The sequence below is a fragment of the Paraburkholderia sp. RL17-380-BIE-A genome, from assembly GCF_046028085.1.
Taxonomy (GTDB): Bacteria; Pseudomonadota; Gammaproteobacteria; order Burkholderiales; family Burkholderiaceae; genus Paraburkholderia.
Genome location: NZ_JARESQ010000017.1, coordinates 1 through 115343, shown reverse-complemented (window position 1 = coordinate 115343; position 115343 = coordinate 1). Strand labels below are relative to the sequence as shown.

The following is a 115343-nucleotide window of genomic DNA, read 5'->3' as shown; positions in this document are numbered from 1 at the left end:
GCTGTTCCTGCTGCTGTTCCTTCAACTGCTGTTGCTTTTGCTGCTCGGCCAATTGCTGTTGCTTCAGCTTGTTGGCCTCCTGCTGCTGCTGTTGCTGCTGTTGTTTCTGTTTCGCTGCGGCAGCCTTTTGCGCCGCGAGTTGCGCTGCCTGTTCGGCCGCCAGTTGCTGCTGTCGCTTCGCCTCGGCTTCCTGCTGGGCCTGCAGCTTCTGCTGACGTTGCTGCTCGGCCAACTGAGCCTGGCGAGCCGCTTCCTGTTGCTGGCGCTTCTTTTCCTGCAGCGCGATGTCGGCCTGCTCGTCGCGTACCGGCGGGGCGGGGGCGACCGGCACGGGCGCGGGCGGTGGCGGGACGGGACGCGGGATCACCGCGTCGGGCACTTCGGTCCACAGTTCCGCTTCTGCGCCTTCGGGCGTACTGTTTTGCCACTGAATGCCGTGATACAGGAAGAATCCGAGCAGCGCGTGCATCACCAGCGCGAACGCAAAGGCTCGCCCGGTGCCGCGTTCACGCGGTGGCTGGAGCGGGTATTCGGAGTTCTTGCGGATCATTGCGATTTGACGAGCAATCCAACGCGCTTGACGCCGCGAGCCTTGAGCTCGGACATCACGTTCATCACGACTTCGTATTTCACGGTCTTGTCGGCGGCGATGACGACCGGCTGATCCGGATGCGATTGCGCGCGCTCGGCGATAAAGCCGTTCAAATCGGCCTTGGTCATGTCTTCCTGCTGCTGCGCACCCGAATCGTCCTTGTATTTGACGCTCATGTTGCCGTCCGCGCGAATGTTCACGATGACGGGCGGCGTTTGCTGCTGCGGCGCCGCGCCACCAACGGTCGGCAGATTGACGATCGATGGCGCGACGAGCGGCGCGGTCACCATGAAGATCACGAGCAGCACGAGCATTACGTCGATATACGGCACGACGTTGATGTCGGCCATCGCGCGGCGCGAGCGGCTGCCGCGCATGCTGGAGGAGCGAGAGCCTGCCATCGTGGACTCCTTACTGTGCCTGACGCTGCAGGATGTTCGAGAATTCTTCGATAAAGGTCTCGAAGCGGATCGCCAGACGGTCGATGTCGTGCGCGTAGCGATTGTAGGCAACCACGGCCGGAATCGCAGCGAACAGGCCAATTGCGGTAGCCGTCAGCGCTTCGGCGATGCCCGGCGCGACATTCGCCAGGGTGGCCTGCTGCACGTTGGCGAGGCCGCGGAACGCGTTCATGATCCCCCACACCGTGCCGAACAGACCGATATACGGGCTGACCGAGCCGACCGACGCGAGAAATGCGAGATTGGCTTCGAGCACGTCCATTTCACGCTGGAACGCGGCACGCATGGCACGCCGCGCGCCGTCGAGAATCGCGCCCGGATCGTTCAGACGCTTCTCCTTGCCCTTCAGGAATTCGCGCATGCCGGACTCGAAAATCCGCTCCAGGGCGCCGATCGTGTGGCGGTTGTTCGCGGCGCTCTGATAAAGCGCCTGCAGGTCGCCACCCGACCAGAAATCGCGTTCGAAACGTTCAGTCTGCGCGCGCGCCCGACGGATCGCAAACCACTTGCGGAAGATGAAGGTCCACGACAACAGCGACAACAGCAGCAACAGGGCCATGACGGCCTGCGCCAGCAGGCTCGCATTGAGTACGAGGGAAACGATCGACAGATCTTGTGTAGTGTTCATAAAGGTTCGTTTTAACGTCCCGGAAGGGGGCGTCCGGCTGCAAGGCCGCTCGAAGCTTGCCGTGAGCAAAACGGAAGCATCGGCGATATTGCAAGCCGAACCATGCTTTGTGTTGCTTGATCGTTACGAGTTCACTGGCCCCGTAACAACGGGGTTCAGTCATTGTCCGTTGACACGCCGCTGTCGCTCACGCCCGGACCGCGCCGCAAGGCGGCAAGAACCGGCGGAGGAATCGCGGCCGGCCGCAGCGCGATGCGGTCCACGCAGCCGACCCGGATGGAACCGGTAGCAAGCAGCGTGCCGTCGCGCCACGCTTCCTGCGCGAAATCGACCGAAGCGCGGCCGAGACGCTCGATCCGGCTGACTACGTTGACGACATCGTCGAGCCGGGCCGGCGCCCGGTAATCGACCGCGGTGCTGCGGACGATGAAAATCGCCCCCGACTCATCCGCGAGCCGATTCTGGTCGACGCCGCACGCGCGCAGCCATTCGGTGCGCGCCCGTTCGAAAAATTTCAGGTAGTTCGCGTAAAACACGATGCCGCCGGCGTCGGTATCTTCGTAATACACGCGGATGGGCCACGTATAGCCGATTTCCGTGCCGGGCTGGCTGGTCGACATATTCATGCGGCGCATTTTACCGGAACGCACACCCCAAGGTCTGTTTCAAGATGTGCGCCCCGTCTGGCGGGCGTTAGCCGCGATGAACGGACAACGCGGAGAACGATTGCGCCACCGGCATCAGCTCGATCGTGTTGATATTGACGTGCGCCGGGCGCGTGGCGATCCAGTAGATCGAGTCCGCGATGTCTTCGGGTGTGAGCGGTTGCACGTTTTCGTACATTTTGGCGGCTTTGTTGTCGTCGCCGCGAAACCGGACGTTCGAGAACTCGGTGCCGCCGCACAGGCCAGGTTCGACGTTCGTCACCCGCAGCGCAGTGCCGGCCACATCGGCGCGCAGATTCAGGCTGAACTGATGCACGAACGCTTTGGTGGCCCCGTAGACGTTGCCGCCCGCGTACGGCCAGCTGCCGGCTGCCGAGCCCAGATTGAAAATGTGGCCGCGGTTGCGCTCCACCATGCCCGGCAGTAACGCGTGCGTGACCTGCACGAGACCTGTGCAGTTGGTCTCGATCATGGTGTTCCACTCGTCGAGACTCGCTTTCTGCGCCGGTTCGATGCCGAGTGCGAGGCCGGCGTTATTGACCAGCACGTCGATTGCGGCGAAGTCCGCCGGCAGCGAGGCAGGAACGGCCTCGACGGCCGCGCGGTCGCGTACGTCGAGTTCATACGGCAGAAGCGCGTCGCCGAGTTCATCGGCTAGTGCCTGCAGACGGTCCTTGCGGCGAGCTGTGGCGACCACACGATGGCCACCCTTGACGAAGGCGCGAGCGATAGCGGCGCCGAATCCCGCGGACGCTCCGGTGACGAACACGATCATTGCTGTGGTTCCCTGGCAGGTAGGAGAGAAAGGCCCCAAGCCTACTTCCATTGCCGCGCTGCGGCAAGGGTAAACCAGCCGTACGAGAGGCTTTGGGAGGGACGCGCCGCGGCCCGCCGGCGCTGTTCCGTCAGACGTTTGCGCGCTGCACAAGGCGGCGCTGAGGGCCGTCCAGTCGGCACCTGCGGCAGCGGCCGGAAGCCGGTTGCCTATTCGATCCTCTTCCAATAAACTAACGCGCTCATCCCTGCGTGACTGGCGATAGAACCGGTTCAAGCAATCGGATTCAAGGTGGAGCAACCCACCGTGAAGCGCAGGGTGCCGTTTTGCCGTTCGCCTGGGCAGCCGTGATCCGCGCGCATTGATCTGCGCTGGCGGTGGCTGTCCTGCCTCGCGTGTGCGGCGACTCTCCATCCGCCACGTCAGGGCTGGCCCAGCCGCCAGCAGCGCTGCGTACCCTCTACGCAAGATTCGGCGCACGATCCGGTCAACCTGAACACATTCAACGGAATCCGTATGTTTGACAGAGCCCAAAGCACCATCGCCAACGTCGATCCTGAACTCTGGAAGGTCATCGAGCAGGAAAACCGCCGTCAGGAAGAGCACATCGAACTGATCGCGTCGGAAAACTACACGAGCCCGGCTGTCATGGCAGCGCAAGGCTCGCAACTCACGAACAAGTACGCCGAAGGGTATCCGGGCAAGCGCTATTACGGCGGCTGCGAGTACGTCGATATCGCCGAGCAGCTGGCGATCGACCGCGTGAAGCAACTGTTCGGCGCCGAAGCCGCCAACGTGCAGCCGAACTCCGGCTCGCAGGCGAACCAGGGCGTGTTCTTCGCCATGCTCAAGCCGGGCGACACGATCATGGGCATGAGCCTCGCGCACGGTGGCCACCTCACGCACGGTTCGCCGGTCAACATGTCGGGCAAGTGGTTCAACGTGGTGAGCTACGGCCTGAACGAAGCCGAAGACATCGACTACGATGCCGCAGAAAAGCTCGCTCAGGAACACAAGCCGAAGCTGATCGTGGCGGGCGCCTCCGCGTTTGCGCTGCGTATCGATTTCGAACGCCTGTCGAAGATCGCCAAGTCGGTCGGCGCGTACTTCATGGTCGACATGGCGCATTACGCCGGCCTGATCGCGGCGGGCGTCTATCCGAACCCGGTGCCGCACGCCGATTTCGTTACCACTACCACGCACAAGAGCCTGCGCGGCCCGCGCGGCGGCGTGATCCTGATGAAAGCCGAGTTCGAAAAGCAGATCAATTCGGCCATCTTCCCGGGCATTCAAGGTGGACCGCTGATGCACGTGATCGCCGGCAAGGCCGTCGCGTTCAAGGAAGCGCTGTCGCCCGAGTTCAAGGCGTACCAGCAGCAAGTCGTCGAAAACGCGCGCGTGCTGGCGGAAACGCTGGTCAAGCGCGGTCTGCGCATCGTGTCGGGCCGCACCGAAAGCCACGTGATGCTCGTCGACCTGCGCGCAAAGAAGATTACCGGCAAGGCTGCGGAAGCCGCGCTGGGTGCTGCTCACATCACGGTCAACAAGAACGCGATTCCGAACGATCCGGAAAAGCCGTTCGTGACGAGCGGCGTGCGACTCGGCTCGCCGGCCATGACCACGCGCGGTTTCGGCGTCAAGGAAGCCGAGCAGGTAGGTAACCTGATCGCCGACGTGCTGGACAACCCGGAAGACGCCGCCACGATCGAACGCGTGCGCGCGCAAGTCGCCGAGCTGACCCAGCGTTTCCCGGTTTACCGCTAAGCCGCCATGCACTGCCCCTTCTGCCGTCACGCCGATACGCAGGTTGTCGACTCGCGCGTATCCGAAGACGGCGCAACGATTCGCCGGCGCCGCCGCTGCCCGGCCTGCGACAAACGTTTTACGACGTATGAGCGGGTCGAGCTGGCGTTGCCGTCGGTCGTCAAGAAGGATGGCAGCCGCACGGAATTCGACCGCCGCAAGATCGTCGCGAGCATGCAACTGGCGCTGCGCAAGCGCCCGGTGGCCGCAGACGCGATCGACGCGGCGGTTGCGCGCATCGAGTATCAGTTGCTCGGCAGCGGCGAGCGCGAGGTGCGCAGTGAGCGCCTCGGCGAGCTCGTGATGAACGAGTTGCGTGCGCTCGACACCATTGCCTACGTTCGTTTTGCGTCTGTCTACCGGCGCTTCGAAGACGTCTCCGAATTCGAAGACGTGATCGAAGAATTTCGCCGCGCCTCTTCTCCTCCCAAGCCTCCCCGCAAACGCTGAACGCAGTCGCATCTCGCGTTGCGTCTGAGTAGCCGTTTTTCCCTGCGTCGTTTCGCGCATCCGCATCTCCCGTTGCCGTTATGGTTCGTCGCGTGCATTTTTGCGCGGGATAGCGTCTGAGTGCCACCTGGCCATTCGGCCGATTGTTGAGCGATTTGCAAATCGCTAGATTGGCTGCATTCTTCGAATCGATCAGGGATGCAGATGAAATGGAATGCAGTCTGTCCGCCGCGACGCCGCGGCTTCACGCTTGTCGAAACGCTGGCCGTGGTCGCGCTGCTTGCCGTGATCGCCGTACTGGGTACGCCCTCGTTCGTCGCGTGGTACGTGCGCGATCAGGTCGACGCCCGTGCGAAGGCGCTTGCCTCGACGCTTGCCTATGCGCGTAGCGAAGCGTTGCGCCAGGGCGCGCGAGTCACCGTCTGCCGGACCGATGCGGCCCGGCATTGTCTTGCGGCGGGGCAGCCGTGCGGCAATGGTGTGGCTGACTGGTCCTGCGGCTGGGCGGTCCTCGCTGAACGAGGCGGATCGTCATCGCTATTGCGCGCGCAGCCTCTCTTTGCAGCCGTGAGTATCACCGGCACGCAGACGAATCTCACGTTCACGCCGCCAGCGGGGCAATTGATCGGCACCTTCCGCAGTTTTGATATCGCGCCGCGTGCGCCGTCCAAGGCCACGCAAGGGGCCACGTGGCGGCGTTGCATTCGTATTGCAGCGGGTGGTCGCGCGCGGATCGCCGAAGGCGCTTGCGGAGCGGCGTCATGAACCGATACCCGCAGAACCGTTATTCGCGCTGTTGCGGGTCGGCGTGTGGTGGCAGTTCATTGATCGAGGTCATGCTGGCTGTCGCGTTAATGGCGGCCACAGCGCTGGGCTTGATCGCCGGGCAATTGTGGACCGTGCGTGAAGCCCGCGCGATGTCGATGCGCGAACACGCCGCCTGGATAGCCGACTCCGTTGTGGAGGCGACGTACGCGTCTTCCGCGGGCGACGCCGCAATCAGGCAATGGAGCGCGCGGGCAGCGGTAGTTTTGCCGCATGGCGAAGCCTCGGTGCGTGACAACGGCGGTGTGTCCTTTGCGCGTGTTACGTGGGCAGCGCTGCGCGACATGCCGCATTCCGACGATGTGATCGACAAGCCCGTGCCCTGCGGCGGAGCGGATCTTCCCGTGGGGTCGTCATGCGTAGCGCTGGCGTTTGCACAATGATGCGGCGATCGAATCCCGCTCGCGGCCACACGCTGATCGAATTCGCGATTGCCATGGCGCTGGGGCTGCTGGTGACCGCGGGTGCTGTCTCGCTATATACGGCCCAGCGCAGTGCATTCGAACACGCGAGCGATGCGATGCGGATCCGCGAATCCGGCCTCATTGCACTGACGCTGATCGGCCAGCAATTGCAAATGGCCGGCTTCGTACCCGCGGACGTCGCACGGTACAACACTCCCGCACCGTTGTTCGGATGCTCGGGTGGCCGTCCGACCGGCGCTGACGATAGCCTTGCCTGCGAGACCTTGCCCAGTCATTCAGACGGCGTCGCGGTCAGCTATGTCGGTGACAACGTGTCCACATGGCCGTCCTCCAGCGGGCAAACAACCGACTGCCTCGGGCAGGCCGTGACCGGCGCCAGCGCAGCGCTCGGCGACAAGGGTGTGCTGGTCGTCAACCGGTACTTCGCCAGAGTCAGTGCTTCGACCGGTGAGCCGGAGCTTTATTGCGAGGGCAACGGCAAGGCGGGGTCCGCGCAGCCGCTGGTCGAAGGTGTCGAGCGCGTGCGCGTCATGTACTGGTTGGCCGGTGCGCTGGCTGCAAGCGACGCGTCAGCCGTGACGGCCGATCAATGGGCGAAGGTCGTCGCCGTCGATCTCTGCGTGCTCGTGCGTGGTGCGCCACGAGGACAGCGTTCGCGCTATGTCGATTGTGACGGCGTCGGCGCTCTGGCTAGCGATTCGCGTCCGCGCCAGGCGTTCTCGCGGCGCGTTGCGATACGCAATCACGCGGAGGATGGGGCGTGACGAAACGGCGAATCGAACAGCAACAGCACCTGGCAGTCAGGCGATGCGTTAGGCGTCACGATCAAGTGGAAGACTTTTCGTGCTTCAGTCGAGTGCCCCGCGACAACCGTTCACGCATTCGGCAACTCGGTGCAGTCTTACCGATCGTCCTGCTGATTTCAGCGATGATGTTGGCCACTTCCGCGGCCTGGTTCGAGACATCGATTGCGGCAGCGCGTGGCGCCACCAATGTTCGCGAATACCTGCAGGCTTTCCATGCTGCGGATTCGGCGTTGACTTTGTGTACCCGCAGTGTGATCGCGAGGACAACCACCCAAAGCGCGGCGCCGCTGCCGACCGTATCCGGCGAACCGGTTCAATGGAAACTCGAAGCCGCGTTCGAAGCCGGCGCCGTTACGCCCGTAGCGCAATGGCCCGGATCGCTACGAGCGCCGCAATGTCTGGTCGAGGCCTGGCGTCTGGCAACTCGCACTGATGCTCGAGCGTACTTATTGACTTCGCGCGGCTTCGGCCGGACGAATGCGTCGCAGGTGTGGTTGCAGGTGGAACTGGTAATCGATGGAGAGAAGATCGAACGTCATTGGCGCCGCGTCGCCGCGCGACCTTTTTGATTGGAGGTGTCATGAAGCCGCATACATCCGCCTTCACGCTGCTCGAATTGATGATCACGCTAGCGATTGTCGCCGCGCTGGCGGTGTTTGCAGTGCCTTCGTACCGCAGCCATGTCGCGCGAACTCATCGAATCGATGCGGCGGCCGCGCTGTATCGCGCAGCCCAATTCGTCGAGGGAGCGTCGAGCGACAACTTGGCGGCATTGCCCCCAGGTCTCGATCAGGCGCCGCAATTCGGCACACCCGTTTATCGCCTGCATGTTCTGCCCGCCGACGATGCGAACGGTGGCTACGCGATAGAGGCGGCGCCGAGCGAATCAGGTCCGATGCACGACGACACCTGCGGTATTTTCACGCTCGATGCGACAGGATTACGTAGCAACAAGAGTGGCACAGCCGGCGGTTCAAACAGCGGAACAAACGGTCCGACAACCGCTAGCGCCGATTGCTGGAATACAAGCTAGCGAACCGGCAAGACGGCGAACCGGCAAACCTGCAAACCGGCAAGACGGCAAGACGGCAAGACGGCAATCAACGTCACGCGTCAATAACCGCTATTCGTCGAGTCGGCCCTGTCGCCAGACGACGCAGCGGAATCCTGCTTCATCTGTTGCCAGATCCGATAGGCTTCCCATCCGGCAAGGGCGAGGCTGCCCCATTTGAGCACAGGCTTGGCGCCCGCTGCGACCGTTGCGCGCAGTGGCTTGGCGAGGAGGATCGAAGCGATCGAACTGATGAGCGGATACTGTTTGAGGAGGGCGCCAATGCTTCCCGCGTTAAGAAAGCTCGCCTTCGAGCCTTGGCCCACACGCATGCCTCCGAAGCCCGGCAGGATGAACTTGAGCCAACTGAAGTGCGTCACTGCCTGCCGCAATTCGATAGTCGCCTGAGCGAGTTCCATGCGCTCGACATCCGCGCGCACGAGCAGCAGCTCCTTGCGCAGCGCGCGCAAATGAGGTGCGCTCAGATCTTTGGCCTGGTGGCGCTTGTTACGGAAGGCGGTATCGGAATGGATCTGGCTCATGGCGTGTTGGCGGCAGTGAAGGTGGGGCGGTAGAACGGCGCTGCAAATCGCGCGAAATTCTTAAGGAAGACGCAGGGCACGCCGTTGCGTCTTCCGGGTCACGGTTTGCGGAATACGTCACGGTCTTTTTCGAACTCGGCAATGGTCGCCTCGAACACCATCGGGGCATTGCGCAATCCGCTGCGCGCTTTCAGCGCACAGGCTAAGCCCGCAATCGCATAGACCGCGGTGATGCCGGCGAGCGCTTGCCAGCGGTAGGTGTCCCAGAATGCGATGGCGATCAGCGCCGTGAGCGCGATCAGTGCCATTGTGGCGAGCATCATGGCGGCGAGGCCGAGAAACAGCACGCCGAGCAGACGGTCCTTTTCTTCGGCGAGTTCGATGCCGACCAGTTCCAGCCGCGTTTGCAAAATGGCAAACACGGAACCGATTATGCGGCGCAAAGGACTATGTTCTCCGCGCTGCGATTGTGTGTCGATCGTCATGGCTGTGGGCGTTGCGCGTGAAGGCCTAACCGGCGCGCACGCGCGCCAGAAGAAGCGGACCGGCCAGGCTTGCGCCGGTCAACTCGATTCGCTGATGCGCCGGACGGTTAGGTCCGACGCCGTCGCCAGTGTTACTTGCGGTTGATCAACAGCCCAAGCAGCACGCCGGCGCCCGCGGCGATGCCGATGGATGCCCACGGGTGCTCGTGCACGTAGTCGTCGGTGGCGCGGGCCGCTTTCTTACCTTTTTCGACCACTACGACCTGAACGTCAGCCGCTTTTTCCCTGGCCTGCTTCAGGCGCGTCAGCGCCGTTTCACGAAGTTCCGAAGCGCGCTCGCCGGTGGCGCTCGCGGCTTGTTTCAGCAGATCTTCAGCGTCCGCGAGGACGGTTTTGATATCCGACATCAATCTCTCCTTGTTGACTTCCGACATTGACAGCTCCCCTTCGTCTCACGCCACGCGTGAATCGTAACCAAAGAAACGGCCGCTGGCGAGCGCAGGGCTCGGTTGGTTCACAACTTCGCACGAACCGTTCCCGGTTGAAGCATAACGACAAAACCCCCGCCGCCAGCACAATATGCGGCAAAGTTTGCCTAGAATGGAGTTGATCTGTCCCGCAAAGTTTCCACTAAATCAGTGAAAATTACAAAAACGCATAAAGTAGTGACGCGATGTTCGTTCGTCACACACCGTCGCTCCCGTATGCTTTATCTTTGCGGGGCGCCGTCGGTGAATGCTGTCGCGGCAATGTCCAAACCTCTAGGAGATGCATGATGAGTCTACGTCTTGGCGATATCGCGCCGGATTTCGAACAGCAGTCGAGTGTCGGCCCGATCAAATTCCATGAATGGCTGGGCGATAGCTGGGGCGTGCTGTTTTCGCATCCGGCTGACTTCACGCCGGTCTGCACGACCGAACTTGGCTTGACGGCGAAGCTGGCTGATGAATTCGAGAAGCGCAATGTGAAGACCATCGCGTTGTCGGTCGACAGCGCCGAGTCTCACAAGGAGTGGATTAAAGACATTAACGAGACTCAAGCCGCCAATGTCGGCTTCCCGATTCTCGCTGATGGCGACCGGAAGGTTTCCGAGCTGTACGACATGATCCATCCGAATGCGAACGAAACGCTGACCGTCCGCTCGCTGTTCGTGATCGACCCGAAGAAGAAGGTGCGGCTCATCATCACCTATCCGGCCAGCACGGGCCGCAACTTCGACGAAGTGCTGCGTGTGATCGATTCGCTGCAACTCACCGACAATCACTCGGTCGCGACACCGGGTAACTGGAAGCAGGGTGATGACGTGGTGATCGTCCCGTCGCTGAAGGACGAGGAAGTCATCAAGCAGAAATTCCCGAAGGGCTACAAGGCGCTGCGCCCGTATCTGCGCATGACGCCGCAGCCGAACAAGTAAGCGGCGGTGAGTGACAAAGCGCGCCATGCACTGCGGCGTGCTGCGTCGAACAAAAAAGCCAGTTCATATGAACTGGCTTTTTTATCGTCTTGCGCAAACGCCCCCCACGGCGGGCGGCATTAGCGCACCGCAGGTTTCAGAAGAAAGCCTGAATGCCCGTTTGCGCGCGGCCAAGAATCAGCGCGTGAATGTCGTGCGTGCCTTCATAAGTGTTCACGACTTCCAGATTTACCAGATGCCGCGCCACGCCGAACTCGTCCGAGATGCCGTTGCCGCCGAGCATGTCACGTGCGAGCCGCGCAATGTCCAGCGCCTTGCCGCATGAATTGCGCTTCATGATCGAGGTGATCTCGACGGCCGCGGTGCCTTCGTCCTTCATGCGGCCAAGACGCAGCACGCCTTGCAGTCCGAGCGTGATTTCGGTCTGCATGTCGGCGAGCTTCTTCTGGATCAACTGGTTCGCGGCGAGCGGCCGGCCGAACTGCTTGCGATCCAGCACGTACTGACGCGCGGTATGCCAGCATGCTTCGGCCGCGCCGAGCGCGCCCCAGGCAATGCCATAGCGCGCCGAGTTCAGACAGGTGAACGGACCGCGCAAACCGCTGACTTCCGGGAAACGGTTCTCTTCCGGCACGAACACTTCGTCGAGCACGATTTCGCCGGTAATCGACGCACGCAGGCCCACCTTGCTGTGAATAGTCGGCGCCGACAGGCCCTTCCAGCCCTTCTCGAGAATGAAGCCGCGAATCGCGTCCTTGCCGTCTTCTTCGAGCTTCGCCCACACCACGAACACGTCGGCGATGGGCGAATTGGTGATCCACATCTTCGAGCCCGACAGCGAATAGCCGCCGTCAACCTTCTTGGCTCGCGTCACCATGCTGCCCGGATCGGAACCGTGGTTCGGTTCGGTCAGGCCGAAGCAGCCGATCCATTCACCGGTGGCGAGCTTCGGCAGGTATTTCTGCTTCTGCGCTTCCGAGCCGAATGCGTGGATCGGCACCATGACCAGCGACGATTGCACCGACATCATCGACCGGTAGCCGGAATCGACGCGCTCCACCTCGCGCGCAATCAAGCCATACGCGACGTAGTTCAGGCCGGGGCCGCCGTATTGTTCGGGAATCGTCGGGCCGAGCAGGCCGAGTTCGCCCATCTCGCGAAAGATCTCGATGTCGGTCTTCTCGTGCCGGAACGCTTCGAGCACGCGCGGCTGCAGCTTGTCCTGCGCATAAGCGGCAGCGGCGTCGCGCACCATGCGTTCGTCTTCGGTCAGCTGCTGATCCAGCAGCAACGGGTCTTCCCAGTGAAACTGCGCGGCCTCGGCCATGGCTTATCTCCTGATTCCTTGCTTGACTAAACGTGCGTGAAGCTTGACTTAAGTTCCGCTATGCGAAACAATGTTTTGCAAACCACGTCCGAGTGTATCACCCCATGACGCCTGCATCCACTCCCTCCGAACCGCTCGACGAGCGCAAATTCGTCGTCGCCCTCGCACGCGGGCTGGATTTGCTGCGCGCGTTCAAGCCGGGAGAAACAATGCTCGGCAACCGCGATTTCGTCGAACGCACCGGCTTGCCGAAGGCGACCGTCAACCGGCTCGCCTACACGCTGACCGTGCTCGGCTATCTGCGGCTCGACGAAACCTTGGGCAAATATGCGCTCGACGCCGGTGTGCTGTCGCTCGGTTTCGCGCTGCTCTCGGGCACGGACACGCTCGAACTCGCTCGCCCGCACATGCGCACGTTCGCGCGCGAGGTGGGCGCGGCGGTTTCGCTCGGTTGCCGCGATGGGCTCGACATGATTTATCTGGAGACGATTCGCAGTGAAACCGCGTTGACGCTCGGACTCGCTTCCGGCTCGAAACTATCCATGTTGACGAGTTCGATGGGGCGCGCCTATCTCGCCGTGCAACCGCTCGACGTGCGCGCCGCGTTGCTGGCCGAACTGCGGAAGGCGGCGGGCAAGGAAGGCGACGAACTGGTCGCCGATGCGGAGAAAGAAATCGGTGCCTTCGCCGCGCAACGCTGCTGCTATTCGTTCCGCGCGTGGCACGACGATGTCAATGCGGTTGCGGTGCCGTTTCGCGAGCCGCGCGAAGGCCGCTGGCTGGTGCTGAGTTGCAGCGGGCCGGCTTCGTCGATGGGAGAGGAGGTGTTTCGTGACAATGTCGCGCCGCGGCTGAAGGCGCTCGCGCGGCGTTTGGGCGATACGGGCTGAAGCGGCGCGGGTGCGGCTACGTGACTTGGCTCACGTCTGCTCGACCGGGCTCGACGAGATCAATCAGTTCAACCGCCAAACGGCTCAACGGCTCAACGGCTCAACCGCTCAACCGCTCAACCGCTCAACCGCTCAACCGCTCAACCGCTCAACCGCTCAACCGCCCAACCAACTCAAACCGCCCGGTCGTGATAATGCGCATTGAACAACGGCCCTTGCACGAAGCGCACGTCGTATTGCTGCAAAGCGTCGAACTGCGCTTCATCCACCACACGATTGAAGATCAGCGGAATCCGCAAGCGGCCGGCATAACCCACTAACGGTTTAACCGTCGCATCGCGCAAAGCGGTGCCCGCATCCATCTTGAGGAAGTCGAGCCGCGCGGTCTCCGACACCGACAGAATCTGTCCCGCGTTGGACAGATTGCCCGCCACCTTGAAGCCATAGTGCTGATAGCTCTTGGTCAGATAGCCGAGAAAAGTCTTGTGCGCGACCGCCGCAGCCGGCAACTCGATCACCACCCGCGACGGGTTCAATCCGAACGACACCAGCACGGTCGAAAAATGCCGCCCGTGGTCGTACTTCACACTCTTGAGCAGCCGCTCGTGTACCCGAAGAAAGAGCAGCCCATGCCTCTGCGCGCCGAAGAAATTGATGGCGTGCAGCGCGCGTGACATGCGGTCGAGTTCGACGAGATCCCGATCGTCGGCGATCCGGTCGAACGGATCGAACACGTCGGACGGCGCAGCGTCGAGCAGGTGCGTGACAGCCTGAAAGCCGAGTTCGTCGCCGAACCGGTCAACCCCCTCGGCCCCGGACGAAAGCGACTGCGCCAACGCATGCACGCTGATATCGAAGATCGGCTCGTAGGCGCTGGCGAGTTCCAGCTCTTCGAACCGCGCCAGCGCGACGTCGTGATGCAGGCCTTGCCCCATCGCCAGATGCGCGCCGAGAAACGGATGATCGGCGGCGCGGGCAATGAGAGCGGGGATGGTCGGCGGAATCATGTAGACGTATGGATGGCGATGGAGAGGCGCGCGGCAACGCAATCCGGTTGCCGCATCCATTGATGGTAGCAGTCCGCACCGCGCTCACATGAACAAATTGCTCATAACGTTATCCGCCGAACGCTTGCATCCACGGGCCGCGGCGCGTTTGCGCAGCGGTTTTTCAGGGTATACGTTAATTTCACTATCCGTAATTCGTTTTACTATACGTAAATCGTAGCGCGCCTGCGATGGCGGGAATATTTGTGCCGCGTGGCCTGCATGTACCGGACACGCGCGCTTTTGGGCCGGTTCGGCCGCACCGCCGCCTAACCACCCAATGAGCAAGAGGGGAGACGACCCAATGAGCGCTAAACCGGCGGCGGCCGCCGCGAACGTCATCGAAGTCGAGCGCGTGCTCGGCGAAACGCATCACCCGGCATTCCAGTTGATGCTGCTCGTTTTATGCGGGCTGTGCCTCGTGATCGACGGTTTCGACGCGCAGGCCATGGGCTACGTCGCGCCGAGCGTGATCGGCGAATGGCATGTGTCGAAAGCGGCGCTCGGTCCGGTGTTCAGCGCCAGCCTGTTCGGCATGCTGCTCGGCGCGCTCGGGCTGTCGGTGCTGGCTGACCGCGTCGGCCGCCGTCCGGTGCTGATCGGCTCGACGTTTTTCTTCGCGCTGTCGATGCTCGCCACGCCTTTTGTCACGACGATCCCTGCCTTGATCGCACTGCGCTTCATCACCGGGCTCGGACTCGGCTGCATCATGCCGAACGCGATGGCGCTGGTCGGCGAATTCTCGACACCCGCGCATCGCGTCAAGCGCATGATGCTGGTGTCGTGCGGCTTCACGCTGGGTGCGGCGCTTGGCGGCTTCATCAGCGCCGCGCTGATTCCGGCTTACGGTTGGCGCGCGGTCTTCTGGGTTGGCGGCGCAGTGCCGTTGCTGCTCGCGCTGGCCATGCTTGCCGCGCTGCCGGAGTCGCTGCAATTCCTGGTGCTCAAGGGCCGCAGCGAGCGCGCCTTGCGCTGGCTCGCGAAGTTCAACCCGGCGTTGACGATCGATGCGAACACGCGTCTCGTTGTGCGTGAGAAGGGCAACGACGGCGCGCCGGTCGCTGAACTGTTCCGCGCCGGCCGTGGCCCGGTGACCTTGATTCTGTGGGCGATCAGCTTCATGAACCTGATCGATCTGTATTTCCTGTCGAACTGGCTGCCCACCGTGATGCGCGACGCCGGCTATTCGCCGAGCACGGCGGTGATCGTCGGGACGGTGCTGCAAACGGGCGGCGTGGTCGGCACCTTGCTGCTCGGCTGGTTTATCGAACGCTTCGGTTTCGTGCGCGTGCTGTTCGTCTGTTTCGTGGGCGCGGCGCTGGCGGTCGGCACGATCGGCACGGTAGCGCATGCGTTGCCGTGGCTGTTGATTGTCGTGTTCGCGGGCGGCTTCTGCGTGGTCGGCGGACAGCCGGCGGTCAACGCGCTGGCGGGCCATTTTTATCCGACCACGCTGCGCTCGACTGGGATCGGCTGGAGCCTCGGCATTGGCCGGATCGGTTCGGTGATCGGGCCGCTAATCGGCGGTCAACTGATTGCGCTCAATTGGTCGAACGCGTCGCTGTTTCATGCGGCGGCCGTGCCGGTGCTGTGCTCCGCGCTGCTGGTGATCGCGCTGGCCGCGGCGACGCGCCAACGCGGCCGCCCGTCCGAGGCGCAGACCGCGTGAGATGACGAGATCGAGTATCAACGGAGAACCTTGCATGGATACCCAAACACGTACGCCTAACACCGCCAGTTCGCGGCTTGAAATCGAGCCGGGCTATCAGTCGGGCTTCGCGAACGAATTCGCGACGGAAGCTCTGCCGGGCGCGTTGCCCGAAGGCCGCAACTCGCCGCAACGCGCGCCCTATGGTCTGTACGCCGAACAGGTGTCGGGCACGGCGTTCACTGCGCCGCGCGGTCACAATCGCCGCTCGTGGCTGTACCGGATTCGTCCGGCGGCCGTGCATAAGCCGTTCACGCCGCTGCCGTCGGAGCGCCTCGTCGCCAACTTCGCCGAGGTGCCACCGACACCGCCGAACCAGTTGCGTTGGGACCCGCTGCCGATGCCCGCCGAGCCGACCGACTTCGTCGACGGCTGGGTGACGATGGCCGGCAACGGCGCGGCGGAATCGATGAGCGGTTGCGCGATTCATCTGTACGCGGCGAACCGCTCGATGCAGGACCGCTTCTTCTACAGCGCCGACGGCGAATTGCTGATCGTGCCGCAGCAAGGGCGCCTCCATATCGCCACCGAAATGGGCCGGCTCGACGTCGAGCCGTTCGAGATCGTGGTGATACCGCGCGGCGTGCGCTTCGCGGTGAGCCTGCCGGATGGTACGGCGCGCGGCTATATCTGCGAGAACTTCGGGGCATTGCTGCGTTTGCCGGATCTTGGCCCGATCGGCTCGAACGGCCTCGCCAATCCGCGCGATTTCCTCACGCCGCATGCGGCCTACGAGGATCGTGAAGGCAAGTTCGAACTCGTCGCCAAGCTGAACGGCAACCTGTGGCGAGCGGACATTGGCCATTCGCCGCTCGACGTGGTGGCGTGGCACGGCAACTACGCACCGTACAAGTACGATCTGCGCCGCTTCAACACGATCGGCTCGATCAGCTTCGACCATCCGGACCCGTCGATCTTTCTGGTGCTGCAATCGCAAAGCGACACGCCGGGCGTCGATGCGATCGACTTCGTGATCTTCCCGCCGCGCTGGCTGGCCGCCGAAGATACGTTCCGCCCGCCCTGGTTCCATCGCAACGTCGCGAGCGAGTTCATGGGTCTCGTGCACGGCGTGTACGACGCGAAGGCCGAGGGTTTCTTGCCGGGCGGCGGGAGTCTGCATAACTGTATGACGGGTCACGGCCCGGACGCGGACACGTTCGAAAAAGCCTCGCATGGCGACACGTCGAAGCCGATGAAAGTCGGCGACACGATGGCGTTCATGTTCGAGACGCGCACGCTGATCAAGCCGACCCGCTTCGCGCTCGAAACCGCGCAATTGCAGGCGCATTACTACGAGTGCTGGGAAGGTCTCAAGAAACACTTCAATCCGGAGCAACGATGAACGCATTGAGCGATCTTCAGGCGACGCTCGATCCGTCGCGCAAAAGCTGGGTCGAGTCGGCCAACGAGCCGAGCAACGATTTCTCGATTCAGAATCTGCCGTTCGGCATTTTCAGCGACGCTCTGAATGCGACGCGCCGCGTGGGCGTGGCGATCGGCGACAGCATCGTCGATCTGGCCGCGCTCGAAAGCGCGGGTCTGCTGAGCGTGCCTTCATCGGGTGCGGGCGAGAGCGTGTTCGTACGCGACACGTTGAACGATTTCATCGCGCTGGGACGCGACGCATGGCGCAGCGTGCGCGTTCAGTTGAGCAAGCTGCTGTCGCGCAATGACGCGACGTTGCGCGACGACGCCGAGCTGCGCAGCCGTGCGCTGATTCGCCAGGCCGACGCGCAATTGCATCTGCCGGTGCAGATTCCTGGCTACACCGATTTCTATTCGTCGAAGGAGCATGCGACGAACGTCGGCTCCATGTTCCGCGATCCGAAGAATGCGCTGCTGCCGAACTGGTCGGAGATGCCGATCGGCTACAACGGACGCGCGTCGTCGGTGGTGGTGAGCGGCACGCCGGTGCGTCGTCCTAACGGACAGTTGAAGCTGCCGGATCAGGAGCGTCCGGTGTTCGGCGCGTGCCGCAAGCTGGATATCGAGCTCGAAACGGGCTTCGTGATCGGCGCTGGCAACGCCCTGGGCGAGCCGGTTGCGTGCGCGGATGCCGAAGCGCATATCTTCGGCATGGTGCTGCTGAACGACTGGAGCGCGCGCGATATCCAGCAATGGGAATACGTGCCGCTGGGGCCGTTCAACGCGAAGACATTCGCGACCACGATCTCGCCGTGGATCGTGACGCTCGACGCGCTCGAACCGTTTCGCGTCGCACAGCCGGCGCAAGATCCGCAGCCGCTCGACTACCTGCGCCACGACGGCGAGCATGCTTTCGACATCACGCTGGAAGTGACGCTGCGCCCAAAGCAGGCAGAGCGGGCGAGCACGATTACGCGGACCAACTTCAAGCACATGTACTGGACGATGGCGCAGCAGCTCGCGCATCACACGGTATCGGGCTGCAATACGCGCGTGGGCGACCTGATGGGCTCGGGCACGATCAGCGGGCCGACGGAAGATTCGTTCGGCAGCCTGCTCGAACTGACATGGAACGGCAAGAAGCCGCTGGAGTTGCAGGAAGGCGGCACGCGCAGTTTCATCGAAGACGGCGACGAGTTGACGCTCGCGGGTTGGTGCCAGGGGGAGGGTTATCGAGTGGGCTTCGGTGTGTGCGCTGGGGAGATTTTGCCGGCGTTGAGGTGACGCTGAAAGACCGCGCGAGCGGCACGCAAGCCGCATGACGAAAAACGGGGAAGCCAGGATGAATGGCTTCCCCGTTTTGCTATTCGCGCATGATGACGCGGTGACACCTTCAAGGCAGGCTATCAGCCGACGCTCCCCACCGGCGCATGCCGCTTCTCCCACCAGACCGCGCCGAGAAACGCCAACGCCGCAGCGAGCAGCACGCCGACCATCGCGTCGTTACCCACACGCTTCATCAGCGCACCGGCCACCAGCGGGCCGCCGAAACTGGCCGCGCTCCACGAGGCGCCCACAAGCGAGCTGGCCGACACCAGCGCGACACCGCGAAAGCGTTCACCGCAGGCCACCAGCGAGAGCGTGTAGATCGCGCCTGCCGCCGCGCCGAGCACATAGAGCAGCGGCCAGCAAAGCCACGGTGAAGTGGCCGCCCAAGGCAGAAACGGCAGTAACGCTACGACGACCACACCGCAACCGATATGCACCCGCTCGCGGCCGAGCCGGTCGGCGAGCCAGCCGATCGGAAACTGCATCGTCGTATCGCCAAGGAGCAGAGCCGAGGCGAACAGCACGGCCACCTCGCTCGTGATGCCGTGCGACATCGCGAAGAGCGGCAGCAACGAGAGCGCGATCGTGTCGAACAACGCGAAGAAGCCAGTGCCGATCACGAGCGCCGGCATCTGCGGTAAGACACGACGCCAGCTGCCGTGCGCCGCGTGCTCGTCGTCGGAGGCTTGGGGCGTCGTGCGGATCGCGGCAAGCATCGGCAGCGCCAGCAGGAAGATCGCGCCGCACAGCAGGAAGCGCCAGTGCGCGAAGCCCGCGATTTGACTCACCAGCACCGGCCCCGCCATCTGGAACAGCGTGAAGTTGGTGGCGTAGATGGCGACGACGCGGCCGCGCGAGGCGTCGTCGGCCAACTGGTTGACCCAGGCTTCGCCGATCGTGAAGAGGAGCATCAGTGCCGCGCCGCACAGCACGCGCAACACGGCCCAGAGCCACAGGTTCGCGGTGAGTTGCATCAGCGCGGTGGCGAGCGCCACCACCAGCACGGCACCGACGATCACCTGGCGGCCGCCGAAGCGCGCCGCGATCCAGCCGGCGAGCGGCACGATGACGAGCCCGCCGCCCGCTTGCGCGGCCGTCAGCAGACCGACCACGTCGGTGCCATAGCCGGCCTGCGTGAGCGCGAGGGCCGTGAGGGGAAGTGTCGCGCCGCTGCCGAGTCCGACAACGGCGACACTGAGGATCAAAGCGAGGAAATCGCGAGTGAGGATGACTTTCATCGGCCGAGATGCTACTACGGCCGCGAGTCATGCGCAGTCTGGATCGAGGTTGCGATGCGAGCCGTTGCTGCGCCGGCTGGCCGGCACGAGTGTGGCCGTGAGTCGTCGCGCAGGGTACGGATAAGCGGCGATAAGGGCGCCGATCAGGCCAATCAGCCCGCCACGGCGACCCGTTGCGCGCGCCGGTCGAGCGACACCGACCACAGCGTCAGCACCAGCGCGCCGATCGAGGTCGCCACGCCGACCCACGGCAGCGTCGTGAGCGGCGCGCCCGCGCCGATCGCCATGCCGCCGAGCCACGCGCCCGTCGCATTGCCGAGGTTGAAGGCGCCCTGGTTCAAGGTCGAAGCCAGATTCGGCGCATGGCTCGCGCGGTCGACGATCAGCATTTGCAGCGGCGGCACGATGGCGAAAGCCAGAACGCCCCAGGCGAAAATCGTGATCATCGCCGGAATTTCGGCATGCATGGTGCCGGCAAAGATGGTCAGGATGACGACGATCGCGAGCAGAAACGCCACCAGCGAAGGCATCAGCCGCCAGTCGGCGAGCTTGCCGCCCAGTGTGCTGCCCACCGTCAGGCCGAGACCGAACAGGAGCAACACGAGGGTCACGGCATGCGGCGTAAAGCCGGTCACGTCTTCGAGAATCGGCGTGATGTACGTGAAGGTGGAAAAGAGACTCGCCGATGCGAGCACGCTGATGCCAAGCACCATCAGCACTTGCGGGTTCTTCAACACGCTGAATTCGCGGACGAGGCTCGCCTTCTGCATCTCGATCTTCGCCGGCAGGCACACGGCGAGCGCGGCTGCCGCGACGAGGCCGATGCCCGTCACCGCCCAGAAGGTGGCGCGCCAGCCCACCGCCTGGCCGAGCGCGGTGCCGAGCGGCACGCCCAGCACGTTGGCGAGCGTGAGGCCCGTGAACATCAGCGCGATGGCTTGCGCACGGCGGTTCGGCGCGACGAGGCCGGCAGCCACCACCGAACCGATGCCGAAGAACGCGCCATGGCAGAACGCCGTGACGATGCGCGCGGCCATCAGCACCGCGTAACCCGGCGCAACCGCGCACAGCAGATTGCCGACGATGAACACGCCGATCAGACTCATCAGCGCCTTCTTGCGCGGCATGTTGGCAACCGCGATCGCGACGATCGGCGCGCCGATGGTGACACCGAGCGCATACGCCGACACCAGCATGCCGGCCGCCGGGATCGAGACGGCCAGGTCGCGCGCGACATCGGGCAGCAGCCCCATGATCACGAATTCGGTGGTACCGATTCCAAAAGCGGCAACGGCAAGGGCGAGCAGAGGCAAAGGCATGATGAAGGAGCGTGAATCGGCGCGACGGGGGAACGTCGCGCGGCCGGCGCGCGTTTTCGGGGCGAGAACGCGTGCGCCGGACAAGGGGGTAAAGCAGTAGGGGATTCTACCTAAGTCAAAACAGCCTTGCTGAGCGTCAGGGCCGTTGTTGTTTTTCGCTGAAAACCGCGGCGGCTCGAACTCGCTTTTTGGCTAACGTGGGCCGTCGCCGGTATCGAAGATGTTGCCGTGGCGGCCTGCGCCTCCGGCGAAACGCGCCGCGCCGGCCACGCCTTCTTCGAAGACGGCCTGATAGCCGCCCGCGCCTTCGCGACGCAATGCTTCCGCGAAATCATCCAGCATGCTGTTTTCCAGCACGGAGCGGCGATCGGCGAGCAACGCCGCCTGCGGCAACGCGGCCAGCTCCGCCGCCATCTGTTCGGCTGCCGCGCGCGCCGTGCCTTTGGCTACGACGCGGTTGGCGAGGCCGAAGCTGAGCGCTTCCTGCGCGCTCACCGCGCGGCCGGTCAGAATCAGGTCCAGCGCGCGTGACAGTCCGATCAGACGCGGCAGGCGGATCGTGCCGCCGTCGATCAGCGGAATTCCGATACGACGGCAGAACACGCCGAGTACGGCGTCGTCTTCGACTACTCTCAGATCGCACATTGCGGCCAGTTCCAGACCGCCCGCGACCGCATAGCCGGCAATCGCGGCCACAACCGGCTTGCTGAAGCTCGTGCGCGTCGGTCCCATCGGGCCGGGGCCGCGACCGTCGGCGTGCAGCTCGTTGCGGCGGGTGTCGTCGGCGAGAGCGGTCAGGTCCGCGCCGGCGCAGAAGGTGCCGCCCGCACCGAACAGCACCGCCGCGCGCCAGGCCGGCTCCGCTTCGAAGCGGGCGAACGCGGCGCTGAGCGCCTGCGCGACAGGACGGTCGACGGCATTGCGACGCGCGGGCCGCTCAAGAACGATCGTGGCGACGCCGATATCCTCATTAGCTTCGATGCGCACGTGGTCATTGAAATTATGCGTGGTTACCATCGTTGTCTCCGTATCGATCCGCGTTACCTGCTCATTCGGGTTTTCGCGCGGTGTGTTCATGCAGCGTAGTTAATACCGTGGCCTGTCATGCTTCTTTCACAATCGGCTCGTAGCTTTAGCGCTCTCCTAACGCGCTGGCGATATTTCGCCGGCTTATCGAGCCTGCCTTTGCCCTTGTCCAATTCATCGTCAACCGCCGCGCCGGCTTGTGCCGAGACGGTTTGGACCGTGCCGCTGCAAGAGCATTCATGGTACGACCATGTGCGCCTGAAACGCGTCTTCGTCACGGATGGCACGCGCCATCAGGTCGTGCTCGTCGACGTTCGCAAGCTGCTCGTGTGCGCCGATCGCGACAACACCGATTATGTTTTGAAGCCGGTCGCCGAATGGCATTCCGGCAAGGTGCGCGGCATTCGCGAGTTTCTCGATCCGGAGAACCCGCGCATTCCGCAGATGCCGTACGTGACGATCTCGACGCGTCGCGGGCCGGGTCTGCTCGGCTGGTTCGGGCTGGAGCGCGAGGGCGTGGTGGCCTTCCGCAATGGCCAGCATCGCGCACGCTATCTGGCCGACGCGGGCGCGCGCTGGTTTCCGGTGGAAGTGCATGAGCGCGAAGCGATGTTGCTGCGTGAGCTTTGCGGCGCGGCGGACGACGCGCGCACGGCGGTCCGCGCGACGCCGCTGAACGGCAGCGGCGGAGTTTAAGCGGGCGTGCGCATGGCGATCCAAGCGACACCGCAAAACAACAGCAGTGGAATCTAAACCGCCGCGCGCACCACGTTGCGCGGCGTGCCGGCCTGCCACGCCGCGACGTTCGCGAGCGTGGTCTGGGCGATCTCGCTCATCGCCTCGCGGGTGAAGAACGCCTGGTGCGCGGTGACGATCACGTTCGGGAACATCAGCAGGCGCGCCAGCACGTCATCCTGCAACGGGAGGTTCGAGTGATCCTCGAAGAACAGGCCGCCTTCTTCTTCATAGACGTCGAGCCCGAGGTGGCCGAGCTGGCCGTCCTTCAACGCGCCGATCAATGCATTGCTTTCGACGAGACCGCCGCGGCCCGTGTTGATCAGCATGGCGCCGCGTTTCATCTTCGCGAGCGCGGCGGCGTCGATCAGATGGTACGTGCCCGCCACCAGCGGACAATGCAGGCTGACGACATCGGACTCGGCGAGCAGCGTGTCGAGCGGCACATAGCGGGCGCCGAGCGCGAGCAGATCGTCGGCGGGCGTGCCGGGATCGTGCGCCAGCACCTGCATGCCGAAGCCCGCCATGATGCGGCCGAACACACGACCGATCATGCCGGTGCCGATCACGCCCACGGTCTTGCCGTGCAGATCGAAGCCGAGCAGTCCATGCAGTGAAAAGTCGCCTTCGCGCGTGCGTGCGGCGGCGCGCGGCAAGCGCCGGTTCAGCGCCAGGATCAAGCCGACCGCATGCTCGGCCACGGCGTGCGGCGAGTAGGCGGGCACCCGCGCGACGGTGATGCCGAGGCGTTCGGCCGCGGCCAGATCGACGTGATTGAAGCCCGCCGAGCGCAGCGCGATCATGCGCGTGCCGCCGGCATGGAGCCGCTCCAATACCGCCGCATCGACGCTGTCGTTGACGAACGGGCACACCACTTCATAGCCTTGGGCGAGGACGGCGGTCTCGCTGTCGAGGTGCGATTCCTGGAAATGCAGCTCATAGCGGTGTGACGCATTGGCTTCGCTGAACGTGTCGCTGTCGTACTGGCGGCTGCTGAAAAGAATCATGCGCATGTCGGACTCCGAAGATGGCGTGCCAATGCTAAAGATCATTTTTTGCGAAGATGAATTGGCCAGGAGTTGAAAATAATATTGACAGCTTCGCCGAACTACAATATTTATTAAAAAAGCAGTCTTAAGAAAGCATGTTCACTCATGCTGTAATAATTGGCCATCAGCAGACTAAGTCTTTTTCACGGCGTTGGGCTACTTCGCGAGGAAAGAGTGACTGTCGAGCTATCGGAAATTCGTTCCACCGCCACACAGCCGCTGCAATGCGGCATTTCCCCTTGGACGCGAATCGCGTCATTCTATTGCCATAAATTGTGTTTTCACTCAGCCGCTATGCCGGTTGAGTAATGTGGCGCGACATACTGGGTGAAAATGAATTCATTGGTATTTGGGGAATGAATCTTTCGGCATCCTGCCAATCAACCCAAAAATCGGCGAGCCAACATGATCGGTGAATTGCTGAGATCTCAACCCGAGATCGCGCTGTTCGCAAGCCTTGCAATCGGATATTTCATTGGCTCGTTCCGCATCGGACCCATTCAGCTGGGCGGCGTGTGCGGCACGTTGATCGTCGCGTTGCTATTGGGCCAGACAGGCGCACGCCTCGCTCCCGATCTGAAGAACATCGCGTTCGCGTTGTTCATCTTCGCGCTGGGCTTCACCGGCGGACCGCAGTTCTTCGCCAATGTCGGGCGCGGCTGGCGCTACGGTCTGCTGTCGGTGGTCGAGATCGTTTCCGTGCTGGCGCTGATCATGATCGCCGTGGTCGTCATGCGGCTCGACGCCGGCACGGCGGCCGGTCTACTGGCCGGCGCGGCGACGGAGTCGGCCGTGATCGGCACGGCGTCCGAGGCGATTTCCAAGCTCGGCTTCAGCGATTCCGAAACGCTGCGCTTGCAGGCCAACATCGTGACGGCGTACAGCGTGAGCTACCTGTTCGGCCTGATCACCATCGTGCTCTTCACGAGCCAGTTCGCGCCGCTGCTGTTGCGCGTCAATCTGCGCGACGAAGCCGAGCGCGTGTGGCGCAAGCTCGGTGGCGACGGCGCGTATGGCGAGGGTCAGCGCGCTGCCGCGCCGGCGCTCGTGGGCCGCGCGTTCGAAGTCGGCGCGGCGGCCGGCACGACGATCCGGGCATTCGAACAGCAGTACGGCTTCAACCTGACGGTCGAGCGGGTCCGGCGCAATGGCGCGGAGGTGCCCGCCGAACCGCAACTCACGCTTGCGCGAGGCGACGTCATTCTGGTGGGCGGGCGGCGCGAAGCGATCGTGGCGGCCGCCGCAGGTCTCGGTGCCGAAGTGGACGGCGCGGACTTCGGCCAGGTGATGGCCGAGAAGCTCGACGTCGTGCTGACACGCCGCGACCTGCACGGCCTGACGGTCGCGCAGGTGCGCGAGCAGGCGGCGCCCGAAAACGGCCGCGGCGTCTACATCGCGGCGGTCACGCGACTCGAGACCACAGTGCCCGCGCTGCCCGGCACCGAACTCAATCGCGGCGACGTGCTCACGCTGGTGGGCGGCAAGGCGGATGTCCTGCGCGGCGCGAAGCGTCTGGGCTACGTGGTCGCGGCCACGCAGAAGACCGACTTCGTTTATCTGGGGCTCGGCGTGCTGGTCGGCATGGCGATCGGTCATCTCGGCGGGCGGGTCGGCGGCGTGTCGATCGCGCTCGGCACGGGCGGTGGCTGTCTGCTGTCGGGGCTGCTGTTCGGCTGGATCCGTTCGCGTTATCCGGTGATCGGCTCGCTGCCTTCGGCGGCGGCGCAAATCCTCAAGGACTTCGGCCTCGCCACTTTCATCGCCGCGGTGGGTTTGTCGGCGGGACCGGACGCCATCAAGCTGGTGCGCGAGTACGGACTCGCATTGCCGGTGGCCGGGATTCTGATGGTGCTCGTGCCCGGTCTGCTGTCGCTCTGGATCGGCCGCATGTTTCTCAAGCTCGAGGCGCCCATGCTGCTCGGCGCGATCGCAGGCCAGCAATGCAGCACGCCAGCGATCAGCGCACTGGTGGGCGTTACCGGCAACTCCACCCCGGTGATCGGCTACACGATCACGTATGCACTCTCGAACATTCTGTTGCCGCTAATGGGGCCGGTGGTAGTCGGCCTCGCCGGGAAATTCCACTAGGCGGCCAGATGTGCCGGGCGTGGCAAGCCATGCCACGTTTGGCCGATGCAGCAGACGGCACGCGCGGCGCGACACGATTGCGCCTCGCCTGCGCGGGCAGCAACCAGTACTCAGTATCGCAAACTATCCAGCGAGGGCACGATGGACTGGCTACATCATATTTTTCAGAAATCTCCGGAGATGGCGCTATTTCTGTCGCTCGCGGCCGGGTACTTCATCGGACAGATCAACTTCGGCAAGTTTCAGTTGGGCGGCGTGGGCGGCTCGCTGCTGGCTGCGGTGGTGATCAGTCAGGCGGGCGTGACGATCGACAACGGCGTGAAGTCGGTCATGTTCGCCGTCTTCATCTACGCGGTCGGCTACGACTCCGGCCCGGGCTTCTTCAACTCGCTGAACCGCAAGACGCTGCGTGAGATTGCCATGGCCGTGTTTCTGGCGGTCACCGCGCTGATCACCGTGGTGGTGTGCGCGAAGCTGTTCCACCTCAACAAGGGGCTCGCCGCCGGACTCGCGGGCGGCGCGCTGACGCAATCGGCGATTATCGGCACGGCGGGCGACGCGATTGCGCGTCTCGGCCTGCCCGCCGATCAGGTCAAGTCGTTGCAATCGGACGTGGCGATCGCCTACGCGGTGACCTATGTGTTCGGCTCGTTGGGCGCGATCATCGTGTGCGTGAATATCCTGCCCAAATTCATGGGCCAAAGTTTGCGCGATGCCTCGCTCGAAGTGGAACGCGAACTGACCTCGGGTGCGACGGCTACCGGGCCGGGCCAACTCTCCGCGTTGCCCGAGATGGTCGGCCGCGCGTACACGATCGATGTCAGCGCCGGGAAAACGGTGAAAGCCGTCGAGACGCAGCATCGAGACCTGTTGACGATCGAACGGATCAAGCGTGACGGCCAGCCGCTCGACCCGGCGCCCGATCTGGTGCTGAAGCCCAACGACGTGGTGCTCGTGGTGGGGCGCCGCGAGGCCGTGGTCGAATTCGGCGCGGCCGGCGGCGAGGTTGCCGCCGTCGAAGATGTCGGCGTCGTCATGCAGACACGCGAAGGCGTGTTCACGCGCAAGGGCATGAACCACACGACGATCGCCGCCGCGCGGCAAGTGGTGGATCGCGATATGCGGCACGGCGTCTACATCCAGAGTATTTCGCGTGCCGGTCAGCCACTGCCGGTACTGCCGGAAACCATCCTGGAGCACGGCGACGTCATCACTTTCTACGGTTCGCCGAAAGACACCAAGCGCGCCGTCGAAGCGGCCGGCTACGAGCTGCCGTACACCAACAAGACCGACTTCATCTACATGGGCGTCGGCCTCGTACTCGGTCTGCTGATCGGGCTGATCGTCGTCGACGTCGCCGGCATTCCGCTCACGCTCGGCTCGGGCGGCGGCTGCCTGCTGGCCGGGTTGCTGTTCGGCTGGATGCGCGGCAAGTATCCGATGTATGGCGTGATGCCGACGGCGGCCTCGCAACTGCTGAAGGACTTCGGCCTCGCGGCCTTCGTGGCGGTGGTCGGTTTGAACTCCGGCCTGCAGGCGGTAGTCACCGTCAAACAGAGCGGCTTGACGATCTTCCTGCTCGGCGTGTTCGTCACGTTGTTTCCGTTGCTGCTCACCATGCTGTTCGGCCGCTACGTGCTGAAGTACAACAACGCGGCCATTCTCGCGGGGGCGCTGACCGGCTCGCGCAGTGCGAATCCGGCCTTCGGCGGCGTGCTCGACAAGGCGGAAAGCTCCGTGCCGACCGTGCCGTTCGCGATCACGTACGCGATCGCGAACGTCGCGTTGACACTGCTCGGCCCGCTCGTGGTCGGGCTCGTGTAGCGCGCGTCTATCGATCTCTGTTACGCCGGCGCTAACCGGGCGATCGTTCGCCGCGCCGGCATCTTTCACCAGGCTCATTGGAGAACGCATCATGGCAAAAGAGAAGGGCGACAAGAAACGTGCGGATATGGCGCAACCGGGCATGTCGGCACTCAGCCCGTTCGAGTTGAAGGACGAACTGATCAAGGCCGCCGGCGGCAGCGCCGTGGAACGACCCGCCAATGCGTCGATGCTCAACGCCGGGCGCGGCAACCCGAATTTTCTCGCGACGATTCCGCGCCACGGCTTCTGGCAACTCGGTCTCTTTGCGATGCGCGAGTCGGAGCGCTCGTTCGCCTACATGCCTGAGGGCGTGGGCGGCTTTCCGCGGCACGACGGCCTCGAAGAGCGCTTCGATCTGTTCCTGCGCGAGAACAAGGGCGTGGCCGGCATCGACTTTCTGCGCGGTGCGGTGTCGTACGTGCGCGATCAGCTGGGTTACTCGGCCGGCGACTTTCTGTATGAAATGTGCGAGGGCATTCTCGCTTCCAACTACCCGGTGCCGGACCGCATGCTGAAGCTGTCCGAACTGATCGTCGGGCAGTATCTGCGCAAGGAGATGATCGGCGACCATCCTTTTGTCGGCGAATTCGACATATTCGCGGTGGAAGGCGGCACGGCCGCGATGACGTATATCTTCAACACGCTGCGCGAGAATCACCTGATCAAGGCGGGCGACACGATCGCGCTCGGCATGCCGATCTTCACGCCGTACATCGAGATTCCGCGCTTGAACGACTACCGGTTGAACGTCGTCAATCTCGAAGCCGACGTGGCCAATGGCTGGCAGTATTCGAAGAAGGAACTCGACAAGCTGCGCGATCCGAAGGTGAAGGCGTTCTTTCTCGTGAACCCGAGCAATCCGCCTTCGGTGAAGATCAATGACGAAAGCCTTCAATACATTGCCGAGATCGTCAAGGAACGGCCCGATCTGATCCTGCTGACCGACGACGTGTACGGCACCTTTGCCGACGACTTCGTGTCGCTGTTCGCGCTCGCGCCGAAGAACACCATTCTCGTGTATTCGTACTCGAAATATTTCGGCGCGACCGGCTGGCGCCTCGGCACGATCGCGACGCATCGCGACAACGTGCTCGACAAGCTGATCGCCGAGTTGCCGAAAGACACGAAGAAGCAGTTGCACGAGCGTTACGAATCGATCACGACGGAGCCGGACAAGCTCAAGTTCATCGACCGGCTGGTGGCCGACAGCCGCACGGTCGCGCTGAATCACACCGCGGGTCTGTCGACGCCGCAGCAGGTGCAGATGGTGCTGTTTTCGCTGTTCTCGTTGATGGACACGCCGGACGCCTACAAGAACGCGTTGAAGCGTTTGATTCGCAAGCGCAAGCAGGCGCTTTACGAAGAGGTCGGCATTTCCTTCGAGGACGATGATCCGAATCAGGTCGACTACTACACGATTCTCGACGTCGAATTCCTCGGCGAGCGGATGTTCGGGCGTGAGTTCGTCGATTGGCTGTTGAAGAACACCCAGCCATCCGAAATGCTGTTCCGCCTCGCTCGCGAGGCGCGGGTCGTGCTGCTGCCGGGGCTCGGCTTCGGCACGCAGCATCCGTCGGGGCGCGTGTCGTTGGCGAACCTGAACGAAGCCGACTACCGGCAGATCGGGCGCGCGTTGCGCAAGCTGATCGAAGAGTATGTCGAGCGTTTCAACGCGGCGACCGGTAAGAAACTCGACAAGACCACGGTGAAATGACGGCTTTGTCGACGGTGTCGTGGCGTCACGCATAGTCAAAAAACTTGCGCAACTGCGCGGATCGGTGAATGATCGAACCGGCGGCCTCGCCAGCGTCCATGCTGGCGGGGCCGTTTGCTCCTTCGCGCCCTGACATTCACGTACCGATCATCATGCCGACTTCATCATTCACATCCGCCTCGTTCGCAGTGCCCTGTCCGGTTGTCGAGTCGCTCGACGCCATTCTTCCCGAAGAGCCGCTCCTGATGATGGGCGCCGGCCCCGTGCCGATTCCCGCGGCCGTGGCGAAGGCCAACGCGATCGTGATCAATCACCTGGGCGCAACGATGGTGAAGGTGATTGGGCAGGTGAAGTCGATGGCGCGCTATGTGTTCCAGACGAATTCGAAATGGGTGCTGGGTGTGGCCGGACCCGGCTCGGCCGCGATGGAGATGGCGATCTCGAACCTGGCGTGGGAAGGCACGCGGGTGCTGTCCATCAAGAACGGTTTTTTCAGCGAACGGATGGCGGAGATGGGCCGGCGCGTTGGCGCGCGGGTGAGCACGCTCGATGTTGCCGACCGGACGGTGGCGAGCCTCGAAGAGATTGCTGAGGCGATCCGGCGCGAGCGTCCCGAGATCGTGACGGTGGTGCAGGGCGAGACGTCCAATACGGTGTGGAATTATCGGCTGAAGGAAATTGCCGCGTTGGCGAAAGCGGCCGGCGCGCTGGTGATCGTCGATGCGGTTTGCACGTTGAGCACGATGCCGTTGGAGATGGATGCCTGGGGGATCGATGCGGTGATTACGGGTGGGCAGAAGGGGTTGTCGTCGATTCCGGGCGTGTCGTTGATTGCGTTTTCAGATGCGGCGTGGGAGAGGGTTAAGGGGCGCACGGCGCCGAACGCGCATTGGTGTCTGGATGCGAGGCTTGCTGAGAATTTTTGGCATAACGCGGGGTATCACTATACGGCGCCTGTTTCTGGAGTTCTGGCTTTGCATGAGGCTTTGCGGCTGGTGTGTGCTGAGACGCTCGAGAAGCGGTTTGCGCGGCATTTGAGGTGTTCGCTGGCGTTGCAGGATGGGGTTGTGGCGATGGGGCTTCGGTTGTATGCGCCGGAGGCTTGTCGGTTGAATTCTGTTGTGGGGATTGAGGTGCCTGATCGGTTTAGTCCTGCGGATGTTTGTGCGCATATTTCGCGGATGCATCAGGTGGAGATTTCGGGGTCGTTTGGGTTGCCGATTGTTCGCGTTGGGCAGATGGGGGAGCAGTGTCGGGAACATAATCTTTTTCGGACTGTGCATGCGCTCGGGCGGACTATGGTTGATCTTGGGGTTAAGGTGGATTTGCCGGCGGGGGTTGCGGCTTTGGAGAGAGGGTTGTCGGGGGGGAGGTGATTGGGTCTTTTGCCTGCTCGGAGGAGGTTGTTTGTTGGTGGTGGTTTTTGGTGTTGGCCTTTCCTTGATTTGTTTGTGGTCTATTAGCGTTGCCCCTGTGCGGGGCGGCACCTACTTTCTTTGCCGCGGCAAAGAAAGTAGGCAAAGAAAGCCGCTTTGAACCGCCAGCCTTAAAGCGGGTCCCCCGCGCAGTCACGGTAGTGGTCCATCTGGAATCGGGGTTCTCGCGCATTCGGCCGCAGTGACAAGGGCGTCATACTTCCCGCCTCGCGCTCCGCGCTCGCCGGAAGGGCTGTTCAAAACTAGTGGTTTTAGTTGGGCGCGTGGGGGCCGTCGGCTTCGCCTCGGCGATGGCGCTCGGCCTGTGATTTCAATGCGATCCACGCGCCACATGCCTCTTGCATTCCAGCAGGACCGCGGCGGCGCATAATCAATTTGTGCGCGGTGGGGGCCGTCGGCTTTGCCTCGGCGTTGGCGCTCGGCCTGTGAGTTCAATGCGCCCCGCGCGCCAAACGCCTCTTGCATTCCACCAGGACCGTGGCGGCCCATCATCAATTTGTGCGCGGTCGGGCCGTCGGCTTCGTCTCGGCGGTGGCGCTCGGCCCATAAGTTTCAAAGCGCCCCGCGCGCCAAACGCGCCTCTCATTCCAGCACAACGGGGTTGGCCCATGTCAATTTATGTGCGCCGCAGGCCGCTGGCTTCGACCCGCGAAGATCGCGCGGACGGTAAGGCTCAATGTGCTCCCCGCACCAAACGTGACTCGCTCTTCAGCAGAGCAACGTCGGTCCATGAATGGTCGCTGATTTTTGAAGGCAACTGGACACATCTCGCCTCCCAAAAATGTCGTCACGCATGAATTGATCATGCATCTCGCTAATCGGATTGGGCGCACGCTTTGCGAATCATTCGCTGCGGTTTTTGCGGAAGTTTCTTCTGCGTCGTAGTCCTTTACTCTGGCAGATCATTGGGCAATTTCGGAATTGGTTGCCGCGTACGCGTTTTAGCTCGTTCGGGTGATCGCTCGCAACGCGATATGTTTAAACTCGTTTTGTCGTGTACTTCACGACAACAGGTTTCGCAGCCTGCCTCACGCAGAACTCGCATGCTTGCACTAGCAAGTGCGCGGCTGCCTTTGCACGCCTGATCACAATGGGCGGGCCTTGGCGGGGGAGCCCTACGGCTCGCCGGTTCTTGGTTCTGTGTGCCGGTCTGCGAATCCCGTCAATGTGCCCGCTCACCACCGTACAAGCGCGAGGTGAGCGATCCAGACAAGTTTAGGGAGATCGCGCCATGAGTAAATCTGTCAAACGTTCACGGACCACAACGCGGCCGCCCGTTGACGCGGTTCAATACGAGAAACTGGCGCTGTCCGCATTCGGATTGATCGAACGGCAATTAAGCCAATTAGACAAATTGGCGACGCTTGTGGCCTCGATAGTTAGGAGTCCGGCTGTGACAAGGGAGGAGAGACATCGCCAGCGACGATTGCTGGAACTGTTGCTCGACATCGTTGAGGACTACCAATACGAAGTCGAGACTGACCGTGAGCTATATCAGGTCATTGCGCTGGACGCGAGGGGAGTGGTGCAAAGCCGGATCACAGCGCGCCATGCAGCGAAAGTTCTTGCAAAAGCGACGCGGAGGGCATCCGAAACCCGAGAAGACCGTAACGAGACGCAAGCCAAGCACAGCGAACCAGCACGATTCAAAACGATCGCTCGAACGAGAGCGACTGCGCATTGAGAGTCACGGAACACTGCTGCGCCGGACCGGACCGGACCGGAGCCAGGGCCAAGGGCCAGGCGCCGGAAGCCGACCGTTCCGACGAGCGCGGAGCGCGAGGCGGGAGGTATGACGGCCTTGTCACTGAGGCGGAATGCGCGAGAACCCCAATTCCAGATGGACCACTACCGCGGCTGTGCGGGGAACCCGCTTATGAGCTGGCGGTTCAAAGCGGCTTTCTTTGCCTCCTTTCTTTGCCGCGGCAAAGAAAGGAGGTGCCGCCCCGCACAGGGGCAACGCCAATAGACCACTAACAAAGCAAGGAAAGGCCAACCCCCGAAGATCACAAAAAGCCTAAACACCAAGCACCAAAAAAACCTCAAAGCGCCGCAGGCAAATTAGTAACCTTAGCATTCCGAAGATAAAGCAGAGTAGAAAGCCCAACACCCGCAGCAGCGGCAACCGCCGCAAAAAGAAACACCGACCCATACCCAAACTCACCAGCGATATACCCGGCCAACGGCCCAGTAATCCCCAACGAGAGATCGAGAAAAACCGAATAAGCCGACAAAGCCGCCCCACGACTAGCCGGCGGCACAAGCCCAACCGCCTCGACCCCAAGAGCCGGAAACACCAAAGCAAACCCGAACCCAGTCAAAGCCGCACCAGCAAGCGCAACATGAGGCTCAGGCGCCAGCCACAACATCAACAACCCGGCGCATTCAAACGAAAACGAAGCAATCGCGACTCGAAACCCGCCATAAGTCTTGATCGTATTGGCAAACAGCAACCGCGCCCCGATAAACAGCGTCCCGAACACCGTCAACGAGAGCGCCGCATTCGGCCAATGCTTCGCCGCATAAAACAGCGTAATGAAAGTCGCGATCGACCCAAACCCGGCCGACCCGAGCGCCAACCCAATCCCATGCGGCAGCACGCGAGTAAACACACTGCGGTACGACATCCGCTCGCCATGCACGATCGGCACCGGCGCGATCGGACGAGCAAGATAAAACCCGAGCGCCGCCAGCAGAATCACCAGAATCCCCAACGCGGCAAACCCAACCGTGTGTTCGATCGCCACGCCCAGCGGCGCACCGATCGCCAGCGCGCCATACGTCGCGATACCGTTCCACGAGATCACCCGCGCATTGTTGCTCGTGCCCACCCGGCCGATCCCCCACAGAATCGCACCCGTGCCGCACAAGCTCTCGCCGAATCCCAACACGAGCCGGCTGCAGACCAGCAGCCCCAGGCTCAGCACGGGCCAGCGCCCGCACAGCACAGCCAGCAACAGCAAAACCCCGCTCGCGCCACACCCCATCAAACCAATCGTCACCGTCCGCTTCGGCCCCAACGTGTCCGCGGAACGGCCAGCCAGCGGCCGCGACGCCAGCGTCGCCAGATACTGCACGCTGATGGCGGCACCAGCCAGCACGGCGCTGTAACCGAGGTCGTCGTGGACGTAGCCCGGCAACACCGCAAGCGGAATTCCGATCGTCAGATAGCAAAGAAACGTGAAAAAGACGACCGGAATGATCTGCATGGTCGTCGCAAATTCGCTGCGAGGTGTCGCTGAGTCGGTGGACATGGGGAAAACGAGACTTGAATTCGGCGGGAAGGCGTGATTTTCCCATGGAACCGGTTTTCTTGCAGGATTTGCTTAATAATTCATCCGACAAAAATCGCTTTCCGGAACCCTATAGTGATCCATTTTCGACCCGACGGCGCCTGTTTTCTCAGCAAGTCCGCTCGGAACGCGCTCGCTCAGATTGGCCTTTTATCCGTATAAAATATAAAAATACGGCAAAAATATCATCTCACCATAAGTTAACCGCCCCTCAAACCTATCTCGATATCGTTCTGCGGATATGTCCCGCATGCGATCACCGCTATGGGTTGTATTTATTGACGGTGATAGTTTTCGAACCATCCCTGCTGCACGTCCCACGGACACAGAACATTCGAGAGTAACGAGACATGACTGAGCCGATTCGCTTCTATCACCGCAACGCGATCCGTGAGATCAAGGACGCGCCCGTCACCCGCACCGTGCTGCAGTATCTGCGCGAGGACGCGCATTGCACGGGCACGAAGGAAGGCTGCGCCGAAGGCGACTGCGGCGCGTGCACGGTCGTGATCGGCGAGCGCAACGAAGCGGGCGGCGTCGACTTCAAGGCGGTCAACGCCTGCATCCAGTTCGTGCCGACGCTCGACGGCAAGGCGCTCTTCACCGTCGAAGACTTGCGCCAGCCGGACGGGTCGCTCCATCCCGTGCAGGAAGCGATGGTCGAATGTCACGGCTCGCAGTGCGGCTTCTGCACGCCGGGCTTCGTCATGTCGATGTGGTCGCTCTACGAAAAGCACGGTCACGAGCACAGTTGCGCCAACAAGACGGTGCCGTCGCGCGAGGCGATCAGCAACGCGCTGACGGGCAACCTGTGCCGCTGCACGGGCTACCGCCCGATCGTCGACGCGGCGGTGCGCATGTTCGAAGCGCCCGCGCCGAAAGCGCCAGTCAATGTCGAGGCGCTCGCCACCACGCTCGCCACGCTCGAGCGCAAGGACACCTTCCACTACCAGCACGCGGGCCAGCAGTTCGACGCGCCGCGTACGGTCGAAGCACTCGCCAGGATCAAGGAAGCCGAACCGGCCGCGCGCATTCTCGCCGGCAGCACGGACATCGGCCTGTGGGTCACCAAGCAGATGCGCGAGTTGGGCAATATCGTCTACGTGGGGCAGATCGCTGAACTGCAGAAGCTGGAGACCAACGACGAATGGATCGAGATCGGCTCGGGCGTCAGCGTCGAAAAAGCCTATGCGGAGATCGCGAAGCAATATCCCGAACTGATTGAAATGTGGCAACGCTTCGCGTCGCTGCCGATTCGCAATGCCGGCACGCTTGGCGGCAATATCGCCAACGGCTCGCCGATCGGAGATTCGATGCCCGGCCTGATCGCGCTCGGCGCACGTGTGATCGTTCGCGGCGGCGAGATCGAGCGCGAGATGCCGCTCGAGGACCTGTACCTCGCGTATCAGAAGAAGGACATGGCGGAGCATGAGTTCGTCGTCGGCCTGAAAGTGCCGACGCGCACCGGCGTGCGTCGGAACCTGCAATTCCGCACCTACAAACTGTCGAAGCGTTTCGATTCGGATATCTCGGCGGTGTGTGCCGCGTTCGCATTCATCGCCGACGGCAACCTGATTCGCGAGCCGCGCATCGCGTTCGGCGGCATGGCCGCCACGTCCAAGCGCGCGACCCATGCGGAAGCCGTACTGCGCGACGCCGAATGGCACGAGGCCACGGCGCAGGCCGCGATGCTCGCGCTCGGCAACGACTACGCGCCGCTGTCGGACATGCGCGCAACCAGCAACTATCGCCTCGAATCGGCGAAGAACACGTTGTACCGCTTCTGGCTCGAAACGCGTCCGAACAACCCGCTGCCGAAGAGCGCGCTGGATGTGCGCGCGGTCGCTGCGGCCTGCGCACCGGTCGGTGCCTGAGACGACGAAAGGATACGGAGAACACAACAATGAATCAGCATGCCGAACCGTTCCTGAAAGACCTTCAGGATCTCGAAGACTTCACCCAGGTTCACATCTCGCGTCCGCACGAGTCCGCGCATCTGCACGTAAGCGGCCGCGCCACCTATACCGACGACATTCCGACGCTCGCCGGCACGCTGCACGCAGCACTCGGCCTGTCGACGAAAGCGCACGCGAAGATCGTCTCGATGTCGCTCGACAAGGTGCGCGCCACGCCGGGCGTGGTCGCCATCTTCACCGCTGACGATATCCCGGGCGTGAACGACGTCGGCCCGATCATCCACGGCGACGATCCGATTCTCGCCGACGGCCTCGTGCAATACGTCGGCCAGCCGATCTTCATCGTGGTCGCGACCTCGCATGAAACGGCGCGTCTCGCGGCACGCCGCGCGGAAATCGTCTACGAAGAATTGCCGGCGATTCTCACCGCGCAGCAGGCGCGCGCCGCGAACCAGCACGTCCTGCCGCCGATGAAACTCGCGCGCGGCGAAGCCGGCAACAAGATCGCCCGCGCCGCGCGTCGCGAGGCCGGCGAGATGCTGCTCGGCGGCCAGGAGCAGTTCTATCTGGAAGGCCAGATTTCGTACGCGGTGCCGAAGGACGACGACGGCATGCACGTCTACTGTTCGACGCAGCATCCGACCGAAATGCAGCACATGGTCGCGCACGCGTTGGGCGTGGCGTCGCACAACGTGCTGATCGAATGCCGCCGGATGGGCGGCGGATTCGGCGGCAAGGAATCGCAATCGGGTCTGTTCGCGTGCTGCGCGGCGCTCGCCGCATGGAAGCTGCTGTGCCCGGTGAAACTGCGTCCGGACCGCGACGACGACATGATGGTCACGGGCAAGCGCCACGATTTCCACTACACGTACGAAGTCGGCTACGACGACAAGGGCGTGATCGACGGCGTGACGGTCGACATGACCTCGCGCTGCGGTTTTTCCGCCGACCTGTCCGGTCCGGTGATGACGCGCGCGCTGTGCCACTTCGACAACGCTTACTGGCTCTCGGATGTCACGATCGACGGCTTCTGCGGCAAGACCAACACGCAGTCGAACACGGCGTTCCGCGGCTTCGGCGGCCCGCAAGGCGCGTTCGCGATCGAATACATCATGGACAACGTGGCGCGCTCGGTGGGCGAGGATTCGCTCGACGTGCGCCGCCGCAATCTGTACGGCAAGACCGAGCGTAACCAGACGCCGTATGGCCAGATCGTCGAAGACAACGTGATTCACGAACTGATCGACGAACTCGAAGCAACGAGTGAATACCGCGCGCGCCGCGCCGCGATCAACGAGTTCAACGCGAACAACGAAATACTGAAGAAGGGCATGGCGCTCACGCCGGTCAAGTTCGGTATCGCGTTCAACGTGACCCACTTCAACCAGGCCGGCGCGCTCGTGCACATCTACACCGACGGTTCGGTGCTGGTGAATCACGGCGGCACCGAAATGGGCCAGGGCTTGAACACGAAGGTCGCGCAGGTCGTCGCGCATGAACTGGGCATCGGCTTCAACCGCATTCGCGTCACCGCGACCGACACCAGCAAGATCGCCAACACGTCGGCGACGGCGGCCTCGACGGGCTCCGATCTGAACGGCAAGGCCGCGCAGGACGCCGCGCGGCAGTTGCGCGAACGCCTGTCGGCGTTCGCCGCCGAGCGCTTCGGCGCGGGGCAGGTGAGCGCGTCGGAAGTGCGCTTCGTGCACGACCGGGTCGTGGTCGGTGAAATCGTCGTGCCGTTTGAAGAAGTCATCGCGAAGGCTTACGTCGCGCGTATTCAACTCTGGTCGGACGGCTTCTACGCGACGCCCAAGCTGTACTGGGATCAATCGAAGCTGCAAGGCCGGCCGTTCTACTACTACTCGTACGGCGCGGCGGTGTCGGAAGTGGTGATCGACACGTTGACCGGCGAAATGCGCGTGCTGCGCGCGGACGCATTGCACGACGTGGGCGCCTCGCTGAATCCGGCGCTCGATGTCGGCCAGGTGGAAGGCGCGTTCATTCAGGGCATGGGCTGGCTCACGACCGAAGAACTGTGGTGGAACGCGGGCGGCAAGCTGATGACGCATGCGCCGTCCACCTACAAGATTCCGACCGTCAACGATACGCCGCCCGACTTCCGCGTGCGCCTCTTCAAGAACCGCAATGCGGAGGACAGCATCCACCGTTCGAAGGCGACCGGCGAGCCGCCGCTGCTGCTGCCGTTCTCGGTGTTCTTCGCGGTACGCGACGCGGTGTCGGCAGTGGGCAACCACAAGGTCAATCCGCCGCTGAATGCGCCCGCGACCAGCGAGGAAATCCTCAGGGCGGTCGGCGCGGTGCGTGCCGCCACCGCGGCGGCACAGCAATAAGCGAATCGATAAGCGCATCAATCAGCGGACCGCAATAGGCGCGGCAATGAGCCGGAACAGCAACGCGTGGACAACACACTCACTGGAATTGGAATGATCGCCATGAACGATTTTTCGTCCGTTCAGATCGGCCGGCGCAGCGGCGTGCAAACGCCGCGTCCGGCGCCGATGCATATCGTGCTGTTCGGCGCGGGGCACGTCGGGCATGCGCTCGTCAAGCTGCTCGGCAGCTTGCCGTGCGTGGTTCAGTGGGTCGACGAGCGCGACGAACTGTTCCCCGACGAAACGCCCGCCAACGTGCAGGTCGAAGCCACCGACACGCCGGATGCGATCGTCGACACGGCGCCGCCCGGCGCCTATTTTCTGGTGATGACGCACAACCACGCGCTCGATTTCTCGCTGGCCGCGCGCATCATGCGGCGGCGCGATTTCACCTACTTCGGCATGATCGGTTCGAAGACGAAGCGCGTGAAATTCGAGCGCCGTTTGCTCGATCGCGGCGTGGATCTGGACCGGCTGGTGGAGATGACGTGTCCGATCGGCGTGGCCGGTATCGTCGACAAGGCGCCTGCGGCGATCGCCGTGGCGGTATGCGCGGAGTTGCTGCAGATCCGTTCGCGGCAGGTCGTGGCGCAGGTGGCGACGCAGAAGCTCTGCGCGGCTGTCTGATGGGCGGAAATCAGCCGGCCGGGACGGTGCCGCTCAAGCAGCGCCCAAGCAACGCACAAGCAACGCATGAACAGCGTCCTGTGAACCGCAAACAACCTTAAACGTCAGCCCGTCGCGGCTGACGTTTCCTTTTTCGGCGTCCGTTTTGCGCGCCGCACCTTCTGCGCGACCAGCCCGTCCGACACCTGGGACATCAGCGCACGCAGCCAGCCCACATCGCTCGGTCGATCCGGCTGCGGATGCCAGAGCTGGTAGCACTTGATGCGCGGAAACGGAATCGGCACGTCGACCACCGCGAGCGGCAGCATGTCCGCGTAGTGCATCGCGAAACGGCGTGTCGTCGTGAAGATCAGATCCGATTGCAGCAGCGTCTGCGGCACCAGGCCGAAGTAGGGCAGCGTGGCGACGATGCGGCGCTCGGCGCGAGCCCGCGTGAAGCCCATGTCGATCGCGCCGCTGCTCGCCCCGCTATACGGTGTCGGTGCGAGATGCGGCGCGGCGAGATACGCTTCGCGCGTAAGCGGCATGCGCGTGAGCGGATGATCGGCGCGCATCATACATACGACCGTATCGGAGAACAGGTCGCTGCGCTCGAAGCGCGGGTCGGGCTTGGGCCAGTTGCCGATCACCAGATCGAGTTCGCCGGCATCGAGCGCGGCGGAATGATCGAGCATCGGACTCAGCGAATCGATTTCGAGCCGCGCGTGCGGCGCCGCCTCGCGAAATTGCGCGATCACCGTCGGCATGAAGAAGTCGTTCAGATAATCCGGCGCGGCCACGCGAAAGGTGCGGCGCGAGCGGCCGGGATCGAAGTCGCCATGCGGCGTCGCGACAAAATCGACTTCGCGCAGCACGCGTTGCGCGGAGGCGAGCAGCGATTCCCCGTATTCGGTGGGCACCATGCCCGACTTGCCGCGCACCAGAATCGGATCGTTCAGCGTCTCGCGCAGTTTGCGCAGCGCGGTGCTGATAGCCGGCTGGGTCTGATTCAGACGCAGCGCGGTCTGCGTGACGCTGCGCTCGACCAGCAGCGTGCGCAGTACGCGCACGAGCCAGATATCGAGGGAGGCGGCGGTGTCGTCCATGATTTAAGCGAGGCGGGGCAAGCGGACCGGATCCGATGAAACGTCGTACGGCGTCGCCTGCGAGAGCGGGGCGCCAACGCGCACGAAGCAAAGGTCATAACCTTAGGCCTGTTTGCGGTGTAGCGGCATAGCAGGCAAGGTATGGCCGGCATCAGCAGGGCTGTTTTACCGCGACGAACCGGCGAAAGCGCCGTGGGACGCGCCTCGCGTCCGCTTCAGGCTTACGTCTCGCCTACGTCTGCTGGTCCACGAGCCCCGAAGGCAGCGTACTGATGCGTTTGACTTCTTTCGATTCGAGCCAGTTCGGCGTGCGCGCGCAGTACAGCACCATGGGCAGCGCGTCTTCGCCCCAGAACAACTGATCGTTCAGACGGAAGGTCGGCACACCGTAGACACCCAGGCCGATCGCATCCGCCGTGTTGCGCTGCAATTGCGCTTTCACTTCCGGGCTCTTGATGAGTTCCGGGCCGTCGGGCACACCGACGCGCTCGCACAGTTCCGCAAAGGCCACGTCAGTCGACGGATCGCGGCCCTCTCGCCAGATGAAGCGGAAAATCTCGCGCACGAAATTGACGTCGCCGTTCGCCGCGGTGGCGAGCAACAGCGGCTTCGTGGAATCGAACGGATGGGCGGGCGGCATCTTGTACGGAATGCCGAGCTGTTCCGCGCGAAACAGCGCGTGCCGGTACATGAAGGTGCGTTTGGAGGGCACACCGTAAGCCGGCCGCTGTCCCCAGTGACGGTAGAGGTCGTTCAGCACGACCGGCGTGAAGACGAAGTCGAAGCCCGGCCATTTGTCGTGCTGCTCGAGCAACAGGTACGTGAACGGCGAGACAAAGTCGTAAAACCACAGCGGTTGTCTGGCGTCGATGCCAACGGTCATAAATGTCTCCCGGATTGCTGTTCCGAACGGCCCGTCTCGCGGGCCGACGAAATTGTAATGATCTTACGCGGAGCAGCCGCGGCTTGCATCCGTCAATATGGTTTCGCGGCGTCGTCGCTGGGCGTTTCGCCGATCTCGGCCGCTTCGTTCGCGGCGGATGGACTGGACGGATTGGGTGATGCGGACGCCGCGCCTGCTTCGCCAGCTTCCTGTGCTTTACCGCGCCCGTTATCGACGCCCGGCGCTTCATCCGCGGCGCCATCGCGTTGCGCGTCGCGAGCCTGCGTGAGCCGCGCGCGCACGAAGCCGATGTGCTCGCGCAGCACGTAGAACTGATCCGCGTAGGCCAGCGGCATCTTCAGACCGTTGACGGATTCCTCGATCGCGTCGAGCCGTTCGAGCAGCGACGCGCGTTCGGTGGGCGAATGGTCGCTGAGGGCGCTGCGCTCGATCGCGATCAGCGCGCCGTACCAGCGGTAAATGCGCGATTTCACCCGCCATGCATACAGAGACGGCACGAGACGCAAGGCCGGCACGAGCAACACGATCAGCGGCACCACGACCACCAGCAGCCGGTCGGCGAGACTCGCGAGCCAGAACGGCAGGATCCGGTAGAGGAAGCTCTTGCCAGACTTGTAGTAGCGGGCGGCGTCGTCGCTGATGGGGAAGTCGTGCGCGAGCGGCGCGGGAAACTCGCCGGCGCGCTGCAGGATGTTCGCCTTGCCGTGCACCTCGCGCGCGGCTTCGATCAGCAGATCGGAAAGCGCGGGGTGCAGCGAGTCGCGCGCCACCAGTTCGACGGTCGGCGCCACCATATGAATCGGCGCGGACGGCAGGTTCTTGCCGAGGTCGAACGCGCCCATTGGCATCATGAGTTGTGTCAGATAGGGAAAGCGGCGTGTGTAGGCGTCGGCCTGCGAGAAATCGTAGAACTGCACGTTCGGCGTGCGGTAGAGCTTGCCCATCACCGCCGGTTGCGCCGAATCGCCGGCGAGGAACGCCGCGTCGACCTTGCCGGAGACGAGGGCGTCGGCGGCGTCGTCTCCCGAGAGCGGCAGCAGTTTGGTTGCGCCGCCCGGCACGATGCCGTTGGCCTTGAGCAGCGCCAGCGCCAGCTCGCGCGTGCCGCTGCCTTCCGCGCCGACGGCAAGCCGCTCGCCCTTGAACTCGGAGAGACGCATGATAGTCGGGCCGTGATAGAAGATCGCCAGCGGCACATAGGCCACGCTGCCGAGCGACATCAGACCGTTGGACGCGGAGCCGGGCGCGACGCCGTCCTGCACGAAGCCGACATCCACGTTCGAGCTCGGGTCCGACAGGCGCTTGAGATTCTGCAGCGAGCCCTCCGAGGACAGCACATTCAGCGTGATGCGGTTGCGCGCCAGAATTTCCTTGTACTTCTGGGCGGCATTCCAGAAGGTGCTGCCTTCCGGGCCGGCGCTGATCGTCAACGTGCTGGGCGGCGCGGGCTGAATCAGACGCACGGCGACCCAGATCGCGACCGCGGCGATCAGCAGGATCGGCCCGAACGAGACGGCGAGATCGCGCCAGGAGATCGCGACGAATCGGGCGACGAGACGGGGAGGGCTTTTGCGGCCGGTGGCTGGCTTCATCGGATGACGTGACGGCTACGGTCGAAAGTGAACAGGGGCGGCGCTCTGCGGCGCGCGAACCGGGGTGAAGCGCTCACGCCGCGCCACGGCGGCTGCCGCGAATGGCGCGCGAGCCACGCGGCAGCGCGCGTCGCGCCGATGGTACCTGAGATTCGCCGCACGGCGGCACGCATGGCCGCCGCGCTCACCGACAAAGCCGTAACAAATCGTGAACGGCGTGTGACACCAGTGCGGGTGACGCGATTCAGCCCTCGCGTATGACTAAACCCTTTGCGCTTCTGGCCCGGCTAGATTAAATTGTGCATCGCTGCCGTGAACAGACGTTTGCGCAGCGCGACCCGGCAAGACACACAAGAACTGGGCGCGCTCGCGGACTTCGCGGCTTGCCGGTCTGTCGTACCGCATTGCATGCCTGTCATCGCATGCGGCAATGGCAGCCAGCCTCTTCGCCTCTCGCACACCGTGTTGCAGCCATAGTCGGCCGTCGCTGGGCCGCGCCTTGTCGCGCGTCCAGCGTGGCTGCCGGAAGTCGTACGAAGCCGCTTTTATATGCGGTCCAATGTGAAGCTAAGGAGAAGAAAAGTATGAAATCGGTCGGTTTTCTGAAAACGCTGGGCTCGGTGGTGGCAATGGTAGTGGCGTGCAATGTGTACGCTCAGGCAAGCGACGCAACGGCAACGGGCACGACCGCCGCGCCGGCTGCGAGCGCCAAGTCGACCAAGAAGGCGAACAGCCAGTTGGGCCGCAAGGTGCGTAGCGCGCTGGCCAAGGCGCAAGGTATCGACGTGTCGAACATCGCCGTGCGCGCTCGTGGCGGCGCGGTGACGCTGACGGGCTCGGTGCCTGACCAGGCGCAGATCGACGCCGCAGGCGAAGCCGCCAAGGGCGTCGCCGGCGTGACGTCGGTGTCGAACAAGCTGAACGTCCAGCAGCAGTAAGCAGGCTGTCGCATCAGGCGAGGGCGGCGCCAAGCCGCCTTGCGCCGTCGTGATGCAGTTGTGCACCAAGGTTCCGGCAAAAAACCGGAGCCTTTTTTATTTTAATTTGGCGATTTTTGAAGCGGTGATGATGGGTCCGGGCAGTCGCAAGCAACACGGCGGCATCGCCGCTGTGCGACTGTGCGCTGTGACACATTGCTGACGCGACCCGAAGCGTACTGTGATGCGTAGGGAACCGGAGTCAACGCCATGGAAACCTCGCTTTTGCGCTATACCGATCTGCCCATCAGCGATCGGGCGGCCTTCGAACTGGTGTGCGCGCGGCACGGTTTTGCACCGGCGCATTTCGACATCAGCGCCTGCGCGGATCCGAGCGATGCCGCGCACGAGCGCCTCGTCACCATCCGGCGCGGCGGCTGGGCGCAGTCTTATCACGACCGTCAAGGTCAATGGGTCCGGCAGTTCGAGGCCGATCTGACCTGCCGCTTTTTCAAATAGCAGTCGTCTGCTTGAGTCGAGCCTGAGCCTGAGCGGCAAGGCGTGGCGTGGCAATACGCGGCGCCGGCCTGCGCGCCCGTTCAGGCCAGCACGAGGCGCACGCCCACCAGCGTGAGCGTGGCGGCGAGCAGGTTGCGCAGCAGCGCGTCCGGCGCGCGTGAGGACAGAAAGCTGCCGATTGCGATGCCCGGCAGCGAGCCTACCAGCAGCGACAGCAGCATCGACCAGTCGATCGAGCCCAGCAGCCAATGGCCGGCGCCCGCCAGCAGGGTGAGCGGCACCGCATGCGCGATGTCGGAGCCCACGATGCGCGTGGTCGGCAGAAGCGGATAGAGCAACAACAACACCGTCACGCCGATTGCGCCCGCACCCACCGACGTCAGCGACACCAGCACTCCGAGCACCGCGCCGGTCAGGATGGTCAGCGCGAGCGTGCGTCCCTGACGCGGCGCGCGTTGCCGGCGCGCGCCGAGCGCCGCGAGTTGCGGACGAAACACGAGCGCCACCGCCGTCACCAGCAACGCCGCGCCGAGCACGATCTGGATCAGCCGGCTCGCACCGGGCGTATCCATGCCAAAACGATGCAGCAGAATCAGCGTGATCGTGGCGGCCGGCACGCTGCCGGCGGCGAGGCGCAGGGTGATCTGCCAGTCCACGGTGCCCTTCAGGCCGTGCACGAGCGTACCGGTCGCCTTGGTGGCCGCGGCGTACAGCAGGTCGGTGCCGACGGCCGTGGCCGGATGCACGTTGAACAGCAGGACGAGAATCGGGGTCATCAGCGAGCCGCCGCCGACGCCCGTCAATCCGACCAGAAAGCCCACGAACAGGCCGGAGACGGAGTACAGCAGATCGATGTGGGGAAGAGCCATTGAGCGGACCGCTGACGGTCGGGTGGGTTGGACGGATCAGGCCGCAAGGCCGGTGCGCCTGCCTTCGACAGTCGGTGAAGGGCGGCGGGAAGGCCGCCGCGGCGCGGCGAAAGCCGCTATTGTCGCAAAACTGCCGCGTTCGCGTACGAAGCGGTGTGCTGCGCTGCCCGCATACGGTCGATCAGCGCAAAAACCTCGGGGCGGTTTTCACGTGGCCTGGCTGGCGGCGCCCAAGCTTTGCCGGTTCTTTGCCGGTTGCGTTGCTGGCGATTGCCGGCGAGGCGGTCGCGGCGTTGCGCGGGCGCTCGTGAGACTGAAAGCGCAACTTCGGCCAACCCCAAGGTCGCGACGCGCGCTCAAAGCGCCCGGCGAATCTCCACGACGCCGAACGCCGCCAGCGTGAAGCCCACAATCCGGTCGATGGCGACGCGCATTTTGCTGCCGATCGCATGGCGCGCGAGCGACACCACGGTCACGAGGAAACACCACCATGCAATCGAGCCGCAGAACACGCCACCCACGGTGGTCAGCGCAATGCTCGATGAAAACGCGCCGCGCGGGGCGAGTGTTGTGAACAGCGCGGCGAACATGATGACCGTCTGCGGATTGGTCAGCGTGAGCAGCAACGAACTCGCATACGCGCGCAGCGCGCCGGCGCGGCCCACCTGAGCGAGCTTGCCGTTGCCGCCTGACGCGCCGTTTGCGGTGCTGTCCGCTGCGTCGGCCGGGGCTTTCTGCAGCAACGTACGCACGCCCAGATACAACAGGAACAACCCGGCGAGCAGATGCAACGGGCGGTCATACGCCAGCATGAACTGCGAGATGCTGACGAGGCCGAGCGCCGCGATCAGCCCGTAGGCCGCGTCGCCGGTCGCGATGCCGAAGCCGATCGCGAGCCCGGCGCGCGGACCGCCGGTTAGCGTGCGGCGAATGCACAGCATGCCCATCGGGCCGACCGGCGCGGCAATGGCGAGCCCGACGCCCGCGGCGGTGAGGAAAAGACTGGTGGTGGACATGGCTATCCCGGATCGATTGTTCTGTTTCGTGTTGCGATTCGTGTGTCGCCGACACGCGTGGTATCTGCGAGCCCTTCAGCATAGCTAGACCGGAAACGCCGGGCAAGTCCGCGCATGAGGAGCGTGCTCGATCGACTCGCGCAGGCTCGCGTTTCTATAGCGTTGCTGATGAGCCTGGAAATAAGAGCGTGATAAGTGCGAGCCGCCGCGCCATGAACGAAGCAGGCGTAGTGATACCCGGAGCAATGGCGTTGATAGTGCGGATGAGGATGGCCGTCGGGACGCTGGGGCCGAAGATGCGGGATGGGGCGCTGCAGGAAATGCGCTTTGGATGGATGCCCGCCTCGATGCGGCGGGCGTGCTCAATCGGTCTTGCCTTTTAATGCTTCTTCGCGGTGGCCGAGGCGCTTGGTGCTACCCGGATCGGCGGCGCGCCCGATGGCGAAGTGGCGGGTTGCGGTTTCTTCGCCTGCTTCGGTTTCTTGACTTCGCGGTTACTGCGCATTTGACCTTTTGCCATGATGGACTCCCAATTGGCGGTTTTTGCTCCGCATAGGAGCAGTAAGCTAGTGTGCGCTACTTTTGTCCGCGCGGGCAAACAATCTAAACCGCCCGGCTCCTTCTCCAGGTCTCGGACGGCAACTCGCCGAACTGCCCGCGATACTCGCTGGAGAAATTCCCGAAATGCCAGAACCCCCACCGCGTGGCGACCTCCGTCACTGAAGCGGAGCCGCGCAATTCACGGCGCACGTGATCGAGTCGAACGGCGCGCATATAAGCGGAAGGGTTGACGCCGAGCGTATCTTCGAACGCATATTGCAACGTACGCCGACTGGCGCGAAACCGCGCACACAACTCCGCCACGGAAAGCGGACACTGCGGCGATTCCTCGATCAGCTCACGAACCCCACGCACCAGTTGCCAGTTCCGCGCAGTGCGAGCCTCGACGTTCCCGTGCGGATCGGCATCGCGCAGGTCCTGCAAAACATCGGCAAGACCGAATATCACCGACTTTTCGAACGCCGCGGCGACTGCGGCGTCGTCGAGCAAAGTGGGGGTGGCCGCGACGGCGTCGAGCAACTGCTTCAGCACCTCGCGAAAGCCCTGCAGTCTCGCGGGATCGACGTTCAATACGCCGGGTCTCGAGCCGAGCAGCAGTGTCATTTCGTCGAGTTGCGAGCGCAACAGCGGGTCGCCGATCGCGCCCGGCTCGATTTCGAGGTTCACCACCACATGCTTGTCGGGCGACAGAAATTCGAAACCGCCATCGCCGGAAAACACGTGCAAGCCATCGCGATGACTCGTCTGTCCACACAACAACGCATGGCCTTCGAGTTGAAACGGAATGCCCACCGCGACCCTGGATGCCGCTACCTGGCCGCGCTGATAGACCGTGCGGTTCAGGCGCTCGACCAGCACCCGCACGCCGCCCGCGTGGCATGAACTCACCGAGCCGTCGAAGGCGCCGCGTGAGATCTGGCAGTAGCTCTGGTTCCATGCGTCGAGCAGCATGGCCTGCTCGTCAATGTTGCGGCAACAACGAATCTCGACCGCGCCGCTCGTCTGATTGACCGCCTGCATAGCTTCTCCCGATTCTGATGGCGCTCCCCGAAAGCCTCGTGCCGACCAGTGTATGCGAAAAAAAAGCCCTGCCGTAGGGTTGGCGCAAAGCGTCTTTGCTTACCTGCTGCGCGGCTGGAAGCCTTCGTAATGCATTTGTCAGGAGGCGGAATTTTTACGGGATTTTTATCTTTTTGCCAATTTTGGATAGTCGCCACTTTTTGCCGCCCCTACTTTGTGCATCACGCAATGCACAGGAAAGGGAGTGACGTATGAGCAGATCGGCAGGCAGGCTGGAAGGCAAGATCGCAATCGTGTCGGGCGGCGCGACGGGCGCGGGCGGCGCGGCCTCGTTGCTGTTCGCGCAGGAAGGCGCGCAGGTCGCCGTCGTCGATATCAATACGGATGCCGGTGAGGAAGTGGTGACGCGGATTCGCGCGGCAGGCGGCAGCGCCGAGCTGTTTGCCGCCGACGTGTCGAAGCGCGCGGCCGTCGATGCCGCCGTGGCCGGCATCATGGCGCGCTTCGGACGTATCGACGTGTTGTTCAATCATGCCGGCAGCATTGTCGTGAAGCCGTTCGTCGATACCACCGACGAAGACTACGACTGGCTCATGAACGTCAACGTGAAAAGCATGTTCATGATGACGCGGGCCGTGCTGCCGCACATGCTCGCTGCGGGCGGCGGCTCGATCGTCTGCACGGCGTCGATCTCGTCGGTGGCGGCGACGCCGCTCGAAGTGCTCTATTGCACCACCAAAGGCGCATGCGCGATGTTCGCGCGTGCCATCGCCGTCGAGTATCGCGACCGGGGCATTCGCTGCAATGCCGTGTGCCCTGGTTTCATCGACACGCCGCATGGGCGCCGCGAAATCAGCGCGCTCGCCAAGTACGGCTTCGATGCGAGCGAAGCCGCCTTGTCGGTGCAGCAGGGCCGCCTGTGCGCGCCGGAGGAAGTGGCGCGCGCCGCGCTCTTTCTCGCGAGCGACGACGCGAGTTTCGTCAACGGCGCACACCTGTACGTCGATAACTGTTTCACGGCCGCGTGAGCCGCTTTGCCTGGCGCGGCCACGCCGTTGAACCGGCTCGCCGGTTGGCCGCTTCGTCATAACCCTGTTCAAAGGATCGCGTCATGGACATCAACACGGCCTTGCCGTCGGCGGAATCCGCCGACAACGACGTCAAGCTGTTGCACAAGATGGGTTACGCGCAGGAACTGTCCCGGCGCATGGGGGCGTTCTCGAACTTCGCGGTGTCGTTCTCGCTGATCTGCATTCTGTCGGGCGGCATCACGTCGTTCCAGATGGGCCTGTCGGCGGCGGGCGGAGCGTCGATCGGACTCGGCTGGCCGCTCGGTTCGCTGTTCGCGCTGGTGGTGGCCGCGGCGATGGCGCAGATCGCCTCGTCGTACCCCACTGCGGGCGGTCTCTATCACTGGAGTTCGATTCTCGGCGGTAAAACTTGGGGCTGGCTGACCGCGTGGCTGAATCTGCTCGGCCTCGTGTTCGTGGTCGCCGCGATCAACTTCGGCACCTATGATCCGTTCTTCCGCACGCTGATCGCGCCGATGTTCGGCGTTAAGCCCGAGTCGCTCGGCTGGTGGCAGCAGACGCTGTTTCTGACCGTGATCACCGCGTCGCAAGCATTCCTCAATCATCGCGGCATTCGTATCACGAGCAGGATCACCGACCTGTCGGGCTATCTGATCTTCGCGGTGACGATCCTGCTGGTCGGGGCGTTGCTGGTGTATTCGCCAGTCAAGATCGATCTGTCGCGGCTCTATACCTTCACTAACTTTACGGGTGTGGACGGCGGCGCATGGCCGAAGCAGACCATGGCGATGGCGTTTCTCTCCGGCCTTCTGTTGACCGCTTATACGATTACCGGTTTCGACGCATCGGCGCATACCTCCGAGGAGACGCATCAGGCGGCGCGCAATGTGCCGCGCGGTATCGTCGGCTCGGTGTTCTGGTCCACGACCTTCGGCTACGTGATGGTGTGCGCGTTCGTGCTGGTCATGCCGGATATCGGCGCGGCCGTGAAGCAGGGCACGGGTTTCTTCGAAGCGATTCTCGCGCCGATTCCGGGGCCGCTGCGCATTGTGATCGAACTGCTGATGTTCTTCATCAACTACGTGTGCGGTCTTGCTGCAGTAACCTCCACGTCGCGCATGATGTTCGCATTTGCTCGCGACGGCGGCCTGCCGGCATCGAAGTGGCTGCGTAAAGTGAATGCCGCGCATCGCACGCCGGGCGCCGCCATCTGGACCTCGGCGGTGCTGGCGATCGTCGTCACGCTCTATGGCGACGCTTTCACGGTGCTGAGCGCCGGTAGCGCGGTGTTCCTGTTCATCTCGTACGCCATGCCGATTGCGGCGGGCATTTTCGCCGAAGGCCGTACGTGGAACGAAAAAGGCCCGTTCCAGTTGGGCATGCTGTCGAAGCCGTTCGCGGTGGCGGCGGTGATCGGCGCGCTGGTGCTCGCGTATGTCGGCATGCAGCCGCCGAATCAGAAAGTGGTCTACGTGATTGCCGGTTTGCTCGCGGTGCTGCTGACGATCTGGTATGGCGCGGGCGTGCGCAAGAGTTTTGCCGGCCCGCCGATCGGCAAGGTGTCCACGGAACGCGAAAGCGAATTGCGCGGTATGGAGGGGCAGTTGGGAGAGAGTTGAAGCACTGCACTCGCCGCGCAGGTTCTGAACGCCCAAAAAAAATAACGTCAGCCGGCCCGTGAGCCGGCTGACGTTTTTCATGTCGGCCGCAGTACCCGAATCCGGGTACTTTGAACGCGCGGCTTACATGCCGATGTATCCGACCGGCGTCGTCGCATTGGCCTTGGCGACCGACGCGTTGTTCGACACCACATACACCGGCGATTCGGTCAGGTTGAGCGTCAGCACACCGTTGCTGTAGTTCGCATTGGTCGCGTTGCCCATCATGTCGATCACCTTGACGGTGCCGCTCGTGCCCGGTTGATCGACGTTGAGGCTGTACGCGACGCTATAAGTCGAGCTGAAGCCCGCGCTCGCGCTCCACACGTTGTTGTTGTGCGCCCACAGAGCGGTAATCACCGCGCCGTTGCCCACCTGCTGGAACGCGTACGCGTAGACGCCGGTCGGCGTGCCGTTGACCGGGCCCAGCGTCGTGGTGCCGTCGAGCGTGTGCGTCATCGCGCTGATCGCCATCGCCACCGGTTTCGGGCTGATGTTGGTCGCGCCGAATGCGCCCTGCGCGTCGCTCAGGTCGAAGAAGGTGCCGTAGCCCACTTCATCCGGATAGTCCGCGCCGTAGAACACGTAGGTCTGGTCCGCGCCTTCGCCGAGCGTGATGATGTGCATGCGCGCCGCGACCGCCGCTTGCGCGTACAGCACATTGGCGCTCGGATAGTTCGGGCCGTACGACGAGCCGAGGTCGTAGCTGATGCCCGCTTCTGTCGAGAACAGATGCATGCCCGTACGGTAGTCGGTGGCCATTTCCGCGCGCAGGTTGCGCATCTGGCCGCGCAACGAACCGTCGGCGGTGGACGGGTCGCTGTCGTAGCGCTCGGGCGGATGCGACGGCGACGTGCCCGCGTCGTAGTAGCCGTGGGTGGCGACGGCGTCGATGTATTGACCGAAGCCGAGCGGCGCGAGGCGTTTCAGGTGCGAAGTGGTCAGGCTCGGGAACGCATCGGCCGGGCCCATCACCATCGCGTGCGGATCGGTCGAATGAATGCCCTGATAGACGGCCTTGTACAGCGCGACGAAGTTGGCGTCGGTATCCGTCCACATCTGGTTCGGTTCCCACGTCACCTGATAGTAGTTCGCCGACTGGGTCGGGAAGTACGCGGCGCGAATCGCGTTCGATTCGGTGCCGACGCGGCTCATGTAGCTCTGGTAGTACGACGTATCGGTCGGCAGCGTGGTGTCGTCCTGGAAGGCGCCGGTGCTGCTCGCCCAGGCCGGAATGCCGTCGAGGCGGATCAGCCGCATCACGTTGCCGCTCTTGTAGAACGGATCGAGATTGTCGGCCGACGGGTTGAAGGTGTTCGGGCCGTTCGGCTCCATGGTCGAGAGCTGACGGTCGTCGATGGTCGACGAAATGCCCAGCGCGGCCAGCAGCGGGCCGTTGTCGTTCGCGCCCTGCATGCCGAAGCGATGCTGCTCCTGGCGCGCATACGTGACGGCCGGCACGACGCCGGACAGGTTCGGCGTCACGCCGAACGTCGCGATGCCGACCGGACGCGTGCCGGCCTGCGGCAACTGGCCGCCGTTCTTGGCCAGCGTGCCCGTTGCCGCGAAATAACCGGCGAGCGTCGACGTGCAATTGAACGTGATGGTCTTCGCACCGCTCGCCACGGCGGTGGTGCCGCTCGCGGCGACGCGGCCGAGCGTGTCGGTGACGGCCCAGTTCAGCGTGTCCGCGCTCGGCGCGTTGGTCTTGAAGGCGATCTGGAACGTGCTGCCGGAGGCGAAGATGCGCGTGCCGTCGGCGCTCGGCGTATCCGCAGAAATCGTCGCGCTGCCCGCGCCGGCTGATGTGGTCGGCGAGGCGCAGGTCATGGCCGCGGTGCCGCCCGTGGCGTTCAACGCAGCGGTGCCGGTGCTGGCGTTGCCAGCGGCGGACGTGGTGGCCGCGCTGGCCGGGCTGCTGGTGCCACTGCCGCCGTTGGACTGGGATGCCGCGTTGCTGACGGTGCCGTTACTGCCACCGCCGCCGCCGCATGCGGCGAGTGCGAGGGACAGTGTCGAGAGTAGGAGTAGTTGCGATTTCATCAATCTGTAAGCAATGCGTTGGCTGATCATTCGTCCGGCTCCTCGCGCAAAGCGCGTCAGGAGGTGGAGCGAACATCGGGGTTCATTTGCAAGCCAGCCGATGACCGAGGGCTTCGACACTGGCGTCCTGGATGCGCAGCGTTTCCGGCTGCGCGAAGGTGATGCCTTCCCGGGTTGTCGGCCTCGAACGCATTTCTCTGCAGAGAAACGCTTGTCGCGCGAAACCGGGCCGCTGACGTGAGCGGCTTTGGCGGAATCGGACGACCGGAGAACGTACGACGAACCGGCCAGCGTGTTGAGGAACAGCGCGATTCAGATCGCAGTATTTGAGTTCACGGCGCGAGCCGATGAACTTTTTACTGTTCCGTAAGCTAGAAATGCTCAATTTGGGAAGAATCGACCGCAACAATACGCATTAGTGTGCTTAAAAGAAGTAACGAGTCGTTACGTATGATCATTAATGCAGTACTAATTACATTGATCGAATGAAAAAGATCTGTCAGGTGAGACCAGTCTTTTTCCGCCACTGTGAATTGGGGTCGTAAGTATTTGAAATGGATGCCTAACTATCCGGCAGCGTCAATCGACTGAGAAATGGGCGCTAGCGCTCATGGGCCAGCCGAAAAAGTCTTGGGCTTGGCGTAAAAGTGCTGGGTCTTGGGTGTAAGGTTTCCTCGCGACATGGAGTTCGCGGCGGAACTGTCGCTGTTTTACGGAGACATTGGTGCGCTCCGCAAAAAGGAGCGCGCCATACACGAAGATGGGTGCCGACGTTATTTGGGGTCTGCAATAACGGGGGCGGCATCCCGTCCGCTGCGCAAAAAGGCAGTTAAGGCTGAGAGATCAATCGTGAGGATTCTTCAACTGGTTCATGCACCGCGATTGTCCGGGGCAGAAGTACTCGTAAAAGGGCTGGCCATTCACCATCAGCGCGGTGGCCATGAAGTCTGCATGACATCGCTGCTTCCGCAGCAGGACGACTTTGCCGACATTCACGCCGAGCTTCAGGCGGCGGGCGTCACCTGTCTGTTTCCCGATGTGCGCTACGGCAGGGTAGGCAAGTTGCTGTACCTGTATCGCGTGGTGCGGCGCTTTCGCCCCGACTTCATCGTGGCTCACGCAACGCTTGCCGCACTGTATGTGCGTCTTCTGCCGGTGAATACGCCGATTGCCTGGGTCATGCATTCCGGCGTCAACGACTTCGAAAACGGCGCGCTCAAGCGGGCCGAGCGCCTGCTCTCGCGACGGGCGCGGGCGATCATCGGCGTGTCGCAGCAGAATATCGACGATTACCTCCGCGAAATCGGCCGCCATCCGTCCATGGTCGTGATTCCGAACGGCGTGGATGCCCAGTTGTTCGCCGAAGCCAGCGACGCGAGCGCGCCGGATATCGACGCGCACCCGAAGCAGATCGTCCAGCTTGGCCGGTATATCGAAGGCAAGAGCCAGCTCGACACGATCCGCGCGTTCGAACGCGTGCTGCAATCGGAACCGGATGCGCGCCTCTTGCTGTGTGGTGTCGTCGAAGACCTCGACTATCACCGTGCGGTCCTGTCGCTCGTCCGTCAGCTGGGTCTGGAAAGCAAGGTGACGGTGAACGGACCGCGTTCCGACGTGGCCGCGCTGCTGCGCGCCTCGCGTGTCTTCGCGATGCCGTCGCGTTTCGAAGCGCAGAGCATCGGTTTTCTCGAGGCGCTTGCCTCGGGTATTCCTGTCGTGGCGAGCCGGATTCCGTCTTTTGGCTTTGCGAGCGCATTTGCCGGCGTCAACCTCGTCGATACGACCGACCCGGAAGCCTACGGCGGCGCATTGCTGAGCGCGCTCGGCACACCGCGCGCGAACCGGCAACTGGCCGGCTACACGCTGCACGACACGGCGGATCGTTACATGACGATCGCGCGGAAGTTCGTTCAACCGCTCCAGGTTTCGGCCTGACGCCAATCGGACCGGCCGGCTCGCATGCTATTGCGCGAGCCGGTCGATTCGCACTGTCTCCGAGAAAAGCCCCGGCAGGTTGCCGAATTCCTGAGCTTCGCCCAACGCGAGTCCGTTTCCTGATGGATAGCGCGACAACGCCGGCGCTCCGCCGGTGAAATAGAAATCGCCGAGGGTGGCGTCGGTCCGGCGAAACAGCACCAGTGCGGGCCCCTGCTTGTCGCGCACGAAAGCCGGAAAGACATCCGACCACGACATGTCGTGCAATGTCGCCGCCCGCACCGGCGAACTTGCTGCGCCGCTCACGTCGAGCGTGGCGACATCGATCATGGCTTCCTCGCTCGTCTCGTCGAGATGCGGCGTTAGCAGGATCAGCGTGTTGCTGTCGCGGCCACGCACGGCGCCCATTGTCACTTTCACGAAGCCGGGGACGAAACTCGCCGGCAAGACGTTGCGCTCGCCGACGCTCAAGCGCGCACCTTCATTGGCGATGGAAGTGAGCGCGAGGCGTCCGTTTGCCCCGTCCACCGCGATCAGCGAGGCGCGCGAGCCGGCTGTCTCACGCACCAGCAGATTGACGTTCTGCGGCAGGTTCCTGGCCTGTGCCCAGAGCGCCGGCGCTGACGCCACCGAGGCTCCTGCTCCTTGCGCCGACGCGACCCATAGATCAAGTCCGCTGTCGGCCCGTTTTTGCGCGATCAGCACGCTGGCCCGCCCCGATGAGGTGAAGTCTCCAGCCACATATTGCTGCGTCAGTTCAGGTCTAAACGCATTGCTGGTTTGCAGCCAGAGGCGCGGCGCCTCGAAGTGGTCGCCAGCACTGCGAAGCAACCAGAAGGCGGTGCCGCCCTGGCGCGCCGCGACGATCATCAGATCCGCCTTGCCGTCGCCGTCGAAATCGCCGAGCAGAAAGCGCACGCTGTCGAAGCACAGTTTGTCGCCGGCGCAACTTGCCGCGGTGGCGCGCGGATCGAACGGGACGACGCTCGCGTACCACAGCGCGGGCGGCGACACCTTGGCGAGCGAGGCGGCATACACGTTGAATCCTGGGCCGTCGTGTTGCCGCTGGACATACACTGCGGACTGCTCGCCCGAGCCGGCGACGTCGCCCGCCATCACGGTGGCGAGCCGCAGGTCGTTCGCCTGCGTGTGTTGTGTGGTGGCCCAACGATAGCGCGTGGTGAGCGCGGTGCAGCCGCGCATGGTCAGCTTGCCGTCGTTTTCGCCGAGGCAATGCCGCATCGGCGTATAGACGAGGCCGAAATCCCACGGGGTCCAGCGCTGCGCCACGTCCCATTGATCGCAGGTCTCCGCGATCAGATAGCCGTCGCGTTCGGCGATGCACTGCGAAGTCGCGACGCTCACGAGCGCGGCGTTGCGCGTATTGCCCGGATAGACGCTCAGCGGATCCCAGCGCCATTGCTGGGCCGGCGAGTCCGTGCACGCCGCCAGCGTCGGCGCACGGCCGGGCCCAGCCGAGCTCAGGCAGCGGCTGGTCGCCGCATTGAAGAGCTGAATCGGATGCGACACGAAGTCCGGCACGCGGCGATCAGTACGGTCGGCAAAGGTATAGCGGCGCGAAATCCAGTTGCCGTCCCACTGAAATTCACCGAATACATGCGACGACTCGCTGCCGTCGATCGAAAAATAGCTGGCGACGATGTCGCGCTTGCGCTGCACTTCGGCGGCCGGCAGATTGCCCGGCCAGCTGCCGGTCGGATAGGTGACGTGGTAGACGATCGGCACGCCTTTGCCGAGCGTCTGGACGACATGGCGAGTAATGCGCGCGGAGAGGATGTGATCGGGATGCTCAATGAACGGCACGGTATCCGGGTTGAGCGTATAGATCAGCGTGGCCGGCTCGAGTATCGCTTTCAATGTGGCCGACAAGGCATCGCGATCGTACTTCACGCGCACGGAGCCGTCCGCGTTCATCGGATAAGTCGAGAGCATGGCGTGTTGTTCCCACAGCAGGCCGAGCGGCACACGGCCGCCGCGCACGGCGCCGCCGGGCAGGCGCAGCTCCAGCAGGCGCACTTGCGGCCTCGCCTTCAGCAGCATCTGATGCACGAGCTTGCCGGCGATCGTCACGTTGGACTCGAGCCACTCGTCGGGCACGCCTGCCATGCGCGCATAGGCGAGCCTTGAAGCCCGTTCGCGGGTTTGAACGTAAGCGAAGTCCGCGCCATTGGCTCCGCCGATCAGATGGACGGTGGTGATGCACCATCCCGCATCGAGACGCTCGCTGATGGCGGGGTCCACGAATAGCAGATCGTCGTCGAGGTGCGCGACCACGGTGACCAGCGTGCCGGCGCCACATTCGGCCGCGCGTGCGGAGGCTGTTAGGCAGGTGAAGAAGAGCAGCGCGAGACACGCAATGATGGAATCGCGAACGAGCCGGGTTGCCGATGATCGCATAGTGATTCGAGCCCTGACGGTGAGCTCGAATCATACTGTAGCGGCTCTGGCGGCCACGTTGCCGAACTCACAGTCGGCGGCAGAATGCGGCCCGGCACGGAATCGTGCCCGCGCGTCTGCTTGCGCGTCTGCTCGCGCGCGTTAGCGGAAATAGGCTTTGGTGTTGTCGTGGACGTCCGCGCGCGCGAGCAGTTCCGTCGGCGTAAGCCACGCATATTCGCTGTGCTGCTCGGGCCGTCCGAGGCGCGCCGTGCCCGCGAGCGTCAGCGCATAGGCGAGCACGATGTAGTGAGTCGATACGTCCGGCTCGCCCGCGAAGTTGTCGCTGTAGTGATGTTCGAACACGCCTTCGAAGCGCGCCGTCGAGCGCGCCAGATTCGCTATGCCGAGCTCGGCGTCGGCGATGCGCGCGAATGCCGCGTCGAGTGTTTCGTCTTTGTGAATGCGGCCGCCGGGAACGAACCAGGTGCCACGGGCCGGGCGATTGCGGCGGCGGCCGATCAGCACGCGCCCTTGGGCGTCGCTGACGATCAGATCGAATGCGACCAGCGGTGTGAGACGGACTACGTCCAGAAAATCGATCTCGGTCAGCATGTCATTTCCCCCGGTTTTTTTGCGCCGCTCGAACGTGTCCGATCAGCGTGATCCCGCAGCGTATCGAGCGTTCGTCATGATTCGCTAGTAGTCGCGATGGTGGTCATCGTTCCGTGTGAGCTGGCGCGACACGCTCGCCAGAAAAAGAGCGAGCAGAATCGCGCCGATCGTCGCGAAGAGAAACGCGCCGATCATTGCGGCCAGTACCAGCATCGTCCATGCAAGGCCGCTCATGTTTCGGCTCCGGCGTTCGGCTCCAGCGTGTTGATAGGCATGCTAACGTGCCCCCGTCTGCATGCTATGTGCGCCAGTCGCCGCAGAGCCTGTCACATCACGCCGAAGTATCGTCACATCGCGCCGCTAGCGCGCCACGTAACCCTCGGGTGTCGTCACCGCTTCCCTGAAGACGTCGGCGTTGCCGGAGACGACATAGACGGGCGCGGGCGAGAGTTTCAGGCTCGCCACGCCGTCGCGATACGGCAACGCCGTCGCGTTGCCCATCATGTCGAACACCGTCACTTCGCCCGTAGTGCCCGGCGCATCGACCCGCAGCCGGTAGTCCACGCTCCTGCTCGCGTCGAAACCGGTTTTGGCGCTCCATGCGTCGTTGTCATGCGTCCACAGCGCGGTTACGATCTTGCCGCCGCCGAGCCGGCGGAACGCGTACGCATAGACGCCTTTGGGCACGCCCTTGAGCGGGCCGAGCGTCACAGTACCGTCGATGATGCGCGTCATCGCCGCCACCGCGAGCGCCGCGGGCTTCGGGCTGATGCGAGTCGGACCATAAGCGCCGGTCGGATGATCGAGTTCGAAGAAAATGCCGTAGCCCGGCGCGGCGTCCGGCATATCCGCCAGATAGAACACGTAGGTCATGTCGGCGCCTTCGCCTAGCAGGATCAGATGCGTGCGCGCCGTTACCGCCGCCTGGGCGTACAACACGTTCGCGCCGGGATAGTTCTTGCCATACGATTGGCCGATGTCGTAGCTGATGCCGGTTTCGGTGACGAACAACGGCGCGCCAGGCTTCAGGTATTGACGCATCTCGTGGCGCAGCGCCCGCATCGCGGCGGGCAGCGCGCCCGGCACCGTGCCCTGATTGCCGGTGTCCGCAACCCGCTCGGGTGGATGCGAGGGCGTCGTGCCGATGTCGTAATAACCGTGAATCGTCATGCCATCCATATAGCGGCCGATTCCAAGCGGACCGAGTTTGCGCATCCACGTGACATTGCCCTGCACCGACGAATAGGTCAGCCCCATCACCACCGCATGCGGATCCGTCTGATGGATCCCTTCCCAGACCGCCTTGTACATGGCGACGAAGTTCGCGTCGGTATCGCGCCACGGCAGACCGCCGTCGGCGTCCGGCTCCCATGTCACCTGATAGTAGTTGTCGCGCTGTTTGGGAAAGTAGGTCGTGCGAACGCGATTCGATTCGGCGCCGACTTTGGCCATGTAGTCCTTCATCTGCGCAAGCGAAGTCGGCACATAGCTGTGCGTCTCTTTGCCGGTCGGACTCGCCCACTGGGGAATGCCGTCGAGCTGGATCAATCGCAAGAGGTCGCCGCGCCGGAAGAATGGTGTGAGCTGTTTGGCCGCGGGGTCGAACGTGCCGGTTTTTTTCGGCTCTTCCATATACCAGTTGCGATTGTCGTTGACCCACGTCAGACCGAGCGCGGTGTAGACCGGCCGGTAACCGTCGCCGTCGCAGCAGTGCTGGCCGGGTGCGAGATAGGCGGCGCCCTGCCCGCCGAAACGGTGCAGATCTTCATACGGAAAACGGACGGCGGGTAACGCCATGGAGGGATCGGGCAAGACGCCGAACGTCGCGATGCCTGCGGGACGTGTGCCGCGTGATTCGAGCTGACCATGCGCACGCTCCAGCGATGCCGATACCGCGAAGTAGCCCGCCACGCTGGAAGCGCAACTGAGCGTGGACAGGGTCGCGCCGGCCGCAACGGGGAAGCGTCCACTGGCGCGCACGACATTCCACGCGTCGCGTATTTGCCAGTTGAGCGTGTCGCTTTGCTTGGGGCGTGAGGTGAAAACCAGCGCGAATGGTTTCGCCACGGCGAACAGACGTGTGCCGTCGCTGGGCGTGTCGGCTTCGAGCACATCGCCGTTCGCGCTCGTGGGTACTTGTGACGAAGGCGCCGAGCAACGCAAGCCCTCGCCGGGCGGCGCCTTCAGATCGGAGGGTGTCGCGGATTGCGCTGCGGCGCTCGATGCCATGTCGTTATTGATGGCAGGCTTCGTGGCAGGCACGAGCGTGCTGCCCGCTGCGGTGGGCGCCATTGCACAGCGCTTCTCGACACCTGGCGCCGGATCGCCGAATACGCCGTTGTTGCATTCGGCGCTATTCGAGAACGTTTTGACGACATGCTGTTGCGGCGTGCCATATAGCACGTCGCGCGTGCCACTGAACCGACAGGTGCCGTATTCGGCCGCGCACGGTGTCCACTTTCTGCCGTCCGCTGAGAACTCGGCATTGCTCACACCATTCGCTTGCGGTGCGGCTTCTGCCGCCGCGCATCGAAACGTTGAAACGCCGAGCAAGATGGAAGCCGCCACCGAGGCGACCATGCTGATGCGCAGTCCTCTACGCTCGGCGGACAAGCCGCCGGCGCGCTTTCGCAGCGCGCGCTGTTCGCGTACATTCGACATGTGTTCCCCGTGTCGTTCGCTGTACTACCCCCAGACGACAAACGCGTCGCCCATTTGCTAGTTCACCAGGTCAGACCCGCCTTGCGGCACCCCTTCAGGCAATGTGTTGCGGAAACCGCATAGTGTATTTCCGCAAACCCCTGGCGGAAATGGCCCGCTTCCCACTCGACAGATTCCGCCACTGGCCCGTCTATTGCCGCGCGGTCTAAAGTTGTCTTATTCCGGTGTTTCACGTTTGAAACATTAATCGCCAGCTTTATATTCACGCGATCCAATAACAACCAATTAAATAATTTTGTCGCGCCTTCAAGTGCTTATATTGGATGTTCGTTTTACTTATTGCCACTCCGACGATTTATCGTCAGAAGATAGCCGGTCTGGCGTTGCCGCAGAGCAGGTGCCGGTATAGCGAAGCCGGCTGCGCTCATTCTGACGTTCCGGCGGGAAAAAGTCACTTCAAATCGGTTTGGCCATGGGTGGTTCGATTGGTAAGTCGGCCTTTTTCGAGTAGTCGCCGTGTGTGCGGTGCCGAACGAAATCGCGGTTTTATTTGCATTAACATTCGCAGAATGCCAATTCATTCATATGTGGAATCGGCAATTAATTCGTTGAAAAGACAGCGGTAGCGGGGTTGTTCCGAAAATCCCTGGGTGGTCACCCTGTCAATACGCCAACATGTACGCGCTTTCGGTCATGGCGGCTAAATGCTTGATTGGCGGTGACTATGATGCGCTGCACAGAGGAGGCCTCTCTGTGGCCGCCTGAAGTGATAAGTAGATCCGTTTTCTGGTGAGAGGATGACTATGACCTGCGCGAGTCTCGAGTCTGCAATGCTGCGCTGGGTGCACGCTCCGAACAAGGGTATGCGTCGCATCGCGATACTGATGTTCAACGACTGCTCGCTGCAAGGAGCAGGGGTTGTTGCCGAGGTGTTCCAGGCTGCGAATGAAATGGCTTCGTCCGGTTCGGGCGGCTGGTTATACGACGTTTCGTTCCTGTCGGCCGACGGCGGCATGGTGACTTCGTCGTCCGCGCTGCGGGTGTGGACAGACGGACTCGACGCACGGCATTACGGCGGTTTCGATGCGTTGTATGTGGCGGGCGGTAAAGGCGCATTCGCCGCCGCGAGCGACGAGCGGCTGATTGCCTGGCTGCGTCGCGTGCGCCGCAACACCGGCATGATCCGGCCGATCGCGGAAGGCCGGGCGCTGCTCGACGCTGCGTACGTGCCCGAGAACAAGGACAGCAAGGACAGCGCGGACCTGAATGGACAGTCCGCGCAGGCGCGCCAGCCTGAACAGGGTGCCGACGCGGGCGATCGCCTCGAATCGATGAGAAGCGCGCTCGCCATGATCAAGCGCGATCTGGGCAGCGCCACGGCGCGCACGGTTGCCGAGCGCCTGCTAGCCGATTCGTGCTCGAATCTCGCGCCGCTGCTCGGTGAAGACGGCGGACTGAGCCCTGGCGACAAGGTGCGCGCGGCCGCTCGCTGGCTTCAGGAGAATTGCCAGCAGGCGATTTCGATTGCCGACGCCGCGCAGTTCGCCGCGATGAGCGAGCGCAACTTTCTGCGCCGCTTCAAGATGGAAATGGGTATTACGCCCTCGAGTTTTCTGTTGCACGAGCGTCTGGCGGTGACCTGCAGCCTGTTGACCGAATCCGAATTGCCGGTCGACAAGATCGCGCGGCGCACCGGCATGGGCAATGGCGACCGTCTGGCGAAGGTGTTCCGCAAGCGGATGAGAATTTCGCCAACCGAGTTTCGGATTCAAAGCCGCCGACTGGTCGGCGAATAGCGCGACGGGGCCAGCCGGGGGCCGTGTGGCAATACGGCATTCGGTCCGAATTTCCGCCGATCTTTGAGAATTATAAGGAATGCGAATATGTTGACTCAGGGAGTTGTGAGCGCCGTGTCGGTCGAACCTAACGGTGCGGGTGCCGCAGTGGCGCACGGGCGTTGCGCGCGCATCGTCCCGGTCATTCTGGCGGGCGGTTCAGGCACGCGGCTGTGGCCGGTGTCGCGCGAAAACTTTCCGAAGCAACTGATCGACGTGGTCGGTTCCGACTCACTGCTGCAAGCCACCGCGCGGCGCATGGACGGGTTTCCCGCGGGCTGGAAAGTGGAGGCGTCGCCGATCATCGTGTGCGGCGAGGAACATCGTTTCGTGATCGCCGAACAACTTCATGAAAATGGCGTCGACGCTCGTCTTATTGTCGAGCCGGCGCGACGCGATACGGCGCCCGCGCTGACGCTGGCGGCATCGCTGGCGTGCGCGGACGGTGGCGACGCGATTCTCGTCGTCATGCCGGCGGATCACTCGATCGCCGACGTGCCCGCGTTGCAGGCCGCGCTCGAACTGGCAGCGCGTTACGCGGAACAGGGCTCGATCGCGACGCTGGGCGTGCCGCCCACGCGCCCCGACACCGGCTTCGGTTATATCCGCATCGGCGCGGAGTTGGCGGGCGGCGGCCATGCGATCGACGGTTTCGTCGAAAAGCCGGCAGAAGAACTCGCGGCGAAGTACGTCGCGGCGGGCATGTATTGGTGGAACAGCGGCATCTTCATTGTCCGGGCGAGCGTGTGGCTCGATACGTTGAAGCGTTTGCAACCCGAAATGCACGCCGCCTGCGAACGCGCATTCACCGGCGGGCACCAGGATGGCGCGTATTTCCGGCCGTTGGTCGACGCGTTCCTCAGTGCGCCCGCGAATTCGATCGACTACGCAGTGATGGAGCGCCTGACCGAGACGGCCGAAGCGGACTCGACGGATGACGCGGCCGCGAACGCGCCGGCGCACCCGGCCGGCGTCGTGGTCGGGTTGAATGCCGGCTGGTCGGACCTGGGTTCCTGGGACGCCGTGTGGGCCGCGATGGAAAAGGACGCCAACGGTAACGCCGGACGCGGCCGCGTGACGTTCGAAGGCGCGGTATCGAGCTACGCGCATTCGGAAGGGCGCCTCGTCGCCTGCGTGGGCACCACTAACGTCGTCGTGGTCGAGACCGCCGACGCGGTGCTGGTGGTCGACCGCTCGCACGTGCAGGACGTGAAGGGTCTGGTGTCGCGTATCAAGGCGCAGCACGCGCCGGAGGCCGACGCGCATCGCAAGGTGCGCCGCCCTTGGGGTTTCTACGATTCGATCGACCATGGCGAGCGTTTCCAGGTCAAGCGCATCGTCGTGACGCCCGGTGCGCAACTGTCGTTGCAATTGCATCACCACCGCGCTGAACACTGGGTCGTCGTGCGTGGCACGGCGCTCGTCACGCGCGGTGAAGAGCAGTTCCTGTTGAGTGAGAACGAATCGACCTACATTCCGCTCGGCACCCGCCACCGGCTCGAAAACCCGGGAAAGGTGCCGCTCGAAATCATTGAAATCCAGTCAGGCACCTATCTCGGTGAAGACGACATAGTGAGGTTCAACGACAACTACGGCCGCTGCTCCTAAACAGCACGCCGGATTCAACTGCAGACAAGAACGGCAAGAACGAGGTGACCAAAATGCGCAAGTTTCAGGATTTGCTCGCGCGAGTTTTTGATGTTGCATTGGTGTTGGCGGGTGCGGCGGTGGCGTCGCAGATCCGTTTTGATTACCTCGCTCAATCCGGGTTCTATTGGGCGCTCGTGATGTTTTCCGCCGCCTTCGCGCTGGCCATCTTTCCGGCGTTCGGCGTCTACGAATCATGGCGCGGCCGCTCCAAGCTGGCGCTGGCCGGCCAGGTCTCGCTCGCATGGCTGATGGTGCAGGGCAGCGCACTCGTGCTGATGTATTCGCTGCATCGTATCGACTTCGTGTCGCGTCTGTGGTTCTCGTACTGGACGGCAGTGACCGGTGGCCTGCTAATCGCGTACCGGCTGATGACGCATGCCGTGCTGGCGCGCGCACGCAGCGCCGGCCTGAATCTGCATCAGGTCGCCATTGTCGGCAGCGGCTCGCAGTGCGACGCCATCATTCGCCGGATCGGCGCCGCGCCGACCACCGGTTTTCGCGCCACGGCGGTATTCAACGCGCGCCCGGATGTTTCTCCGGTCACGAGTCCAGGCGTGCCGGTGTTTGACACGGTCGATGCGCTGGCCGGCTATATGCGCACCAACGACGTACACGAACTGTGGCTCATGCTCTCGCTCAGCGAGGAGCCGCTGATCTGCTCGCTGGTCAGTGAATTCCGCGACGATCTGGTGAACATCCGCTTCATGCCGGACGTGCGCAGCCTCGCGCTCTTCGAGGGCAGCGGCGTGATCGATCTGCTCGGCGTGCCGGCGATCAACCTGGTGGCTTCGCCGCTGTCGGCGAGTTCCATGCTGAAGAAAGAGATCTTCGACCGCCTGTTCGCGTTGACGGCGCTGATCGCCCTCGCACCCGTCATGTTCGCGATTGCGATCGCGGTGAAGCTGTCCTCGCGCGGTCCGATCCTGTTCAAACAGAAACGCAAAGGCGCGGACGGCCAGGTATTCACGATCTACAAATTCCGCTCGATGCGTCTGCATACCGAGCAAAAAGGCACCGTCAGCCAGGCCACGCGCAACGATCCGCGCGTCACCAAAGTGGGCGCGTTCCTGCGCCGCACGAGCCTCGACGAACTGCCGCAATTCTTCAACGTGTTGCTTGGCGACATGTCGGTCGTTGGACCGCGTCCCCATGCACTCGAGCACGACGACCTCTATCAGAAAGTGGTCGCGGGCTATATCAATCGCTACCGGATTAAACCGGGGATCACGGGGTGGGCACAGATCAACGGCTTTCGTGGCGAGACCGACCGCATCGAGAAGATGGAACGTCGGGTGGAACATGACTTGTATTACCTGGGACATTGGTCGTTCGCACTCGACATGCGGATTATCGGCGCGACGATAGTCGCCGGACTGGTGCATCGAAACGCTTACTAAGTGGTTAACAAAACGCCAGACGCTACCTCTCTCGAGGAACACGCCGTGGCGCACGGAGGAAACATCATGAGCTCGCTTGGTTTACGCACGGGAAGTCTCCTGGTTTTCGCTACTGCAGCACTGCTTTCCGGATGCGGGATCGCACCGGGCCAGCGGATGATCACGCCTGCCGCAATTCAGGACACGGGTGGTGATTTCAGTACCGAAGCGAACACGCAGCAACAGATCCCAATCACCGACATCAACCTCACGATGCTGCGCAAGATGAGCCAGGCGCAGAGCACCGCGCCGCTCTCGCCGCAAATGGTCGCACTGTTCGGCAAGCCGACCGTTTATAAGGTCGGCCCCGGCGACGTGCTGCAGATTGTCGTGTGGGATCACCCGGAACTCGCTGCCGCGCTCGGCCAGCCGGCACAGAACCCGAAGGCGACGGATGCCGCACCTGGCTTCCTGATCGACGAAAACGGCGATGTGCAGTTTCCGTATGCAGGCACCGTGCACGTGGCCGGCAAAGACGTCGCCTCGATCCAGAAGGACCTGTCGCGCCGTCTGAGCAAGGTGTATCAGAAGCCGGAAGTGACGGTGCGCGTGGCCTCGTTCCGCGCGGCGCAGGTCTATGTCGACGGTGAAGTGCGCACGCCGGGCGCCCAATCGGTCAACGACATTCCGATGTCGCTCACGACCGCGATCAGCTTGAGCGGCGGTCTTAGCGCGAATGCGGATCGCAGCCGCGTGGTGTTGCTCCGCAACGGCGTGCCGTATCAGCTCAACCTGGACGATCTGATCAAGCGTGGCCGCAATCCGTCGGATATCTATCTGCAACCGGGCGACGTGCTGCGTGTGGCTTCGCGTGAAGACAGCGGCGTCTACGTGATGGGCGAGGTCAACAAGCCGGCGACCATCCTGCCGATGCGCAACGGTTCGTTGACGCTTTCGCAGGCGATTTCCGACAGCGGCAGCTTCGACTCAAACACGGCCGCGGCCCGGCAACTGTTCGTGATCCGCAATTCGACCAGCGACAAGCCCGAGGTGTACCACCTCGATGCGACCTCGCCGGTGTCGATGGTGCTAGCCAACCAGTTCGAGCTGCAGCCGAAGGACGTGGTGTACGTCGGTCAAGGCGGTCTGGTCCGCTTCAACCGTGTGTTGAACCTGCTGCTGCCGGCGATCAATGCGGCTGTAACGGGTGTGGTCCTCGCGAAATAACAACCGTGCAACGTGATCTTGAACCGCCGGGCTTTGTTGGGTGAAGAAAATGGCAATCAACTTCGAAAACCGCTACACCGACGTGTCCGGACCGGACGAGCTTCATCTGTCGGACTATCTGCGTACGATCGTGCGAGGTTGGCGCACGATCGTGATGGTGACGCTGATCGCGCTCGCGCTGGGGTGCGCGTACGCTTTCCTCGCGCCGCCGACTTACCGCGCGGATGTCCTGTTCCACGTCGAGGACAAGACGGCCAATGCCAACGCGAACGGCAAGGATTCCTTGCCGCCGCTTACCGGCATGTTCGACACCAAGCCTTCGACGGCGGCTGAGATCGAGTTGCTGAAGTCGCGTCTCGTCACGGAAGAAACCGTCAAGAAACTGCACCTGGATATCACGGCTGGGCCGCGTTATTTCCCGATCATCGGCGGAATGATTGCGGGGTTGGTGAACGGGCAATGGGGCTTCAAGTTGCCGCAGTTCATCAACCTGTCCGGCTATGCCTGGGGTGACGAGAGCATTTCGGTGTCGCAGTTCGACACGTCGAAGGAAATGTACGACACGACCTTCACGCTGGTTTCCGGCGCCGACGGTTCTTATGTGCTGCGCGACAAGAACGGTATCGCGATTCTGTCGGGCAAAGTGGGCGAGACCGTGGAAACGGATACCGCCGACGGCCCGATCACACTGCGCGTCGACAAGCTGGTCGGCCCCGCCGGCTCGCGTTTCGAACTGCAGCGCGCCTCGACGCTGAGCACGGTGGACCGCCTGCAAAAGGCGCTCGTGGTGCAGGAAACCACGTTGCAGTCCGGCGTGATCCGCGCGAGCCTGGAAGGCGGCGACAGCGGCTTGACCGCGGCGATCGTCAACAGCATGGCGCGCGAATTCGTGCGTCAGGATGTGGAGAGCCGTTCGACCGAAGCCGAGCACATGCTCGCCTTCCTCGATCAGCAACTGCCGGGCTTGCGCAAGGAACTCGACGACGCCGAGCAACGCTACAACAAGTTCCGCAATACGCACGGCACGGTCGACCTGGGTGAAGAAAGCCGCCTGTTGCTGCAACAGATCGTCGATAACAAGACCAAGCTGATGGATCTGCAGCAGCAACGCGCGGAGATGTCGCAACGCTTCACGGCGAATCACCCGGCGGTGGCCGCGCTCGACGCGCAGATCGCCGCGTTGCAAGGCGCCGCGGCGAACATGAACCGCAGCGTGGCGGTGATGCCGGATACGGAGCAGACCGCTTTGCGTCTGCTGCGTGACGTGCACGTCGACACGGAGCTGTACACCAATCTGCTGAACAGCGCGCAGCAACTGCGCGTCGCGAAGGCGGGCCAGGTGGGCAACGTGCGCGTGGTCGACTTCGCCGAAGCACCTGACGAACCCGTGCGTCCGAAGCGCGTGATCGCGATCCTGATCGCGCTCGGCGGCGGCCTCGTGCTCGGCATTCTGCTGACCTTCTTCAAGCGCGCCATGTACGGCGGCGTGGAGCGGCCGGACGAACTCGAAGGCATGCTCGGCGTGCCGGTGTTCGCGGTGGTGCCGCGCAGCCAGACCCAGTTGAAGCTGCAGGAGAACGTCATGCTGCGCCGTCGCGGGCTGCATGTGCTCGCGCAGCAGGCGCCGGAAGACATCGCCGTGGAAGGCGTGCGCAATCTGCGCACCTCGCTGCAACTCTCGCTCGATCACGCCGAGAACAACGTGGTGATGATCACCGGCTCGCGGCCCGATTCCGGCAAGTCGTTCCTCTCGGTGAACCTGGCGGCGCTGGTGGCCTCGGCGAACAAGCGCGTGCTGATCATCGACGGCGATATGCGGCGCGGCGACGTGCACTCGCATTTCGGTGTCGCGCACCAGCCGGGTCTGTCCGACGTGCTGAGCGGCGGCGACCTGAGCGCGATGATCCAGCGCGACGTGCTGCCGGGTCTCGACGTGCTCGCCAAGGGCACGCTGCCCTCGCATCCTGCCGAACTGCTGATGAGCAAGCGCTTCGAAACGATGCTCGAAGAACTGAAGTCGCACTACGACCTCGTGATCGTGGATACGCCACCGGTTCTCGCGGTGACCGACTCGACGTTGATCGGCAAGTACGCGGGCACGACGCTGCTGGTGGTGCGCCACGGCCGTCACCCGCTCAACGAGGTCATGGAGACGGCCAAGCGGCTGCGCAACGGCGGCGTGCCGCTCAAAGGCGTGCTGCTGACCGACGTGCCGCAGGAAGGGGCGTTCCTCGGCTCGGGTTATCAGGGCGGTTATTACGGGTACGACAGCATCGCCGGTTGAGACGGCGGCCGACGGCCGGCGGTTCGACGAAGTTCACGAGGCTAATGGCACCGGGCTATGGCACTGGGATTGCACAGGTTAACGAGGAGAATGCTCCATGAAACGTAAGGTCGCGCTGATCACCGGCATCACAGGACAGGACGGATCGTATCTGGCGGAGTTGTTGCTCGCCAAGGATTACGACGTACACGGCATCAAACGCAGGTCATCCCTGTTCAATACAGACCGGATCGATCACCTGTACCGCGATCCCCACGATCCGGACCAGCGACTCTTTCTCCACCACGCGGATTTGACCGACTCGACCAGCCTTCTGCGCGTGATTCAGCGTGTCGAGCCCGACGAGATCTACAACCTCGCCGCGCAGAGCCACGTTGCGGTGTCGTTCGAGGAGCCGGAATACACCGCTAACGCGGACGGCCTTGGTGCGCTGCGGATTCTCGAAGCGATCCGGATTCTCGGGCTGCAAGAAAAGACGCGCTTCTACCAGGCTTCCACTTCGGAGCTGTACGGCCTCGTGCAGCAGGTGCCGCAGTCGGAGACCACACCGTTCTATCCGCGCAGCCCGTATGCGGTGGCCAAGCTGTTCGCGTACTGGACCACGGTCAATTATCGCGAGGCTTACGGCCTCTATGCCTGTAACGGGATTCTGTTCAATCACGAATCGCCGGTGCGCGGCGAGACGTTCGTCACGCGCAAGATTACGCGCGCCGTCGCGCGTATCGCGGTGGGCATGCAGAAGACGCTGTATCTCGGCAATCTGTCGGCACTGCGCGACTGGGGTCATGCCCGCGATTACGTCGAGATGCAATGGCGCATGCTCCAGCAGGAGCGGCCGGAGGACTACGTCATCGCCACGGGCGTGCAGTACAGCGTGCGTCAGTTCGTGCAGCACGCGGCCGCCGAGCTTGGCGTCACCGTGCGCTTCGAAGGCACCGGCGTGGATGAAATCGGCATCGTCGAGAAAGTGGAAGGGCGCGAGATCAAGATGTCGCCGGGCGACGTGATCGTGCGCGTCGATCCGCGCTACTTCCGGCCCGCCGAAGTCGAGACGCTGCTCGGCGATCCGTCGAAGGCGCATGCGAAGCTCGGCTGGCAGCCGACCACGTCGTTCGCCTCGCTCGTCAAGGAAATGGTGCGCGCGGACTATCAGATTGCACGACGTGACGCGCTCGTCACGCTGGCCGGATTCACGGCGCTGGAACATCACGAGTAACTTGCGATGAACAAACAAGCACGCATTTTCGTCGCGGGCCACCGTGGCATGGTCGGCTCCGCGCTGGTCAGGCGTCTTGCCGCCGAGGGGTATCCGAATGTGATCACCCGCTCGCGGCAGCAGCTCGACCTCACGGATCAGGCGGCCGTGAATCGCTTCTTCGAAAGCGAACAGATCGACGTGGTGCTGCTCGCGGCCGCGCGCGTGGGCGGCATTCTCGCGAACGCGACGCGCCCGGGTGAGTTCATCTATGAAAACCTGGTGATCGAAACCAACGTGATTCACGCGGCGTACCGGGCCAAGGTCGAGCGGCTGGTGTTCTTCGGTTCGTCGTGCATCTATCCGAAGCAGTGTCCGCAGCCTATCCGCGAGGAGTATCTCCTGACTTCGCCGCTCGAACCGACCAACGACGCCTATGCGATCGCGAAGATCGCCGGCGTCAAGTTGTGCGAAGCCTACAACCGTGAGTACAACACCCAGTACGTGGCGTTGATGCCGACCAATCTGTACGGCCCGAACGACAACTACGATCTGAATAGCAGCCACGTGTTGCCGGCGCTTCTGCGCAAGGCTCATGAAGCGAAGGTGAACGGCGACGCCACGCTGTCGGTGTGGGGTTCGGGCACGCCGCGCCGCGAATTCCTGCACGTCGACGATCTGGCCGCGGCCACGTTGTTCGTGCTCGAGCACAACGTGACGGAAGGCCTGTTCAATGTCGGCGTGGGTGAAGACCTGTCGATTCGCGAGCTGGCCGAATGCATCTGCAAGGTGGCGGGCTTCGACGGTGAACTCGTGTTCGACGCCTCGAAACCCGACGGCACGCCGCGCAAGCTGCTCGACGTCTCGCGCCTCGCGCAAATGGGCTGGCGCGCAACGATCGGTCTGGAGGACGGGATCGCATCCACGTACCGGGACTTCGTTGAATCCCATGCCGGTTCGACACCCGCTGCCGCCGTCGAGGTATAGCCGCACGGGTTGCCGCTTCAGCGCGGCTTTGAAATGACTAGCTGGGGACGCTGTGCGAGCGCGGAACGCGCCATGCACGCAGGACGAATCTTCGAGGAGTGGCATAAAAATGACAGCGTCAGTCACGATCTTTCACAACGTCGTGTGGTCGCGCCACAAGGGTGTCGTGTTTTCCGCGTTGCATAACATTTCGGCTTCAGGCGCGATTCGCTATTCAATGGTGCAGATCGCCGATACGGAGCATGACCGCGTCGGGTTTTCCGACGTCGATTATTCGTTTCACCGCTATCCGATGCAGAAGCTGTTCGACGGCTGCTACGAAGACGTGCCGACCATGAAGCTGATCGCGCGCCTCACGTGGGAAGTCTTGCGCACCAAGTCGGACCTGATCGTGCTGCCGGGCTATCACCGCCCGGAATATTGGGCCATGCTCGCGGCCTGCATCGTGACCGGCAAACGGCGCGCGGTGTTCTGCGATTCGACCGCGCGCGACCGGCCCAAGAAGCTGCTGACGTCGATTCCCAAGCGCGTGTTTTTCTCGCTGTGCGACGGCTATTTCGGGTTTGGCGAGCGCAGCCGCGAGTATCTGCTTTCCCTCGGTGCGAAGCGCGAGAAGATTTTCGTGCCGTGTCAGGCGGCGGCGTTGCCGGGTTCGTTTTCGCCGGAGCGTGCGCTGGTCGAGCGGGTTGCCGCTCGCGCGGGCAATCAGCCGGTGTTTCTGTTCGTGGGGCGTCTGTCCGAAGAGAAAGGCATCGGCACGCTGATCGAGGCGCTCGCCGGATTGCGGCGGCGTGTTCCGGCGGCGAAGCTGCGCATTGTCGGCACGGGCCCAATGCGTGAAGCCTTGCATGCGAAGGTGGCCGAGCTCGAACTCGGCGACGCGGTGACATTCGTCGGCAGTCTGCAGGACGAGCCGCTTACGCAGGAGTATTACGGCGCGACCTGCATGGTGCTGCCGAGCTACAGCGAACCGTGGGGACTGGTGGTCAACGAAGCGCTCGCGCATGGTTGCCCGGCGGTGGTCAGCGAGAGTTGTGGCTGCGTGCCGGAACTGGTGATCGACGGGGTGAGCGGCTACGCGTTTACCGCGGGCGATGTCGCCGGGCTGCAGCGCACCATGCTCAAGGCAATGGAAGCGTTCGCCGATGCGGGCGGCACCGCGCGCCGGTGCATGGATGTGATTCGCCGTTTCGACCCGCCTTCCGCGGCTGCCAATATCGCCCGGGGCTGTGCGTTGATGTTGAGCGACTGAGTCGCTAACGCCCAGCCACGTCGCGCGCACGACGCCCTCACTCGCACTGGCAGTCACGATGAAGATACTGATCTACGGCATCAACTATGCGCCTGAACTGACGGGGGTGGGTAAGTACACGGCGGAAATGGCCGTGCTGCTGGCCAACCGCGGACATGAAGTGCAGGTGGTGTGCGCGCCGCCGTACTATCCGGAGTGGCGTGTCGGAGAGGGCTACGCGTCGTGGCGGTATCAGCACGAGACGCGCGACGGCGTGGCCATCTGGCGCGCGCCGCTGTGGGTGCCGTCGCGGCCGAGCGGCCTGAAGCGCATGCTGCATCTGGCGACATTCGCGGCGACCTCGTTGCCGCTGCTCGCACGGCACGTGCTCTGGCGTCCCCATGCGGTGATGCTGATCGCTCCGACCTTGATGTGCGCGCCGGGCTCGCTCATGCTCGCGCGTCTCACGCGCGCAAGCGCGTGGCTGCATATTCAGGACTACGAGGTCGATGCGGCTTTCGATCTGGGCCTGCTGAAAAGCCCACGCGCGGCTCGCACGGCACGCTGGATCGAAAGCGCGTTGCTTCGGCGCTTCGATGCGGTGTCGTCGATCACGCGGCAGATGAGCGCCCGCGCGACGGCTAAGGGCGTCGACGCATCGAAGGTGGTGTGCCTGCCAAACTGGGTCGACGTGTCGAGCATCTTCCCGCTTGGGCGGCCGAGCGAATTCCGGCGTCTCCTCGGAATTCCTGCCGAACAGAAAGTGATTCTGTACTCCGGCAACATGGGCGCGAAGCAGGGCATCGAAACGCTCGCCGATGCGGCGGTCGCGCTCGCCGCGCGCAAGGACCTCACCTTCGTGTTCTGCGGCAGCGGCGCCGCCAAAGAGAATCTGCTGGAACGCTGCTCGGGATTGACGAATTGCGTGTTCCTGCCGCTACAACCGGTCGAACGCCTGAACGAACTGCTCAATCTTGCCGATATACACGTGCTTCCGCAACGCGGCGACGCGGCGGATCTCGTCATGCCCTCCAAGCTCACCGGGATGTTCGCAAGCGGGCGCGCGACCATTGCGATGGCGCGCCGTGGCACGGCGCTCTACGAAGCCGTGGCGCCACGCGGCGTGGTCGTGCCGCCAGACGACGTGAAGGCGCTGGCCGCGGCGATCACGGTGCTCGCCAGCGACGCGGAACGACGCACTGCGCTCGGCAAAGCCGCGCGCAATTATGCGGAGCGCGCGCTCTCGCCGGAGTCGACGATTCGCACCTTCGAAGAACGGCTCGCGGTGCTGTTGCGTAAGTCGGGAGGAAAACAATCGAAAGGCGCGGCATCCCCAGTCGGCCCGCGCGCTTCAGGTGGATCCGGCCGGCGGCGGCACAAGCCGGCGACGGCGGAGGAAGCCGCGCCGGATTGATCCGGACCGCGGCCTCATCATGAAGCTGATTTCACCACGGAGAACGGTAGACGCCGCGTTTGCCCGACGTGTAGGGATCGGCATAGGTGGTTTTCGCGGTGCCGTCCGCCGCCAGCGCGTTGGCAGCCGGATTCGGACGACCCGGCTGGCCCGCTACACGCACCTGGCCGTTGGCCGCGGCGGGCGCCTTGCGCTGGCCCTTGCCGACCGCCGGTTGCGCACCCTGCCCCCCACCCAGCACGGTCATGCGTTGCGTATCGAGCAACGCGGCGCGCTGGGCGTCGTCGGTATTGCCTTGCATGTTGTCCGTGCCGTAGGGATTCGGCGAGCCGAGCAACGCCTTCTCGCTGTCGCGGTGCGCGGCGCGCCGGTTGGCGGGAAGCTGAGCATTGACACCGTAGGCGTTGACCGCGGTCGCGGCGGGAGCGGGTTCGGGTGCGGCCTTCTGCGCGAAAGCCGGCATCGCGCACGATCCGATCGCGAGAAGCATCCAGGTAGCGGTATGTCGAAGCGAGGTGTTCATCTTGTTCCCCAAGGAGATGCGGTCGGGATAAAGCTATCGTGCGCCAACCAGTACGCGTGTAGCCGCCAAAACGCTTGCCGGCACGGCCACAGTGAAAAGTCCCGCAAGGCGCCGCAACATAATGTAAAGAATTTGCCTGGCATGCCTGCGTATGTTTACCACTGTTCGTGGTTCGGAGAAAGCTGATGGGTAACATTGCCGACGATCCCCATATCGGCCGCATGCCGCGGGCCGATGCTGTGCGCGAAGACGGTCGCGTCATCGAGCTGGCGCAGGCCGGCAAAGGAAACTATCAGGCGCGGCGTGGCGCGCTGATCGAACTGATCTGGTTCGTGCTCGAAGCCTGTGTGATCAACAACAAACTGCTGCCGTTTTCCGGTGCGCGCGTCGCCTTGCTGCGGCTGTTCGGCGCGAAGATCGGTACAGGTTGCCGGTTCGTGCATCCGGTGCGCGTGAAGGCGCCGTGGAATCTCGAGGTGGGCGACAACTGCTGGTTCGGTGTCGATGTCTGGATCTACAACCAGACGCTGATTCGCATCGGCTCGAACGTGTGCATCTCTCAAGGCACGTTCCTCACCGCCGGCTCTCACGACATGAGCACCACGATGGATCTGCACGTAGCGCCGATCATCATCGAGGACGGTGTCTGGATCACGTCGAAATGCGTGGTGCAAATGGGCGTGACGATTGGCCGTTCGGCGGTCGTGACGCCTTTGTCGGTCGTGCATCGGTCGCTGGACGCCGAGGGCGTGTACGGTGGAAATCCGTGCCGCTTCATCAGGAAACGGTTCGACTCCGTGACCTGACCCACAGACATAGAACCACAGCGTTCGTACGCTGAGGAGGCCGAGGTCGCAGTGCCGGAATGTGGGCTGCCGCAAGGGGATTGTCGCGCGATAGGGTGAGCGGCACCCGAGGCGGCACGCCTGCAGAGCCCGGTTGCGACGTTTGCGTAGCATGGTTGCCGGCCGTGGCCGGCGAACCGTGACGCGCTCAAGAAATGCGTGAAGAAGATCGGGAGTAGGGGATGTTCATCGATACGCGTACTGTTGAACAAAACACGGTTGTTGAAACGACGGTCTGCATCATCGGTGCAGGCGTTGCCGGAATTACGCTTGCGCTCGAAATGTCCAGGGCGGGTATCGACGCCTGCGTGCTCGAAAGCGGTGGCTTCGGGCCTGACGACGCAACCCGCGACCTGTATCGCGGCGAGAACGTCGGGCTTCCCTACACGTTCGCGGACGGCTCGCGTAGCCGGTACTTTGGCGGCAGCAGCAACTGCTGGGGTGGCTGGTGCCGCCCGCTCGACCCCTGGGACTTCGAAAAGCGCGACTGGATTGCGCACAGCGGCTGGCCGTTCGGTCTCGACGAACTCGCGCCCTACTATGCGCGCACGCATGAGTTGCTGAAGCTCGGTCCGCAGAATTTCGACCCCGCTTACTGGGAGCGCGAGATCGGGCGCCAGGATGTGCGCCGTCTGCCGCTCGCCACCGGCGATATGCGTGACACCGTCGCGCAGTTCAGCCCGCCGGTGCGCTTTGGCAAGACGTATCGCGAGGAACTGTCGCACTCCACGAGGGTGCGCGTGTTCCTCCACGCAAACGTGCTCAATATCGACGCCGACGCACAAGGCACGACGATTTCGAGGGTGAAAGTGGGCACGATCAGCGGCCGCCGAATTTCGGTGACCGCGAGGATTTTCGTGCTGGCTACAGGTGGCATCGAAAACGCGCGCCTGCTGCTCGCGTCAAACAATGTGCAGGCCGCCGGCCTCGGCAATGCCAACGATCTGGTCGGCCGCTACTTCATGGACCATCCGCGCATGATGTCGGGCAAAGTGCGCTTTCGTCCGGGCGTCGCGCGCAACAAGCTATACGACATCAAGTATCACTATCAGAATGCGGCGGTGTCGGCGCACGGTACGAAGATCTCGTCCCAGTTCGCGCCAAAGCAGGAGTGGATGGAACGCGAGAAACTGCTGAATTCGCGTGTCTGGCTCTACTCGAAATGGTACGGCGAAGGCAGTGCGGGCTCCGAGGCGCTGATCCGTTTCAAGGAAGCGTTGATGGGCAAGGACCAGCCGGGTCGCAGCCTGAAGCGCGACATCGAGACGATGATTTCGCACCCGCTGCATACCGTCGGCTTCGGTTTGACGCGGCTGTTGCAATGGCCCGCGCTGATCACGGACGTCACGCTGCAGGCGATCGTCGAAGCGGTGCCCGATCCGGATAGCCGCGTGACGTTGTCGACCGATAAGCGCGACCATTTCGGCATGCCGCGCGTGCGCGTGGAGTGGCGCCTCGGCGAACAGGTGCAGCGCACTTTCGATAAGACGTTCCAGTTGCTCGCGCAGGAATTGCAGATGGCAAACGTCGCGGACGTCACGCTCGACGAGCCGCTCGAAGGCCGGACGTGGCCGGTGAAACTCGAAGGCACGTGGCACCACATGGGCACCACGCGCATGCACGATTCGCCGCGCGAGGGCGTGGTCGATCGCGATTGCAAGGTGCATGGCATGAGCAATCTGTACATTGGCGGCAGCTCGGTGTTTCCGACCGTCGGCGCCAATTTTCCGACCATCACGATTGCCGCGCTGTCGCTGCGCCTCGCCGGTCATCTGAAGCGGCAACTCGATTTGCCGGATCTCGTCGGCACGAGCCGCGTCGACGCCGCGAACAGCGCCAGCATGTCGCTTCAGTCGCAGTCTCAGGTCGATACGTTGCCGATCGCGGCATCGACCTTGACGCCCTTGATGAAGGAGCAGTGAACGCGCAATGAAGACGAGGGAAAAATGGCGCGCCCCAGGCGCGCCATTTTCAATTCAGGTTGGGACTTTGTGCGCTGTAGTGTCGCGATGTCATGAGCCAGGCGCGTGCGCGTACTGCGCGCCGCGTGACTGGCCCCGCGCGTTCAGCGGCTTTGCTGGGTTGCTTCGCGCAGTGTGGTGAGCGTGTTGTCACGCACGTCTTCGTGGCGGCCCTTGGATTCGAGCAGGGCGGTCAGTGCGCTGACCATGGTCTCGACCCGGAAACGCGCATTGAATGTGCGAGCCGCCTGCGCGCGCATCGCCTCGCGAGCGGTGTCGTCGAGTTCGAGCCAGCGTATGAGATTCTTTTCCGTACCGTCGACCGTATCCGCGGCCACCAGCCCCGCACCGTCCGCTTCGATCTCGCGCCACACATTGACCTTGTCGGAGATCAGCGCCGGTAGGCCGCAGCCGAGCGCCTCCGCCACCGCCACGCCGAAATTCTCCTGATGCGACGGCAAAATGAACACATCGCTCGCATGAAAAGCACCCCACTTCAGGTCGCCTTGCAGCATCCCCGGCAGACTCACACGATGCGCGACACCGGCCGCCTGCGCCTGAGTGCGCAGTGTCGTGGCCCAGCCGGTTTCGTCCGGGCCGGCAATGACGAGGTGCAGCGTTTGATCGCGGCTGGCAATGCGCGCGAATGCGTCGATCAGCAGATCGCAGCCTTTTTTCGCATGCACGCGGCCGAGAAACAGCACGATGCGCTTGCCGCGCAAGCTGGGGATGGCCTGCAGGAATGCTTCGCGCAGCGGCGCGGCTTCGAGTTGCGGCACCGCCGTGCCGAACGGCACGATGCGTTCGTGCGCCCGGTACAGCCAGAACGATTGGCGCGCTCGCGTGCGTTCTTCTTCTGTCGTGAAGATGACGGCGCGCGCATCGCGCAACACGCGATACTCGGCCCACGGCCAGTACAGCCACTTCTTAAGATGCTTGAGCGGGTAGGCCTCTTTGAACCACGGGTCCAGCATGCCGTGTACATATACGTAATACGGTACCTCGCTGTTGTGCAGGACTTTCCAGGCCGCGAAGCCGTGGTATTGCCACAAGCCGTGGACGATCACCGCGTCGAAGCGCTTCGCGTTGGCGGCAAGCCAGGGCGCGAGGCGCTCGCTGAAGCTGTAGCGGCCGCGGGTCGGGCCGAAGGCGTGGACCGGGAACGGGAAAGCCGCGAGGTAGGCCTCGCTGGGCGCATCACACGTCGCCACTTCGATCTCGTGCCCGGCTTCCTGCATGGCCACGCCGCTGCGGCGCACGCCTTCAACGGGACCGCCGGCACGTGGGTCGACGCTTGCAAGCAGGTGGAGGATTTTCATCGGATGATACCGGGTCGGTTGGAGCGGTGCCTCTGCGGCGTGTGCGGGATGAGCGCGCCGTACTGGCGGGAGTCGGTGCCGGTATTGGCTGTGCTCGACATGCCGAGCGTGGCCGGGAGGTCGGCGCGGCCCATACCGGGTTGGATTCGGCCGGGCAGTTCGGGCATTGCCTCCGCCCGTACAGACGGCGGACGGTGCAAGCGTCGCGCGCGAGCCGGCAGCGCGCGCTGCAAGCGCGCGTGAGTGGCGATCATCAAGCCGAGCGCGACGCCGAATATCAGGCCGGAAAAACGCGGGCCGAGCGGATTGCCGCCGATCGACGTGGCCGGCAACGCGGCAAACAGCATGATGGCGCGCCCGAGCACCGGCAACATCGGCGCGTCGGGCACGACAGAGCGCCAGTAGCGATACGAAAAGAAGCAGATCGCCAGCGCCGCGAGCGTGACCAACGGCATGGCGAGGCCGAACAGCAGGCCGCCCGCGAAGAACTGATAGACCCAGAAATTGTGTCCCGCGGCCCACTCGCTGATTGCGTAGAAGTCTTTCTCGCTGATCTGACCGGCGAGGTCAGGCAGATAGACCGGTGAGTAGCGATAGTAGTGACCGTAGCCCTCGCCGAATAGCAACGTCTCCGGTTCCGCCGTCACCTGATCGTACTGGTCTCGCATTTCCGCGAGACGCGTGACGGTGGTCGGATCCTTGCCGGAGCGGGTCTCTTCGGAGAAGAAAATGCGCTGCGTCCAGTGTTCGGCGACGGTGGGGAAACTCAGCGCCGCAACGCCGGCCGCGCCGGCGAGCACGGCACTGATAATGATCGTGCGGCTCATCGCGCGCCAGATATGGCGGATAGACGGCGCGCTGAGCGCCATGGCGATCAGGAACAGCAGCACGGTTCCGATCATCGCGCTGCGGGTCACACTGAGCAGCTCGATGACAACGCTCAGGGCGAACACCGACACGGTGAAAAAGGAAAAACGCTTCGCCACGATAAATTCGTGGAGCAACACGCCTTGCAAACCGAGCAAGGTCACGGAAAGGATGCGGAAGCGCACGTCGTCGAGACCGCCGCCGGTCGCCATGCCGTAGACCAGGGTGAACACGAGGCTGATGACGTTGGCGACGAACAGGGCTTTTTCGAACTGGGCGATGCGGAATTCGCTCCACGGGCGACATGCCACGAGATAGCCCAGCATGAAGAGGACGAATGGCAACAGCACGCGCAAGTAGTTGCCGGTGTCGTTATCCTGAACCAGTTGCGCGACGATGCTGCCGAACACGCACAGCATCACACTCCACGTCACGGCCGAGCGTAGCCGCGAACGTTCGCGAAAGCGCGGTGCGATGAGAAGGAGCGCAATGCCCGCGGCGATCGCCGGAAGGACGAAGATGAACTGCGCGAAGTGGCCGGTATTCGCGTCGGTCGCCTTGTAGTCGAACGCAAGCGGTAGCAGAAAAATCCATATCCAGGGCGTTGCATACTGATGGCGCATTACTGATTCCTCCCCGTCGCCTTCGATCCGCCGTCGGTCTATAGCGGACGGTCTCGCATCGGGTTATTTTGAAGGAATCTCCCGCGCTGTTAGTTGGCTGGACCGCATTCGTCGAGCATTGCCTGGGTTCTGGCGTCGGCGGAAAGCGCATGCTCTGCAAGACGCGCGCAAACTTGCGTATCTTGTCGGCCAATGCCTTGAAGTTGGCGCGCACGCACGCTTGCCGACACCGAAGATGCGAAAAGGGCCACGCGCCCGTGAACGACGACAGCGACCATCTTGCATGGGATCAGAGTAGGGCTAAAAGCGCTAAAGCGCCAACTTTGGTCGACAGGGGGAACAACATGAAATTATTCGGCGGGGCGGGACCCACAACAGCCGGGCGGGCGGTCGAGTTGGACTTCGTGCGCGGCATCGCCATCATCATGGTGATGGGCTTTCACTTTCATGCTGTTCACACCGGCAATTACCTCATTCAGATTATTGAGTACCCGCTGAAGAATTTCGGCCGCGAAGGCGTGAATCTGTTCTTCACGCTCAGCGGTTTTCTGGTGGGTGGCCTGCTGCTTCGACAGTACGCCGAGACCGGGCACGTCGACGCACGGCGCTTTATCATCCGGCGGATTTTCCGCATCTGGCCCGCGTACTACGTACTGATCGTCTTTCATGTGCTGGCCGGACGCCACCCGTGGAATTCCTTCCTGATCCAGAACCTGACCCACTTGCAGAACTATCTGGGCACCTCGATTACGCAGACGTGGAGCCTTGCCGTCGAAGAACACTTCTATCTGGTGCTGCCCGCGCTTCTGCTTCTGTTCGCGCGCTGGCGTCTCGGCGCCTGGACGATCGTCAGCGTGCTCACCGGCATCTGCGCGATAGTGCTCACCGCGCGCTGCTTCGCCGTGGCGGGCGGCAACCTCGAGGCGGCTTTCGCGTACACGCAATACCGGATCGACAGTTTGCTGGTCGGCGTGATTCTTTCCGCGATCTACTGGATGAAACCCGGCGTCTACCATCAACTCGCGAAGCGTAAGTGGCTGCTGATTTTCAGCGTCGTCCTGCTTTGCGCATGGCTCGCCTTCGCAACGAAGAATCTCGCGCTGGATGAAAGCATCGGCTATACGATCCAGGCGATCGGATTCGCCGCGCTGATCGTGCTGGTACTGGAGTACTCCGGGTCGCTGCGTCAATCGTGGCTGTATCGCGGCGTGGCGTGGATCGGCCTTTATTCGTATGGTATTTACTTGTGGCATTCGCTCGCGCTCGCGCCCGGCGACATGCTGATTCGCAAAGCGACCGCGTTGGGTCTTGCGCCGAGCCTCATCTGGGTTGTCGCGCTTGCGGCGCAGTTTGCGATTGCGATTACGATCGGCTACGTGACCACGCGCGCCATCGAGTACCCGTTCCTGCTGATGCGCAACGCGCTGTTCCCGGAAAAGCGCAGCAGTTCGGTGCGCGAGCAGGTGCCTGCCGCCGCGGCGGGTGGCCAGTTGTCCTGAGCAGGGGGAAATGTGGCCGGTTACGCGTGTATCCGGCCAATTAACCGATGCCACAAATGGAGAGGCGTCCATCGTATTGACGGACGCCTCTTGTTTTTTAAAGACTTCTGCTGTGCAGTCAGGCCATTTGTTGCAGCAAGGTCTGCTTGAACTGTCCAAGCGTATGCCGTGACAACAGATCTTCACGGGCGCCCGGCACGGTTTCAGGCGCGTGCGGCCAGGAGGTCATCGTCTCGGTGATCGCACGGCCGATCGACGCGGAACTCAGGTCGCTCAGGATCGGCCCCAATTCGCAACGCCGGCTGAACCAGCCGATCAGACCGTCTTCCGTGGCGATGACGGGTTTGCCGAAGCGGTACGCCTGCACCAGCACGCCGCTCATGCCGTAGTGCCCCTTATAGCCGAGCCAGACTGCGTCGCACGCGGAGAACAGGTCGCGCTCCGTATCATTGGAAATGAATGTGTCGAGCACCAGCGGTGCAGGCTTGAGGCTGCGCACATGGTTGCGCATGAAGTGGCGCGTGCCCGCATCCTGCTCGCCGGCCACGATCAACGTGGGGGCATGCTCGAGTCGCGTGAGCGCATGAACCAGTTCGTAGATGCCCTTGCGTTCCGTGATCGCGCCGTACACCAGCAAATAGCGTTGTTCGGGATCGAGCCCCAGACGGTTGCGGGCCAGCGCCGGGTCCTCCGCCTGCTCATCGGGGAACGGGTCGGCCACATAGGCGATGGCCGCGCTGTGTTTCCACGCGTTATGGGCCGCCCATTCGGGCAGCGTGGGGTCGATCGTCAGCAGCGTGCGCAGGCCGGTGGTGCGGATCGCGCGCTTGAATAGCTGCGACTTGACCGCATTGACGAGCGGACGATCGGGCGCCTTGATGCCGACCTTGTGGTGATGAAACGTCGCGCGCATCGTGATGCCGATCCACGGCGTGTCGCCGAATGGCGAGCCGAGAAACGGCAGCGAATAAAAGAAGTAATCGACGTAAGGCACGACCACGAGACGGATGGACTGCATGCGGCTGATGATCGTGTACACGCGCTTGAAGTAGCGGTGAAAGCGCCAGTATTCGTTGGGCTCGCGCAGGCGGCTGCGCGGCCGCTCCTCGGGATCGACGAAAGCGATCTGCTGGTCCGGGCGGTTAGCGGCGGTGATTTGCCGCGCGAGCCGGTGGTCTTCGTTCGCGCATTCGGTCACGAGCATGCACGGATAGCCGGCCTCCGCGCAGGCCTGCATGGTCCACTCGACATAGCGCCAGCGGTGCCCGGTCAGATTCGGTTCCACAATCAGGACGTAGTCTTGTTCCATTGCGTCGGCAGCCATTTACGTTGGGTGAAAAAGTGCTCGTGCGCCTGTTTCTGAACGGCGTCGGCTGAGCAACGTTAGCACCGCCGGAATGGGTAGAAGCACTAATTTGACCCGCTTTGTTGGTTAACGTACTAGGGGGTGTTGGCCGCGGCGGAACCCGCCTAGCTGATGGCGGTTGTCGGCGATTCTCTCGCGGTATGGTCGTGCATGGAATTCGATGAAAAACTTCGCCAGCTTGCTGGTGCAATCTAACTAATTATGCGCCGGCGGCGTTCGCAGCGATGCGTGAAATCGCTGTGCGTGGCCGATTCACCGGCGCTGCGATTCGACGGAGAGATAGCTTGCGGGCGATCAGGCTTCCGGCGTTCTCTATGGCGGGCAGCTTCGGCGCGAGTGCGGCGACGTGGGTCCTGCTGCAACAGTTCGCTGTGCGTGGACTTGTAGCGATCAAATTTCTTGCGATCGGGCGGATGCTCGGACCGGCGGCGATCGGCAGCGTGAGCGTGGCTTTGCTCGCGGTGGCGATTGCCGAGGCGTTGTCCGACACCGGGCTGGCGCAAGCGGTCATTCAAGGCGAACATCCGCCGTCGCGCTCGCAACTCGGCGCGCTGTGGACGACATTGACGGCGCGAGGCGTGCTCATCTCGCTGCTGCTGGTCGCGCTCGCCCCATTGCTGAGCGATCAGTTTCACCTGAACGGCTCGTTGGTATTGATCCAGCTCGCCGCGCTGTTGCCTTTGCTGCGCGGGCTGGCTTCGCCTGCTTATTACGTGGTGCAGCGCGAGCGGCGGTTCCAGCACATCGCCGGGGTGGAGGTGGCGGCGGCGTTCGTCGATTGCTCGGTCGGGCTCGTGCTCGCGTATTTCGGCGCGGGCGCTGCGTCCGTGCTGCTCGGCCTCGTGGCAGGCGAAAGCCTGAAGAGCACGCTGACCTGGGCGACCATGAAACCGCGCCCGCCGATCCGCCCCGTGTGGTCGGGCATCGGCCACTATGTCGGCTTCAGCCGCTGGATCTGGGCCAGCAGCGTGATCAACCTGCTGCTCAACCAGTTCGACAAGGTGGTGGTCGGCAAGCTGCTCGGGCCGGCTCAACTGGGCAGCTATCAGATGTCGTCGCGGCTCGCACAGATGCTGCTCGCGGACGCCGCGATCGCCATGTCGCAATACCTGTTCCCCACGTTCGCGGCGCATTACCGGCGCAATCCGCAGTCGGCGGCGCGCGTCATCAAGATCTATCTGCTGGCGGTCGCGATCGGGCTCACCGGTTTCGTCGCGCTGCTGAGGCTGGTCGCCGAGCCGCTCTTCTCGCTGGTTCTCGGCGCGGCGTGGCTGCCGGCGGTGCCGCTCTTCAAAATCCTCGTGATCAACATGGCGATCGGTGCGTTGATCGCGGTACTGGTGGCTTATCTGCGCGCAGTGGGCGACGCGAAAGCCACCGTGCACGCATCGGCGATCCAGGTCGTGGTGCTGCTGCTGAGCGCGCCTCCCGCCGTTCACTGGTGGGGCGTGACGGGCATTGCCTGGTCCATGACGCTCGGCCTCGGCTGCGCCGCCGCGTGGATGCTGTTCAGGACGTTGACAACGAGGACCCCATGATGCGCGTATTTCATCTGGTCCTTGCACCGCGCCTGTCGGGAGCCGAAGTCCTGGCGAAAGACCTCGCGCTCGATCAGTGCGCCGAGGGCATGGCGGTGTGCGTGGCTTCGCTGTTGCCGGCGCATGCGGAGTTCGCGCCCCTGCAGGACGAATTGGAGCGCCATGGCGTGGAGTGCGTATTTCCGCAGCGGCGGCATCGCGCGCTCATCAAGCTATGTCATCTGTTCGCCGCGGTGCGGCGCTTTCGCCCGGATGTGATTTTTGCGCACGCGACCATTCCGTCGTTCTACGCGCGTGCGTTGCCGCTGCGCGTGCCGGTGGTGTACGTCATGCATTCGGCGACCAACGACTTCGAGCGCCCGCTGTTCCGGCGCGTCGAGCATATCCTCTCGGGACGTGCCCGCGTGGTGATCGGCGTTTCCGAGCAGGGCGTGACGGACTACGTGCAGGCCATCGGGCCGCATCCTTCCATGACCGTAGTGCCGAACGGCGTGGACCTCGAACGCTTTTCGTTCACTGACGGCGCGGAGCGCGACGGCCGTGCGGCGCAGGTGGTGCAGATCGGCCGGTACGCGGCAGTGAAGAATCAGCTTGCGACGGTGCGGGCTTTCAGCGAAGTACTCAGGCGGGGGAAAGACGCACGTCTTGTGCTGTACGGCGTGGTCGAAGACCCGGACTATCAGCGCGCGGTCATTGCGCTGGCGAAAACGCTTGGCATTGCGGAACGCGTCGTGGTCGCGGGCCCGCGCACCGACGTCGCCACTGTGCTGTCCGAGTCGAACGTGTTCGTCATGCCGTCGGAATCCGAGGCGCACAGTGTGGCATTTCTCGAGGCGTTGGCCTCCGGCGTGCCGATCGTGGCGAGCAAGATTCCGGCCTTCGCATTCGCGAACGGCTTTCCGGGTGTCCAGCTGATCGATACGGACAATGTGCAGTGCTACGCCGACGCAGTGATTGCCGCATTGGGGCAGGAGCGGGCGCAACGTTCGCTGACTGGCTTGACGCTCAGGGATACCGCCGACCGTTATCGCGCGATCGCGCGTCAGGTAAGCCTTGCCGTGTCGGCCCGTTAGGGCGCGTCACCCGCAAGCGTTCGTCGTCGTTGGTTCATGACCGGCTTGCAACTGACTGTGCCATCAGTGATGGCTGGTGAGGTCGCGTGTGTCGGGTACCGACTCGGGGGCGGGTTCCGCGGCCGGCGGCATCTGGAGTTCAGTCTCGCGCTGCGCAAGCGTGACAAGACGCTGAGCTTCCTTGCTGCTGGAATCGATCTGCAGCGCGGTGCCGGCGTTGTGCGAGACACACGTCCATCGCGCGATATATCCGCAGCCTCGCGCGAGACTCAGTAACGCATCGCGTTGCTGTTCGCGCGCGCTCAGCGTCGAGCGTATATTCAACGCGTCGCGATTATCCGGTTGCGCGGCAATCGCTGCCGCGAGGCGCGCTTTGGTTGCCGATAAATTGTTCTCCTGAAGATTGGCGCGCGCGGCGCGCAGATGCCGGGACACGTCCGCGCGTACCTTATCCGGTGGCTTGCCTGACTGGCCGCCCGAATCGCTTTTCGCGCCGGGCTCAACGGATGCGACGCGGCGCGCGAGCGGCGGTGAAGCGGCCGGTGGCGGAATCGGTGGCGAACGCGCCGGCGCGGGCCGAAGCGCGGCGACCGTCGTAGGTTTCTGTGCGGCCACGGTCGCCACGGGTTTCTGCGGGAGAGCGGCAACGGGCTGCTGCGCGGGGGCGGCAACGGGCTTCTGCGGGAGCGTGACCACGGGCTTCTGCGCGAGGATGGTCGCGGGTTTCTGAGGCGTGGCGGTCGCGGATCGCTGGGCGCCCGCGGGCGCGGACTTCTGGGGCAGGACGGCAAGCGGCGCGACACGCTGTGTCTGCACCTTGCCGGAGACCGCGATAGGCGTGCCGACCTTCGAGTCGTTGCTACGGATGAACCCCAGATACACCGCGGACGTCACCACCAGCACCGACGCGGCCAGCACGAGTGGCTGGCGCAACCGTTGATACGTGGGCACCGCGACGACGGGTTTCTCGACGAACTCATAAGGATTGACCAGCGCGCGCGAGGACGGGCTCCAGATCTTGCGGATGGGCAGTCGGCGGTCCACCAGCGGCTGTGAGTCGTTCAGCGGCTCGTGTAACGGGACTTGCAGGGAAGAACGCGGGGCAGCGCGCGCGCCGAGCGACTCGTGCGGCCACTGATGACACGAAGGACAAGGCGTGAAGCGACCTGCTAGCGGGACACCGCAGTGTCCGCATCGGGATGGATCGTGCTGATCGGAGGTCAAGTCGCTAAGCATCGCCGTGTCGCAAAGGGGCGTCGAATGCCGGCGCCACAATCAGAAAAACAAGGCACCGTAACGAAGCTTGCAAGCAAGGTTACTGTGCGACTACGTAACCCCGCGCTTGCATGCACGCGCCATACGCGGCCCAATACTGTGTCATTGGCGGCTCGGGCGCCGGCAGAGGCGGCAGCTTCACACCGGATGCCGCAGCCACCTGGGCCGCACTCGCAGCCGCCGTTTCCGAGGCGCCGTTTTCCGCGCTTGTCGCAGATGTCGACGATGCCGCCGTAGTCGTGGTTCCCGCCACCGGAGCGCTCGCCGCCTTGGGCGCCGAAGCACCTTTGGTCGGCGCCGTAGCAGCCGTGGTAGCGGCGGGCGCACTTGCGCCTGCTGCGGCGGCCGCGGCCGGCATGCTGGCGCCAATCGGCGCGCTCGAGAAACTGCTGGAAGGCAATGGCGGTCGCGACGGCACACCCGTCGACGAGGTCTTGGTGGCAGCCGGCTTGCGTGGCGGAATCTGCGGTTCCCGGCTGATGTTGACCTTGGTCTGCTTGTTCGCCGCCGCGTAACACGTTGCGTTGTCGATACTGCGCTGGTAAGGGCTTTGACTTCGAATCGGATAGGTGAGCGGCTGCCATGCGAAGGCAGCACTGCTGCACACCACTAGCGTCAGTACGGTATATGTTTTGATTTGCATCGCAGTCGCTCCCGCAGCGATGTTTCGCCTGTCGTAGGCAATCGCGCTTCGCGGTATGTTCTGATAGCTGCTGATTTTGCCGCTGAACGGCGGCTCACTGCCGCGAAGGCTGCTTTCCTGAGCGTAACACCGTGTATTGTCGACGCAATACACTGCCATAGCGCGCGAAACCGCCATCCTGCAGTCGAATCAAGACACGTAGGCGCGAATTGGCGGGAAAGTCAGGGCTATCCCTGGGCATGCCGGCCGTGCCGGGAGCGCCCGGCCAGTCAAAGCGAGCGTCGTCAAACCCGGGAAGTTCCTGTTCTGGAGGTGCATGATGACCAACCTTACCTGGCTTGTCGTGGCTGACGGAAGACGAGCGCGTGTCTTGAGTGCGCCCGGTCTCACGCTCGCTACGCAAGCCTACCGGGCACGATGTTGCGCCCTTGTGGTCCCTATGGGGTGGGCTTTGGACTGCGCGATTGCTCGACGTCACGGAACCAGGTTTCCGCTCGGGAGCGCTCGGCAACGCTGGAGTGGGGTTGTCGCGCATTCAAGTCTTGATCGACGAACCTGTAAGCCCATTCGACCCCGTCTCTCGTGGCTTCCTCTTCAGTCAGCCATTCCGGTTGGGTCGTCATCGGACGGTCGTAGACTGCGGCTCCCGCGCCTCGGCTGACGCTCACACTCGCAACCCAGGCGCCGCGCTCGTTAAGTTCAGGCCGCACCACGATTTCAAACTCGCCGTAAGAAACTGTGCATGTTGGCATCGTTTTCTCCTTTGCAGCGTTCGTGATCGGCATCCGCTCGCATTCAGCGCGCATGCTTCTCAGAAGAAGCCATCATGCCGCAATTCCACCATGCCGACAGCGGGATATTCGGCCTGAACGGCAAAGCGCCGCGCGCACGCCGTCAATCGCTCTCATCGGCGAAGCCCAGCTTCACTTGGGCATGACTTGCTCGTAGACTTCAAGACGAGAAGCTGAATGGCCACGCATTTCGGGAGTTGGGTGAGTGACGCTTCACGCTACCGCGTGCAAAGCGAATCGACGCAAGGGAGAGAATCATGGCGGAGCAACAGGGTGAGTTGAGTGAGGGGTTCATCGCGCAGCAGCGCGAGCGCCTCGAGGCGCTTCGCCGGGAACTGCTGGGCGGGGAGGAGAACACGCTCGCCGACGAGCAGGCAACGCAGGAGCAGCATGGCGATGAAGCGGAGGAGTACGAGGACGAAGCGCAGTCAATGGCCCAGAAGGAGGTCAACCAGGCGCTGCGTGACGTGAACGACCACCGCATCGCGGACATCGAGCGCGCGTTGCAGAAGATCAAGGAGGGCACCTACGGTCTTTCCGACGGGAGCGGTCTGCCGATACCGAAAGCTCGGCTCGAAGTCACGCCGGAAGCGATTTTCACTGTCGAGGAACAGAGTCGCCGCGAGACCGGCAAATGACGGCTTTCCGGTGATACTTGTCGGGTCGATCCGCCAATGCTTAACACTGGAAAATCAATATTCCCTTCTGCGCAGTCCGTTCATGAAATGCATGGACGGATTCAGGGTTCGTTATGCTAACCATGATGTGATTGAATCACTGCGCAGAGGAAGGCGCTGAATGCCGGACCAGAACGGCATTCAGCCGGGTGAAGCCATTAGCAAAACATCGAGCCACTCAATCTGCTCATTCCACCTGCGTCACTGAAACCGATGCTTCGCTCGTCAGCATCAAAAATGTCAGTGTTTCGCGCAGATAAAGTCGCACCACGGTGTCCGTATGGCTCGTGTAGCCGATAGACAGGTCTTCGCCGAGGTGTAACTCGAAGTCGCCGCCGCGTGTGGACAGCACGCTGCCGCCGGCGAGCGCGGGCGCCCAGATGATGTCGCCGTTCACAATCCGCTTGATGTGCTCGATAACCGGATAACCCTGGTCGCGTGCCTCGCCCAATGCGGTGTACGCATCGGCGCCGAGCAGCACGGAATAGGGGCCGTCCACGCCGGCGAGCCGCAGTTGTTCGAGAGCGTTACTGATGGCGTTCGGATAGTCGCTAACGTCGGCCGGCAGGGCGAGCGGCGGATTGGAAGAACCATCGCGAATCCCGCCGATGCCCGCAGCCGGATAGCCGTCGAAAATCGCGCGGTCTTCGGCGTAGGCGAGTTGTTTTGCTGCTTCTTTCGCGGGCTGCCAGTCAGCATCTTTCGCGCCGCGCACGACACTGTCGATTGCCTCGCGCTGCAATTCGAACGGCACGGTCAACTCGACGAGGCTCTTGACCTCCGCCAGTTTCGCCACGACGCCCTGCTGCGGCGCGGCGATCGCGATCTGATGCCCGGTGCCGACGCCCGACAGTTCGGTGCCGCCAGGACCCTTGACGTCGACCACGCGACGGCCGGCGACGCTGCGCCTGAAGGTGCGCGCCACTTCGTCTTCGATCTGCGACCAGGCAGCACGGGAGATTGGGGCGAGCTCGCGATGCAGGTTATTCATATTGGGACGTTCCCTTGAGAGAGCCAATGTTCAACGAGCCGGCTTCATGCGGCTCTGCGGACGAAGACGTATCGGTCTGCTGTTCGACATCGGCAGCAGCGGCGGTTTGTGGATCGCGGTCTGCGAGTTCTTCAAGCAGGGTCGCCGACGGGACGAAGAAGAGGCCGCCGGTCACCGCGCGGCTATAGTCGAGCAGCCGGTCGTAATTGCCCGGCGGCCGCCCGACGAACATGTTTTCCAGCATCTGCTCGATCGGCGCGGGCGAGCGGGCATAGCCGATGAAGTAGGTGCCGAACTCGCCCGAGCCGGGTTTGCCGAACGGCATGTTGTCGCGCAGTATCTTCACTTCCTTGCCGTTCTCGGTGAGGGTGGTGAGCGAACTGTGCGAGCAGGACGGTTTCACCGCTTCGTCGAGTTCGATGTCGGACAGTTTTGTGCGACCGATAATGCGTTCCTGAGTCTCGACGGAAAGCGCGTTCCAGCCCGTCATGTCGTGCAGGTATTTCTGCACGACAACATAACTGCCGCCCTCGAACGCCGGATCTTCGTCACCGATCAAGGTAAATTCATTGGCGGCGCGACCCGTCGGGTTTTCCGTGCCGTCGACGAATCCCACCATGGCGCGCATATCGAAGTAGCGAAAACCGTGAACTTCGTCGATCACGGTGATTGCGTCGCCGAGTGCGCCCAGTAGCTGCGTGGCTAGCTCGAAACAGAGATCCATGTGGTCGGCGCGAATATGCAGCAGCACGTCGCCCACCGTGCCGACTGCCCGGCGCTCGCCCGAGCCGAACTCCCGGAACGGATGCAGGGAGGCGGGCCGAGGGGCGCCGAACAGGGTGTCCCACGCGTCGGAGGCGAAGGCGCACACGCACGACAGATTGCCGGCGGGAACCCGCTTGCCGACAGAGCGCACGAGAGCGGCGACGTCGCCGCACCATGCGCGTACCTTTTCTGCCTGGTCGTTGCCGGCTTCGATCGTCGCGACGATAAAGATCGCGCTGCGGGTGACGTCGTTACAAATGGCTTGCGGCTCTGGGATGTCGTTGGGCATCGGGTTGGGTATGAATGGATCGTTGCGAATTCCGACAGCAGTACAGCGAATGCTTTTCCGACTGCGCGATTGCCTGCTCGAGGCAAGCGGGAATCTTTGGTTCGAATGACTGAAGCAGGTTGGCTGTTGTACCGCTTCGCGCGACCATTTAGCCTCACCTCACCAGGATGAGGAGCACCAGTGCGCGACGCAGTTGACGTTCACGATTTTCACAGATCTTATACCGCCCAGGCTGTTTATGAAACTTCATCAAGGCTTTGGCGTTCAATTTCTATGAGCGTGTTTTGTCGGTATCGCATTGCGACGTTAATACTCGTTTCCGATGCTTCATATCGCATTCGGCGCCTTCTCATTCTCTGTCACATCATTATCATGCGTTCATTCCGGGCTTAAGGCTGCATGTCGATCAGGAAGAATACCTTCTTTCTTCTGCGCTTGTCTTTTAGGTGCCATGCGCATCCATTTCAGGGCGGTTGAGCAAGCGAGTATCTCAAATGCGGCACAAGCAGGCCGTCAGGAAAGCATTCGTATCGCGACTATCATTGTTTCGGCAAGACTGATGTGCCGCGGGCATTGGCACTGCCATGTCCGCTCCAGGGCATGAGGTCTTTGCTCGCCGGCACGTCGCTGAATTAGACAGGGAAAGCGTGTAGTATCGTCAGTCGACGCTTTACCGCACATTCGTCAGGAGTATTGGAGATGACCTTGCCCGCCGATGAACTTCTTGCTCGTCAAGCGACTGAAGGGTTCTATCGCGCATTCGAGCAGAAGAGCGTTGCCTTGCTGCGGCAGGTCGTCACGCCTGATTGGGAATATATTCCCGAGCCCGTCGGCGCTATTGCGGGACCCGACCAGATGGTGCAACTGTTCGACGATATCGCCAAAGCGCTGCCCGATATGAAGGTGACTATTCTCGACGTGCTCGTTCATGGCGACCGCGTGGGCGTTCGCGCGGAGATCAGCGGCACTCAAACCGGAACACTGCTTGGCATTGCGGCGAGTTCTAAACACATCAGATTCGCCATTCACTCTTTTCACCAGATGCGCGGAAGTCTGATTGCGAAAACATGGCACCTGGAGGATTGGCTATCCGTGTTCCGGCAACTTGGCACGTTACCGCCAACTCTTTGAGGGGCGTTCAGTTCGCGGAGAGGCGCGTCGTTGAGTGCACTACGCTACCGGTACAAAGACTGCGTACGCTGCCTTCAGGATCGGCGCGTTGCGTCGTCTATCTGGTTGATCATCGACAGGAGGCGCGTCACTCTGCGAGCGCCATCGGGAAGCAATGACTGAGCGGTTTCGAGTGCGGTAATACGCTGGCGCCAATAGACCATGCCGAGCGCACTATTGGCAACGAGTTGCGGCAATATGTGTTCGAGATGAACGAGATCTTGTTCAAGCTGATGGTGCGACACATCGGTCCTTTGCATGGAGGAGAGTCTCCGCAATACTGATGTTTCGGCCAATGTCGGACCGGTCCCTCCGCCGCTGCGCGCACAGAGCCCTACTGCATAACGTGGTCTGATTTCGCGACCATCTCATTCTTATTCAGTCAGCCTGCTTTTCACTTTCCCACTGGAACTTGACGATACCTGTAATGGGATACTGTGATGATTAACATCATCCCGACTAGAACGCCCCACATAGCTGTGGTCATCTTTCCCTCCTCAACTTTGGCTGACCGGGATCAACTCCCTGCCAACGCCACTGAATAGCGCCACTTGCTCGCGTTGGAATCAATGCGAGCGTCATTGACGCGCCGTTGTTCCGCGCGTGCCCGGTCCGCCTGTTCGAGCAGAAGTGCTTGTGCCTGACGAGACAGAGCATATTCGCTCATCGTGCCGCTCGTACGTGGTGCAACTTTGATTTGTGATCGCATGGTCATTCCAGAACAAGGGGCGCCGAACGCGACCCGTACACTGACTGTATACCCTTCGGTCGGCGCAAGCACGCTTTCATTTACAAAGGTTGCAGCCGCAACGGTCAGACCCCACTCCTGACTGCCGCGAAATGCAGGCACTTTCGCCGTTTATGACGATTCGTAGCCCGAAGTGAGCTTTCGAATAGGATCGCCGGCGAGGCGTCCGCACCTGTTTGCGCTAGCGTACCGCGAGTGGGATCGCTGATTTCGCAAGCGAGCGGGGCCGCCTACTGAAGCCGGATCTCCCGGCGCGCCAGCCAGATGCCGGGCAGCATCGGCAGCCAGAAGGTCAGGGCGCGCAACAGAAGCGTGGCGGCGAGCGCCGCTTCCACCGACACGCCGAGCAAACTCAGCATGCCCACGGAGGTGGCTTCGAAAGTGCCGAGGCCGACCGGAATCGGACCGATGGTGGCCACCATCGACGCGATGATGAAGCTGACGAATACGACCCAGAACGGCGGCACTTCGCCGATCGCATGGAACGCGAGCCAGAGCGTCAACGCATCGAATACGAAGATGGCCAGTTGCAGCCCGACGGTTCGCAGTAGCAGGCGAGGGTTGTGCAGCAGCAGCGTGGGCGCGTCGGTCAACTGCCGAAGCAGGGTGGTGACACCCAGCCATTTGCTGAGCCATGCGATCGGCGCGCGTTGCCCCCATTGTTTGAGTCCCAGCACGGCAGCCGGTACCGCCACCGTGATCACGACGAAGATCGCCACCCCTGCGATCAGTGCCATGTTCAGCCGATGCTGCAGCCACAGCATGCTTGCGCTGGCAAGCACGACGAGCAGGTAGGCGATGTCGTAAGACACCATGCCGACCAGCATGGCGGCCATCGCGATTCCGGCTGGGACATGCCGGCCGCTGAGACCGCGCACCACCAGCATCGTGCCGCTGATGCCGCCGCTAGGCAGCACCTGATCGGTGAATACCTTGGCGATGCCCAGTGGAGTCAGGGTGCGTAGAGACAGCGGATGTCCGGCTTCGCGCAATGCCTCGCGCCACACGAACGCCGCGCTGACATAGGTGCCGCACTGAACCGCAAGCGCGACCAGCATCCAGCCGGGGCGAGCAGAGCGGATCAGTTCGGCCATCTTCTGTAGTGAGCCGAGGTGCAGCACCACCAGAACGACCGCGATACAGCCCGTCACCCCGACGATCCAGAACATGACGGAGCGCAGCCGCGATGTTTTGCCGAGCAAGCCGGGAGCGATGCGCACGAGGCCGGTCTCGACGCCGGGCTTCGCCGTGGGCGGCAGCTCGCCGCTTTCCGGCATGAGCGGGGCGCTGGCGGCGCGGTGCTGCGGAGTACTCATGGGTCGAGACGCCATAGAGGGCCGTGCGGTCCTGGCTTGTCGCAGTGACCGCGCCGCGGTTAGCGGCGCAATTCGTACATCGCCGCGGCGACGTCGGCGTGTCCGTGTCTGGCGGTCGGCGCGACGGTGGTTTGCGCTTGCCGGCTCGGCACCAGCAACACTGGCAGGTGCGCACCGCGCACGACGCGTTCGGCCACGCTGCCCAGAACCATGCGCTTGAATCCCCGCCGCCCGTGCGTGCCTAGCACCAGCAGGTCCGCATTGAATTCGTCGGCCGAGATGCGGATCCGTTCCGCGATGTCTTCGCCGATCGGTGCGACGTCGACGATCCTTGGCTCGCCGGCCACGTTCTCATGCTTCATCCGCGCCAGAGCGTCCGCGAGCAACCGCTGGCCTTCCTGCATGCAGGCGTCGCGCAAGATGGTCGGATCGTAGCCGGACGCGTCGTATGGCATCAATGGGTTGTCGATCACATAGAGCGGCTGCAACTGTGCGCCATTGTCGTGAGCGAGTTGCAGCGCGCTGGCGAATGCATGTTCGGACGTCTCGCTGCCGTCGATCGCTACCAGAATGCGTTGATACATGTCGGCCTCCAGGAATTGGCCAGGATGGCGAGCCCCGCCGTGGGATTGGATTGTCTGCGCTCAAAGCGCCGCAGCGTGAACCTTGCCATCGACGATGACGCATTTCTTCCGACAGTTTATTCCGCTGGCCCCGGTCTGAACATCGGCAGCGTAACAGCCGGTCGGAACCCGTCAGAAGTTTGATGTCGATCAGCTTTTGCACGGGCGCATCGGGCGCTGCATCGTGCACGCCGAGGTCCGAAAGTGCGGCGGCGCGCTACTTCAGATTGTTGAGCTCGGCACGCGCTAGCGTCTCGACGGATTCCCATGCGAGATCTTCACGTTCGAAGACCGTGTCGAGTTCGATGCGCTCGCCGCCCTTCGATGCGCCCTTCGGAACGATACGTACACTTGCCACCCAGCCATCGGCTATATGATCCTTGACGCTCATGTACGCGTCGTGTGTCGTGCTTGAAATGATTCTTTCTGCCATAGCGCCGTCCGTCTGATTGAACGATAGCCATACTGGTTGTCGTCCGTGCTGGTTGAGGCTTGCGGGTCACCGATAAGCGTCGGCGCTGCTACATGCCGAATTTATGCTCCGCAATGTATTTGTCGCCATAGGCAAGTGCGGCCGCATAGCCTTCCTCGCTCGTCGAAAAAATGCCGACCTCGTAGTGCTTATCCGCTGAAGGAAGCGTGCCTTCCACCGCATGCCGAAGGAGAAATTTAAATGTGCCGTCCTGCAGTTCCAGGCATTCGGGAGTGAATGTGTGGATGCGCGCTTGATATAACTTCTGAATGTTTTGCCTCATGACCTGCTCCTGCCTTTGGTGCTTTTAAAGCTTTTCGCTTCCAATCGATCCGGTGCTTTCCGGATTCGACGAGAGCCGCGGTCCGCGTGGCGCCCCAGTCCGTTGGAAGTTGTTTGGCTTTGCCGCCAGACCACCTATTGCGGGTCTGCACGACCAGATAGCGAATCGCCCCGTCGGCGTCGTCGTAGATGACATCCGATACGTGACCGACGCTGCGTTCGCGGTTTCACGCACGCCCCTCGAACCACCACGCTACGCGTCCGCACGCAGAAATGCGGTACGACAACGTACAGACGGCTGTCTATGTTCGAACGCACAATCCATGTTGATCGTCACAGACACAGCCGTGCAGTCGGACAGGCATACTCCCGCCGACTGATGGGGATTACCAGGTGTCTTTCACTTTTGGGGCTCGACCGGATTCCATGTCAATCGGTCGCTCTTGCCGATCTGAACGCCACCGTACAGACTTACCGAACCGCATTTGCGATGCTGTTCTTTCAACCTGCCCACCGCCCGCGGATTCCTGAATCGTGTCAGGCGAGGCAGGCACTAGCGAACCGCGCGGTGCCGGTGCCTTGCAAGCAGCCCTGCTGCTTTCCCTGAACACTCGGCCGATACGCATCTCGCTTTGCTCTTCGTTGCCCAATGGGCCGCGAAATGGGGATCAACATGTCAGCACATCTGGCGTCCACCGAATTCTCTTCGGTTGGTTCTGCATTGAACTGTCTGGTCGTGACCGACGCGATGATGAAGCCAGCTTGCCGTGCTTCCGCGGGTGGCTTCCTGACGGGTGCGTATGCGACGGAGCAACCTGTCGAAGCGCCACCATTGAGCAATGAGATTCTGGCGATGGTGGCGCACGAGTTGCGCGGTCCGTTGACGCCGCTGCGGATGGCCAGCGAGTTGATCCGCAGCGCCTCGGCCGAACGTCCGGAGATACTCCGGCTGATCGATATGATCGATCGGCAGGTCAATGGAATCGCGCGGCTCGCGCAGGATTTGATGGATGCAACCCGCGTCGATCGGGGCGCGCTCCGGCTCAACAAAGTCGATCTGGAGATTGCCACCCTGCTCGCTGACAGTTGCGAGATTACGGCCGCCGCCGCCACGGCAAAGAATCAGGCTTTTAGCGTGTCGATTCCAGACCGGACCTTGCGCGTTGAGGGTGACCCCGTGCGTTTGACGCAGGCCGTCAGCAACCTCTTGCATAACGCGGTGAAATACACGCCGGCGCGCGGCAATATACGCATGACCGTGCTTGCCGAGGGCAACAATGTTGTCATCAAAATCAAGGACGATGGGGCGGGGATCTCGCCCGTCCTGCTGCCGCACATTTTCGAGTTGTTCGCGCAATCCAGCAGAACGATCGCCTTCAGCGCGGGCGGCCTCGGCATTGGCCTCGCGGTTGTGAACGCGATTGCTCAAGCTCACGGCGGGGCGGTTTCGGCAGCGAGCGCAGGTCCGGGGCAAGGCAGTGAGTTCACGCTCAAGCTGCCGATCGTCGCGTAGTCACGTCTGGCAGCAGGTCTTTTTATGTCAGCGTATAAGTGAAGCGCGCGATCGCTTTTCAGCCTGTGAACTGAGGTTGACAGGCGAACGGGGGCGTCATTCTCGAAGTTCGTGCAATGCGCGTCCACGGTTGCGCCGTCATGCGGTGTCACGCCAGGGCGCGAATCCGCGCCGTCATCTCGACGCGACTTATAATCCATTACATATGGGCCAGACTTCGGGCGCGTGAAGCTTGCCGCCCGTTTTCGTGCTTCGGCACTGTCCGTCAAGGCGTTGGAGCATTCCTCCTTCTATCGATATTTACCGTCAGGAAATCGTCGGCGAAAGCGGCGCGGTTCCGGGCGAGCTGCGGAGAGTGCGAAATGGCCCAAGGTCATCAAGAAAACGAAAATCATCTGCTGGCCGTGCTGCCTGACCTCGAGTGGGAGCGACTGGCGCCGCATCTGGTGCTCGTGGATATGCCGCTTGGCAACGTCGTCTACGAATCGGGCGATCGGCTTAATTACGTTTATTTTCCGACCACCTGTATCGTGTCGCTGCTGTATGTGATGGAGGACGGTGCATCCGCCGAAATCGCGATCGTCGGCAATGAAGGGCTCATCGGCATCGCGCTTTTCATGGGCGGCGAGACCACACCCAGCCGGGCAGTCGTACAAAGCGCAGGCAAGGCTTATCGCCTCGACGCCCAGATACTGAAAGAAGAATTTCATCGCGCCGGCCCTGTGCAGCGCCTCCTGCTGCGCTATACGCAGGCGTTGATCACGCAGATGGCGCAGACGGCAGTCTGTAATCGACACCACTCGATCGATCAGCAGTTGTGCAGGTGGCTTCTGCTCAGCATTGACCGCCTCTCTTCAAACGAACTGAAGATGACGCAGGAACTGATCGCCAATATGCTGGGCGTGCGCCGATCCGGCGTCACCGAGGCCGCGCTGAAATTGCAGGACGCGGGGTTGATTCGCTACAGCCATGGTCATATCGAGGTGCTGGACAGGCCGGGACTCGAAAAACGTGTGTGCGAATGCTACGGCGTGGTGAGGCGCGAATTCGACCGGCTGCTGCCCGCTTTGAAAGCGTTATGAGGAACGCGGTCATTCGTTTTCAGATTGCCAAGGGATTTCCCTGGCGACGGCCGCGCTCCGGCCTGGCCAGGTCGTCGTGCACGTGCTTTTGGGGTGTCATCCTTCTGGACCCTCGCGAGTGTTTCGTACAACGCGGAAGGTCCCAATTGCAGCGGGTCAGAACACGATAGTGGCGCGCACGCCCACGACCGCTTCATTGCCGACCCGCTCCGAAGGTTTCTCCGGATTCGGGATGCCACCCGCCGGACGGAACGCGTATTGGAAGTCGGCCTGCATCTGCCACCACGGTGTGACCTGAAACTGGTAGGTCGCCTCAATGATGGTCTCGGCGCTGCGCGACGGATAACCCGGCGTGGTCAGAGAGGCCGTGTCGCTGGCAAGGCCCTGCGCGTGTGAGCCGATTTTCGCGTAGCCCACCGCCAACCCAACCATGTCGTTGTCGCGTCCTTTGAACGGCGCCTTCAATGTCACGCCGGCGTTCACGCCAAGGTCAACCAGGTTACGGTCACCCGGCGCGCCCATGATTCTGGCAAACACGCCGACGGATTGCGGACTGTCCGCGCTCGGGCGCCAGATCATCTGGTCGGCAACGGCGTAGAAACTGTAGTTGCCCCGGTGAGGCTGCGGGACACCCGTGGTCGCCGGGCTCGCAAGCGACACACCAGTGTTGTCGAGGCGCTGGTCGGCGAATTGTCCGGTGTTGTACCAGAAGCCCAGCTTGTAGGTGCCGGGGAGGCCGGCAGATTTCCGGTCAGAAGAATCAGACGGTGCCGGGTTGAGCGCGTACTGCACTTCACCAATGAACAGCGCGCCGTTATGCAGGTTGAAGTTCGTGCCGTGACTGTTCTGTTTCTGCGGGTCGCCGACATCACTGCCCGCGGGATTACCGTCGAACACGCCGGCCAACACTGTCCACGAGTCGGACGGTTTGGCGCGTACCCGCAAACCCAGTGACGAAAGCGGGTAAGCCGGGCCACCCGCCGGCATGTCGACCGAGGGGAGCACGGGCCATCCGAATGTCGCGTTCATGAACGGCGTCGCGAACTGGCTCACCATGAATTCCTGGTCGAGACTTTGCTGACCGACTTTGACATCCACCTTGCCGCCGGATAGCGATTGCTGATACCAGAGTTCCCACAGGCGGGTCGTCGCATCGGCTTCGATGCCGCTCGCACTCTGCAGCGTCAGCAAATTGCGCTGGGTGAGGTTGGTGCCATGAATCTGCAGTGCCGAAACGTTGAACGTCCCACCCGGCAGCCCGAACGCCCTTTGCGTATCCACCACGACAGCAAGTTGCGTCAGCCCGTCGTAGGCGCCACCGCGTTTGACGCCTCCGGAGAGGTTACTCAAGTACTCGCTGGTTTCTTGCAGACTTAAGGTCACACCGTGGTCGCCGAGCCAGGGCCGCAAGCCACCCATGTCACCGAAAAGTGCCGCACGGTCCCAGAAACCGGTCGGCGCCGGCGGGGTCTGTTCCGCTTGAATCGCGTCCGTTGCGAGCGGCGAAGACGACGGCGCGGACTCGGCCGGCGTCGTAACAGGCGAGGCTTCGCCGCTCGCCTGCGCTAGCGCGGGCTGCACAATGCCCAGAGAGAGCAGGCAGGTCAAGCTGAGGGGCGCGCCGCACATCAGCAATGTGGTCTTGAGGGTTTTCTTCATAACAAGTGGAGTCGAGATTGTCAGGCGGATCAATCCGCTTATTTGATCGATATGACGCACGATGTGAACCAGGGCCGTGACCGGCCCTGGTTCAGGAGAACCACCAGCTCAGCCGTAACGAGCGCCCAAGTTCATTGCCGACAGAGGAAGTGCACAACATCGCGACCAACGCGAAAGCAGCGACCGTGACGGCGACAATCGCGTACCCGATAGGCGTTAGCGGGTTACCTGTATAGGTGCCCGAAGCGCGGAACGTACGGCTATTTTTTCGGCCCGGCATGCCGCTGCCGAAAAACGTAACGAATGATTTGATGAACATAAGCGCACCCCCCGTCCTGCCCGGCCAAGCCGGGCGACGTGTGACGACGTGACTGCGTCTCGCAAGCGGACTTGCGATAAGCGGCCAAACAAAGGGAGCGTGCTACTGACAGACCGGCGCAAAACCAGTCAGTAAATGAAGCGCGCTAACCCGACAAAAGCGAGTTAGCGGCGAAGGAGTGATCCTGCGGCGGCTATCTCGCGGTGACTTCGCCGGCCCGCGCCGGCATCGTACTTTCACTACTAGAGCATATGTCCACGCGGGACTCCTTTTGATGAGACGGGCGGATTGTATTCGGCACGCGTGGCAAACCGCAAGTAAAAAAACCGTAACGAAAAGCGCACTCCGAATCTGCCGCCAATACAGCGGGCAAACGGTTCTGCTTCACATCCGCAGAAGCAGGCATTTTCTTTCGTATGCCTGTCGTTCCTGTCATTCGGAAAGGCTGAGTGGTGCGGGGAAATTATATTGGTGGTGCTTAGCAAATCATGTTGACTTTGGATTAAGGCGCCGCCTAAAATTCGCGCATCTTCACAAACGGGGCTAATGCCTTGGACACCTGCAGTAGTCGACCTTCGAATAGTTTCGCTGCCTGACCGGCAGGACGTCCGCGCTCTCTTTTCCCAGCCGCCGTCTTGCCTTCAGGCAGACGGTGCGCGCCGTAGTATCCCTCTCCCGTGCACCTTGATTAGCGCCATGTGGACGCAGCGTTTGTGCGCGTCTACATGGCACCGCGCCGCGAGCGTTGGCTCGTGGCAGCGTTCGTTCGTGCCTGTTCGATTCAGGCGAGAACCAACGCGTGGATAAGCACGCGTGTCGCAAGCACGCGTACCAGAACGCCGATAAGGAGCCGCCATGCCGGACAGTGACAGTTATCCCTTATGCCACTCACCTTTACCTTTGCCTGAGGAAAGCGAGTAGACGTTCGTCAATGCGCGCATAGTGCGCCCGACCTCCATGTCCGCTGGCTTTCCGAGAACCGCGTTGAGCCAACGCCTGGAGAAATATCATGAACTTCGGCCTCCTTCTGTCGAAACTGCCGCACGTTGAAGAGTCGCGCGTCCACTACGACGCCATGCTGGCGCTGCATGCCAATGAACCGCACAGGTTCGCTGCATTCTGGCAACGCCTCAAAGCTCTCGTTTCGTAAGCCACTGCGCTATTTCTGCCATACCCACGCGGCTCCGTCGTTCGACGGTGCACGCCCAGACGTATGGCCGAGGCGCGCAATTTCCTTTTAATAATCAGAATGGGGAAAGAAAACAAAATGGCCACTCCAGCTAACGTTTCACCGCCACGCAGCGCCGTGCTTGACTCTGCGCACATTGGCGACATCAAGGGTGCGTTGGGCACCATCGCCCACCACGACACTGCGCCGCGCACCAACTGGTGGGCACGCTTGCGTACGCTGCTTGCCATTCTCGGCCCCGGCCTTATCGTGATGGTCGGCGATAACGACGCCGGCGCCTTTGGTACGTACACCCAGGCCGGACAGAACTATGGGACCACCTTGCTGTGGACCATGCTGCTGCTGGTGCCAGTCCTCTTCGTCAACCAGGAGATGGTGCTGCGACTCGGCGCCGTCACTGGTGTCGGCCACGCGCGCCTCATCTTCGAACGATTCGGTAAATTCTGGGGCGCGTTCAGCGTTGTCGACCTCTTCATCCTGAACGCGCTCACTATCGTGACCGAGTTCATCGGGATCACCTTCGTGCTCGAATTCTTCGGCGTCTCCAAGGTTCTGGGCGTCTGCATTGCTGCGGCGCTGACCATGGCTGCTGTCAGCACAGGCAATTTCAGGCGCTTCGAACGCTTCGCCCTGGTGCTGTGCCTGCTGAGTCTCTTGCTGGTGCCCGTGCTGGTGTCGGTTCACCCGCCGGTTGCCCAGATGACGCGAGACTTCCTGATTCCCAACTGGCCTGCCCACTCGAAACTGAGCGACACGATGCTCCTCGTCATCGGCATTGTCGGTACTACCGTCGCGCCGTGGCAGCTGTTTTTCCAGCAAAGCTACATAGTCGACAAACGCATCACGCCGCGTTTCATGAAGTACGAAAAAGCAGACCTGTGGATTGGCATTGTGTTCGTGCTGATCGGTGCGGTGGCGATGATTTCGTTCTGTGCCGCGCTGTTTGCCGGGAAGCCCGAGTTTGGCAATTTCACGGACGCGGGTGGCGTCATCGCCGGCCTGGACAAATACGTGGGGCGCACGGCGGCCGTCATCTTCGCCGTGGCGCTGCTCGATGCCTGCATCATCGGCGCGGCGGCGGTATCGCTATCGACCGCATATGCCATCGGCGACGTGTTCAAGATTCGCCACTCGCTTCACCGCGGCGTGACGGACGCGAAGGGCTTCTACCTGGTGTACTTTGCCATTGTCATGCTGGCTGCGGCGCTCGTTCTGATTCCCGGAAGCCCGCTCGGACTCCTGACTGAAGCCGTGCAAACGCTTGCTGGCGTGTTGCTCCCCAGTGCGACGGTGTTCCTGCTGCTTCTGTGTAACGACAAGGCCGTGCTGGGTCCGTGGGTCAATTCGAGGAAGCTGAACCTGTTCACGGGCGCCGTCATCTGGGTTCTGGTGATGCTGTCGATCATCCTCACCGCTTCTGTCATGTACCCAGATATCTCCGGCCAGATCATCCTTGAGGTGCTTGGTGGGGGCACGCTGCTTGCGATCGCGGGCTATGCCGGCACGACCGGGTTTCGCAAGCTTCGCCAGGAGTCGGCGGATGGCGAAACTCACGGCGACGTGTCGGGCGATCCGAAGGAGTCGCGTGACACGTGGCGCATGCCACCGTTGAACGAGTTGCCGGCGCCGCGGCTGACGTTGTCCAGCCGCATCTGGATGGGTGTGCTGCGCGGCTATCTCATTGTCGCTGTCTGCCTGGTCATCGCTAAAGTCGTGCAGATGACCCTGCTGCGGTGAGCGAACCACTTCGCGTCGGCGAACGTCCGTTAAGCGTCCTGAACGGCAGACTTTTCGCTTCGCGAGGTCGGTCAAAGCGCGTCGGGTGAACTAAAGCTCAAATGAACTGGCCGTCAAGCGGGCGGGGCCTGCTGGCATTCCGCCTGGAACCAGCTATCGACCTGGCGCTGTGCCGCTTGTAGATCCTCCGGGTAGTGCGGGTCGAACCACGGTGACGGGTCGTAGCCTGCTTTCCTGAGAGCAGCCAGTTCGCTGCGGTTTCGCTCCGCGGTCGGAGGGGCGTTGTTCTTGAGCGCGGCCAGGTCGCGGCACTGCGATGTGCTCAGATGCGCTTCGCTTTGCGGGCTGCTGCCCGCCGCGCAGCCAGCGAGCAACAAAGCCAGCGCGGAAAGGGGCAGCCACTTTTCCAGTAGGTTTTCCATGTTGCGTCTCCTTCCATTCAATCGTCACAATGCTGCGGCGTCGAACGGCTGAAGCGACTGCCGTGTCGGCGGGGAGCTTTGCGTACGACCTGGTTAGGGCTTTCCCTGGGGAAGCCGCCGTAACGCGCGGTCGAATGCAGTTATTCAGGGCATTGCGTTGCACTGCTCACGCGATACGGGTGATAACGATTCGTTCCTAAGTCTCTGTTTTAGCGGAAAATCGCCGGTCGAGGCGCGGTCCGGATGTGCATTGGGAATGCACGCTCAGCGAACAGCGTTCAAAGTTAACTGAATCTCCGCACCCTCCCTTCTTGAATTTGTCACCACCCGTCCATATAATTAGCACTCGCTGCACGAGAGTGCTAACAACATCGCCGGTTGGCTCAGCCAGCCGGGTTTTCTCAGCGTTCTTCAGTCTCAATCAAGAGAGGAGTATGTATGAACCTTCGTCCTTTGCATGATCGCGTGATCGTCAAACGTCTGGATCAAGAAACCAAGACTGCGTCGGGCATCGTGATCCCCGAAGCCGCAGCGGAAAAGCCGGATCAAGGCGAAATCCTGGCAGTCGGCCCGGGCAAGCGTGACGATAAGGGTGCCCAGATCGCACTCGACGTGAAGGTTGGTGACCGCGTTCTGTTCGGCAAGTACGCAGGCCAGACCGTCAAGGTCGACGGCAACGAACTGCTCGTGATGCGCGAAGAAGACATCATGGCCGTGGTGCAGAAGTAAGCGCAAGCCGCTACTTTTCCCGGTCATATCCCAAAGAATTCAAGGAGTTAGAAGATGGCAGCTAAAGACGTCGTATTCGGTGATTCCGCCCGTGCCAAGATGGTTGAAGGCGTGAACATCCTCGCGAACGCTGTGAAGGTCACGCTGGGCCCGAAGGGTCGCAACGTTGTGCTGGAACGCAGCTTCGGCGGCCCGACGGTCACCAAGGACGGTGTGTCGGTCGCGAAAGAGATCGAACTGAAAGACAAGCTCCAGAACATGGGCGCGCAAATGGTCAAGGAAGTGGCTTCCAAGACCAGCGACAACGCAGGTGACGGCACCACGACCGCAACGGTCCTGGCTCAGTCGATCGTCCGCGAAGGCATGAAGTACGTTGCATCGGGCATGAACCCGATGGACCTGAAGCGCGGTATCGACAAGGCTGTGACGGCCGCAATCGAAGAGCTGCGCAAGATCAGCAAGCCGTGCACGACCAACAAGGAAATCGCACAAGTTGGCGCGATTTCGGCAAACAGCGACTCGTCGATCGGCGATCGTATCGCTGAAGCGATGGACAAGGTCGGCAAGGAAGGCGTGATCACCGTCGAAGACGGCAAGTCGCTGCAAGACGAGCTGGACGTTGTCGAAGGCATGCAATTCGACCGCGGCTACCTGTCGCCGTACTTCATCAACAACCCGGACAAGCAAGTCGCCGTGTTGGAGAACCCGTTCGTGCTGCTGCACGACAAGAAGGTGTCGAACATCCGTGATCTGCTGCCGGTCCTGGAACAAGTCGCTAAGGCTGGCCGTCCGCTGCTGATCATCGCAGAAGACGTCGAAGGCGAAGCACTGGCAACGCTGGTTGTGAACAACATCCGCGGCATCCTGAAGACGGTTGCTGTCAAGGCTCCGGGCTTCGGCGATCGTCGTAAGGCCATGCTGGAAGACATCGCGATCCTGACCGGCGGTCAAGTCATCGCTGAAGAAACCGGCCTGACGCTCGAAAAGGCAACGCTGGCTGAACTGGGCCAGGCGAAGCGTATCGAAGTGGGCAAGGAAAACACCACGATCATCGACGGCGCTGGCGAAGCTGCGAACATCGAAGCACGTGTGAAGCAAGTTCGCACGCAAATCGAAGAAGCAACGTCGGACTACGACCGTGAAAAGCTGCAAGAGCGCGTTGCCAAGCTGGCAGGCGGTGTTGCAGTGATCAAGGTCGGCGCTGCGACCGAAGTCGAAATGAAGGAAAAGAAGGCACGTGTCGAAGACGCACTGCACGCAACGCGCGCAGCTGTGGAAGAAGGCATCGTGGCAGGTGGCGGCGTCGCGCTGATCCGCGCACGTACGGCTATCGCTGGCCTGAAGGGCGCTAACGCCGATCAGGACGCAGGTATCAAGATCGTGCTGCGCGCGATGGAAGAGCCGCTGCGTCAGATCGTCACGAACGGTGGCGAAGAAGCCAGCGTCGTGGTGGCAGCAGTTGCTGCTGGCCAAGGCAACTACGGCTACAACGCAGCAACCGGCGAGTACGTCGACCTGGTCGACGCCGGTGTTGTCGACCCGACGAAGGTGACGCGCACGGCGCTGCAAAACGCAGCTTCGGTCGCAGGTCTCCTGCTGACGACCGACGCAGCTGTTTGCGAACTGCCGAAGGAAGATGCACCGATGGCTGGCGGCATGCCCGGCGGCATGGGCGGCATGGGCATGGACATGTAATTCCGGATCGGGCCTCGTTTCGGGGCCCGGTTGGGAGCACATGGGGAAGCGCGCCGCGAGGCGTGCTTCCCAAAAGAAAAAACCCGCAGACAATGCGGGTTTTTTTATGGGCGCTCGCCGTAGACTCAGGCGCCCGGATTACTGAACGCGGCCGGCGAGCCGCGTGCTGGCGCTCAATGCCGCGCTTCGCCCGGCGCCGCGTCCTTGCCCGCCGCGGGCGGCGTATCGTCGTCGCTGCTGCGGGCCCAGAAGAAACGGTCCGGCATATACGCGCCCATGCCCGGCCGGAACGCGTTGCGCACGGCCTGGTACAAATACTCCTGCGCCTCGCGCACGGCTTCAGCAGGCTCCTGGCCGTTCGCCAGCAACGCGGCAATCGCCGAGCCCAACGTATCCGTCAGCCCCATGATCCGGTGGCTGCCACGGTCCCACATGTCCTGACGCAACTGGCCGTCTTCGCTGAAAAGCGTGTTGACGTGGCGGTGCGTGCCGGTCTCCGTCGACAGAATATATTCGCAGCCTTGCGAGAGCAGATGCGAGATGGCGGCGTCGAGGCTTGGCGCCTCCGCGTCGCCGTCCGGCTGGGCGAGCGCGAGCAGCGTGGCCGCGTCGGCGACCAGCAAGGTGGTTTGCGGCGCCAGCAGATCGGCGATTGCTTCGCGCAGTTCGTCGGCGGAGAGGACGTGCTCGTCGTCGAGCGTGAAGTCGGGGGCGAGAATCAGCGGAATATCGTCGTAATCGGCGACGACTTCGGCAATCGCGCTCACCACTTCCGCGCGAGTGCAGGCCCCCACCTTGAACGCGGCGATTGGCATGTCTTCGAGCAGCATGCGGGCCTGGGTCGCGACCACTTCGGGGTCGAGCCCGGTGACTTCGTCGCAGCTCGCCGAGTCACGCACGGTGTAGCCCGTCAGCACGGAGACGCCGTGGCAGCCCATGCTGGCAAGGGTCATCAGGTCGGCTTGCAGGCCGGAGCCGCCGGTGGGATCGGAAAGGCCGAAGGTGAGGACGATCGGAGGCGTATCGCTGGGCATGAAGATTGACAAAAAAGAGCTGAATTTGGGCGCAGAGGGTGCGCAATCAGCTCAATTATGCGGCCTAAACCGTCGCCGGGGCGTTTTTTCGCATTCTGCGACGCATTGCGGCAAGCGGGCGGCGGCACGCGCGCGGCATCGCGCCGCAATCACCGTGGCGGCCGACGCAAACGGCATAGTCAAAGGCCGTCGCAGGCTACGATTGCGCGTTTCTGATTGCTAGGCATTGGGGCGGCAACACGGTACCATCATGGCTCCCGTTTCCACGGACTCTACGACGCGACACAAGAATGGAATATCAAAGCTGGATGTGCCTGATTTGCGGCTGGATTTACGACGAAGAAGCCGGTTTGCCGGACGAAGGCATTGCGCCGGGCACCCGCTGGGAAGACGTTCCCATTAACTGGACCTGTCCGGAGTGCGGTGCGCGCAAGGAAGACTTCGAGATGGTCCAGATCTGAAGTTCGGGGGCGGCCGGCATGTCGGCCTTGGGGGGCGCGCCGCGTGTCTGCGGCGCGGCGTTGGCAGGTGTTTCGCGGCCAGCGCGTCGCGCCGGATCGAACGCGCGAGGCGTGCTCTGAAGTGTGCCCCAATGCGTCGATACGGAACGTCCCTGGGCGCGCCGTGTCGCAACGTTAGTCTGTCATTGTCCTGTCGCCGGTTCGCGCGTTAGCCGATCAGTCGGCGCGCGGCGCGAAGCGACGGCCCGTCAGCTTCGTGTCGCCTGCCCATGACCCTTCGATCCGCTGCACCCGTTTCCTTCGACGCTTTGCCGAATCCGCGCGGCGGCGCCGTCCGTCCCGCCGAACTCGCCCTGGCCGAGGCGCTGCTGGCGTTCGAACAGCACAGCGAGAGCACTTCGGCGCTGCTGCGTGCATCACATGCATTGCGTGGAGCCGGCTGGCTCAGCGCGCAGCGCTTCGCCGACGCGCTGGTGCGGCTTTCTCCCCTCGCGGAGGGCGACCCGTCCGACGCGGCAAGCGCGCGGCCCGTCTTCGGCGCGGCTTTACGCGAGTTCCGCGGCGCGCTGGAGCGTCACAATCTGCGCGAGCTGTCCTGTTCGCCCGTTCTGTTCAACCATTACCGGTCACTTTGCACGCACCTGTCCGAGCACACGCCCGGCACTACCGTCGCGTTCGAAGATCTTGCGTTGACCGCGCGGCCGGTGCCGCCCGTCTCGCTTCACGCGCAGTCCGCTGACCAACTGGCGCATCTGCGGGCACGCTATGAGCGCGCGCTCTTGCCGGTGCTGCGCTCGCAGGCGAATACCGGCAGTGCGGCGGCGCTTGCCGTCACCAACGCGGCGCTCGACGAACTGGACGCCGTTTTCAGCGAACTGGCCGGCCCGGATCCCTACGATTTCTGGCGCCTCGCCAAGGCCTGCGCCAAGGCCTTGCGGGTCAGCGGCCGGGCCGCGGCGGAAACCGACGCGCGGCGTTTCTACGCGCGTTGCAATCTCGCGCTGGCCGATCATGCGCGCGGGATCCAGCTTGCGCCACGCTCTCTCGTGCGCGCAACGCTCGCGCTGCTGTGGCGCGATTACGCCTTGTTTGGCGCCGCGGCGGAAGACGCCGATCAGGTCGAGGTGCTGCACGACTATGGCTTGACGGTGGACTGGCACGTCGCGGGCACCCAGGCGTCGGAAATGCTTTGGGAGGCGGGTGCGGTACAGGCGCAGGCGATCAGCGCGACCCGCAGCGCATTGACGCGCGAATTGGGCGTGCTGACCGTCAACGCGAACGCGTACGAAGATTTTTTGCAGACGGCGGACGCCTCGATCGCCGCGCTGACCGAGCATGCCCGTGCGGCCGACCAGCCGGAGAAGGCCGACCCCAGCGAAGCGCTGCAAGCCGGCGACGCCGCCTACCGTCTCGGCTCCGCCGCGTGCGCGCTGGGTCTCGGCCATGTCGCGCTGCTGGCCGACGCGCTGGGGCTCGCGTGGCGGCGTCGCGCGCATGCCGGTGTGTCGACGCCCGCGGTGCGCGCGCATGTGATCGTGGGCGCACCGGCGGCGAGTACGCTCGAGCAGGCCGCGGAGGCGCTGCGTGCCACGCTGCACAAAGTGGCGGCGGGTGTCGCACCGGCTGGCGGCAATGCCGCGCTGGCCGCGTTGACCCGTTCGATCGAACATGGCGGCGCATGAGCGGCCGCCGTCGCAGGTTCGGCGCGCTGGTCCGTTGGTAAGGCGCCCGCACCGGGCCGCCATGGCGCAACCCGGCGGCACGCAACAGCCGTGCCGCAAAACAGCGCGAAGCCGCACCGTGGCGAGCGCCCGCGTGCGTGATAGAGTGCAACTTGATTCGCCGTCGATGGCTCGCGGCACGCTCCATGGCACACATCGCGGTTCCACGCTCAAAGCCCGCCATCCTGCATCGTCTTTGCTAAAATCCGAACTATGTCCAAGAGTACCGATCGCATCAATCTGACCAACCAGTTCCTGATCGCCATGCCGAACATGGCGGATCCGACGTTTTCAGGAACGGTGGTCTACCTTTGCGATCACAGTGAGCGCGGCGCGCTCGGCCTCGTGATCAACCGGCCGACCGATATCGACCTGCAAGCGCTCTTCAGTCGCATCGATCTCAAGCTCGAGATCGAACCCCTTCTCCATGTACCCGTGTATTTCGGCGGCCCGGTGCAAACCGAGCGCGGCTTCGTGCTGCACGATCCGAAAGACGGCAATGCGTACACCTCGTCCATGTCGGTGCCGGGCGGTCTCGAGATGACCACGTCGAAAGACGTGCTCGAAGCCGTGGCGAGCGGCACGGGTCCCGAACGTTTCCTGCTCACGCTCGGCCATGCCGGCTGGGGGGCGGGGCAGCTCGAAGAAGAGATTTCGAAAAACGGCTGGCTGACGGTCGAAGCCGACCCGAAAATCGTCTTCGACGTGCCCGCCGAAGAGCGTCTCGAAGCCGCATTGGCGCTTCTCGGCATCAACCTGTCCATGCTCTCGGGCGAGGCGGGTCACGCATGAGTCTGCCGGCCGGACGTGAGGCGACGCTGCTTGCGTTCGACTACGGTGAAAAACGCATCGGCGTGGCGGTCGGCAATTCGCTGACGAAGAGCGCGCGGCCGCTCGTGATCGTGCAGAATCGCAGCCGCGAATACCGGTTCGAAGCGGTTGGCAAACTGATCGCCGAATGGAAGCCGGACGCCTTGATTGTCGGCTTGCCGATGCATCCGGACGGCACGCCGCACGAAATGACGCAACTCGCGAAGCGCTTCGGCAATCAGCTGAACGGCCGCTTCAATCTCCCGGTCACGTGGATCGACGAACGCTATTCGTCGGTCGAGGCGAAGGCGGAGATCCGCGCCGGCAACGGCCGCGCCGACATGCTCGACGCCGAAGCCGCGAGCATCATCCTCCAGCAATATCTAGACGGACTTTCCGACGATCATGAGTTCCATTGACGCCGAAGCGCTTTATCGCGCGTTGCTCGACCAGATTCGCGCGGTGTACGGCGACAGGCTCGGCGCCGCACAGGACGGCACTGAAGGCGCCGTGCTGGCCGGCATCTATAGCGGCGGCGCGTGGCTTGCGCAACGGCTCGCGAGCGACCTGAACCTGCCGAGCTTCGGCGTGGTGAACGTTGCGCTGCATCGCGACGATTACGCAAAGAAGGGCCTGCATTCGCAGGCAAGCCCGACCTCGCTGCCGTTTTCGGTCGACGGCCGCCATATCGTGCTGGTCGACGACGTGCTGTACACCGGCCGCACGATTCGCGCGGCGCTCAACGAGCTGTACGACTACGGCCGCCCGGCGTCGGTCGAACTGGCGGTGCTCGCCGATCGTGGCGGGCGCGAATTGCCGGTGGCGGCGCGCTTTGTCGGCGGCGTGGTGAACGTTCCCGCCGACGCCACGCTCGTGCTGGCCCGCACGGACGGCGGCGAAGCAGGCGGCGCGCCTCATTCGCAAGGTTTTACTTTTCACACAGAAGCACGCGTCGATTGAATGCGGCGCGAGGTGCGCGAGCCGCGCATCGAAGCCGTGGCCATTGGCGCATCGCATCGAGCCATCACACGCCACGCAAACTGGATTTTTCGAGTCGGTCGCCGCAGCCTCGCGCGCAAAGATCGGTTCGGGATCGTCACACGCAGTCAGCATCGACACCGATCACGTTGAAGCCCGTATTTGAAGCAGGTAAATCATGAACACCGCCACCCAGGCTCCCAAGGATTCCGCCGATAGCGCCACCGAGCGCTTCCGTTATGGCTTCCTGAAGGGCAACCCGCAGCTCACGAAAAACGGCGAGCTCAAACATCTGTTGTCGATCGAGGGCTTGCCGAAGGCGATCGTCAATCACATTCTCGATACCGCCGACCAGTTCGTCAGCGTGACCGATCGCGAAGTGAAGAAGGTGCCGCTATTGCGCGGCAAGTCGGTGTTCAACCTGTTCTTCGAGAACTCGACGCGCACCCGCACCACCTTCGAGATCGCGGCGACGCGTTTGTCCGCCGACGTGCTGAATCTGAACATCAACGCGTCGTCGACCAGCAAGGGCGAGTCGCTGCTCGACACGATCAACAACCTCTCGGCAATGCACGCCGACATGTTTGTCGTGCGCCACGCGTCGAGCGGCGCGCCGTATCTGATCGCCCAGCATTGCGCGCCGCACGTGCACGTGATCAATGCCGGCGACGGCCGTCATGCGCACCCCACGCAGGGGCTGCTCGACATGTACACGATCCGCCACTACAAGAAGGATTTCACGAAGCTGCGCGTGGCGATCGTCGGCGACATTCTGCATTCGCGGGTCGCGCGTTCGGACATTCACGCGCTGACCACGCTCGGCGTGCCGGAAGTGCGCGCAATCGGTCCGCGCACGCTGCTGCCGGGCGGCCTCGAACAGATGGGCGTGCGCGTGTTTCACAACCTCGACGAAGGCCTGAAGGACGTCGACGTGATCATCATGCTGCGTCTGCAGAACGAGCGCATGAGCGGCGCATTGCTGCCGTCGGCGCAGGAGTACTTCAAGAGTTGGGGCTTGACGCCCGAGCGTCTCGCGCTCGCCGCGCCCGACGCGATCGTGATGCATCCGGGCCCGATGAATCGCGGCGTCGAAATCGATTCGCAAGTGGCCGACGGCCCGCAATCGGTGATTCTGAACCAGGTGACCTTCGGCATCGCGGTGCGCATGGCGGTGATGGGGATCGTCGCGGGCAATCACGACTAATTCCGAAAGACGCGGTGCGCCGTCACGCATGGGCGTCACGGCGCGGCGTCCCGAAAGCACAGTGCGGACACGCGGCATATCACGCGGAACGTAGCTGAACGTTAGGCTGAACATAAGGCAGCGCATGAAGATTCATATTCAAGGCGGCACGCTGATCGATCCGGCAGCGGGCACCGAACAGCAGCAGGACATTTTTATCGCAGCGGGCAAGATCGTCGCCATCGGCAACGCGCCCGCGGACTTCAACGCGGCGAAGACGATCGACGCCCGCGGCCTCTGTGTCGTGCCGGGGCTGGTCGATCTGTCCGCGCGTTTGCGCGAACCAGGCTACGAACACAAGGCGACGCTCGAATCCGAAATGGCCGCGGCGCTCGCCGGCGGCGTGACGAGCCTCGTCTGTCCGCCGGACACCGATCCGACGCTCGATGAACCGGGCCTCGTCGAGATGCTCAAGTTCCGGGCGCGCAATCTGAACCAGGCGCACGTCTATCCGCTCGGCGCGCTCACGGTCGGCCTGAAGGGCCAGGTGATCACCGAGATGGTCGAGCTGACGGAGGCGGGCTGCATCGGCTTTTCGCAGGCGGACGTGCCGGTGGTCGATACGCAGGTGCTGATGCGCGCGCTGCAATACGCGAAGACCTACGGCTACACCGTGTGGCTGCGTCCGGTGGACGCGTATCTCGGCAAGGGCGGCGTGGCCGCGAGCGGCGCGCTGGCGTCGCGATTGGGGCTGTCGGGCGTGCCGGTGTCGGCGGAAACCATCGCTCTGCACACCATCTTCGAGCTGGTGCGTGTGACGGGCGCGCGGGTGCATCTGTCGCACGTCTCGTCGGCGGCGGGGATTGCGCTGATGCGTGCCGCGAAGGCGGAGGGCTTGCCGGTCTCGTGCGATGTCACCGTGAATCACGTGCATCTGATCGACCTCGATATCGGTTACTTCGACGCGCAGTTCCGGCTCGATCCGCCGCTGCGCCAACAGCGCGATCGCGAAGCGATCCGCGCGGGTCTGGTCGACGGCACGATCGACGCGATCTGCTCCGACCACACGCCGGTCGACGACGACGAAAAGCTGCTGCCGTTCGCCGAAGCGACGCCCGGGGCGACCGGCCTGGAGCTGTTCCTGTCGCTGACGGTGAAGTGGGCCGACGAAGCGGGCGTGCCGCTCGCCAAGGCGCTGAATCGCATCACCACGGCGCCGGCCGACGTGCTCAAGCTGGAAGCGGCGGGGCGTATCGCCGTGGGCGGCGTGGCCGATCTCTGCGTGTTCGATCGCAACGCGCATTGGCGCGTCGAGCCGCGTGCGTTGAAGAGCCAGGGGCACAACACGCCGTTCCTCGGCTACGAGTTGCCGGCGCGCGTGCGTGCGACCATCGTGTCCGGTCACGTCGCATTCGAACAGCGCTAATGTCCGCAGCATCGGGCCGTTCAGCGGCCCCCTCATTGGCACGTTAAGGAACGCCCCGACCATGAAGCTCGCGTTACGCAAGGCCCGCCTCGTCGCTCATCTGCTGCACGGCATGTGGATCGTGGCGACGCGCTTTCCCAAAGCCGGCGCCGACGTGCGGCACGCGCTCAATCGCGAATGGTCGCTGAAGATGTTGCGCCTGTGCGGCATGCGGCTCGTCGTGCATAACGACAGCGCGCGGCTCGACCGCGGCGCGCTGGTGGTCGCCAACCACATTTCGTGGATCGACATTTACGTGATCAACGCGTGGCGTCCCACGCCGTTTGTCTCGAAGGCCGAAATCCGGCAATGGCCGGTGGTCGGCTGGCTCGCGCAGCAGCTGGACACGGTGTTCATTCAGCGCGAGAAGCGTAGCGACGCGAAGCGGATCATGCACGAACTGTCCGACCGTCTCGGTGCAGGCGAATTGATGTGCGTGTTTCCCGAGGGCACCACGTCCAATGGACTCGCGGTGCTGCCGTTTCACGCGAACATGTTTCAGGCGGCCGTGTCGGCGTCCGTGCCGGTGCAGCCGCTGTGCATCATGTATGAGGACGCGCAGGGCCGGCAGTCCACCGCGCCGGCCTATATCGACGATCTGTCGCTCGCCGATTCGTTGAATCTGCTGCTGCGTGGCGGACCACTGACCGCGCATGTCTACGTGGGCGCGCCGCTCGCGCCGGGGGCGGACCGTCGCACGCTGGCGGCGGAGGCGGAAGGCGTGATTGCGCAGGCGTTGCGGCAGATGCAAAGCGGCGCCGCGCTGAGCGGTGCGGTGATCGTGGAGCGGGCCGCCACACCCGCCTCCACGGTAACGTCGATCGAAGTGGCCGATCAGGCGAATCAGGTTAGTGAGGTCGATCAATCAGGGCGTTCGGCCTAACGGCGTTGGGCCGGGTCGCTGCGCTTATGTGGCGCCCCTGGTTGGCGCGCTCGATTGCCGCTCCTGGTTGTCTTCCTCACTTGCCCGCGCGTAATTGTGGCGCTTAGTGGCTGCCCTTAGTGACCGCCCTTAGTGACCGCCCTTAGTGACTGCCTTAGTTGCCGCCGCCCGGCGCGCGACAGTTATCGCAATCGACCTGCGTCAGCGTGCGTTCCGCGGGATTCCGCGCGAGTCGCACGGCAGACAGTTTTTCACCCCACACGCAGCCTGAGTCGAGTCCAATCAGGTTGTCGCGCAAGGTCAAGCCGAGCGCGGCCCAATGACCGAACACGACCGTCACGTCGGCAGTCTCGCGCGACGGCACATCGAACCACGGCATGCAACCGGGCGGCGCCGCGTTCAGGCCGCCGCTGCTGCTGAAATCCATCGTGCCTTCGGCGTTGCAGAAGCGCAGTCGCGTCAACGCGCTGCACGTCAGGCGCAGGCGCTCGATGCCCTTCAGTCCCGGCTTCCACCGGTTCGGCTCATTGCCGTACAAACCGGCGAGCGTTTCCTTCCAGTCCGGCGCGCGCAGGGCGCGCTGCAATTCGTCGGCGAGTTCGAGCGTCATGGTCGCATCCCACTGCGGCAGAACGCCGGCATGGACCATCAGCATGCCGTTGTCGAAGTGGGCGAGCGGACGGTGCCGGACCCATTCGAGCAGGTCGGCGGCATCCGGCGCGGCGAGAATCTCGTCGATCGTGTCGCCTTTCTTCGACTTGCGAATCCCCGCGGACACCGACAGCAGGTGCAGATCGTGATTGCCCAGCACCGGCACCGCGCGCTCGCCCAGCGCGATCACGTCGCGCAGCGTGGCGAGCGACTCTGCGCCGCGGTTGATCAGGTCGCCCGCGAACCACAGCGGCGTGCCGGCCGGCGGCGCGGCCTTGGCGAGCAGTTGCTGGAACGGCGTGCGGCAACCTTGCAGATCCCCGAACGCGAGCGGGTCCGGGTGCTGGGCGGAGGAAGCGAAAGACGGAGTGGCGGGTGTCATCGAGGAAGTAGGTGCGGTTTGATACATGCTGTTACGCACGAGGCGTGCCGCGTTGGGCAGTGCAGCATGCTAGCGTGACATAATAGCCCGTTTGAAGTGCCCGTATCGCGTCAGGCGGCGCAAGACGCCGCCGGCAAGCGCCCCGGCGAACGGCGCGCGCGATATTGCAGCACAACACGATGACCCTCGTGAACGGAGAACAGCATGTCGTCTTTTCATGCGCAGCAACCCATCCGTACGCTCGTAACCGGCGCGAGCGGCTTCACTGGCCGCTATCTGGTCGATAACCTGCTCGGCCGAGGCCACACTGTGATCGAAACGGTCGCCGGGCGCAACGAGCCGGAAACGCCCACTCGCGTGAGGCTCGACATCACGTCGCCGGACGCCTGCCGGGGGGCGGGGGAAGTAGCCCCCCCCCCCCACAAAGGCCCACTGGGTGGAATAAGCGGGGGTGGGCCGAAA

The 115343-nt window shown here is 63.0% G+C and carries 104 protein-coding genes and 1 riboswitch (1 of these 105 running past the window's edge); of the genes, 58 read left to right on the top strand and 46 right to left on the bottom strand.

Features of this window, described 5'->3' with window-relative positions:
• From tolA to ydfG, 5 genes are all read right to left on the bottom strand, one after another.
• Positions 1-550 carry the 5' portion of a cell envelope integrity protein TolA gene (gene tolA / locus P0D68_RS26340; protein WP_408301033.1) on the bottom strand. 485 nt of this gene lie to the left of the window's left edge, so 550 of the gene's 1035 nt are visible here — the first part of the coding sequence; the start codon lies at positions 548-550; its stop codon lies beyond the left edge, outside the window.
• Complete coding sequence (tolR, locus tag P0D68_RS26335; RefSeq protein WP_007179120.1) at positions 547-993, bottom strand: protein TolR; 447 nt, start codon at positions 991-993, stop codon at positions 547-549. Before tolR ends, tolA begins: the two co-directional genes overlap by 4 nt.
• Before the next feature lie 10 nt (positions 994-1003).
• Positions 1004-1681, bottom strand: a complete 678-nt coding sequence (tolQ, locus tag P0D68_RS26330; protein ID WP_007179119.1) for a protein TolQ — start codon at positions 1679-1681, stop codon at positions 1004-1006.
• A 155-nt stretch (positions 1682-1836) separates the two neighbouring features.
• On the bottom strand, positions 1837-2316 hold the full coding sequence (ybgC, locus tag P0D68_RS26325; protein ID WP_408301030.1) for a tol-pal system-associated acyl-CoA thioesterase: 480 nt from the start codon (positions 2314-2316) through the stop codon (positions 1837-1839).
• 58 nt (positions 2317-2374) lie between these two features.
• On the bottom strand, positions 2375-3121 hold the full coding sequence (gene ydfG / locus P0D68_RS26320) for a bifunctional NADP-dependent 3-hydroxy acid dehydrogenase/3-hydroxypropionate dehydrogenase YdfG (protein WP_091796647.1): 747 nt from the start codon (positions 3119-3121) through the stop codon (positions 2375-2377).
• 241 nt (positions 3122-3362) lie between these two features.
• Positions 3363-3471, top strand: a riboswitch (ZMP/ZTP riboswitch).
• Between the two features lie 166 nt (positions 3472-3637).
• On the opposite strand from ydfG, the gene glyA reads away from it, so the two are divergent.
• The 7 genes from glyA (at position 3638) to P0D68_RS26285 (ending at position 8463) form a co-directional block, all read left to right on the top strand.
• Complete coding sequence (gene glyA, locus P0D68_RS26315; RefSeq protein WP_408301028.1) at positions 3638-4885, top strand: serine hydroxymethyltransferase; 1248 nt, start codon at positions 3638-3640, stop codon at positions 4883-4885.
• Between the two features lie 6 nt (positions 4886-4891).
• On the top strand, positions 4892-5374 hold the full coding sequence (nrdR, locus tag P0D68_RS26310; protein WP_091796645.1) for a transcriptional regulator NrdR: 483 nt from the start codon (positions 4892-4894) through the stop codon (positions 5372-5374).
• 204 nt (positions 5375-5578) lie between these two features.
• Complete coding sequence (locus P0D68_RS26305) at positions 5579-6139, top strand: GspH/FimT family pseudopilin (protein ID WP_408186715.1); 561 nt, start codon at positions 5579-5581, stop codon at positions 6137-6139.
• Positions 6136-6582 carry a type IV pilus modification PilV family protein gene (locus P0D68_RS26300; protein ID WP_408468769.1) on the top strand — a complete coding sequence of 149 codons (447 nt, stop codon included), beginning with the start codon at positions 6136-6138 and terminating at the stop codon, positions 6580-6582. The genes P0D68_RS26305 and P0D68_RS26300 overlap by 4 nt, the downstream gene beginning before the upstream one ends.
• Positions 6579-7388 carry a PilW family protein gene (locus P0D68_RS26295; RefSeq protein ID WP_408301025.1) on the top strand — a complete coding sequence of 270 codons (810 nt, stop codon included), beginning with the start codon at positions 6579-6581 and terminating at the stop codon, positions 7386-7388. The genes P0D68_RS26300 and P0D68_RS26295 overlap by 4 nt, the downstream gene beginning before the upstream one ends.
• Complete coding sequence (locus P0D68_RS26290; RefSeq protein WP_408301023.1) at positions 7385-7999, top strand: pilus assembly PilX family protein; 615 nt, start codon at positions 7385-7387, stop codon at positions 7997-7999. Before P0D68_RS26295 ends, P0D68_RS26290 begins: the two co-directional genes overlap by 4 nt.
• A gap of 11 nt (positions 8000-8010) precedes the next feature.
• Complete coding sequence (locus P0D68_RS26285) at positions 8011-8463, top strand: type IV pilin protein (protein ID WP_408301021.1); 453 nt, start codon at positions 8011-8013, stop codon at positions 8461-8463.
• A gap of 80 nt (positions 8464-8543) precedes the next feature.
• Here the strand turns inward: P0D68_RS26285 and P0D68_RS26280 are convergent, their stop codons facing one another.
• From P0D68_RS26280 to P0D68_RS26270, 3 genes are all read right to left on the bottom strand, one after another.
• A complete protein-coding gene (locus P0D68_RS26280; protein WP_091796642.1) occupies positions 8544-9023 on the bottom strand; it encodes a DUF3318 domain-containing protein in 480 nt (159 codons plus the stop codon).
• 98 nt (positions 9024-9121) lie between these two features.
• Positions 9122-9508, bottom strand: a complete 387-nt coding sequence (locus P0D68_RS26275; protein WP_011486908.1) for a phage holin family protein — start codon at positions 9506-9508, stop codon at positions 9122-9124.
• Between the two features lie 131 nt (positions 9509-9639).
• Positions 9640-9942: an ElaB/YgaM/YqjD family protein gene (locus P0D68_RS26270; protein WP_091796641.1), complete on the bottom strand. Its 303-nt coding sequence runs from the start codon at positions 9940-9942 to the stop codon at positions 9640-9642.
• Positions 9943-10283: 341 nt separating this feature from the next.
• On the opposite strand from P0D68_RS26270, the gene P0D68_RS26265 reads away from it, so the two are divergent.
• Positions 10284-10922, top strand: coding sequence for a peroxiredoxin (locus tag P0D68_RS26265; RefSeq protein ID WP_091796640.1), 639 nt, complete (start codon positions 10284-10286; stop codon positions 10920-10922).
• 136 nt (positions 10923-11058) lie between these two features.
• Here P0D68_RS26265 and P0D68_RS26260 read toward each other — a convergent pair whose 3' ends face one another.
• Positions 11059-12249, bottom strand: a complete 1191-nt coding sequence (locus tag P0D68_RS26260; protein WP_091796639.1) for an acyl-CoA dehydrogenase — start codon at positions 12247-12249, stop codon at positions 11059-11061.
• Positions 12250-12353: 104 nt separating this feature from the next.
• Here P0D68_RS26260 and P0D68_RS26255 point away from each other — a divergent pair, with 104 nt between their 5' ends.
• Positions 12354-13139 (top strand): IclR family transcriptional regulator, encoded by a 786-nt coding sequence (locus P0D68_RS26255; protein WP_408301018.1) that lies wholly within the window; start codon positions 12354-12356, stop codon positions 13137-13139.
• A gap of 173 nt (positions 13140-13312) precedes the next feature.
• Here P0D68_RS26255 and P0D68_RS26250 read toward each other — a convergent pair whose 3' ends face one another.
• Positions 13313-14146: an EAL domain-containing protein gene (locus P0D68_RS26250; RefSeq protein ID WP_091800785.1), complete on the bottom strand. Its 834-nt coding sequence runs from the start codon at positions 14144-14146 to the stop codon at positions 13313-13315.
• A 343-nt stretch (positions 14147-14489) separates the two neighbouring features.
• Between P0D68_RS26250 and P0D68_RS26245 the strand changes: the two genes are divergently transcribed.
• The 3 genes from P0D68_RS26245 to fahA are packed head-to-tail and all read left to right on the top strand — an operon-like array spanning position 14490 to position 18542.
• On the top strand, positions 14490-15854 hold the full coding sequence (locus P0D68_RS26245) for an MFS transporter (RefSeq protein WP_091796637.1): 1365 nt from the start codon (positions 14490-14492) through the stop codon (positions 15852-15854).
• 34 nt (positions 15855-15888) lie between these two features.
• Positions 15889-17235 (top strand): homogentisate 1,2-dioxygenase, encoded by a 1347-nt coding sequence (gene hmgA / locus P0D68_RS26240; RefSeq protein WP_408301016.1) that lies wholly within the window; start codon positions 15889-15891, stop codon positions 17233-17235.
• Positions 17232-18542 (top strand): fumarylacetoacetase, encoded by a 1311-nt coding sequence (fahA, locus tag P0D68_RS26235; RefSeq protein ID WP_408301014.1) that lies wholly within the window; start codon positions 17232-17234, stop codon positions 18540-18542. Before hmgA ends, fahA begins: the two co-directional genes overlap by 4 nt.
• A gap of 122 nt (positions 18543-18664) precedes the next feature.
• On the opposite strand, the gene P0D68_RS26230 is transcribed toward fahA, so the two are convergent.
• From P0D68_RS26230 to P0D68_RS26220, 3 genes are all read right to left on the bottom strand, one after another.
• Positions 18665-19825 (bottom strand): MFS transporter, encoded by a 1161-nt coding sequence (locus tag P0D68_RS26230; RefSeq protein WP_408301012.1) that lies wholly within the window; start codon positions 19823-19825, stop codon positions 18665-18667.
• A 152-nt stretch (positions 19826-19977) separates the two neighbouring features.
• The gene (locus tag P0D68_RS26225) at positions 19978-21144 is read right to left on the bottom strand and encodes an MFS transporter (protein WP_408301010.1); all 1167 of its coding nucleotides are present in this window, start codon (positions 21142-21144) and stop codon (positions 19978-19980) included.
• Positions 21145-21336: 192 nt separating this feature from the next.
• Entirely contained in the window at positions 21337-22161 is an 825-nt protein-coding gene (locus P0D68_RS26220) for a crotonase/enoyl-CoA hydratase family protein (RefSeq protein WP_408301008.1), read from the bottom strand.
• 87 nt (positions 22162-22248) lie between these two features.
• Between P0D68_RS26220 and P0D68_RS26215 the strand changes: the two genes are divergently transcribed.
• Positions 22249-22866, top strand: a complete 618-nt coding sequence (locus P0D68_RS26215; RefSeq protein WP_091796632.1) for a plasmid fertility inhibition factor family protein — start codon at positions 22249-22251, stop codon at positions 22864-22866.
• A 53-nt stretch (positions 22867-22919) separates the two neighbouring features.
• On the opposite strand, the gene P0D68_RS26210 is transcribed toward P0D68_RS26215, so the two are convergent.
• Positions 22920-23918 (bottom strand): 2-hydroxyacid dehydrogenase, encoded by a 999-nt coding sequence (locus P0D68_RS26210; RefSeq protein ID WP_408301005.1) that lies wholly within the window; start codon positions 23916-23918, stop codon positions 22920-22922.
• A gap of 441 nt (positions 23919-24359) precedes the next feature.
• On the opposite strand from P0D68_RS26210, the gene aspT (P0D68_RS26205) reads away from it, so the two are divergent.
• From aspT (P0D68_RS26205) to P0D68_RS26185, 5 genes are all read left to right on the top strand, one after another.
• Complete coding sequence (aspT, locus tag P0D68_RS26205; RefSeq protein ID WP_408186727.1) at positions 24360-26042, top strand: aspartate-alanine antiporter; 1683 nt, start codon at positions 24360-24362, stop codon at positions 26040-26042.
• A 141-nt stretch (positions 26043-26183) separates the two neighbouring features.
• On the top strand, positions 26184-27866 hold the full coding sequence (aspT, locus tag P0D68_RS26200; protein ID WP_408301003.1) for an aspartate-alanine antiporter: 1683 nt from the start codon (positions 26184-26186) through the stop codon (positions 27864-27866).
• Positions 27867-27957: 91 nt separating this feature from the next.
• Complete coding sequence (locus P0D68_RS26195; protein ID WP_408186728.1) at positions 27958-29622, top strand: bifunctional aspartate transaminase/aspartate 4-decarboxylase; 1665 nt, start codon at positions 27958-27960, stop codon at positions 29620-29622.
• A gap of 152 nt (positions 29623-29774) precedes the next feature.
• On the top strand, positions 29775-30998 hold the full coding sequence (locus P0D68_RS26190; RefSeq protein WP_408186732.1) for a pyridoxal-phosphate-dependent aminotransferase family protein: 1224 nt from the start codon (positions 29775-29777) through the stop codon (positions 30996-30998).
• Positions 30999-32289: 1291 nt separating this feature from the next.
• Positions 32290-32742, top strand: coding sequence for a hypothetical protein (locus tag P0D68_RS26185; protein ID WP_408301001.1), 453 nt, complete (start codon positions 32290-32292; stop codon positions 32740-32742).
• 358 nt (positions 32743-33100) lie between these two features.
• Here P0D68_RS26185 and P0D68_RS26180 read toward each other — a convergent pair whose 3' ends face one another.
• Positions 33101-34312 carry an MFS transporter gene (locus P0D68_RS26180; RefSeq protein WP_408300999.1) on the bottom strand — a complete coding sequence of 404 codons (1212 nt, stop codon included), beginning with the start codon at positions 34310-34312 and terminating at the stop codon, positions 33101-33103.
• A gap of 389 nt (positions 34313-34701) precedes the next feature.
• On the opposite strand from P0D68_RS26180, the gene xdhA reads away from it, so the two are divergent.
• The 3 genes from xdhA (at position 34702) to xdhC (ending at position 39290) form a co-directional block, all read left to right on the top strand.
• On the top strand, positions 34702-36225 hold the full coding sequence (xdhA, locus tag P0D68_RS26175) for a xanthine dehydrogenase small subunit (protein ID WP_408300997.1): 1524 nt from the start codon (positions 34702-34704) through the stop codon (positions 36223-36225).
• A 29-nt stretch (positions 36226-36254) separates the two neighbouring features.
• Positions 36255-38621, top strand: coding sequence for a xanthine dehydrogenase molybdopterin binding subunit (gene xdhB, locus P0D68_RS26170; RefSeq protein WP_408300995.1), 2367 nt, complete (start codon positions 36255-36257; stop codon positions 38619-38621).
• Positions 38622-38723: 102 nt separating this feature from the next.
• A complete protein-coding gene (xdhC, locus tag P0D68_RS26165; protein WP_408185953.1) occupies positions 38724-39290 on the top strand; it encodes a xanthine dehydrogenase accessory protein XdhC in 567 nt (188 codons plus the stop codon).
• A gap of 104 nt (positions 39291-39394) precedes the next feature.
• Here xdhC and P0D68_RS26160 read toward each other — a convergent pair whose 3' ends face one another.
• The 3 genes from P0D68_RS26160 to P0D68_RS26150 form a co-directional block, all read right to left on the bottom strand.
• On the bottom strand, positions 39395-40375 hold the full coding sequence (locus P0D68_RS26160) for a LysR substrate-binding domain-containing protein (RefSeq protein ID WP_408300993.1): 981 nt from the start codon (positions 40373-40375) through the stop codon (positions 39395-39397).
• 232 nt (positions 40376-40607) lie between these two features.
• Positions 40608-41258, bottom strand: a complete 651-nt coding sequence (locus P0D68_RS26155) for a 2-hydroxychromene-2-carboxylate isomerase (protein ID WP_408300991.1) — start codon at positions 41256-41258, stop codon at positions 40608-40610.
• A gap of 92 nt (positions 41259-41350) precedes the next feature.
• Positions 41351-42871, bottom strand: coding sequence for a TAXI family TRAP transporter solute-binding subunit (locus tag P0D68_RS26150; protein ID WP_408300989.1), 1521 nt, complete (start codon positions 42869-42871; stop codon positions 41351-41353).
• 584 nt (positions 42872-43455) lie between these two features.
• Here P0D68_RS26150 and P0D68_RS26145 point away from each other — a divergent pair.
• Together P0D68_RS26145 and P0D68_RS26140 are read left to right on the top strand one after the other, a co-directional pair.
• Positions 43456-43809, top strand: a complete 354-nt coding sequence (locus P0D68_RS26145; protein ID WP_091796618.1) for a BON domain-containing protein — start codon at positions 43456-43458, stop codon at positions 43807-43809.
• A gap of 249 nt (positions 43810-44058) precedes the next feature.
• Positions 44059-44307, top strand: a complete 249-nt coding sequence (locus tag P0D68_RS26140) for a hypothetical protein (RefSeq protein ID WP_091796617.1) — start codon at positions 44059-44061, stop codon at positions 44305-44307.
• 80 nt (positions 44308-44387) lie between these two features.
• Here the strand turns inward: P0D68_RS26140 and P0D68_RS26135 are convergent, their stop codons facing one another.
• The 4 genes from P0D68_RS26135 to P0D68_RS26120 all read right to left on the bottom strand — a co-directional run bounded on the left by P0D68_RS26135 (position 44388) and on the right by P0D68_RS26120 (position 47773).
• On the bottom strand, positions 44388-45176 hold the full coding sequence (locus tag P0D68_RS26135) for a sulfite exporter TauE/SafE family protein (protein ID WP_091796616.1): 789 nt from the start codon (positions 45174-45176) through the stop codon (positions 44388-44390).
• Positions 45177-45532: 356 nt separating this feature from the next.
• Positions 45533-46192 (bottom strand): LysE family translocator, encoded by a 660-nt coding sequence (locus P0D68_RS26130; protein ID WP_091796615.1) that lies wholly within the window; start codon positions 46190-46192, stop codon positions 45533-45535.
• A gap of 379 nt (positions 46193-46571) precedes the next feature.
• Positions 46572-46712: a hypothetical protein gene (locus P0D68_RS26125; protein WP_177205024.1), complete on the bottom strand. Its 141-nt coding sequence runs from the start codon at positions 46710-46712 to the stop codon at positions 46572-46574.
• Between the two features lie 83 nt (positions 46713-46795).
• The gene (locus P0D68_RS26120) at positions 46796-47773 is read right to left on the bottom strand and encodes a helix-turn-helix domain-containing protein (protein ID WP_408300986.1); all 978 of its coding nucleotides are present in this window, start codon (positions 47771-47773) and stop codon (positions 46796-46798) included.
• A 251-nt stretch (positions 47774-48024) separates the two neighbouring features.
• Between P0D68_RS26120 and P0D68_RS26115 the strand changes: the two genes are divergently transcribed.
• Entirely contained in the window at positions 48025-48801 is a 777-nt protein-coding gene (locus P0D68_RS26115; RefSeq protein ID WP_408185946.1) for an SDR family NAD(P)-dependent oxidoreductase, read from the top strand.
• 83 nt (positions 48802-48884) lie between these two features.
• Entirely contained in the window at positions 48885-50423 is a 1539-nt protein-coding gene (locus tag P0D68_RS26110) for an amino acid permease (protein ID WP_408185945.1), read from the top strand.
• A 123-nt stretch (positions 50424-50546) separates the two neighbouring features.
• On the opposite strand, the gene P0D68_RS26105 is transcribed toward P0D68_RS26110, so the two are convergent.
• A complete protein-coding gene (locus P0D68_RS26105; RefSeq protein ID WP_408300983.1) occupies positions 50547-52088 on the bottom strand; it encodes a glycoside hydrolase family protein in 1542 nt (513 codons plus the stop codon).
• On the opposite strand from P0D68_RS26105, the gene P0D68_RS26100 reads away from it, so the two are divergent.
• Together P0D68_RS26100 and P0D68_RS26095 are read left to right on the top strand one after the other, a co-directional pair.
• Positions 52063-52515: a hypothetical protein gene (locus P0D68_RS26100; protein WP_408300981.1), complete on the top strand. Its 453-nt coding sequence runs from the start codon at positions 52063-52065 to the stop codon at positions 52513-52515. The two genes, P0D68_RS26105 and P0D68_RS26100, sit on opposite strands and share 26 nt — an antisense overlap.
• 839 nt (positions 52516-53354) lie before the next feature.
• Positions 53355-54440: a glycosyltransferase family 4 protein gene (locus tag P0D68_RS26095; protein ID WP_408300979.1), complete on the top strand. Its 1086-nt coding sequence runs from the start codon at positions 53355-53357 to the stop codon at positions 54438-54440.
• A 27-nt stretch (positions 54441-54467) separates the two neighbouring features.
• Here P0D68_RS26095 and P0D68_RS26090 read toward each other — a convergent pair whose 3' ends face one another.
• The 4 genes from P0D68_RS26090 to P0D68_RS26075 form a co-directional block, all read right to left on the bottom strand.
• Entirely contained in the window at positions 54468-56858 is a 2391-nt protein-coding gene (locus P0D68_RS26090; protein ID WP_408468768.1) for an RICIN domain-containing protein, read from the bottom strand.
• 141 nt (positions 56859-56999) lie between these two features.
• The gene (locus P0D68_RS26085; protein WP_408300975.1) at positions 57000-57452 is read right to left on the bottom strand and encodes a GDP-mannose mannosyl hydrolase; all 453 of its coding nucleotides are present in this window, start codon (positions 57450-57452) and stop codon (positions 57000-57002) included.
• 84 nt (positions 57453-57536) lie between these two features.
• Positions 57537-57686 (bottom strand): hypothetical protein, encoded by a 150-nt coding sequence (locus P0D68_RS26080; protein ID WP_177205023.1) that lies wholly within the window; start codon positions 57684-57686, stop codon positions 57537-57539.
• Positions 57687-57812: 126 nt separating this feature from the next.
• The gene (locus P0D68_RS26075; protein ID WP_408300973.1) at positions 57813-60113 is read right to left on the bottom strand and encodes a hypothetical protein; all 2301 of its coding nucleotides are present in this window, start codon (positions 60111-60113) and stop codon (positions 57813-57815) included.
• An 803-nt stretch (positions 60114-60916) separates the two neighbouring features.
• Here P0D68_RS26075 and P0D68_RS26070 point away from each other — a divergent pair.
• From P0D68_RS26070 to P0D68_RS26030, 9 genes are all read left to right on the top strand, one after another.
• The gene (locus tag P0D68_RS26070) at positions 60917-61909 is read left to right on the top strand and encodes a helix-turn-helix domain-containing protein (protein WP_091796606.1); all 993 of its coding nucleotides are present in this window, start codon (positions 60917-60919) and stop codon (positions 61907-61909) included.
• Between the two features lie 87 nt (positions 61910-61996).
• The gene (locus tag P0D68_RS26065) at positions 61997-63556 is read left to right on the top strand and encodes a mannose-1-phosphate guanylyltransferase/mannose-6-phosphate isomerase (protein ID WP_408300971.1); all 1560 of its coding nucleotides are present in this window, start codon (positions 61997-61999) and stop codon (positions 63554-63556) included.
• A gap of 53 nt (positions 63557-63609) precedes the next feature.
• Positions 63610-64995 (top strand): undecaprenyl-phosphate glucose phosphotransferase, encoded by a 1386-nt coding sequence (locus P0D68_RS26060; protein WP_408300969.1) that lies wholly within the window; start codon positions 63610-63612, stop codon positions 64993-64995.
• Positions 64996-65061: 66 nt separating this feature from the next.
• Complete coding sequence (locus P0D68_RS26055; protein WP_408185936.1) at positions 65062-66201, top strand: polysaccharide biosynthesis/export family protein; 1140 nt, start codon at positions 65062-65064, stop codon at positions 66199-66201.
• 49 nt (positions 66202-66250) lie between these two features.
• Positions 66251-68485 (top strand): polysaccharide biosynthesis tyrosine autokinase, encoded by a 2235-nt coding sequence (locus tag P0D68_RS26050; protein ID WP_091796602.1) that lies wholly within the window; start codon positions 66251-66253, stop codon positions 68483-68485.
• A 97-nt stretch (positions 68486-68582) separates the two neighbouring features.
• A complete protein-coding gene (gene gmd / locus P0D68_RS26045; RefSeq protein WP_091796601.1) occupies positions 68583-69701 on the top strand; it encodes a GDP-mannose 4,6-dehydratase in 1119 nt (372 codons plus the stop codon).
• Between the two features lie 6 nt (positions 69702-69707).
• Entirely contained in the window at positions 69708-70667 is a 960-nt protein-coding gene (locus P0D68_RS26040; protein WP_408300966.1) for a GDP-L-fucose synthase family protein, read from the top strand.
• A gap of 109 nt (positions 70668-70776) precedes the next feature.
• Positions 70777-71919 (top strand): glycosyltransferase family 4 protein, encoded by a 1143-nt coding sequence (locus P0D68_RS26035; protein WP_091796599.1) that lies wholly within the window; start codon positions 70777-70779, stop codon positions 71917-71919.
• Between the two features lie 58 nt (positions 71920-71977).
• On the top strand, positions 71978-73312 hold the full coding sequence (locus P0D68_RS26030) for a glycosyltransferase WbuB (protein ID WP_408300964.1): 1335 nt from the start codon (positions 71978-71980) through the stop codon (positions 73310-73312).
• 31 nt (positions 73313-73343) lie between these two features.
• Here the strand turns inward: P0D68_RS26030 and P0D68_RS26025 are convergent, their stop codons facing one another.
• The gene (locus tag P0D68_RS26025; protein ID WP_408300962.1) at positions 73344-73835 is read right to left on the bottom strand and encodes a hypothetical protein; all 492 of its coding nucleotides are present in this window, start codon (positions 73833-73835) and stop codon (positions 73344-73346) included.
• 185 nt (positions 73836-74020) lie between these two features.
• Between P0D68_RS26025 and P0D68_RS26020 the strand changes: the two genes are divergently transcribed.
• Positions 74021-74641: a DapH/DapD/GlmU-related protein gene (locus P0D68_RS26020; RefSeq protein ID WP_408300960.1), complete on the top strand. Its 621-nt coding sequence runs from the start codon at positions 74021-74023 to the stop codon at positions 74639-74641.
• A 221-nt stretch (positions 74642-74862) separates the two neighbouring features.
• Entirely contained in the window at positions 74863-76602 is a 1740-nt protein-coding gene (locus P0D68_RS26015; RefSeq protein WP_091796595.1) for an FAD-dependent oxidoreductase, read from the top strand.
• Positions 76603-76745: 143 nt separating this feature from the next.
• Here P0D68_RS26015 and P0D68_RS26010 read toward each other — a convergent pair whose 3' ends face one another.
• Complete coding sequence (locus P0D68_RS26010; RefSeq protein ID WP_408185931.1) at positions 76746-77960, bottom strand: glycosyltransferase; 1215 nt, start codon at positions 77958-77960, stop codon at positions 76746-76748.
• Positions 77957-79450, bottom strand: coding sequence for a hypothetical protein (locus tag P0D68_RS26005; RefSeq protein WP_408300958.1), 1494 nt, complete (start codon positions 79448-79450; stop codon positions 77957-77959). Before P0D68_RS26005 ends, P0D68_RS26010 begins: the two co-directional genes overlap by 4 nt.
• A gap of 344 nt (positions 79451-79794) precedes the next feature.
• Between P0D68_RS26005 and P0D68_RS26000 the strand changes: the two genes are divergently transcribed.
• Positions 79795-80949 carry an acyltransferase family protein gene (locus P0D68_RS26000; RefSeq protein ID WP_408300956.1) on the top strand — a complete coding sequence of 385 codons (1155 nt, stop codon included), beginning with the start codon at positions 79795-79797 and terminating at the stop codon, positions 80947-80949.
• 118 nt (positions 80950-81067) lie between these two features.
• Here the strand turns inward: P0D68_RS26000 and P0D68_RS25995 are convergent, their stop codons facing one another.
• Positions 81068-82258 (bottom strand): glycosyltransferase, encoded by a 1191-nt coding sequence (locus P0D68_RS25995; RefSeq protein WP_408300954.1) that lies wholly within the window; start codon positions 82256-82258, stop codon positions 81068-81070.
• Positions 82259-82599: 341 nt separating this feature from the next.
• On the opposite strand from P0D68_RS25995, the gene P0D68_RS25990 reads away from it, so the two are divergent.
• The gene (locus P0D68_RS25990; RefSeq protein ID WP_408300952.1) at positions 82600-83853 is read left to right on the top strand and encodes an oligosaccharide flippase family protein; all 1254 of its coding nucleotides are present in this window, start codon (positions 82600-82602) and stop codon (positions 83851-83853) included.
• A complete protein-coding gene (locus tag P0D68_RS25985; protein ID WP_408301105.1) occupies positions 83853-84926 on the top strand; it encodes a glycosyltransferase family 4 protein in 1074 nt (357 codons plus the stop codon). Before P0D68_RS25990 ends, P0D68_RS25985 begins: the two co-directional genes overlap by 1 nt.
• A gap of 63 nt (positions 84927-84989) precedes the next feature.
• On the opposite strand, the gene P0D68_RS25980 is transcribed toward P0D68_RS25985, so the two are convergent.
• The 3 genes from P0D68_RS25980 to P0D68_RS25970 all read right to left on the bottom strand — a co-directional run bounded on the left by P0D68_RS25980 (position 84990) and on the right by P0D68_RS25970 (position 87596).
• Positions 84990-85970, bottom strand: coding sequence for a hypothetical protein (locus tag P0D68_RS25980; protein WP_408300950.1), 981 nt, complete (start codon positions 85968-85970; stop codon positions 84990-84992).
• A 271-nt stretch (positions 85971-86241) separates the two neighbouring features.
• A complete protein-coding gene (locus P0D68_RS25975) occupies positions 86242-86844 on the bottom strand; it encodes a hypothetical protein (RefSeq protein ID WP_408300948.1) in 603 nt (200 codons plus the stop codon).
• 437 nt (positions 86845-87281) lie between these two features.
• Positions 87282-87596, bottom strand: a complete 315-nt coding sequence (locus P0D68_RS25970; RefSeq protein ID WP_408301103.1) for a DUF6566 family protein — start codon at positions 87594-87596, stop codon at positions 87282-87284.
• A 296-nt stretch (positions 87597-87892) separates the two neighbouring features.
• On the opposite strand from P0D68_RS25970, the gene P0D68_RS25965 reads away from it, so the two are divergent.
• Entirely contained in the window at positions 87893-88273 is a 381-nt protein-coding gene (locus P0D68_RS25965; protein WP_408185923.1) for a TraR/DksA family transcriptional regulator, read from the top strand.
• A 226-nt stretch (positions 88274-88499) separates the two neighbouring features.
• On the opposite strand, the gene P0D68_RS25960 is transcribed toward P0D68_RS25965, so the two are convergent.
• Both P0D68_RS25960 and P0D68_RS25955 read right to left on the bottom strand, forming a co-directional pair.
• Entirely contained in the window at positions 88500-89303 is an 804-nt protein-coding gene (locus P0D68_RS25960; RefSeq protein ID WP_408185922.1) for a family 1 encapsulin nanocompartment shell protein, read from the bottom strand.
• Positions 89296-90357 carry a Dyp-type peroxidase gene (locus tag P0D68_RS25955; protein WP_408300945.1) on the bottom strand — a complete coding sequence of 354 codons (1062 nt, stop codon included), beginning with the start codon at positions 90355-90357 and terminating at the stop codon, positions 89296-89298. The genes P0D68_RS25960 and P0D68_RS25955 overlap by 8 nt, the downstream gene beginning before the upstream one ends.
• A gap of 699 nt (positions 90358-91056) precedes the next feature.
• Between P0D68_RS25955 and P0D68_RS25950 the strand changes: the two genes are divergently transcribed.
• On the top strand, positions 91057-91488 hold the full coding sequence (locus P0D68_RS25950; protein WP_408185920.1) for an ester cyclase: 432 nt from the start codon (positions 91057-91059) through the stop codon (positions 91486-91488).
• 74 nt (positions 91489-91562) lie between these two features.
• Here P0D68_RS25950 and P0D68_RS25945 read toward each other — a convergent pair whose 3' ends face one another.
• The 6 genes from P0D68_RS25945 to P0D68_RS25920 form a co-directional block, all read right to left on the bottom strand.
• Positions 91563-91787 (bottom strand): hypothetical protein, encoded by a 225-nt coding sequence (locus P0D68_RS25945; protein ID WP_286161988.1) that lies wholly within the window; start codon positions 91785-91787, stop codon positions 91563-91565.
• Positions 91788-92505: 718 nt separating this feature from the next.
• Positions 92506-93591, bottom strand: coding sequence for a lysylphosphatidylglycerol synthase transmembrane domain-containing protein (locus tag P0D68_RS25940; protein ID WP_408185919.1), 1086 nt, complete (start codon positions 93589-93591; stop codon positions 92506-92508).
• 59 nt (positions 93592-93650) lie between these two features.
• Entirely contained in the window at positions 93651-94175 is a 525-nt protein-coding gene (locus P0D68_RS25935) for a universal stress protein (RefSeq protein ID WP_408300942.1), read from the bottom strand.
• Between the two features lie 256 nt (positions 94176-94431).
• Positions 94432-94605, bottom strand: a complete 174-nt coding sequence (locus P0D68_RS25930) for a hypothetical protein (protein ID WP_408185917.1) — start codon at positions 94603-94605, stop codon at positions 94432-94434.
• Between the two features lie 130 nt (positions 94606-94735).
• A complete protein-coding gene (locus tag P0D68_RS25925; RefSeq protein WP_408300938.1) occupies positions 94736-94969 on the bottom strand; it encodes a hypothetical protein in 234 nt (77 codons plus the stop codon).
• Positions 94884-95126 (bottom strand): hypothetical protein, encoded by a 243-nt coding sequence (locus P0D68_RS25920; RefSeq protein WP_408301101.1) that lies wholly within the window; start codon positions 95124-95126, stop codon positions 94884-94886. The genes P0D68_RS25925 and P0D68_RS25920 overlap by 86 nt, the downstream gene beginning before the upstream one ends.
• Positions 95127-95641: 515 nt before the next feature.
• On the opposite strand from P0D68_RS25920, the gene P0D68_RS25915 reads away from it, so the two are divergent.
• Together P0D68_RS25915 and P0D68_RS25910 are read left to right on the top strand one after the other, a co-directional pair.
• Positions 95642-96481 carry a sensor histidine kinase gene (locus P0D68_RS25915; RefSeq protein WP_408300936.1) on the top strand — a complete coding sequence of 280 codons (840 nt, stop codon included), beginning with the start codon at positions 95642-95644 and terminating at the stop codon, positions 96479-96481.
• A 362-nt stretch (positions 96482-96843) separates the two neighbouring features.
• Positions 96844-97563, top strand: coding sequence for a Crp/Fnr family transcriptional regulator (locus P0D68_RS25910; RefSeq protein ID WP_091796578.1), 720 nt, complete (start codon positions 96844-96846; stop codon positions 97561-97563).
• 156 nt (positions 97564-97719) lie between these two features.
• Here P0D68_RS25910 and P0D68_RS25905 read toward each other — a convergent pair whose 3' ends face one another.
• Positions 97720-99222, bottom strand: a complete 1503-nt coding sequence (locus P0D68_RS25905; RefSeq protein WP_408300934.1) for a carbohydrate porin — start codon at positions 99220-99222, stop codon at positions 97720-97722.
• Positions 99223-100550: 1328 nt separating this feature from the next.
• Here P0D68_RS25905 and P0D68_RS25900 point away from each other — a divergent pair.
• The gene (locus tag P0D68_RS25900) at positions 100551-100691 is read left to right on the top strand and encodes a hypothetical protein (protein ID WP_177205019.1); all 141 of its coding nucleotides are present in this window, start codon (positions 100551-100553) and stop codon (positions 100689-100691) included.
• Between the two features lie 117 nt (positions 100692-100808).
• On the top strand, positions 100809-102467 hold the full coding sequence (locus P0D68_RS25895; RefSeq protein WP_408301099.1) for an NRAMP family divalent metal transporter: 1659 nt from the start codon (positions 100809-100811) through the stop codon (positions 102465-102467).
• 113 nt (positions 102468-102580) lie between these two features.
• On the opposite strand, the gene P0D68_RS25890 is transcribed toward P0D68_RS25895, so the two are convergent.
• On the bottom strand, positions 102581-102889 hold the full coding sequence (locus tag P0D68_RS25890; protein ID WP_408300932.1) for a DUF4148 domain-containing protein: 309 nt from the start codon (positions 102887-102889) through the stop codon (positions 102581-102583).
• A 438-nt stretch (positions 102890-103327) separates the two neighbouring features.
• On the opposite strand from P0D68_RS25890, the gene groES reads away from it, so the two are divergent.
• The gene (gene groES / locus P0D68_RS25885) at positions 103328-103618 is read left to right on the top strand and encodes a co-chaperone GroES (protein ID WP_007178996.1); all 291 of its coding nucleotides are present in this window, start codon (positions 103328-103330) and stop codon (positions 103616-103618) included.
• Between the two features lie 54 nt (positions 103619-103672).
• A complete protein-coding gene (gene groL, locus P0D68_RS25880; protein ID WP_091796573.1) occupies positions 103673-105313 on the top strand; it encodes a chaperonin GroEL in 1641 nt (546 codons plus the stop codon).
• A gap of 173 nt (positions 105314-105486) precedes the next feature.
• Here the strand turns inward: groL and P0D68_RS25875 are convergent, their stop codons facing one another.
• Positions 105487-106347: a hydroxymethylpyrimidine/phosphomethylpyrimidine kinase gene (locus P0D68_RS25875; RefSeq protein ID WP_408185912.1), complete on the bottom strand. Its 861-nt coding sequence runs from the start codon at positions 106345-106347 to the stop codon at positions 105487-105489.
• Positions 106348-106637: 290 nt separating this feature from the next.
• Between P0D68_RS25875 and P0D68_RS25870 the strand changes: the two genes are divergently transcribed.
• From P0D68_RS25870 to P0D68_RS25835, 8 genes are all read left to right on the top strand, one after another.
• Positions 106638-106808, top strand: a complete 171-nt coding sequence (locus tag P0D68_RS25870) for a rubredoxin (RefSeq protein WP_006047743.1) — start codon at positions 106638-106640, stop codon at positions 106806-106808.
• A gap of 269 nt (positions 106809-107077) precedes the next feature.
• Complete coding sequence (locus tag P0D68_RS25865) at positions 107078-108490, top strand: FimL-related protein (protein WP_408185911.1); 1413 nt, start codon at positions 107078-107080, stop codon at positions 108488-108490.
• A gap of 252 nt (positions 108491-108742) precedes the next feature.
• Positions 108743-109321 carry a YqgE/AlgH family protein gene (locus P0D68_RS25860; RefSeq protein ID WP_007178990.1) on the top strand — a complete coding sequence of 193 codons (579 nt, stop codon included), beginning with the start codon at positions 108743-108745 and terminating at the stop codon, positions 109319-109321.
• Positions 109318-109758, top strand: a complete 441-nt coding sequence (gene ruvX, locus P0D68_RS25855; protein ID WP_408185910.1) for a Holliday junction resolvase RuvX — start codon at positions 109318-109320, stop codon at positions 109756-109758. Before P0D68_RS25860 ends, ruvX begins: the two co-directional genes overlap by 4 nt.
• Positions 109745-110299, top strand: coding sequence for a bifunctional pyr operon transcriptional regulator/uracil phosphoribosyltransferase PyrR (gene pyrR / locus P0D68_RS25850; protein ID WP_408300929.1), 555 nt, complete (start codon positions 109745-109747; stop codon positions 110297-110299). Before ruvX ends, pyrR begins: the two co-directional genes overlap by 14 nt.
• A gap of 196 nt (positions 110300-110495) precedes the next feature.
• Positions 110496-111521, top strand: coding sequence for an aspartate carbamoyltransferase catalytic subunit (locus tag P0D68_RS25845; RefSeq protein WP_012431924.1), 1026 nt, complete (start codon positions 110496-110498; stop codon positions 111519-111521).
• 124 nt (positions 111522-111645) lie between these two features.
• A complete protein-coding gene (locus P0D68_RS25840) occupies positions 111646-112926 on the top strand; it encodes a dihydroorotase (RefSeq protein WP_408185908.1) in 1281 nt (426 codons plus the stop codon).
• A 61-nt stretch (positions 112927-112987) separates the two neighbouring features.
• Entirely contained in the window at positions 112988-113848 is an 861-nt protein-coding gene (locus tag P0D68_RS25835) for a lysophospholipid acyltransferase family protein (protein WP_408300927.1), read from the top strand.
• 154 nt (positions 113849-114002) lie between these two features.
• Here P0D68_RS25835 and P0D68_RS25830 read toward each other — a convergent pair whose 3' ends face one another.
• A complete protein-coding gene (locus P0D68_RS25830) occupies positions 114003-114881 on the bottom strand; it encodes a symmetrical bis(5'-nucleosyl)-tetraphosphatase (protein ID WP_408301097.1) in 879 nt (292 codons plus the stop codon).
• A gap of 204 nt (positions 114882-115085) precedes the next feature.
• On the opposite strand from P0D68_RS25830, the gene P0D68_RS25825 reads away from it, so the two are divergent.
• The coding region (locus P0D68_RS25825) for an NAD-dependent epimerase/dehydratase family protein (protein WP_408468767.1) at positions 115086-115343 on the top strand (258 nt) is incomplete at its 3' end.

Bases quoted from the DNA above. Each gene is read 5' to 3' on its own strand.
- P0D68_RS26020 (WP_408300960.1), top strand. From the start codon at position 74,021: ATGGGTAACATTGCCGACGATCCCCATATCGGCCGCATGCCGCGGGCC.
- P0D68_RS26295 (WP_408301025.1), top strand. From the start codon at position 6,579: ATGATGCGGCGATCGAATCCCGCTCGCGGCCACACGCTGATCGAATTC.
- P0D68_RS26085 (WP_408300975.1), bottom strand. From the start codon at position 57,452: ATGCTGACCGAGATCGATTTTCTGGACGTAGTCCGTCTCACACCGCTG.
- P0D68_RS25925 (WP_408300938.1), bottom strand. From the start codon at position 94,969: ATGAGGCAAAACATTCAGAAGTTATATCAAGCGCGCATCCACACATTC.
- P0D68_RS25840 (WP_408185908.1), top strand. From the start codon at position 111,646: ATGAAGATTCATATTCAAGGCGGCACGCTGATCGATCCGGCAGCGGGC.
- P0D68_RS25935 (WP_408300942.1), bottom strand. From the start codon at position 94,175: ATGTATCAACGCATTCTGGTAGCGATCGACGGCAGCGAGACGTCCGAA.
- P0D68_RS25945 (WP_286161988.1), bottom strand. From the start codon at position 91,787: ATGCAAAGGACCGATGTGTCGCACCATCAGCTTGAACAAGATCTCGTT.
- P0D68_RS26260 (WP_091796639.1), bottom strand. From the start codon at position 12,249: ATGGCCGAGGCCGCGCAGTTTCACTGGGAAGACCCGTTGCTGCTGGAT.
- P0D68_RS25890 (WP_408300932.1), bottom strand. From the start codon at position 102,889: ATGGAAAACCTACTGGAAAAGTGGCTGCCCCTTTCCGCGCTGGCTTTG.
- P0D68_RS25985 (WP_408301105.1), top strand. From the start codon at position 83,853: ATGCGCGTATTTCATCTGGTCCTTGCACCGCGCCTGTCGGGAGCCGAA.
- P0D68_RS26195 (WP_408186728.1), top strand. From the start codon at position 27,958: ATGGCAAAAGAGAAGGGCGACAAGAAACGTGCGGATATGGCGCAACCG.
- P0D68_RS25900 (WP_177205019.1), top strand. From the start codon at position 100,551: ATGAACTTCGGCCTCCTTCTGTCGAAACTGCCGCACGTTGAAGAGTCG.
- hmgA (WP_408301016.1), top strand. From the start codon at position 15,889: ATGGATACCCAAACACGTACGCCTAACACCGCCAGTTCGCGGCTTGAA.
- P0D68_RS26220 (WP_408301008.1), bottom strand. From the start codon at position 22,161: ATGGTAACCACGCATAATTTCAATGACCACGTGCGCATCGAAGCTAAT.
- tolR (WP_007179120.1), bottom strand. From the start codon at position 993: ATGGCAGGCTCTCGCTCCTCCAGCATGCGCGGCAGCCGCTCGCGCCGC.
- P0D68_RS26035 (WP_091796599.1), top strand. From the start codon at position 70,777: ATGACAGCGTCAGTCACGATCTTTCACAACGTCGTGTGGTCGCGCCAC.
- pyrR (WP_408300929.1), top strand. From the start codon at position 109,745: ATGAGTTCCATTGACGCCGAAGCGCTTTATCGCGCGTTGCTCGACCAG.
- xdhC (WP_408185953.1), top strand. From the start codon at position 38,724: ATGAACGATTTTTCGTCCGTTCAGATCGGCCGGCGCAGCGGCGTGCAA.
- P0D68_RS25845 (WP_012431924.1), top strand. From the start codon at position 110,496: ATGAACACCGCCACCCAGGCTCCCAAGGATTCCGCCGATAGCGCCACC.
- P0D68_RS26140 (WP_091796617.1), top strand. From the start codon at position 44,059: ATGGAAACCTCGCTTTTGCGCTATACCGATCTGCCCATCAGCGATCGG.
- P0D68_RS26065 (WP_408300971.1), top strand. From the start codon at position 61,997: ATGTTGACTCAGGGAGTTGTGAGCGCCGTGTCGGTCGAACCTAACGGT.
- P0D68_RS25835 (WP_408300927.1), top strand. From the start codon at position 112,988: ATGAAGCTCGCGTTACGCAAGGCCCGCCTCGTCGCTCATCTGCTGCAC.
- P0D68_RS26305 (WP_408186715.1), top strand. From the start codon at position 5,579: ATGAAATGGAATGCAGTCTGTCCGCCGCGACGCCGCGGCTTCACGCTT.
- P0D68_RS25930 (WP_408185917.1), bottom strand. From the start codon at position 94,605: ATGAGCGTCAAGGATCATATAGCCGATGGCTGGGTGGCAAGTGTACGT.
- P0D68_RS26210 (WP_408301005.1), bottom strand. From the start codon at position 23,918: ATGCGCATGATTCTTTTCAGCAGCCGCCAGTACGACAGCGACACGTTC.
- aspT (WP_408186727.1), top strand. From the start codon at position 24,360: ATGATCGGTGAATTGCTGAGATCTCAACCCGAGATCGCGCTGTTCGCA.
- P0D68_RS25950 (WP_408185920.1), top strand. From the start codon at position 91,057: ATGACCTTGCCCGCCGATGAACTTCTTGCTCGTCAAGCGACTGAAGGG.
- P0D68_RS26120 (WP_408300986.1), bottom strand. From the start codon at position 47,773: ATGCAGGCGGTCAATCAGACGAGCGGCGCGGTCGAGATTCGTTGTTGC.
- P0D68_RS26155 (WP_408300991.1), bottom strand. From the start codon at position 41,258: ATGACCGTTGGCATCGACGCCAGACAACCGCTGTGGTTTTACGACTTT.
- P0D68_RS25955 (WP_408300945.1), bottom strand. From the start codon at position 90,357: ATGCCCAACGACATCCCAGAGCCGCAAGCCATTTGTAACGACGTCACC.
- P0D68_RS26180 (WP_408300999.1), bottom strand. From the start codon at position 34,312: ATGTCCACCGACTCAGCGACACCTCGCAGCGAATTTGCGACGACCATG.
- P0D68_RS26275 (WP_011486908.1), bottom strand. From the start codon at position 9,508: ATGACGATCGACACACAATCGCAGCGCGGAGAACATAGTCCTTTGCGC.
- P0D68_RS26255 (WP_408301018.1), top strand. From the start codon at position 12,354: ATGACGCCTGCATCCACTCCCTCCGAACCGCTCGACGAGCGCAAATTC.
- P0D68_RS25830 (WP_408301097.1), bottom strand. From the start codon at position 114,881: ATGACACCCGCCACTCCGTCTTTCGCTTCCTCCGCCCAGCACCCGGAC.
- P0D68_RS25870 (WP_006047743.1), top strand. From the start codon at position 106,638: ATGGAATATCAAAGCTGGATGTGCCTGATTTGCGGCTGGATTTACGAC.
- P0D68_RS25915 (WP_408300936.1), top strand. From the start codon at position 95,642: ATGTCAGCACATCTGGCGTCCACCGAATTCTCTTCGGTTGGTTCTGCA.
- P0D68_RS25895 (WP_408301099.1), top strand. From the start codon at position 100,809: ATGGCCACTCCAGCTAACGTTTCACCGCCACGCAGCGCCGTGCTTGAC.
- xdhA (WP_408300997.1), top strand. From the start codon at position 34,702: ATGACTGAGCCGATTCGCTTCTATCACCGCAACGCGATCCGTGAGATC.
- P0D68_RS26230 (WP_408301012.1), bottom strand. From the start codon at position 19,825: ATGAAAGTCATCCTCACTCGCGATTTCCTCGCTTTGATCCTCAGTGTC.
- ruvX (WP_408185910.1), top strand. From the start codon at position 109,318: ATGAGTCTGCCGGCCGGACGTGAGGCGACGCTGCTTGCGTTCGACTAC.
- glyA (WP_408301028.1), top strand. From the start codon at position 3,638: ATGTTTGACAGAGCCCAAAGCACCATCGCCAACGTCGATCCTGAACTC.
- P0D68_RS26145 (WP_091796618.1), top strand. From the start codon at position 43,456: ATGAAATCGGTCGGTTTTCTGAAAACGCTGGGCTCGGTGGTGGCAATG.
- P0D68_RS26135 (WP_091796616.1), bottom strand. From the start codon at position 45,176: ATGGCTCTTCCCCACATCGATCTGCTGTACTCCGTCTCCGGCCTGTTC.
- P0D68_RS26160 (WP_408300993.1), bottom strand. From the start codon at position 40,375: ATGGACGACACCGCCGCCTCCCTCGATATCTGGCTCGTGCGCGTACTG.
- ydfG (WP_091796647.1), bottom strand. From the start codon at position 3,121: ATGATCGTGTTCGTCACCGGAGCGTCCGCGGGATTCGGCGCCGCTATC.
- P0D68_RS26245 (WP_091796637.1), top strand. From the start codon at position 14,490: ATGAGCGCTAAACCGGCGGCGGCCGCCGCGAACGTCATCGAAGTCGAG.
- P0D68_RS25970 (WP_408301103.1), bottom strand. From the start codon at position 87,596: ATGCCAACATGCACAGTTTCTTACGGCGAGTTTGAAATCGTGGTGCGG.
- P0D68_RS26080 (WP_177205023.1), bottom strand. From the start codon at position 57,686: ATGAGCGGCCTTGCATGGACGATGCTGGTACTGGCCGCAATGATCGGC.
- P0D68_RS26075 (WP_408300973.1), bottom strand. From the start codon at position 60,113: ATGTCGAATGTACGCGAACAGCGCGCGCTGCGAAAGCGCGCCGGCGGC.
- groES (WP_007178996.1), top strand. From the start codon at position 103,328: ATGAACCTTCGTCCTTTGCATGATCGCGTGATCGTCAAACGTCTGGAT.
- P0D68_RS26040 (WP_408300966.1), top strand. From the start codon at position 69,708: ATGAACAAACAAGCACGCATTTTCGTCGCGGGCCACCGTGGCATGGTC.
- P0D68_RS26270 (WP_091796641.1), bottom strand. From the start codon at position 9,942: ATGTCGGAAGTCAACAAGGAGAGATTGATGTCGGATATCAAAACCGTC.
- P0D68_RS26265 (WP_091796640.1), top strand. From the start codon at position 10,284: ATGAGTCTACGTCTTGGCGATATCGCGCCGGATTTCGAACAGCAGTCG.
- P0D68_RS25865 (WP_408185911.1), top strand. From the start codon at position 107,078: ATGACCCTTCGATCCGCTGCACCCGTTTCCTTCGACGCTTTGCCGAAT.
- P0D68_RS25905 (WP_408300934.1), bottom strand. From the start codon at position 99,222: ATGAAGAAAACCCTCAAGACCACATTGCTGATGTGCGGCGCGCCCCTC.
- P0D68_RS26005 (WP_408300958.1), bottom strand. From the start codon at position 79,450: ATGCGCCATCAGTATGCAACGCCCTGGATATGGATTTTTCTGCTACCG.
- P0D68_RS26190 (WP_408186732.1), top strand. From the start codon at position 29,775: ATGCCGACTTCATCATTCACATCCGCCTCGTTCGCAGTGCCCTGTCCG.
- P0D68_RS26125 (WP_177205024.1), bottom strand. From the start codon at position 46,712: ATGGCAAAAGGTCAAATGCGCAGTAACCGCGAAGTCAAGAAACCGAAG.
- P0D68_RS26050 (WP_091796602.1), top strand. From the start codon at position 66,251: ATGGCAATCAACTTCGAAAACCGCTACACCGACGTGTCCGGACCGGAC.
- tolQ (WP_007179119.1), bottom strand. From the start codon at position 1,681: ATGAACACTACACAAGATCTGTCGATCGTTTCCCTCGTACTCAATGCG.
- nrdR (WP_091796645.1), top strand. From the start codon at position 4,892: ATGCACTGCCCCTTCTGCCGTCACGCCGATACGCAGGTTGTCGACTCG.
- ybgC (WP_408301030.1), bottom strand. From the start codon at position 2,316: ATGCGCCGCATGAATATGTCGACCAGCCAGCCCGGCACGGAAATCGGC.
- P0D68_RS26285 (WP_408301021.1), top strand. From the start codon at position 8,011: ATGAAGCCGCATACATCCGCCTTCACGCTGCTCGAATTGATGATCACG.
- P0D68_RS26300 (WP_408468769.1), top strand. From the start codon at position 6,136: ATGAACCGATACCCGCAGAACCGTTATTCGCGCTGTTGCGGGTCGGCG.
- P0D68_RS26060 (WP_408300969.1), top strand. From the start codon at position 63,610: ATGCGCAAGTTTCAGGATTTGCTCGCGCGAGTTTTTGATGTTGCATTG.
- P0D68_RS25875 (WP_408185912.1), bottom strand. From the start codon at position 106,347: ATGCCCAGCGATACGCCTCCGATCGTCCTCACCTTCGGCCTTTCCGAT.
- P0D68_RS26000 (WP_408300956.1), top strand. From the start codon at position 79,795: ATGAAATTATTCGGCGGGGCGGGACCCACAACAGCCGGGCGGGCGGTC.
- P0D68_RS26150 (WP_408300989.1), bottom strand. From the start codon at position 42,871: ATGAAGCCAGCCACCGGCCGCAAAAGCCCTCCCCGTCTCGTCGCCCGA.
- groL (WP_091796573.1), top strand. From the start codon at position 103,673: ATGGCAGCTAAAGACGTCGTATTCGGTGATTCCGCCCGTGCCAAGATG.
- P0D68_RS26130 (WP_091796615.1), bottom strand. From the start codon at position 46,192: ATGTCCACCACCAGTCTTTTCCTCACCGCCGCGGGCGTCGGGCTCGCC.
- P0D68_RS26015 (WP_091796595.1), top strand. From the start codon at position 74,863: ATGTTCATCGATACGCGTACTGTTGAACAAAACACGGTTGTTGAAACG.
- P0D68_RS26250 (WP_091800785.1), bottom strand. From the start codon at position 14,146: ATGATTCCGCCGACCATCCCCGCTCTCATTGCCCGCGCCGCCGATCAT.
- P0D68_RS25960 (WP_408185922.1), bottom strand. From the start codon at position 89,303: ATGAATAACCTGCATCGCGAGCTCGCCCCAATCTCCCGTGCTGCCTGG.
- P0D68_RS26185 (WP_408301001.1), top strand. From the start codon at position 32,290: ATGAGTAAATCTGTCAAACGTTCACGGACCACAACGCGGCCGCCCGTT.
- P0D68_RS26280 (WP_091796642.1), bottom strand. From the start codon at position 9,023: ATGAGCCAGATCCATTCCGATACCGCCTTCCGTAACAAGCGCCACCAG.
- P0D68_RS26025 (WP_408300962.1), bottom strand. From the start codon at position 73,835: ATGAACACCTCGCTTCGACATACCGCTACCTGGATGCTTCTCGCGATC.
- P0D68_RS26110 (WP_408185945.1), top strand. From the start codon at position 48,885: ATGGACATCAACACGGCCTTGCCGTCGGCGGAATCCGCCGACAACGAC.
- P0D68_RS26070 (WP_091796606.1), top strand. From the start codon at position 60,917: ATGACCTGCGCGAGTCTCGAGTCTGCAATGCTGCGCTGGGTGCACGCT.
- xdhB (WP_408300995.1), top strand. From the start codon at position 36,255: ATGAATCAGCATGCCGAACCGTTCCTGAAAGACCTTCAGGATCTCGAA.
- P0D68_RS26030 (WP_408300964.1), top strand. From the start codon at position 71,978: ATGAAGATACTGATCTACGGCATCAACTATGCGCCTGAACTGACGGGG.
- P0D68_RS26010 (WP_408185931.1), bottom strand. From the start codon at position 77,960: ATGAAAATCCTCCACCTGCTTGCAAGCGTCGACCCACGTGCCGGCGGT.
- P0D68_RS25995 (WP_408300954.1), bottom strand. From the start codon at position 82,258: ATGGAACAAGACTACGTCCTGATTGTGGAACCGAATCTGACCGGGCAC.
- P0D68_RS26090 (WP_408468768.1), bottom strand. From the start codon at position 56,858: ATGCGATCATCGGCAACCCGGCTCGTTCGCGATTCCATCATTGCGTGT.
- P0D68_RS25965 (WP_408185923.1), top strand. From the start codon at position 87,893: ATGGCGGAGCAACAGGGTGAGTTGAGTGAGGGGTTCATCGCGCAGCAG.
- P0D68_RS25910 (WP_091796578.1), top strand. From the start codon at position 96,844: ATGGCCCAAGGTCATCAAGAAAACGAAAATCATCTGCTGGCCGTGCTG.
- P0D68_RS26115 (WP_408185946.1), top strand. From the start codon at position 48,025: ATGAGCAGATCGGCAGGCAGGCTGGAAGGCAAGATCGCAATCGTGTCG.
- P0D68_RS25940 (WP_408185919.1), bottom strand. From the start codon at position 93,591: ATGAGTACTCCGCAGCACCGCGCCGCCAGCGCCCCGCTCATGCCGGAA.
- P0D68_RS25975 (WP_408300948.1), bottom strand. From the start codon at position 86,844: ATGCAAATCAAAACATATACCGTACTGACGCTAGTGGTGTGCAGCAGT.
- P0D68_RS26225 (WP_408301010.1), bottom strand. From the start codon at position 21,144: ATGCCTTTGCCTCTGCTCGCCCTTGCCGTTGCCGCTTTTGGAATCGGT.
- gmd (WP_091796601.1), top strand. From the start codon at position 68,583: ATGAAACGTAAGGTCGCGCTGATCACCGGCATCACAGGACAGGACGGA.
- fahA (WP_408301014.1), top strand. From the start codon at position 17,232: ATGAACGCATTGAGCGATCTTCAGGCGACGCTCGATCCGTCGCGCAAA.
- P0D68_RS26055 (WP_408185936.1), top strand. From the start codon at position 65,062: ATGAGCTCGCTTGGTTTACGCACGGGAAGTCTCCTGGTTTTCGCTACT.
- P0D68_RS25860 (WP_007178990.1), top strand. From the start codon at position 108,743: ATGTCCAAGAGTACCGATCGCATCAATCTGACCAACCAGTTCCTGATC.
- aspT (WP_408301003.1), top strand. From the start codon at position 26,184: ATGGACTGGCTACATCATATTTTTCAGAAATCTCCGGAGATGGCGCTA.
- P0D68_RS26215 (WP_091796632.1), top strand. From the start codon at position 22,249: ATGCTTCTTTCACAATCGGCTCGTAGCTTTAGCGCTCTCCTAACGCGC.